Source organism: Amycolatopsis sp. NPDC102522 (assembly GCF_055584485.1).
In genome coordinates, this window is the sequence record NZ_JBVJLY010000001.1 from 1 (window position 1) to 113,138 (window position 113,138).

The 113,138-nt window shown below is 69.2% G+C and carries 107 protein-coding genes and 1 pseudogene (1 of these 108 running past the window's edge); 56 read left to right on the forward strand and 52 right to left on the reverse strand.

Annotation, left to right across the window (positions count from 1 at the left end; all coding sequences use genetic code 11):
- Positions 1-213: 213 nt before the first annotated feature.
- The 3 genes from ACZ6YV_RS00005 to ACZ6YV_RS00015 are packed head-to-tail and all read right to left on the reverse strand — an operon-like array spanning position 214 to position 4,111.
- On the reverse strand, positions 214-1,044 hold the full coding sequence (locus ACZ6YV_RS00005) for an LLM class F420-dependent oxidoreductase (RefSeq protein WP_465508490.1): 831 nt from the start codon (positions 1,042-1,044) through the stop codon (positions 214-216).
- 43 nt (positions 1,045-1,087) lie between these two features.
- Complete coding sequence (locus ACZ6YV_RS00010; protein ID WP_465507530.1) at positions 1,088-3,466, reverse strand: LuxR C-terminal-related transcriptional regulator; 2,379 nt, start codon at positions 3,464-3,466, stop codon at positions 1,088-1,090.
- 48 nt (positions 3,467-3,514) lie between these two features.
- On the reverse strand, positions 3,515-4,111 hold the full coding sequence (locus ACZ6YV_RS00015; RefSeq protein WP_465507531.1) for a QsdR family transcriptional regulator: 597 nt from the start codon (positions 4,109-4,111) through the stop codon (positions 3,515-3,517).
- A gap of 140 nt (positions 4,112-4,251) precedes the next feature.
- Here ACZ6YV_RS00015 and bdeA point away from each other — a divergent pair, with 140 nt between their 5' ends.
- The 6 genes from bdeA to ACZ6YV_RS00045 all read left to right on the forward strand — a co-directional run bounded on the left by bdeA (position 4,252) and on the right by ACZ6YV_RS00045 (position 9,838).
- Entirely contained in the window at positions 4,252-5,109 is an 858-nt protein-coding gene (gene bdeA / locus ACZ6YV_RS00020; RefSeq protein WP_465507532.1) for a bis(hydroxyethyl) terephthalate hydrolase, read from the forward strand.
- Positions 5,110-5,188: 79 nt separating this feature from the next.
- On the forward strand, positions 5,189-5,938 hold the full coding sequence (locus tag ACZ6YV_RS00025) for an ABC transporter ATP-binding protein (protein WP_465508491.1): 750 nt from the start codon (positions 5,189-5,191) through the stop codon (positions 5,936-5,938).
- Positions 5,925-6,629, forward strand: coding sequence for an ABC transporter ATP-binding protein (locus ACZ6YV_RS00030; protein ID WP_465507533.1), 705 nt, complete (start codon positions 5,925-5,927; stop codon positions 6,627-6,629). Before ACZ6YV_RS00025 ends, ACZ6YV_RS00030 begins: the two co-directional genes overlap by 14 nt.
- 11 nt (positions 6,630-6,640) lie before the next feature.
- A complete protein-coding gene (locus tag ACZ6YV_RS00035) occupies positions 6,641-7,519 on the forward strand; it encodes a branched-chain amino acid ABC transporter permease (RefSeq protein ID WP_465507534.1) in 879 nt (292 codons plus the stop codon).
- Position 7,520: 1 nt separating this feature from the next.
- On the forward strand, positions 7,521-8,522 hold the full coding sequence (locus tag ACZ6YV_RS00040; protein WP_465507535.1) for a branched-chain amino acid ABC transporter permease: 1,002 nt from the start codon (positions 7,521-7,523) through the stop codon (positions 8,520-8,522).
- Positions 8,519-9,838, forward strand: coding sequence for an ABC transporter substrate-binding protein (locus ACZ6YV_RS00045; RefSeq protein ID WP_465507536.1), 1,320 nt, complete (start codon positions 8,519-8,521; stop codon positions 9,836-9,838). The genes ACZ6YV_RS00040 and ACZ6YV_RS00045 overlap by 4 nt, the downstream gene beginning before the upstream one ends.
- Positions 9,839-9,926: 88 nt before the next feature.
- On the opposite strand, the gene ACZ6YV_RS00050 is transcribed toward ACZ6YV_RS00045, so the two are convergent.
- Positions 9,927-10,595, reverse strand: coding sequence for a TetR/AcrR family transcriptional regulator (locus ACZ6YV_RS00050; RefSeq protein WP_465507537.1), 669 nt, complete (start codon positions 10,593-10,595; stop codon positions 9,927-9,929).
- 99 nt (positions 10,596-10,694) lie between these two features.
- Here ACZ6YV_RS00050 and ACZ6YV_RS00055 point away from each other — a divergent pair, with 99 nt between their 5' ends.
- Together ACZ6YV_RS00055 and ACZ6YV_RS00060 are read left to right on the forward strand one after the other, a co-directional pair.
- Complete coding sequence (locus ACZ6YV_RS00055) at positions 10,695-11,009, forward strand: hypothetical protein (RefSeq protein ID WP_465507538.1); 315 nt, start codon at positions 10,695-10,697, stop codon at positions 11,007-11,009.
- A complete protein-coding gene (locus tag ACZ6YV_RS00060) occupies positions 11,006-11,878 on the forward strand; it encodes an acyl-CoA thioesterase (RefSeq protein WP_465507539.1) in 873 nt (290 codons plus the stop codon). Before ACZ6YV_RS00055 ends, ACZ6YV_RS00060 begins: the two co-directional genes overlap by 4 nt.
- A gap of 36 nt (positions 11,879-11,914) precedes the next feature.
- Here ACZ6YV_RS00060 and fahA read toward each other — a convergent pair whose 3' ends face one another.
- From fahA to ACZ6YV_RS00075, 3 genes are all read right to left on the reverse strand, one after another.
- Entirely contained in the window at positions 11,915-13,090 is a 1,176-nt protein-coding gene (gene fahA, locus ACZ6YV_RS00065; protein WP_465507540.1) for a fumarylacetoacetase, read from the reverse strand.
- Complete coding sequence (locus ACZ6YV_RS00070; RefSeq protein WP_465507541.1) at positions 13,087-13,929, reverse strand: hypothetical protein; 843 nt, start codon at positions 13,927-13,929, stop codon at positions 13,087-13,089. The genes fahA and ACZ6YV_RS00070 overlap by 4 nt, the downstream gene beginning before the upstream one ends.
- A 173-nt stretch (positions 13,930-14,102) precedes the next feature.
- Positions 14,103-14,636, reverse strand: a complete 534-nt coding sequence (locus ACZ6YV_RS00075) for a MarR family winged helix-turn-helix transcriptional regulator (protein WP_465507542.1) — start codon at positions 14,634-14,636, stop codon at positions 14,103-14,105.
- A 596-nt stretch (positions 14,637-15,232) separates the two neighbouring features.
- Here ACZ6YV_RS00075 and ACZ6YV_RS00080 point away from each other — a divergent pair.
- The 3 genes from ACZ6YV_RS00080 to ACZ6YV_RS00090 are packed head-to-tail and all read left to right on the forward strand — an operon-like array spanning position 15,233 to position 17,858.
- Complete coding sequence (locus ACZ6YV_RS00080) at positions 15,233-15,868, forward strand: DUF1989 domain-containing protein (RefSeq protein WP_465507543.1); 636 nt, start codon at positions 15,233-15,235, stop codon at positions 15,866-15,868.
- Positions 15,865-16,992 carry an oxidoreductase gene (locus ACZ6YV_RS00085; RefSeq protein ID WP_465507544.1) on the forward strand — a complete coding sequence of 376 codons (1,128 nt, stop codon included), beginning with the start codon at positions 15,865-15,867 and terminating at the stop codon, positions 16,990-16,992. The genes ACZ6YV_RS00080 and ACZ6YV_RS00085 overlap by 4 nt, the downstream gene beginning before the upstream one ends.
- Positions 16,989-17,858: a polysaccharide deacetylase family protein gene (locus tag ACZ6YV_RS00090; protein WP_465507545.1), complete on the forward strand. Its 870-nt coding sequence runs from the start codon at positions 16,989-16,991 to the stop codon at positions 17,856-17,858. Before ACZ6YV_RS00085 ends, ACZ6YV_RS00090 begins: the two co-directional genes overlap by 4 nt.
- Here ACZ6YV_RS00090 and ACZ6YV_RS00095 read toward each other — a convergent pair.
- A complete protein-coding gene (locus ACZ6YV_RS00095) occupies positions 17,846-19,408 on the reverse strand; it encodes a PucR family transcriptional regulator (RefSeq protein ID WP_465507546.1) in 1,563 nt (520 codons plus the stop codon). The genes ACZ6YV_RS00090 and ACZ6YV_RS00095 overlap by 13 nt on opposite strands.
- A 117-nt stretch (positions 19,409-19,525) precedes the next feature.
- Between ACZ6YV_RS00095 and ACZ6YV_RS00100 the strand changes: the two genes are divergently transcribed.
- From ACZ6YV_RS00100 to ACZ6YV_RS00110, 3 genes are read left to right on the forward strand one after another with little or no spacing between them, the layout of a single operon-like run.
- The gene (locus ACZ6YV_RS00100; RefSeq protein ID WP_465507547.1) at positions 19,526-20,755 is read left to right on the forward strand and encodes a serine/threonine-protein kinase; all 1,230 of its coding nucleotides are present in this window, start codon (positions 19,526-19,528) and stop codon (positions 20,753-20,755) included.
- Between the two features lie 56 nt (positions 20,756-20,811).
- Positions 20,812-21,438 carry a ClpP family protease gene (locus ACZ6YV_RS00105; protein WP_465507548.1) on the forward strand — a complete coding sequence of 209 codons (627 nt, stop codon included), beginning with the start codon at positions 20,812-20,814 and terminating at the stop codon, positions 21,436-21,438.
- The gene (locus ACZ6YV_RS00110; protein WP_465507549.1) at positions 21,435-22,025 is read left to right on the forward strand and encodes a ClpP family protease; all 591 of its coding nucleotides are present in this window, start codon (positions 21,435-21,437) and stop codon (positions 22,023-22,025) included. Before ACZ6YV_RS00105 ends, ACZ6YV_RS00110 begins: the two co-directional genes overlap by 4 nt.
- Here the strand turns inward: ACZ6YV_RS00110 and ACZ6YV_RS00115 are convergent.
- The gene (locus ACZ6YV_RS00115) at positions 22,022-22,354 is read right to left on the reverse strand and encodes a helix-turn-helix domain-containing protein (RefSeq protein WP_465507550.1); all 333 of its coding nucleotides are present in this window, start codon (positions 22,352-22,354) and stop codon (positions 22,022-22,024) included. The genes ACZ6YV_RS00110 and ACZ6YV_RS00115 overlap by 4 nt on opposite strands.
- Before the next feature lie 45 nt (positions 22,355-22,399).
- Entirely contained in the window at positions 22,400-23,344 is a 945-nt protein-coding gene (locus ACZ6YV_RS00120; RefSeq protein WP_465507551.1) for a GlxA family transcriptional regulator, read from the reverse strand.
- 71 nt (positions 23,345-23,415) lie between these two features.
- Here ACZ6YV_RS00120 and ACZ6YV_RS00125 point away from each other — a divergent pair, with 71 nt between their 5' ends.
- On the forward strand, positions 23,416-23,751 hold the full coding sequence (locus ACZ6YV_RS00125) for a cupin domain-containing protein (RefSeq protein WP_465507552.1): 336 nt from the start codon (positions 23,416-23,418) through the stop codon (positions 23,749-23,751).
- A gap of 7 nt (positions 23,752-23,758) precedes the next feature.
- Here ACZ6YV_RS00125 and ACZ6YV_RS00130 read toward each other — a convergent pair whose 3' ends face one another.
- The 4 genes from ACZ6YV_RS00130 to ACZ6YV_RS00145 all read right to left on the reverse strand — a co-directional run bounded on the left by ACZ6YV_RS00130 (position 23,759) and on the right by ACZ6YV_RS00145 (position 25,328).
- The gene (locus ACZ6YV_RS00130) at positions 23,759-24,418 is read right to left on the reverse strand and encodes a pentapeptide repeat-containing protein (RefSeq protein ID WP_465507553.1); all 660 of its coding nucleotides are present in this window, start codon (positions 24,416-24,418) and stop codon (positions 23,759-23,761) included.
- A gap of 85 nt (positions 24,419-24,503) precedes the next feature.
- Positions 24,504-24,680, reverse strand: a complete 177-nt coding sequence (locus tag ACZ6YV_RS00135; RefSeq protein WP_378242225.1) for a CsbD family protein — start codon at positions 24,678-24,680, stop codon at positions 24,504-24,506.
- Positions 24,681-24,713: 33 nt separating this feature from the next.
- On the reverse strand, positions 24,714-25,037 hold the full coding sequence (locus ACZ6YV_RS00140; protein ID WP_465507554.1) for an ATP-binding protein: 324 nt from the start codon (positions 25,035-25,037) through the stop codon (positions 24,714-24,716).
- A gap of 84 nt (positions 25,038-25,121) precedes the next feature.
- Positions 25,122-25,328 (reverse strand): hypothetical protein, encoded by a 207-nt coding sequence (locus ACZ6YV_RS00145; RefSeq protein WP_465507555.1) that lies wholly within the window; start codon positions 25,326-25,328, stop codon positions 25,122-25,124.
- Between the two features lie 373 nt (positions 25,329-25,701).
- Between ACZ6YV_RS00145 and ACZ6YV_RS00150 the strand changes: the two genes are divergently transcribed.
- From ACZ6YV_RS00150 to ACZ6YV_RS00200, 11 genes are all read left to right on the forward strand, one after another.
- Positions 25,702-29,394, forward strand: a complete 3,693-nt coding sequence (locus ACZ6YV_RS00150; protein ID WP_465507556.1) for a nitrate reductase subunit alpha — start codon at positions 25,702-25,704, stop codon at positions 29,392-29,394.
- Entirely contained in the window at positions 29,394-30,959 is a 1,566-nt protein-coding gene (gene narH / locus ACZ6YV_RS00155) for a nitrate reductase subunit beta (protein WP_465507557.1), read from the forward strand. Before ACZ6YV_RS00150 ends, narH begins: the two co-directional genes overlap by 1 nt.
- Complete coding sequence (gene narJ, locus ACZ6YV_RS00160; RefSeq protein WP_465507558.1) at positions 30,956-31,573, forward strand: nitrate reductase molybdenum cofactor assembly chaperone; 618 nt, start codon at positions 30,956-30,958, stop codon at positions 31,571-31,573. The genes narH and narJ overlap by 4 nt, the downstream gene beginning before the upstream one ends.
- Entirely contained in the window at positions 31,570-32,295 is a 726-nt protein-coding gene (narI, locus tag ACZ6YV_RS00165) for a respiratory nitrate reductase subunit gamma (RefSeq protein ID WP_465507559.1), read from the forward strand. The genes narJ and narI overlap by 4 nt, the downstream gene beginning before the upstream one ends.
- Positions 32,292-32,828 (forward strand): HPP family protein, encoded by a 537-nt coding sequence (locus ACZ6YV_RS00170; protein ID WP_465507560.1) that lies wholly within the window; start codon positions 32,292-32,294, stop codon positions 32,826-32,828. Before narI ends, ACZ6YV_RS00170 begins: the two co-directional genes overlap by 4 nt.
- Positions 32,829-32,953: 125 nt before the next feature.
- The gene (locus ACZ6YV_RS00175; protein ID WP_465507561.1) at positions 32,954-33,271 is read left to right on the forward strand and encodes a hypothetical protein; all 318 of its coding nucleotides are present in this window, start codon (positions 32,954-32,956) and stop codon (positions 33,269-33,271) included.
- 50 nt (positions 33,272-33,321) lie between these two features.
- Positions 33,322-35,007 carry an alpha/beta hydrolase gene (locus ACZ6YV_RS00180; RefSeq protein ID WP_465507562.1) on the forward strand — a complete coding sequence of 562 codons (1,686 nt, stop codon included), beginning with the start codon at positions 33,322-33,324 and terminating at the stop codon, positions 35,005-35,007.
- Positions 35,008-35,022: 15 nt separating this feature from the next.
- Complete coding sequence (locus tag ACZ6YV_RS00185; RefSeq protein WP_465507563.1) at positions 35,023-35,637, forward strand: LppA family lipoprotein; 615 nt, start codon at positions 35,023-35,025, stop codon at positions 35,635-35,637.
- Between the two features lie 118 nt (positions 35,638-35,755).
- Positions 35,756-36,283: an EF-hand domain-containing protein gene (locus tag ACZ6YV_RS00190; protein WP_465507564.1), complete on the forward strand. Its 528-nt coding sequence runs from the start codon at positions 35,756-35,758 to the stop codon at positions 36,281-36,283.
- Between the two features lie 92 nt (positions 36,284-36,375).
- Positions 36,376-38,904 (forward strand): hypothetical protein, encoded by a 2,529-nt coding sequence (locus ACZ6YV_RS00195; protein WP_465507565.1) that lies wholly within the window; start codon positions 36,376-36,378, stop codon positions 38,902-38,904.
- Complete coding sequence (locus tag ACZ6YV_RS00200) at positions 38,901-39,500, forward strand: helix-turn-helix transcriptional regulator (protein WP_465507566.1); 600 nt, start codon at positions 38,901-38,903, stop codon at positions 39,498-39,500. The genes ACZ6YV_RS00195 and ACZ6YV_RS00200 overlap by 4 nt, the downstream gene beginning before the upstream one ends.
- 199 nt (positions 39,501-39,699) lie before the next feature.
- Here the strand turns inward: ACZ6YV_RS00200 and ACZ6YV_RS00205 are convergent, their stop codons facing one another.
- Positions 39,700-40,335 (reverse strand): helix-turn-helix transcriptional regulator, encoded by a 636-nt coding sequence (locus ACZ6YV_RS00205; RefSeq protein ID WP_005164996.1) that lies wholly within the window; start codon positions 40,333-40,335, stop codon positions 39,700-39,702.
- An 84-nt stretch (positions 40,336-40,419) separates the two neighbouring features.
- Positions 40,420-40,671 carry a hypothetical protein gene (locus tag ACZ6YV_RS00210; protein WP_465507567.1) on the reverse strand — a complete coding sequence of 84 codons (252 nt, stop codon included), beginning with the start codon at positions 40,669-40,671 and terminating at the stop codon, positions 40,420-40,422.
- Between the two features lie 317 nt (positions 40,672-40,988).
- Between ACZ6YV_RS00210 and ACZ6YV_RS00215 the strand changes: the two genes are divergently transcribed.
- The 4 genes from ACZ6YV_RS00215 (at position 40,989) to ACZ6YV_RS00230 (ending at position 49,585) form a co-directional block, all read left to right on the forward strand.
- Complete coding sequence (locus tag ACZ6YV_RS00215; protein ID WP_465507568.1) at positions 40,989-43,073, forward strand: BTAD domain-containing putative transcriptional regulator; 2,085 nt, start codon at positions 40,989-40,991, stop codon at positions 43,071-43,073.
- A gap of 101 nt (positions 43,074-43,174) precedes the next feature.
- Positions 43,175-46,828 carry a BTAD domain-containing putative transcriptional regulator gene (locus ACZ6YV_RS00220; protein WP_465507569.1) on the forward strand — a complete coding sequence of 1,218 codons (3,654 nt, stop codon included), beginning with the start codon at positions 43,175-43,177 and terminating at the stop codon, positions 46,826-46,828.
- A 112-nt stretch (positions 46,829-46,940) separates the two neighbouring features.
- Complete coding sequence (locus tag ACZ6YV_RS00225) at positions 46,941-48,212, forward strand: ABC transporter substrate-binding protein (protein WP_465507570.1); 1,272 nt, start codon at positions 46,941-46,943, stop codon at positions 48,210-48,212.
- Between the two features lie 11 nt (positions 48,213-48,223).
- Positions 48,224-49,585: a GH1 family beta-glucosidase gene (locus tag ACZ6YV_RS00230; RefSeq protein ID WP_465507571.1), complete on the forward strand. Its 1,362-nt coding sequence runs from the start codon at positions 48,224-48,226 to the stop codon at positions 49,583-49,585.
- Between the two features lie 121 nt (positions 49,586-49,706).
- Here the strand turns inward: ACZ6YV_RS00230 and ACZ6YV_RS00235 are convergent, their stop codons facing one another.
- Together ACZ6YV_RS00235 and ACZ6YV_RS00240 are read right to left on the reverse strand one after the other, a co-directional pair.
- The gene (locus tag ACZ6YV_RS00235; protein ID WP_465507572.1) at positions 49,707-50,309 is read right to left on the reverse strand and encodes an IS630 family transposase; all 603 of its coding nucleotides are present in this window, start codon (positions 50,307-50,309) and stop codon (positions 49,707-49,709) included.
- A complete protein-coding gene (locus tag ACZ6YV_RS00240; RefSeq protein ID WP_465507573.1) occupies positions 50,249-50,842 on the reverse strand; it encodes a helix-turn-helix domain-containing protein in 594 nt (197 codons plus the stop codon). The genes ACZ6YV_RS00235 and ACZ6YV_RS00240 overlap by 61 nt, the downstream gene beginning before the upstream one ends.
- A 151-nt stretch (positions 50,843-50,993) precedes the next feature.
- Between ACZ6YV_RS00240 and ACZ6YV_RS00245 the strand changes: the two genes are divergently transcribed.
- On the forward strand, positions 50,994-52,205 hold the full coding sequence (locus ACZ6YV_RS00245; RefSeq protein WP_465508492.1) for an HNH endonuclease signature motif containing protein: 1,212 nt from the start codon (positions 50,994-50,996) through the stop codon (positions 52,203-52,205).
- Between the two features lie 289 nt (positions 52,206-52,494).
- Here ACZ6YV_RS00245 and ACZ6YV_RS00250 read toward each other — a convergent pair whose 3' ends face one another.
- The 3 genes from ACZ6YV_RS00250 to ACZ6YV_RS00260 are packed head-to-tail and all read right to left on the reverse strand — an operon-like array spanning position 52,495 to position 54,977.
- Entirely contained in the window at positions 52,495-53,322 is an 828-nt protein-coding gene (locus ACZ6YV_RS00250) for a carbohydrate ABC transporter permease (RefSeq protein WP_465507574.1), read from the reverse strand.
- Between the two features lie 3 nt (positions 53,323-53,325).
- A complete protein-coding gene (locus tag ACZ6YV_RS00255; protein WP_465507575.1) occupies positions 53,326-54,219 on the reverse strand; it encodes a carbohydrate ABC transporter permease in 894 nt (297 codons plus the stop codon).
- Positions 54,216-54,977 carry a DeoR/GlpR family DNA-binding transcription regulator gene (locus ACZ6YV_RS00260; RefSeq protein ID WP_465507576.1) on the reverse strand — a complete coding sequence of 254 codons (762 nt, stop codon included), beginning with the start codon at positions 54,975-54,977 and terminating at the stop codon, positions 54,216-54,218. The genes ACZ6YV_RS00255 and ACZ6YV_RS00260 overlap by 4 nt, the downstream gene beginning before the upstream one ends.
- Positions 54,978-55,250: 273 nt before the next feature.
- Here ACZ6YV_RS00260 and ACZ6YV_RS00265 point away from each other — a divergent pair, with 273 nt between their 5' ends.
- Positions 55,251-57,650 (forward strand): beta-L-arabinofuranosidase domain-containing protein, encoded by a 2,400-nt coding sequence (locus ACZ6YV_RS00265; RefSeq protein WP_465507577.1) that lies wholly within the window; start codon positions 55,251-55,253, stop codon positions 57,648-57,650.
- A 164-nt stretch (positions 57,651-57,814) separates the two neighbouring features.
- Here ACZ6YV_RS00265 and ACZ6YV_RS00270 read toward each other — a convergent pair whose 3' ends face one another.
- From ACZ6YV_RS00270 to ACZ6YV_RS00280, 3 genes are all read right to left on the reverse strand, one after another.
- Positions 57,815-58,981, reverse strand: a complete 1,167-nt coding sequence (locus ACZ6YV_RS00270) for a serine hydrolase domain-containing protein (protein WP_465507578.1) — start codon at positions 58,979-58,981, stop codon at positions 57,815-57,817.
- Between the two features lie 67 nt (positions 58,982-59,048).
- Positions 59,049-60,869, reverse strand: coding sequence for a glutamine--fructose-6-phosphate transaminase (isomerizing) (gene glmS / locus ACZ6YV_RS00275; protein WP_465507579.1), 1,821 nt, complete (start codon positions 60,867-60,869; stop codon positions 59,049-59,051).
- A 57-nt stretch (positions 60,870-60,926) separates the two neighbouring features.
- Positions 60,927-61,199 (reverse strand): hypothetical protein, encoded by a 273-nt coding sequence (locus ACZ6YV_RS00280; protein WP_465507580.1) that lies wholly within the window; start codon positions 61,197-61,199, stop codon positions 60,927-60,929.
- A gap of 325 nt (positions 61,200-61,524) precedes the next feature.
- Here ACZ6YV_RS00280 and ACZ6YV_RS00285 point away from each other — a divergent pair, with 325 nt between their 5' ends.
- A complete protein-coding gene (locus ACZ6YV_RS00285) occupies positions 61,525-63,477 on the forward strand; it encodes an ATP-binding protein (RefSeq protein WP_465507581.1) in 1,953 nt (650 codons plus the stop codon).
- Positions 63,478-63,485: 8 nt separating this feature from the next.
- Here ACZ6YV_RS00285 and ACZ6YV_RS00290 read toward each other — a convergent pair whose 3' ends face one another.
- From ACZ6YV_RS00290 to ACZ6YV_RS00300, 3 genes are read right to left on the reverse strand one after another with little or no spacing between them, the layout of a single operon-like run.
- Complete coding sequence (locus ACZ6YV_RS00290; RefSeq protein ID WP_465507582.1) at positions 63,486-64,568, reverse strand: M20 family metallopeptidase; 1,083 nt, start codon at positions 64,566-64,568, stop codon at positions 63,486-63,488.
- Between the two features lie 12 nt (positions 64,569-64,580).
- Entirely contained in the window at positions 64,581-65,882 is a 1,302-nt protein-coding gene (locus tag ACZ6YV_RS00295; RefSeq protein ID WP_465507583.1) for a glycosyltransferase family 2 protein, read from the reverse strand.
- 11 nt (positions 65,883-65,893) lie between these two features.
- Positions 65,894-66,049 carry a hypothetical protein gene (locus ACZ6YV_RS00300; protein WP_465507584.1) on the reverse strand — a complete coding sequence of 52 codons (156 nt, stop codon included), beginning with the start codon at positions 66,047-66,049 and terminating at the stop codon, positions 65,894-65,896.
- A gap of 251 nt (positions 66,050-66,300) precedes the next feature.
- Here ACZ6YV_RS00300 and wecB point away from each other — a divergent pair, with 251 nt between their 5' ends.
- The 5 genes from wecB (at position 66,301) to ACZ6YV_RS00325 (ending at position 71,379) form a co-directional block, all read left to right on the forward strand.
- A complete protein-coding gene (wecB, locus tag ACZ6YV_RS00305; RefSeq protein ID WP_465507585.1) occupies positions 66,301-67,515 on the forward strand; it encodes a non-hydrolyzing UDP-N-acetylglucosamine 2-epimerase in 1,215 nt (404 codons plus the stop codon).
- 4 nt (positions 67,516-67,519) lie between these two features.
- On the forward strand, positions 67,520-69,226 hold the full coding sequence (locus ACZ6YV_RS00310) for a DUF2334 domain-containing protein (RefSeq protein WP_465507586.1): 1,707 nt from the start codon (positions 67,520-67,522) through the stop codon (positions 69,224-69,226).
- A gap of 98 nt (positions 69,227-69,324) precedes the next feature.
- Positions 69,325-70,005, forward strand: a complete 681-nt coding sequence (locus tag ACZ6YV_RS00315; RefSeq protein ID WP_465507587.1) for a cytochrome P450 — start codon at positions 69,325-69,327, stop codon at positions 70,003-70,005.
- Positions 69,975-70,337: a cytochrome P450 gene (locus ACZ6YV_RS00320; RefSeq protein WP_465507588.1), complete on the forward strand. Its 363-nt coding sequence runs from the start codon at positions 69,975-69,977 to the stop codon at positions 70,335-70,337. The genes ACZ6YV_RS00315 and ACZ6YV_RS00320 overlap by 31 nt, the downstream gene beginning before the upstream one ends.
- A gap of 34 nt (positions 70,338-70,371) precedes the next feature.
- A complete protein-coding gene (locus ACZ6YV_RS00325) occupies positions 70,372-71,379 on the forward strand; it encodes a helix-turn-helix domain-containing protein (protein WP_465507589.1) in 1,008 nt (335 codons plus the stop codon).
- Here ACZ6YV_RS00325 and ACZ6YV_RS00330 read toward each other — a convergent pair.
- From ACZ6YV_RS00330 to ACZ6YV_RS00350, 5 genes are all read right to left on the reverse strand, one after another.
- Positions 71,366-72,139, reverse strand: a complete 774-nt coding sequence (locus ACZ6YV_RS00330; protein WP_465507590.1) for a hypothetical protein — start codon at positions 72,137-72,139, stop codon at positions 71,366-71,368. The genes ACZ6YV_RS00325 and ACZ6YV_RS00330 overlap by 14 nt on opposite strands.
- Before the next feature lie 9 nt (positions 72,140-72,148).
- Positions 72,149-72,820 carry a papain-like cysteine protease family protein gene (locus ACZ6YV_RS00335; protein WP_465507591.1) on the reverse strand — a complete coding sequence of 224 codons (672 nt, stop codon included), beginning with the start codon at positions 72,818-72,820 and terminating at the stop codon, positions 72,149-72,151.
- Positions 72,821-73,033: 213 nt separating this feature from the next.
- Positions 73,034-74,596 (reverse strand): adenylate/guanylate cyclase domain-containing protein, encoded by a 1,563-nt coding sequence (locus ACZ6YV_RS00340; RefSeq protein ID WP_465507592.1) that lies wholly within the window; start codon positions 74,594-74,596, stop codon positions 73,034-73,036.
- 87 nt (positions 74,597-74,683) lie between these two features.
- On the reverse strand, positions 74,684-76,663 hold the full coding sequence (locus ACZ6YV_RS00345; protein ID WP_465507593.1) for an APC family permease: 1,980 nt from the start codon (positions 76,661-76,663) through the stop codon (positions 74,684-74,686).
- 49 nt (positions 76,664-76,712) lie between these two features.
- Positions 76,713-77,537 (reverse strand): class I SAM-dependent methyltransferase, encoded by an 825-nt coding sequence (locus ACZ6YV_RS00350; protein WP_465507594.1) that lies wholly within the window; start codon positions 77,535-77,537, stop codon positions 76,713-76,715.
- Positions 77,538-77,651: 114 nt separating this feature from the next.
- Here ACZ6YV_RS00350 and ACZ6YV_RS00355 point away from each other — a divergent pair, with 114 nt between their 5' ends.
- Positions 77,652-77,906: a hypothetical protein gene (locus ACZ6YV_RS00355; RefSeq protein WP_465507595.1), complete on the forward strand. Its 255-nt coding sequence runs from the start codon at positions 77,652-77,654 to the stop codon at positions 77,904-77,906.
- Between the two features lie 37 nt (positions 77,907-77,943).
- A complete protein-coding gene (locus ACZ6YV_RS00360; protein WP_465507596.1) occupies positions 77,944-78,405 on the forward strand; it encodes a peroxiredoxin in 462 nt (153 codons plus the stop codon).
- A gap of 146 nt (positions 78,406-78,551) precedes the next feature.
- Here the strand turns inward: ACZ6YV_RS00360 and ACZ6YV_RS00365 are convergent, their stop codons facing one another.
- Positions 78,552-79,256 carry a MerR family transcriptional regulator gene (locus ACZ6YV_RS00365; RefSeq protein ID WP_465507597.1) on the reverse strand — a complete coding sequence of 235 codons (705 nt, stop codon included), beginning with the start codon at positions 79,254-79,256 and terminating at the stop codon, positions 78,552-78,554.
- A 62-nt stretch (positions 79,257-79,318) separates the two neighbouring features.
- Here ACZ6YV_RS00365 and ACZ6YV_RS00370 point away from each other — a divergent pair, with 62 nt between their 5' ends.
- The 3 genes from ACZ6YV_RS00370 to ACZ6YV_RS00380 all read left to right on the forward strand — a co-directional run bounded on the left by ACZ6YV_RS00370 (position 79,319) and on the right by ACZ6YV_RS00380 (position 81,934).
- Positions 79,319-79,795 carry a DUF6194 family protein gene (locus ACZ6YV_RS00370; RefSeq protein WP_465507598.1) on the forward strand — a complete coding sequence of 159 codons (477 nt, stop codon included), beginning with the start codon at positions 79,319-79,321 and terminating at the stop codon, positions 79,793-79,795.
- 41 nt (positions 79,796-79,836) lie between these two features.
- Positions 79,837-80,589: a TioE family transcriptional regulator gene (locus tag ACZ6YV_RS00375; RefSeq protein WP_465507599.1), complete on the forward strand. Its 753-nt coding sequence runs from the start codon at positions 79,837-79,839 to the stop codon at positions 80,587-80,589.
- Positions 80,590-80,776: 187 nt separating this feature from the next.
- Positions 80,777-81,934: a S1 family peptidase gene (locus tag ACZ6YV_RS00380; RefSeq protein WP_465507600.1), complete on the forward strand. Its 1,158-nt coding sequence runs from the start codon at positions 80,777-80,779 to the stop codon at positions 81,932-81,934.
- A gap of 112 nt (positions 81,935-82,046) precedes the next feature.
- Here ACZ6YV_RS00380 and ACZ6YV_RS00385 read toward each other — a convergent pair whose 3' ends face one another.
- The 4 genes and pseudogenes from ACZ6YV_RS00385 to ACZ6YV_RS00400 all read right to left on the reverse strand — a co-directional run bounded on the left by ACZ6YV_RS00385 (position 82,047) and on the right by ACZ6YV_RS00400 (position 83,884).
- Positions 82,047-82,526, reverse strand: coding sequence for a DinB family protein (locus tag ACZ6YV_RS00385; RefSeq protein WP_465508493.1), 480 nt, complete (start codon positions 82,524-82,526; stop codon positions 82,047-82,049).
- A 52-nt stretch (positions 82,527-82,578) separates the two neighbouring features.
- Entirely contained in the window at positions 82,579-83,547 is a 969-nt protein-coding gene (locus tag ACZ6YV_RS00390) for an alpha/beta fold hydrolase (protein WP_465507601.1), read from the reverse strand.
- Positions 83,548-83,560: 13 nt separating this feature from the next.
- A pseudogene (locus ACZ6YV_RS00395) lies at positions 83,561-83,647 on the reverse strand (mycothiol transferase); the annotation flags it as partial.
- A 15-nt stretch (positions 83,648-83,662) separates the two neighbouring features.
- Positions 83,663-83,884 carry a hypothetical protein gene (locus tag ACZ6YV_RS00400; protein ID WP_465507602.1) on the reverse strand — a complete coding sequence of 74 codons (222 nt, stop codon included), beginning with the start codon at positions 83,882-83,884 and terminating at the stop codon, positions 83,663-83,665.
- Positions 83,885-83,973: 89 nt separating this feature from the next.
- Between ACZ6YV_RS00400 and ACZ6YV_RS00405 the strand changes: the two genes are divergently transcribed.
- A complete protein-coding gene (locus ACZ6YV_RS00405) occupies positions 83,974-84,543 on the forward strand; it encodes a helix-turn-helix domain-containing protein (RefSeq protein WP_465507603.1) in 570 nt (189 codons plus the stop codon).
- On the opposite strand, the gene ACZ6YV_RS00410 is transcribed toward ACZ6YV_RS00405, so the two are convergent.
- Entirely contained in the window at positions 84,544-85,146 is a 603-nt protein-coding gene (locus ACZ6YV_RS00410) for a response regulator (protein WP_465507604.1), read from the reverse strand.
- Positions 85,143-86,261, reverse strand: a complete 1,119-nt coding sequence (locus tag ACZ6YV_RS00415; protein ID WP_465508494.1) for a sensor histidine kinase — start codon at positions 86,259-86,261, stop codon at positions 85,143-85,145. The genes ACZ6YV_RS00410 and ACZ6YV_RS00415 overlap by 4 nt, the downstream gene beginning before the upstream one ends.
- A gap of 119 nt (positions 86,262-86,380) precedes the next feature.
- Here ACZ6YV_RS00415 and ACZ6YV_RS00420 point away from each other — a divergent pair, with 119 nt between their 5' ends.
- Together ACZ6YV_RS00420 and ACZ6YV_RS00425 are read left to right on the forward strand one after the other, a co-directional pair.
- Positions 86,381-87,265, forward strand: a complete 885-nt coding sequence (locus tag ACZ6YV_RS00420; protein WP_465507605.1) for an ABC transporter ATP-binding protein — start codon at positions 86,381-86,383, stop codon at positions 87,263-87,265.
- Positions 87,266-87,293: 28 nt separating this feature from the next.
- Positions 87,294-88,013, forward strand: a complete 720-nt coding sequence (locus ACZ6YV_RS00425) for an ABC transporter permease (protein WP_465507606.1) — start codon at positions 87,294-87,296, stop codon at positions 88,011-88,013.
- A gap of 62 nt (positions 88,014-88,075) precedes the next feature.
- On the opposite strand, the gene ACZ6YV_RS00430 is transcribed toward ACZ6YV_RS00425, so the two are convergent.
- Together ACZ6YV_RS00430 and ACZ6YV_RS00435 are read right to left on the reverse strand one after the other, a co-directional pair.
- Positions 88,076-89,539, reverse strand: coding sequence for an alpha/beta hydrolase (locus ACZ6YV_RS00430; protein WP_465507607.1), 1,464 nt, complete (start codon positions 89,537-89,539; stop codon positions 88,076-88,078).
- A 49-nt stretch (positions 89,540-89,588) separates the two neighbouring features.
- Positions 89,589-90,311, reverse strand: a complete 723-nt coding sequence (locus tag ACZ6YV_RS00435) for a DUF2306 domain-containing protein (protein WP_465507608.1) — start codon at positions 90,309-90,311, stop codon at positions 89,589-89,591.
- A gap of 84 nt (positions 90,312-90,395) precedes the next feature.
- Between ACZ6YV_RS00435 and ACZ6YV_RS00440 the strand changes: the two genes are divergently transcribed.
- Positions 90,396-91,166 (forward strand): TetR/AcrR family transcriptional regulator, encoded by a 771-nt coding sequence (locus tag ACZ6YV_RS00440; RefSeq protein WP_465507609.1) that lies wholly within the window; start codon positions 90,396-90,398, stop codon positions 91,164-91,166.
- 255 nt (positions 91,167-91,421) lie between these two features.
- On the opposite strand, the gene ACZ6YV_RS00445 is transcribed toward ACZ6YV_RS00440, so the two are convergent.
- The 5 genes from ACZ6YV_RS00445 to ACZ6YV_RS00465 form a co-directional block, all read right to left on the reverse strand.
- Positions 91,422-92,669 (reverse strand): HNH endonuclease signature motif containing protein, encoded by a 1,248-nt coding sequence (locus ACZ6YV_RS00445; RefSeq protein WP_465507610.1) that lies wholly within the window; start codon positions 92,667-92,669, stop codon positions 91,422-91,424.
- A gap of 290 nt (positions 92,670-92,959) precedes the next feature.
- Positions 92,960-93,751: an ABC transporter permease gene (locus tag ACZ6YV_RS00450; RefSeq protein WP_465507611.1), complete on the reverse strand. Its 792-nt coding sequence runs from the start codon at positions 93,749-93,751 to the stop codon at positions 92,960-92,962.
- Positions 93,748-94,698 (reverse strand): ATP-binding cassette domain-containing protein, encoded by a 951-nt coding sequence (locus ACZ6YV_RS00455; RefSeq protein ID WP_465507612.1) that lies wholly within the window; start codon positions 94,696-94,698, stop codon positions 93,748-93,750. The genes ACZ6YV_RS00450 and ACZ6YV_RS00455 overlap by 4 nt, the downstream gene beginning before the upstream one ends.
- 33 nt (positions 94,699-94,731) lie before the next feature.
- The gene (locus ACZ6YV_RS00460) at positions 94,732-95,577 is read right to left on the reverse strand and encodes a DUF4097 family beta strand repeat-containing protein (protein WP_465507613.1); all 846 of its coding nucleotides are present in this window, start codon (positions 95,575-95,577) and stop codon (positions 94,732-94,734) included.
- 51 nt (positions 95,578-95,628) lie between these two features.
- Positions 95,629-96,156 carry a toxin-antitoxin system HicB family antitoxin gene (locus ACZ6YV_RS00465; protein ID WP_465507614.1) on the reverse strand — a complete coding sequence of 176 codons (528 nt, stop codon included), beginning with the start codon at positions 96,154-96,156 and terminating at the stop codon, positions 95,629-95,631.
- Between the two features lie 525 nt (positions 96,157-96,681).
- On the opposite strand from ACZ6YV_RS00465, the gene ACZ6YV_RS00470 reads away from it, so the two are divergent.
- The gene (locus ACZ6YV_RS00470) at positions 96,682-97,251 is read left to right on the forward strand and encodes a helix-turn-helix transcriptional regulator (RefSeq protein WP_465508495.1); all 570 of its coding nucleotides are present in this window, start codon (positions 96,682-96,684) and stop codon (positions 97,249-97,251) included.
- An 18-nt stretch (positions 97,252-97,269) separates the two neighbouring features.
- Here the strand turns inward: ACZ6YV_RS00470 and ACZ6YV_RS00475 are convergent, their stop codons facing one another.
- Complete coding sequence (locus ACZ6YV_RS00475) at positions 97,270-97,914, reverse strand: helix-turn-helix transcriptional regulator (RefSeq protein ID WP_465507615.1); 645 nt, start codon at positions 97,912-97,914, stop codon at positions 97,270-97,272.
- A gap of 102 nt (positions 97,915-98,016) precedes the next feature.
- Here ACZ6YV_RS00475 and ACZ6YV_RS00480 point away from each other — a divergent pair, with 102 nt between their 5' ends.
- Positions 98,017-100,245 carry an ATP-binding protein gene (locus ACZ6YV_RS00480; RefSeq protein WP_465507616.1) on the forward strand — a complete coding sequence of 743 codons (2,229 nt, stop codon included), beginning with the start codon at positions 98,017-98,019 and terminating at the stop codon, positions 100,243-100,245.
- 199 nt (positions 100,246-100,444) lie between these two features.
- On the opposite strand, the gene ACZ6YV_RS00485 is transcribed toward ACZ6YV_RS00480, so the two are convergent.
- Positions 100,445-101,890, reverse strand: coding sequence for an amidase (locus ACZ6YV_RS00485; RefSeq protein WP_465507617.1), 1,446 nt, complete (start codon positions 101,888-101,890; stop codon positions 100,445-100,447).
- A gap of 141 nt (positions 101,891-102,031) precedes the next feature.
- Between ACZ6YV_RS00485 and ACZ6YV_RS00490 the strand changes: the two genes are divergently transcribed.
- The 3 genes from ACZ6YV_RS00490 (at position 102,032) to ACZ6YV_RS00500 (ending at position 104,930) form a co-directional block, all read left to right on the forward strand.
- Complete coding sequence (locus ACZ6YV_RS00490) at positions 102,032-102,679, forward strand: TetR/AcrR family transcriptional regulator (RefSeq protein ID WP_465507618.1); 648 nt, start codon at positions 102,032-102,034, stop codon at positions 102,677-102,679.
- Between the two features lie 203 nt (positions 102,680-102,882).
- Complete coding sequence (locus ACZ6YV_RS00495; RefSeq protein ID WP_378245376.1) at positions 102,883-103,551, forward strand: helix-turn-helix transcriptional regulator; 669 nt, start codon at positions 102,883-102,885, stop codon at positions 103,549-103,551.
- A gap of 164 nt (positions 103,552-103,715) precedes the next feature.
- Positions 103,716-104,930 carry a glycosyltransferase gene (locus tag ACZ6YV_RS00500; protein WP_465507619.1) on the forward strand — a complete coding sequence of 405 codons (1,215 nt, stop codon included), beginning with the start codon at positions 103,716-103,718 and terminating at the stop codon, positions 104,928-104,930.
- Between the two features lie 158 nt (positions 104,931-105,088).
- Here the strand turns inward: ACZ6YV_RS00500 and ACZ6YV_RS00505 are convergent, their stop codons facing one another.
- Positions 105,089-105,973, reverse strand: coding sequence for an NAD(P)H-binding protein (locus ACZ6YV_RS00505; RefSeq protein ID WP_465507620.1), 885 nt, complete (start codon positions 105,971-105,973; stop codon positions 105,089-105,091).
- A 101-nt stretch (positions 105,974-106,074) separates the two neighbouring features.
- Here ACZ6YV_RS00505 and ACZ6YV_RS00510 point away from each other — a divergent pair, with 101 nt between their 5' ends.
- Positions 106,075-106,965, forward strand: coding sequence for a LysR family transcriptional regulator (locus ACZ6YV_RS00510; RefSeq protein WP_465507621.1), 891 nt, complete (start codon positions 106,075-106,077; stop codon positions 106,963-106,965).
- Here the strand turns inward: ACZ6YV_RS00510 and ACZ6YV_RS00515 are convergent.
- Positions 106,953-107,534, reverse strand: coding sequence for a TetR/AcrR family transcriptional regulator (locus ACZ6YV_RS00515; RefSeq protein ID WP_465507622.1), 582 nt, complete (start codon positions 107,532-107,534; stop codon positions 106,953-106,955). The two genes, ACZ6YV_RS00510 and ACZ6YV_RS00515, sit on opposite strands and share 13 nt — an antisense overlap.
- Before the next feature lie 87 nt (positions 107,535-107,621).
- Between ACZ6YV_RS00515 and ACZ6YV_RS00520 the strand changes: the two genes are divergently transcribed.
- Together ACZ6YV_RS00520 and ACZ6YV_RS00525 are read left to right on the forward strand one after the other, a co-directional pair.
- Positions 107,622-109,196: an MDR family MFS transporter gene (locus ACZ6YV_RS00520; RefSeq protein ID WP_465507623.1), complete on the forward strand. Its 1,575-nt coding sequence runs from the start codon at positions 107,622-107,624 to the stop codon at positions 109,194-109,196.
- Positions 109,197-109,203: 7 nt separating this feature from the next.
- Positions 109,204-109,689, forward strand: a complete 486-nt coding sequence (locus ACZ6YV_RS00525) for a universal stress protein (RefSeq protein WP_378242310.1) — start codon at positions 109,204-109,206, stop codon at positions 109,687-109,689.
- Here ACZ6YV_RS00525 and ACZ6YV_RS00530 read toward each other — a convergent pair.
- Positions 109,603-110,601, reverse strand: a complete 999-nt coding sequence (locus ACZ6YV_RS00530; RefSeq protein WP_465507624.1) for a DMT family transporter — start codon at positions 110,599-110,601, stop codon at positions 109,603-109,605. The genes ACZ6YV_RS00525 and ACZ6YV_RS00530 overlap by 87 nt on opposite strands.
- 72 nt (positions 110,602-110,673) lie before the next feature.
- On the opposite strand from ACZ6YV_RS00530, the gene ACZ6YV_RS00535 reads away from it, so the two are divergent.
- Positions 110,674-111,597, forward strand: coding sequence for a LysR family transcriptional regulator (locus ACZ6YV_RS00535; protein ID WP_465507625.1), 924 nt, complete (start codon positions 110,674-110,676; stop codon positions 111,595-111,597).
- Between the two features lie 571 nt (positions 111,598-112,168).
- On the opposite strand, the gene ACZ6YV_RS00540 is transcribed toward ACZ6YV_RS00535, so the two are convergent.
- A protein-coding gene (locus ACZ6YV_RS00540) for a serine hydrolase domain-containing protein (protein ID WP_465507626.1) crosses the window boundary here: on the reverse strand, positions 112,169-113,138 show its 3' portion. 188 nt of this gene lie beyond the right edge of the window; the window shows 970 of its 1,158 coding nt (coding positions 189-1,158); the start codon falls outside the window, past its right edge; its stop codon occupies positions 112,169-112,171.

Here is a 113,138-nt window from a genome sequence, read left to right on the forward strand (position 1 = left end):
TCAAGATCTCCGGCGGATGGCGCACCCACCACGGCGCCACCACCTGGCTCACCGTCCGCTCCTACATCTCCACCACCCGCAAAAACGGCCACAACACCCTGACCGCACTCCGCGCCGCCATCACCGGAAACCCCTGGCTACCAACCAACCTAGCCACCAGCTGACTAGTAACACGGACGGTTCTAACCGTCGGTACCACTCACGAGGCTGTGGTCAGGCGCGGAACGGCTCGATGGTCTTCGCCAGCTCGTCCAGACGCTCCAAGGTCTCCGCCTCGGGCAGCGTCGGCAGGATGAGGGAGACCTCGTCGACCCCGGCATCGGCGAGGCGTCGCAGCAGGTCGGGGTCGGCCGGAGCGCCGAACACGCTGATCCGGACGTCTTCGCGGCCCTGGTCGGCGAGCCAGGACCGGACGCGGCGCAGTTCCTCGGGCGGCGTCACGAAATGCGGCAACCAGCCGTCGGCGTGCTCGGCGAGCCGTTTGAGCCCGGCGGGGCCCTGACCGGCGACGTAGATCGGCGGATGCGGTTTCCGCACCGGCTTCGGCCACGCGTAGACCGGGTCGAAGTCGATGTGCTTGCCGTGGAACTCCGCCTCGTCCTCGGTCCAGATCTCCTTGAGCGCCTGGAGTTGCTCGGTCAGCAGCGTGCCACGGGTGCGCGGGTCGACGCCGTGATTGCGCATCTCCTCGATGTTCCAGCCCGCTCCGACGCCGAAGATCACCCGTCCGTCGGAGAGCAGGTCGAGGCTGGCGATCTCCTTGGCCGTGTAGAACACGTCGCGCTGGATCATCAGGGCGACCGCGGTGCCCAGCCGGAGATTCGAGGTGACCGTCGCGGCGGCGGTCAGCGCGATGAACGGGTCGAGGTTGCGCAGCGCGCCTCGCGGCAGCTCACCGGCGGGGTACGGGGTCTCCCTGCTGACCGGGATGTGGGAGTGTTCGGGCAGGTAGAGGGAGTCGAAGCCCTTCTCCTCCAAGGCCGCTCCCAGCACGTGCGGCCGGATTCCCTCGTCGGTCACTGACGTCGCGATACCGAAGTCCATGATCATCACGACCCCGTCGGCCCGCCGGTTATTCCCGGAGGCCTCACTCACCGGCCGCGACGCGGCGGGCGAGTTCGACACGGGACCGAACGCCCAGCGCGGTGAAGATGTTCCGCAGGTGGTGATCCACCGTCCGATGACTGATCACCAGCCGCCGCGCGATCTCCTTGTTCGTCTCGCCCGCCGCGACCAGCCGCGTGATGGCGTCCTGCTGCGGGGTGAGCCCGGCGAGCGACCGATGCGGCACGTCGACGGTCTCGCCGGTCGCCCGGAGCCCGGCGCGGGCACGTTCGGCGAACCGGGTCGCGCCGACGTTTTCGAAGCCGCGCAACGCATCGCGGAACTGGTCGCGCGCGTCCCGGGTCCGCCGGTGCCGTCGCAGCAGGGTGGCGTAGGCGAACCGCGTCCTGGCGAGTTCCCCCGCGCCGCCTGCCCGCCGGTGTGCCTCAATAGCCAGCCGGAAACGCCGTTCCGCCACCTCCGGATCCGGCTCGGTCAGCGCGTGGCAGCGGTGGCTCAGCGCGAGCCAGCAGGGTTCCGCACCGGCCAGGGTCCAGCGGTCGAACACCGCCAGCGCCGCCCGCGCACGTTCGGGCCGCCCGGAACAGACGGCCGCCTCGACGAGCTGCGGGGTGGCCAGCACGCGGATCACCGGCTGGTCGCCGGAAACCCCGGAAGCGAGATCTTCGAGCCTGCTCAGCGCGTCGTCGGGCCGGTCTTCGGCCAGGTCCAGACAGGCGTTCGCCCACGCCGCGACCGCGGCGGGCCTGCCGAGACCACGTTCGGCGATGCCCTCGGCCGCCTCGTCCAGTTCCGGTACACGGTCACCGAGGAGCGCGGAGGCCAGCCCCAGCAACGTCAGATGCTCCAGCCGCAGGTTGTGGGGCGCTCGCAAACCGTCGCGGGACGCCGCTCGCGCACACGGGATCCGGTCGAGCGCGATGGCCGAGAGCGACAGGTAGACCAACGCCCAGGGCAGTTCCGCGTGCCGTTTGCCGAGCCGCGCGCGGCTCACGGCCGCGGCCGCGTACTCGTGCGCCCGTTCCGCCTGCCCGCGGGCGAAGGCCGCTTCGGCGGCCCAGACGGCTCCGGCGACGTCGCCGTCGGCCATCCCCTTGTCGACGGCGTCCTTCAGCGGAGCGACGGCGTCGTCGTGACGTCCGGCGTAGACAGAGGTCAAGCCGCGGAAATGTGCGAAGGCCAGGTCGTCCCCGGCGGGGACCGTCCGCGCCAGGGCTCGGTAGCCGTGCAGATCGCCGCCGAGCCGCCGCGCCTCGCCTGCCAGCAGGAGCGCGGCGGCCGGATCGGACAGCAGTTCCGCCGCCGTGCCGAGTTCGTGGGTGGCGACGGCGGGATCACCGTCGCGCAGCTCGATCTCCCCGTGCAGCAACGCCACCGCGCCCGGTTCGGCGTCCACCCTGGACAGCAGCAGCCGCGCCCACCCCGGTCTGCCCGCCTGCCAGGCCGCGTCCGCCGCGGCCAGCTGCCGGGTCGCCCGCACGGACGGGTCGGCGGTCAGGGCGGCGGCACGTTCGAGCTGCCGCGCGGCGGCCGCGTGATCCACCGCCGATGCGGCGGCGAGCGCGTCGGCGAGGGGTGCGGACGGGGCGGCGGCCGCCATCGCGCGATGCCAGAGAGCGTCGGGCCCTTCCTCGGCGGAGGCCAGGCGCGCGTGCGCCGCCCGGCGGTCCGCCGGTGACGCCGCCGCGTACCACGTCGCCTTCCTCGCCGAAAAGTCCATACAGGTGGCGAGAAACCGGAGGCGCTCGTCGAAGCGCATCGCGTCCAGCTCGGCCGCGTAGCGGGGCAGGCGCTCCTGGAGGATCGGTGACACCGGCTCCCGCCCGGCCGCCTGCGCGGGGGTCAGGGAAGCCGCCAGCGCGATCAGATCGGCCGGATTCCCCTCGCCCAGTTCGACCAGCTGCGGGCGTACCCCGGCGGGCATCCCGCGATCGCGCAGCACCAGATCGGCGGCGGAATCGCTCAACGGCGTCAGCTCGACGGAGTCGAACTCGTCGGACCCGGATCGCGACGCGAGCACCATCCCGACCGGGACCCCTGCCAGTCTCCGGGCCGCGAAACCCAGTGCCGCCAAGGATTCCGGATCGACCCACTGCGCGTCGTCGACCCAGCAGATCGTCGGCGCCGAGACGCTGCCGAGCCGATCCCGCACCTCCGCGCCGCCGGAGACCGGCCCGCCGAACATCCGATGCAACGCGCCGTAGGGCAGCGCGTGCTCGGCCCGCAGGCCACGGACGCCGACGAGGCGGACGTCGCCCGTGGCGCCCAGAGCGGTGAACAGCGCGGATTTGCCGAGACCTTCCGTGCCGCGGACGAACACGGCGCGCCCGGCGATCGACCGCAGCCCGCCGAAGAGGTCGTCCCTGCCCCGCAGCGGGTGCACGGCGTCCCGGACAGGCATCGGCGCCTCCTCGAAATCCCTTTCGATGAAACACCAGGCGGAAGTGTTTCACAAGGTCTTGCTCGGCACGCGTCCTTCCACCAGCGCCCCGAGCAGCGTCGACGCCGCGTCGAGATCGGGTGTCCGGGAGGCGAGGACGTCCGAGTACAGGAACGCCTCCCCCAAGCGGACGATCGCGTAACAGAGGCTGTCCAGGCCGACCACGGGTGCGAAACCACCGGCGTCGACGTCGCGACGCAGCAGCTCGACGTGCGCCGCGATCACCCTCGGCTGGACACGTCCGTCCGGGTCGGTGAGCAGCCGGATCGCGAGCACCGGTTCGTCGTCGAGGAAGCGGCGGAACCCGGCGCTCGCCGCGAGGACGGACCGGTACTCGCGCATGATCGCGAGACAGCGCAGTTCACCGGCCGCGTTGCGCACCGTGTCGCCCTCTTCGCGCTCCCAGGTGCGCGCGGCGGCCGTCAGGGTGCGCTCGGACAGGTAGTAGAGGGCATCACCGAGCAGGTCTTCCCGGTTTCCGACGCGGCGGAACAGGGTGCTGCGCGAAATGCCCAGGTCCTGGGCGAAGGCGGACGTGTCGACGCGGGCGCCGCGTTCGATCCACCGCGCCGCGGTGCGGACTAGGTCCTCGGCTGAGGGATTCACGATCGCCGATCGTACGGGCGCCCGATCCGGCGAGGGCGCGCGCGGACGAAGACTGGCGATTTCGCCGATGCAGCCCGGTACGTCCGTTTGCCACAGTCCTGCACCACGGACTGTGTTCACCTGCGAACGGAGAGGGCACCATGCGTAGTACGACCCGGATCCTTTGTGGACTGGCCACCGTCGCGGCACTCGCTGTCGCACCGACGGCCTACGCCGCCGAGAACCCGTACGAACGGGGCCCGGCCCCGACGGAGAGCAGCATCGAGGCCTCCCGCGGCTCGTTCGCGGTCTCGGAGACATCGGTTTCGCGGGTGTCCGTCACCGGCTTCGGCGGCGGCACCATCTACTACCCCACCAGCACCGCGCAGGGCACCTTCGGCGCTGTCGCCATCTCGCCGGGGTACACCGCGACCCAGTCGAGCATCGCGTGGATCGGCCCGCGGCTGGCCTCCCAGGGCTTCGTGGTGTTCACCATCGACACCACCACGATCTACGACCAGCCGGGCAGCCGCGGCGACCAGCTGCTGGCCGCCCTGGACTACCTGACCCAGCGCAGCACCGTGCGTTCCCGCATCGACACCTCCCGGCTGGCGGTGGCCGGGCATTCGATGGGTGGCGGCGGTTCGCTCGAAGCCGCGCAGGACCGGCCGTCGCTGCAGGCCGCTGTCCCGCTCGCGCCGTGGAACACGCAGAAGTCGTGGCCCTCGCTGCGGGTGCCGACGTTCGTCATCGGCGGCGAGTCCGACACGGTCGCGCCGGTGGCTTCGCACGCGATCCCGTTCTACACCAGCATTCCCACTTCGTCTGAGAAGGCGTACATGGAACTGGACAATGCGAGCCACTTCTTCCCGAACACGGCGAACACGACCATGGCCAAGTACACGATCTCGTGGCTGAAGCGGTTCGTGGACAACGACACCCGCTACGAGCAGTTCCTCTGCCCCGCCCCGGACGACCGGGCGATCAGCGACTACCGCGACACCTGCCCGCACGCCTGAGTCCACCGGGTCCCGGCGCGCCCGCGCCGGGACCCCTTTCACCGTTGGGAGTTCCTGCGTGACCCTGTCGACCTTCGAGATGTCCGGCGTGTCGATGACCTTCGGTGGTCTCGTCGCGCTGTCCGACGTCTCCCTGACCGTCGAGCCGGGTCAGGTGCTCGGCGTGATCGGCCCGAACGGGGCGGGCAAGACCACGCTCTTCAACGTCGCGTGCGGTTTCGTCCGGCCTGACGCGGGCACGCTGGCCTGGCGCGGCACGGAACTGCGACGGCTGCGCCCGCATCATCTCGCCGGCCTCGGCATCGCCCGGAGCCTGCAGGAACTCGGTCTGTTCGGCCGGATGACCGTGCTGGACAACGTGCTCGTCGGCGCGGGAAAGCACGCGAAGGCCGGCTTCTGGTCGTCGATGCTGGGACTGACACGGGACGAGAAGGCCCTGGCCGAACGCGCGATGGCCTACCTCGAAGACTTCGACATCGCCGACGTCGCCCACCGCTACCCCGCCAGTCTCCCCTATCCGGTCCGCAAGCGGGTCACCCTCGCGCGGGCCCTGGTCGGCGAACCGGATCTGCTGCTGCTCGACGAACCGGCGGGCGGGCTGTCGGCGGCCGAGATCGCCGACGTCGGCACGCTGGTACGCGGCCTGACCGAACGCATGTCGGTGATGCTCGTGGAACACCACATGGATCTGGTGATGGGGGTGTGCGACGAGATCGTCGTACTGGACTTCGGCAAAGTGATCGCCCGCGGCACACCGGACGAGATCCGCGCGGACCCGGCGGTGCAGGCGGCCTACCTCGGCGAGGAGGTGGCCGGTGCTGACCGTTGAGAACCTCTCCGTGAGCTACGGCCCCGTCCGCGCGCTCGATTCCGTGAGCCTGTCCGCCGCCCCCGGTGAGATCACCGCGGTCCTCGGCGCGAACGGCGCGGGCAAGACCACTTTGCTGCGTGCCGTCTCCGGGCTCGTCCGGCCGACGGCGGGCAACGTCTCGCTCGCGGGCCGCGATCTGACTCGGGTGTCCACAGAGGACCTTCCCGCGCTCGGCCTCGCGCAAGTGCCCGAAGGCCGCGGCGTACTGGCGGAACTGACCGTCGAGGAGAACCTGCGGCTCGGCGCGCTCGGCTCGGGAAGCCGTGCGACAGCACGGCAGCTGCGGCGGATCTACGACCTCTTCCCGGTTCTCGCCGACCGCAAGAGTGGGCTCGCGCACGTCCTTTCCGGCGGCGAGCGGCAGATGCTGGTGATCGGCCGCGCGCTGTTGTCCCGGCCGAAGGTGCTCCTGCTCGACGAGCCGTCGCTGGGGCTCGCACCACGGATCGTGGCGCAGATCTTCGACCTCCTGCGCGGGCTCGTCCGCGACGAAGGCCTGGCCGTCGTGCTGGTCGAGCAGAACGCGCGCAGCGCCCTGTCCATCGCCGACCACGGCGTCGTGCTCAACCTCGGCGAGGTCGTCGTCCGGCGGGCGGCGGGCGACCTGGCCGCGGACGACGACCTGCGGCACGCCTACCTCGGATTCTGAAAGGGAACCCTGTGCAGCAACTGCTGACCACCGCGCTCACCGGGCTGACGCTGGGCGTGGTCTACGCCGCGTTCGCCCTGGCGCTGGTGCTGATCTGGCGGGCGACGCGGATCGTGAACTTCGCCCAGGCGCCGATGGCGATGATCACCACGTACGTCGCGCTGGTGCTGATCGACGCGGGCTGGTCGTACTGGCTCGGTTTCGCCGTCGCCCTGCTTTCGGGGCTGGTACTCGGCGCGCTGGTGGAGCGTTTCGTGGTCCGGTTCGTCTCCGGCAAGCCCGAGATCAACGCCGTGATCCTCACCCTGGGGTTGTTCATCGTGCTGCACGCGCTGGCCGCGCTGGTGTTCGGCTCGCGGTACCGGTCGTTCCCGGCGCCGTTCGGGCTCACCGGGTTCCAGGTCGGCGGTACGACGATCGCGCTGACCGGATTCGGCGTGTTCACCATCGCCGCCGTCGGTGTCGTGCTGCTCGGGCTCGTCTTGTTGTTCCGCGGCACCGATCTGGGCCTGCGGATGCGGGCCGCGGCCTTCGACCGGGAAGTGGCGCGCCTGCTGGGAGTGCGGGTCGGGCGGATGCTGACGCTCGGCTGGGCGCTGGCCGCGCTCGCCGGTTCGCTTTCGGGCCTGCTGATCGCGGGCGGCGGGCTCGTCCATCCGTCCTATATGGACGGTGTGGTGGTGTACGGATTCGTGGCGGCGGTGCTCGGTGGTCTGGACAGCCCGGTGGGCGCTGTCGTCGGAGGCGTCGTCCTCGGCCTGTCGTTGAGCCTGGTCAGCGGCTACGTCGGCGCGGAACTGGTGCCGCTCGCCGCACTCGCGATCCTCATGGTGGTCCTGCTGCTCAAACCCGGCGGGCTGTTCGCGAGCGTCCGCGAACGGAGGGTCTGACGTGCTGCGCGGACATCTGCTGATCGCCCTCGCCGCACTGGTCGTCGTGGTGCTCGTCCTGGAGAACACCGGCCCGTTCCTCACCGCGCAGTTCACGACGATGGCGTACTTCGCGATCGCGGCCGGCGGGTTGACCGTCCTGACCGGACTGAACGGGCAGCTTTCGCTCGGCCACGGCGCTTTGATGGCCGTCGGCGCGTACTCGACGGCGCTCCTGCTGAAGTCGGCCGCGCTGCCACTCCCGGTGATCCTGCTGCTGGCGACGGTGATCACGCTGGCCGTCGGAGCGCTCGTCGGCGTCGCGGCTGCGCGGTTGCACGGGCCGTACCTCGCCGGGGCGACCCTCGCGCTCGCCGTCGCCGTACCCGGGATCCCGTTGTTCTTCGGGGAAACGTTCGGCGGTGAACAGGGCCTGCCCGTCCGGATGCCCGAGATCCCCGCTTGGCTGGCCGACGCCGCGTACTTCGTCTCCGGCCAGGACCTCACGCCGATCCGTTACCTCGCTTACCTTTCCTGGCTCACCGTGATCGTCGTGTTCGTCCTGCTGGCGAATCTGTCCCGCGGCCGGGTCGGACGTGATTGGCGGGCGGTCCGCGACGAGGACGTGGCCGCCGAACTGGCCGGGATCGACCTCGGCCGCACGCGGGTCCGCGCGTTCGTGGTCAGCGCAGGGTGCGCGGGGCTCGCCGGAGCATTGATGGCGTTGTCGGCGCGGCTGGCGGCGCCGAACGGGTTCGCGCTGACGTTGTCGCTGCTGCTGGTGTCCGCGGTGGTACTCGGCGGTCTGGGGAGCCTCGCCGGAGCGCTCGCCGGTGCCGCGCTCCTGACCTTCCTGCCGCCGCTGGTGACCGGCGCGGGAACGGATCTCGGCCTGTCCGACGTGCAGGCCGCGCATCTGGCGCCGTTGATCTACGGCCTGGTCACCGTCCTGATCGTGCTGCTCGCACCGGCCGGTCTCGCCGGCGGGCTGCGGAAACTCATCCCCCGGAGGAGAAGTTCATGAAACGCTGGACCAAGACCGTGGCCGTCTTCCTGGCCGTCACGGTCACCGCCGCCTGCGGCGCGGGCGGAAGACCCGAAGGCGAACAGAAGGGCTCGACTGCCGGCATCACCGACACGACCCTCAAGATCGGCGCGCATTTCCCGCTGACCGGCGTCGCCGCGCCGGGCTACAGCGAGATCCCGAGCGGACATCAGGCCTACTACGACTACGTGAACGCGAACGGCGGCATCAACGGCCGCAAGATCGAGTTCGTGGTGAAGGACGACGGGTACAACCCCACGAACACCAGCGCGGTCACCAACGAACTGGTGCTCAAGGAAGAGATCTTCGCGATGGTCGGCGGCCTCGGCACGCCGACGCACAGCGCCGTCGTCGACTTCCTGAACAGCTCGAAGGTCCCGGATCTGTTCGTGTCCTCGGGATCGCTGCGCTGGGGCGACGATCCGAAGAAGGCGCCGTTCACCTTCGGCTGGCAGCCGGACTACGAGATCGAAGGCAAGATCATCGGCGACTGGGTGCGGAAGAACCTGCCCGGTGCCAAGGTCGGCCTGTTCGTGCAGGACGACGACTTCGGCCGCGACGGCGAAAAGGGCGCGCGCCGCTACCTCGGCGAGCAGATCGTGGAAGTAGCGAAATACTCGCCGGGCAACACCGACATCGCCCCGCAGATCGCGAAACTCAAGGCGGCGGGCGTGGATCTGGTGCTGGGGTTCACCGTTCCGTCCTACACCGCGCTGTCCCAGCTGGCGTCTCTGAAGATCGGGTTCAAGCCGAAGTGGTTCTACAGCAACGTCGGTTCCGATCCCGCGCTCGTCGGTTCACTGCTCGCGCGGTTCTCCGAAGGCAAGGTGACCAACGGCGCGTCGCTCATCGACGGCGTGCTCACGACCGAGTACCTGCCCGGTGTCGACGCGCCGGACAACGCGTGGACGAAGCTGTGGCAGAACGTCTGGAAGGCGCACGGCAAAGGCGGTGACCTGACGAACTACCGCATCTACGGGATGGCGCAGGCTTACACGTTCGTCCAGGCGTTGCAGGCGGCGGGCCGGGACCTGACCCGGGAGCGCGTCGTCGAAGTGCTCCAGCAGACCGGGAAGACGTTCGAAGGGCCGGGTCTCGCGCCGTTCCGCTACACCGGTGAAAGCCACCTGGGCATCTCCGGCATGTCGGTGGTCGAACTCAAGGGCGGGGCGGGCAAGGACCTGACGCCGGTCCTGGTGACCGATCTCGGCGAGGCACCCATCGAGGCGGACGACTCGGCGGCGAACGACGCACCGCCGCCGAACGGGATCCCGGTGGCGAAGGCGGGCAACTAACGCGGACACAGGGCCCGACCGCGTGCGGGCCGGCTCCCCGCCGCCCGGCACTTCGTCCAGGGCGTCGGGGATCTGCTGCGCCTTCACATCACTGGACGCCCTGGGCCACAGCGCCAGGGTTCGCCGGCACCGCGTCCAGCACAAGTTCCACGGTGGCAAGGAAACTCTCACGGGTGAAGCCGACAGGTTCGATGCGGCGACCGTGGCGAGCCAGCGCGGGAAAGTCCGCGGGGTCGGCGCCCAGCGTGGTCACCCGGAAGGCTTCCAGTCTCCGCTCTTGTTCTGCCGGGCCGCTGGAACGGCCGGCCGCGTGCGCGGAGATCAGGGACACGGACAAGGTCACGAGCCGGTGGTACCACTCCGGGACGAGTTCCTCGGGCACCCCGGCGTCGTCGAGGGCTTGCAGGGTCTCCTCGATCACCAGCCTGCTGCCGGGCCCGCTGCCCGGATAGTGACTGGCGTCCTTCGCCAGCTGCGGCAGCGCGGCGTACGCGTCCCACGAGCGCAGGATCAGGTCGACGAGCCGCGCGCGCCAGGTCCCCGTCCGCTGGTAGCCGTGCATGGCCCGGACCAGCACATGGTCCACGATCGCGAGCATCAGCTCGGTGCGGTTGCGGAAGTGGCGGTACAGGCTGGAGGAGTCGGTCCCCAGCTCGGCGGCCAGTTTGCGCATGCTGAACACGTCGTCCTCCGTGGAACCGGAGATCAGCTCCACGGCGGCATCCAGGATGGTCTGTTTGCTCCACCGCTGACGCATGGCGGCAGTTTAGTCCAGCGGAGTGAGCGCTCCGCAGCCGACGAGAGCAGCGTTGCACGCAACGTTGCACGCGGTGCGTGCAAGTGGTTCTATGAGCCCATGACCGAACTGCGCGAGCTGGCCGCCTTGCGGAACGGATTCGACGTCGACCCGGGCGTGCGGAGCAGGCGCGACGACGGCGAGGTGTACCGGGTGCGGTCGCCGTTGGGGCATGAGGCCACCCTCTTCAGCCGCTACGCCGATGTCCGGGCCGTGCACGGCGACGCGGAGCGCCTGCGGCTCGAACTACAGCTGGCGCTTCCGGCGTTGCTGCGGCGCTTTCCCGGGTTGCGCCTCGCCGATCCCGCCGCGGCACCCGACTTCAAGGACCGCGCGCTGATCCACGGTCTGCGGTCCCTGAACGTGACCTGGTGACCATTCCGAAAGGAACGACGTTGACCATCGACGAACAGCCTGCCGAAGACGGCTTTCCCGACCGTCTGGAGGTGGCGCAACGGTTCGGCGACCTCGCGCCGGACGGTACGACGAGCACGGTGGCACTGTCGCGCCTGTTCGAGCATCCCCGGGTCCGTCTGCGCTTCTCCCGCTTCGGCAAGCTCGTGGCGGACGGCGGGTTCAGGCCGTTCCACATCCTGTTCGCCGGCCAGCGGGTCGAACGGCGGGCGGTGTTCGGCAAGACCGGCGCGACCGTCCGGATCGGCACCGGTATCCGGGCGATCGGCCGGACCTCCTACACCTACGGTCAGGGCATGTTCGACGGCGGACGACTCGTCGCCACGGCCGAGGCCACCATCGTGCTCGCCGACAGATCCGGGCCGATCACCTTGCCGGACGAACTGCTCGCCGACCTCGAAGAGCTGCGACTGCCGGGAACGAATGCGGCGGCCGCGGCGAAACCCGATCCACGCCGCCGCGAACGGGACCGCTACCCGGCCGCGGCCGCTGTCCGCGCCCGGGTCGGGGACGTCGACCTCAACCGGCACGTCAACTACATCGCCCAGCTGGGCCTTTACGACGAGGCGATCGCGTCCCACGCGCATGGCCTCCTGGGAGACGGTGCCGTCGAAAAGCTCCCGCACTACCTCCCTTGGCGTTACGAAGTGAACTACCTCGGCGAGGTCCTTTACCCCGGCACCTACGACATCGGGATCGCCGTCAACGGACACGACGAACACACCGTGCACTACGAACTGGGGCTTTTCGACGGCGGCCGATGCCTGGGGACCGCGGACGCCTCCGCACCGCGCGGGGCGCTTTCCTTCACCACCGCCGGTGCACGCTAGGGCGTGCTCTCGGGTGAACGCTCGCCGCGGCCCCGGTCACTTCGCGGGCAGCACCCGGCCCCGCACCTCGCCGAACCCGATCCGCGCGCCGTTCGCGCCGGGCGCGGTCCCGGTGATCACGACCTCGTCGCCGTCGAGCAGGAAGGTGCGCTCCTCCCCCTTGACCGTGAGGGGTTCCTTTCCGCCCCAGGACAGTTCGAGGAACGCGCCGCGCTGGTGCTTCTCCGGTCCGGAGATCGTGCCGGAGCCGTACAGGTCTCCCGTGCGCGACGACGCGCCGTTGACCGTCAGGTGCGCGAGCATCTGGGCGGGCGACCAGTACATCTCGCGGAAGGGCGGGCGGCTGACCTCCTCGCCGTTCCATTCGATGACCAGGTCGATGTCGAGGCCCCACGGCGCGGTCTCCCGCAGGTACGGCATCGGCTCCGGGTAGACCTGGCCCGGCAGCGGGATCCGCGCGGCCTCCAGCGCCAGGATCGGCACCACCCAAGGGGAGATCGAGGTCGCGAAGCTCTTGCCGAGGTGCGGGCCCAGCGGAACGTATTCCCACGCCTGGATGTCGCGCGCCGACCAGTCGTTGAGCAGGACGGCGCCGAAAACGTGGCGGGGGAAGGCATCCGGGGTGATCGGGGTGTTCAGCGGGGTTCCGGTACCGACGACGAAACCCAGCTCCGCCTCGATGTCCAGCCGTGTGCTCGGCCCGAACACCGGCGTCGCTTCGGCCGGGGTCTTGCGCTGACCGTTCGGGCGCACGACGTCCGTGCCGGAGACCAGGACCGTGCCGGACCGGCCGTGGTAGCCGACCGGGAGGTGCTTCCAGTTGGGCAGCAACGGTTCCGCGTCGGGGCGGAACAGCCTGCCGACGTTCGAAGCGTGGTGCTCGGAGGCGTAGAAGTCGACGTAGTCCGCGACCTCGATCGGCAGGTGCAGGGTCACCCGTCCGACGGGATGGACCGCGCCGTCGGGGAGCTCACCGGAGACCAGGGCGCGGATCCGCTCACGGACCGCCACCCAGCGGTCGTATCCCTGTGCCATGAACGGATTCAGCGACGACGCGGCGAAGACGTCGTCACCGAGCGCCGCGGCCAGGTCGAGGACGGAATCCCCGACACGGACGCCGACGCGGGGGGAACCGCCGTCGACGGAGAACACTCCGTACGGCAGGTTGTCGATCCCGAACAGGGAGTCTGCGGGGATGTCGATCGTGGTCATGCCACTCCTCGGGGCGCCTCGAGCAGGCCGAGTCCGGCCAGCTCGGTCAGGGGGTCGGTGATACTGCAGGTGCCGAACGACGTGAAGCCCGCGCGGACCGCGGCGATGCGATCCGGATCCAGTGCCCGCAGCCGCTCGGCGAGGACAGACCCGTCTCGTTCGGCGAGGACGGCTTCGGCGTCGCCTCCGACGAGGACGGCGTCGGTGGCGAGCATCAGGTTCAGGAAGCCGTGCTGTTCGAAGCCGGTCGCCGGGTCGGTGTTGCGGAGCGCGTGGTGCAGCCCGGCGGTGGCCTTGAACGGAACGCCCGCGCCGACCGCCGCCCGGACCGCGGCGGCGAGTTCGGCTTCGCCCGGATACAGGTCGGCCCGGACGCCACCGGTGCGGAACTTCGCGCGGTGCCCGGTGCCGGAAAGGGCGGTCAACAGCGGGACACGCCGGTCGTCACGCGGGATCTCGACGTAGACCGGGGCGGTGGCACCGGAAAGCGCGGCGAGCAGCTCGTCCGGCCCCATCCCGTCAGGGACGGCGATCTCGAGCGCGTCGAGCTTCACCGGCAGCGCGGCGACGGCTTCGAGCACGCCGCCGAGCCGCGCGGGCCCGCCGGGCAAGGTCACCGCGACCGGCAACGGGACTTCGCGGTCACCCAGCACCTCGGCGAGCTCGTCGAGCGCGGTGGCGGCGACCACCAGCGGTCCGACGAGGCCGGCGTACCAGGCGGAAACGTGCTCGTCGTGCGCCGTGACGGCGTCCGGCAGCGGGGCCAGGCCCGGGGGGAACACCGCGGCGTCGTCGCACAGCCCGGCGAAGAGCGCGGGAATCCGTCCGCCGTCCACCATGTCTCCTCCTCGCCGATTTAGTTCACACTTTTACTACCTATCGAGCAGCGTAGTCCGGTCCTCTGGGCGACGGGAAGGGTCCGTTGGGGCTGAAGGGGACTTTCCCCGCATCCGACGCGGTGAAGGGCGCTTTCCTCACATCACACGCGGTGAAAGCGTCCTTCAGCTCCGGCCTAGATACGGCTCCGGGTGCCGAACTCGGCGCGGCTGGTGATCAGCTTGCCCAGCAGCATCACGAGGATGCGCTGTTCGGTCTCGGTCAGCGCGTTCGTCCAGCCGAATTCGCGTTCATTGTGCTCGCGGAAGACCGACACCATCTCCTCGTGCCCCGCCTCGGTCAGCGACAGCTGCACCGACCGGCCGTCGCGTTCGTCCGGGACCCGGTGGAGCATCCCTTCCGCCACCAGAGTCTTGACCAGATTCGACACCGCCGCCCGGCTCATGCCGGTCAGCCGGGCCGTGCTCGTCGGTTCGAGCGGTCCGGCGAGCCAGACCACGAACAGCAGCCGGAACGCCGACCAAGACCGGCCACGCGGGCGGTGCACCGCGGCTTCGAGGTCGTAAGTCACCAGGTCCGAGGCACGGTTGAGGGTCAGCAGCACCTCGGTCGCCAGCTGGTGCCGGAAGCCGTACTCCTGCGCGAGCCGACGGTTCGCCAGCGCCACGAACGACCAGAAGTCCAGTCCGGCCGACTCAACGTCTTCCATCGCCGAACACTAACCCCGTCTGGCGAAAATGGTCAAAGTCTGAACTATCTGGGGCGACAGCGCCCCTGGAGTCCCGGGGTGCCGTTGCTCGCAAGTCCGTGAAGGCCTCCTCAGGCCTCAGGAACACCTTCACAGCAGTCGCGGTGAAGCGCGCCGGTACCGAATCGCTCGGTGGTCGTGAGTGGCGATTCGGGTTACTGAGGGGTAAGGCAAAGGTGTCGGGTCGACGAGGGCGCGAGTTGTCACTCAGGGTGAGGAGTGTGTGGAAATAGGGACGCTCAACATCCCTATTTCCACACACCCCCTGTCCGACTGTCGTGACCGGTCCGACCACGACAGGACTGTGTGGATTTCTGGTCATCCAACGCACCAAAATCCACACAGTCGAGGTCAACGACCCGGTGTCGCGCAGAGTCACCGACACCGTCCACAAACACGCCAGGTTTGCCTTACCCCTCGATAGAACCCGAATCGCCACTCACGACCAACCGCACCTAACTCCGAACCCCACCCCCTAGAGCTTCCTCCACTCAAGTCCCGCGATCATGGAGAATCCTCCATGGCGAGCCGACCCTCATCACCGGTTTGCTGAAGGCATGAGCAGAACGGAAGTACCCCCGGGGACCGCGAAGGCCGTCCGGGTGGCCGCAGGGGACCTGGTCCGGGTGATCGACGTCGAAGGCGGCCAGGTCGGCGACGTGTTCGCTTTCACCGGCGGCAGCTCCGAGCACCACAGCCTCGAACAGCACAGCTTCGAACACCACAGCGCCGCCCACACCCGCGCAGCGAACGACAGCCTGTTCCCCGCCGTCGGCGAGTCCTTCGTGACCGACCAACGCCGCCCGATCCTGACCCTGGTCGAGGACACCTCCCCCGGCGAGCACGACATGCTCATCCCCGCCTGCGACCCGGCCCGGTACGCCGCGCTGGGAGCGCCGGGCCACCGGTCCTGCGCCGCGAACCTGCGCGAGGCGCTGGGGGAAGCCGGCCTGAGTTTCACCGGCCCGACCCCGCAGCCGATCAACGTCTTCATGCGCATCCCGGTCGGAGAAGGCGGACGGCTCAGCTGGCTGACCGCGTCTTCACGGCCTGGCGACGCGGTGACCCTGCGGGCCGAACTGGACTGCGTCGTCGTGGTCTCCGCCTGCCCGCAGGACCTCGTCCGGATCAGCGACGCCGGACTCTCCCCGCTCGCCATCGAAACCGTCCACAATGGAGGAACACGATCATGACCACCACCGTCGGCCACGCCCACCCCGCGCTGGCCCCGACCACGCTCGGCCCTCTCGCTCTGCGCAACCGCTACGCCGTCGCCCCCATGACCCGTGTCTCGGCCGCGCCCGACGGCACGCCGACCGGCGAAATGGCCGACTACTACGCCGAATACGCCCGCGGCGGGTTCGGGCTCGTGATCAGCGAGGGCACCTACACCGACACCGCGGCCAGCCAGGGGTACCTCAACCAGCCGGGCCTCGGGCGGGACGAACACGTCGCGGGCTGGCGCGTCGTCACCGCCGGAGTGCGTGCGGCGGGCGGCCGGATGATCGCGCAGCTCATGCACGCCGGGGCGATTTCCCAGGGGAACCCGCACCAGGGCCACACCGTCGGCCCTTCGGCCGTCCAGCCGCGCGGGGAGATGATGCCCGCGTACGGCGGTTCCGGACCGTGGGCCGTGCCCCGTGAACTCACCACCGCCGAGATCGACGCCGTCATCGACGGTTTCGCCGCGGCGGCCCGGCGCGCCCGTCAGGCCGGGTTCGACGGCGTCGAAGTGCACGCGGCCAACGGTTACCTGCTCGACCAGTTCCTCACCGACTACACCAACCGGCGCACCGACTCCCACGGCGGACCGGTCGCCGGCCGGATCCGGCTGACCGCCCGCGTCGTGACCGCCGTCGCCGAGGCGGTCCCGGAGCTGGTGACCGGCGTGCGGCTGTCGCAGACGAAGGTCAACGACTTCACCTACCGCTGGCCCGGCGGCCGCGACGACGCCGAGGTGATCTTCGCCGCGGTCGCCGAGGCAGGCGCGGGCTACCTCCACATCGCCAGCGAGGGCCGGAACTGGCTCGAAACGGCGAAGCTGGCCGACGGCGCCACCATCACCGCCCTCGCCAGGGAGGTCACCGGGCTGCCGGTGATCGCCAACGGCGGGATGCACGATCTCAACCAGGCGCGAGAGGTACTCGACGGCGGGCACGCCGACCTGCTTTCGCTCGGACACGGCGCACTGGCCAACCCCGACCTGCCCGCTCGCGTCGCCGCGGCGGAACCCCTGGCCGGGTTCGACCGGGCGATGCTCTCCCCGACGGTCACGGTGGCGAACGCGCGCCGTTGGCGGGAGAGTCGGCAAGCGTGACGGAACCAAGCTGGCACGGCGGCGCGGCCGCGGTGGCGACCCTGACCTTCGACGTGGACGCGGAATCCCCGATCCTCGCGCGAGGGCGGGGTTACGCCGAGCACCTGTCGACCATGTCCCATCAGGCGTACGGGCCCCGGGTCGGGGTGCCGCGCATCCTCGACCTGCTCGACGAACTGGCCGTACCCGCGACGTTCTTCGTGCCGGGCTGGGTCGCCGAACAGCGGCCCGGCCTCGCCGCCGAGATCGTGGAACGGGGGCACGAGGTGGCCCACCACTCCTACAGCCACCGGCCGCCGACCACGATGACCGCCGCCGAGCAGCGAGCCGATTTCGAACGGGGCATGGCTGTCTTCGCGAGCCAGGGCATCGAGATCAGCGGGCATCGCGCGGCGGGCTGGGAGTCCACTTGGGACACTCCGGCGCTGGTGGCCGAGCACGGGTTGAGCTACGACTCGTCGTTGATGGCCGACGACCGGCCCTACCTGATCGAGACCGGGGCGGGCCGGATCGCCGAACTGCCGGTGCACTGGTCGCTCGACGACTGGGAGCAGTACGCGTTCCTCCCCGCACCGCAGATCGGCTCGGTGATCACCTCGCCGGTGCGGGTACTGGAGATGTGGCGCGCGGAGCTGGACGCGATGCGCCGCTACCGGTGCCTGTTCAACCTGTGCCTGCACCCGTTCCTGTCGGCCAGGCCGGGGCGGTTGGAGGCGGTGCGCGCGCTCGTCGAGTTCGGTCTCGGCCTCGGCGACGTCCGGTTCGCCCGATGTCGGGACGTGGCGGCCGCGGCATTGGCCGACCCTTCCTTGCCCGTGGAACCCTTGCGGCGCCTCGAAGTCGACCCGGCGGTCTATCCGGACTGAGCCGCCTCCAGCGCCAGAAAGAGGTCGACCCGATCCGCGGTCCGTCCGACGTCGCGGCCGGTCAGCTCGGTGACCTTGGCCAGCCGGTTGCGCAAGGTGTTGACGTGCACGAACAGGGCCGCGGCGGTGGCCGCCCACTGGCCGTCGTGGTCGAGGAACGCCCGCAGGGTCGTCTCCAGGTCACCGTCGCGGACGCGGTCGTGCTCGCGCAGCGGGCCGAGCAGGGCGTCCGCGAACGTGTGCCGCCACTGTTCGTCGTGTGACTCCAGCAGCAGCCGGTAGCTGCCCAGCTCGGCGAAACTCGCCGCCACCGGACCGCCTCGCCTGCCGCGGAGCACGCGGCAGGCTTCGCGGCTGCGCGACAACGGCTCGCGCAGCCCGGCCGCGCCGGAAACGGGATCAGCCAGCCCGACGACCACGCGCCCGCCGGAGAACCGGTGCGAGACGGCCGCCGCCAGCCGGGGCGCGAACGCGGCGGGCGACTGCCTTCCCGATCGGAAGGGCAGCACCGCCACGACGTCCCTGCTGCCCGCCGCCACGACCGCGGGAAGCCCGTCCGCCAGCAGGAAATCCGTGACGGCCTCCGCCATCCCCGGCGGGGTGGCGGTGGCGTCGTCGCCGGCGAACGCCAGCGCGATCACGGACAGGGGCCCGTCCGGATCGACGCCGAAAGCACGCAGCCTGCCGGGCACCTCCGCGACGCGCTGCGCACCGGAAAGCACCATGTCCAGCAACTCGACGGCGAACCGCATTTCGATGGCCTGCACCGCTTGGTGCCGGGCCACTTCCAGACTGAGATAACGAGCGGTCTGCTCCAGCGCGTCCCGCTCCCCCTTCGTCAGCTCGGCCACCGGACGCAGGCACAGCAGCGCGGCGTCCGCGTCGCCGATCGCGCCGACCGGGAACAGCGCCGCCCGCGTCCCCGCGCCGAGATCCGCCTCCAGCGGCGGCGGGCGCCTGGCCAAAGCCTCCGCCGCGACGCGCGCTTGTCCGGCGTCCAGTCCGGCACCGGCGGACGCCAGTTCCCGGCCCATCCGGTCGACGACCGCCAGCGGCAACTCGTGCTCACGGCGGAGGACCGCGAGCACCCCGGACGCACCGGCCCCCCTCGACAGCGCCGAGGTCAGCTCGTCTCCCCTGCGTACCAACGACATCAGCGCGTTCTGCCGGTCCGTGGCCTGGATCGCCGCCGCCGCGCGCGTGACCGCCGTGAACGGCACCGCCACCGAGATCTCCAGCAGCGGCAACCCGGCTTCCCGGCATGCCTCGGCGAGCGCCGCAGGGGTGTCGCGTTGTTCCACGCGCAGCCCGAAGATGATCCCGGCCGCTCCCGCGCGGACCACTCGCGCGACGAAGTCCGCCGGCTCGGTCCTGTCGAGCCACAGGCCGTTGGTCAGCACGACTTCGTGCTCGCGCACGTACGGCCCGGGGTCGGGCAGCTCCGTGTTGTGCACCCACAGCACCTGCTCGGCCAGCGCCCCGTCGCGGCCGGGGACGACCACCCGTAGTTCGAGATCCGGGTCCGCGACCAGCGCCGCCAAGGTCAGCATGACTGTGAATATATCCAGCCGGATACGTCCTTTATGGATGAACGGCCATTTCATCGTTTTGTCATAGTCCCTGGCTAGCGTCCCTCGAAGACACTTCAGGAGCCGAGGAGAAGAACCGTGACGGCAGTTTCGCGCACGATCGCCGAGCGCTACACCCTGCTCGAGAAGCTGGGCGGCGACGGGACGGCCGTGCTGTGGCGTGGTGAGGACGGGCCGGACGGCCGCCAGGTCGCGATCAAGGAACTGCTGCTGCCCACGCTCGACGAATCCGCACGCGCGGCCGTCGTCGAACGGCTCCAGCGTGAGGCCCGCGTGGATCACCCGTCGGTGGTGCCCGTCCACGAGGTCGTGGTGGCGGACGGGACGCCGTTCGTCGTGATGGATCTGGTGGACGCGCGGACCCTGGATGAGCTGGTGGCCTCAGGTCCACTCCCGCCGCGGTTCGTCGCGGAGATCGGCAGGCAGGTGCTCGGCGCGCTCGCCGCCGCCCACACGGCGGGTGTCGTGCACGGGGACGTGCGGCCCGCGAACATCCTGGTGTCCTCCGACGGCACGGCGAGGCTGACCGGCTTCGGGATCGGCCAGGCCCTCGACCCGAGCGGTTCGCCTGCCTTCCTCGCCCCCGAAAGGATCGCGGGGCACGAAGGCACTCCCCACTCCGATCTCTGGTCGCTCGGCGTGACGCTGCTCAGCGCGAGCGAGGGCGCGAATCCTTTCCGGCGGGAGAACGTCGCGGCCACGCTGTACGCCGTCGTCAACGATCAGCCGGTCTTCAGCCGGACGTACGGAACGCTGGCGGACGTCCTCCGCGGTCTGCTGGCGAAAGCGCCGCACGCGCGGATGCTGCCGGATCACGCGATCCCGATGCTGGCTCTGGCCACGAACGGCGCCGAAACCCCGATGCCGGTCCTGCCCGTGGCGCAGCGGCCTTCTCCCGGGCTCGCCACGCCTTCGGTGCCCGCGATCCTGGCCGGAGTGGGGAGCATGCTGTTCGGCTTCTACGTGCTGGCGAACGCGATGATGTTCCACCGCGCGTACTACCTGTTCGACCTCCTCTGGCCGCCGGTCCTGCTCGGCCGCCTCGGCATCGTCCTGGCGGGCGTGCTTGCGATGGTCGGTGGTGGTCTCCTGCTCGCCAGGGTCCGCCAGGGGCAGGTCATGAGCAGCGTCGCCGGCGGGCTGACGCTGCTCAGTGTGGTGATACTGAACTGGACCGACGAGGAACGGGCGCACTTCGGCCTCGTGCTGGAGCCGGGGTTCACCCTCGATGTCTTCGCCGCCGTCTTCGCCATCGTCCTGGTCATCGCCGTGTGGTTCGTCCCGGCCCGGCGTCCTGCTGTGGGCTGATCCGCTCACAGCAGAGAAACCGGCGGACGGCCGGGCCCCGGCGGCATCGTCGGGGCATGACCGACTACGAGAAGCAGCCACTCTTCGACCAACGGCTCCGGGAACGGTTCTTCAGCCAGCGTGTGCTGGTCCTCGACGGCGCGCTCGACGACGACAACGGGACAGTGCTCACCACCCAGCTCCTGTCGCTGGCGAGCGAGGACCCTCGCAAGGACATCGCGTTGTGGATCCACTCGCCGGGCGGCTCGGTCCCTTCGATGCTGGCCATCCGCGACGTGATGCGGCTCGTGCCGTGCGACGTCGCCACCCTCGCGCTGGGGCTGGCGTGCAGTGCCGGGCAGTTCCTGCTCTCCGCGGGCACGCCGGGCAAACGGTTCGCCCTGCCGCACGCGCGGATCCTGATGCACCAGGGTTCGGCGGGCATCGGCGGCTCGGCCGTCGAGGTGGAGGTGCAGGCCGACGATCTGCGCTACACGCGGGACACGGTGCTCGGCCTCATCTCCGACGACACCGGGCAGCCCATCGACCGGATCTTCGCCGACTCCCTGCACGATCGCTGGTTCACCACCGAACAGGCGCGCGAGTACGGCTTCATCGACCACATCGTCGAAAGCCTCGACCAGGTCGTCCCCGTCCGTACCCACAAACTCGGCCTCGGCTCGGAAAGGGGTGTCGGCGCATGAGCACCTACACCATCCCCAACGTCATCTCCCGCAGTCCCGCCGGCGAGCGGATCATGGACGTCTACTCGCATCTGCTGTCGGAACGGATCATCTATCTCGGGACCGCGATCGACTCCGGCGTGGCGAACGCGCTGATCACGCAGCTGCTGTTCCTGGAGGCGGACAACCCGGAGCAGGAGATCAACCTCTACATCAACACCGAGGGCGGCGACCCGTCGGCGATGCTCGCGCTGTACGACACCATGCGCTTCATCAAGGCGCCGGTGGCGACGACCTGCGTCGGCCAGGCCGTCGCGGCGGGGGCGATCCTGCTGGCCGCGGGCGAGGCCGGGCACCGGTTCGTGCTGCCCCACACCCGCGTGGTGCTGCACCAGCCCGCGGCGCAGGGCCGCGGCACCATCCCGGACCTCATCCTCCAGGCCGACGAGGTCGTGCGGGTGCGGACTCAGCTGGAGGAGATCCTGTCCTCGCACACCGGCCGCGCCGTCACGGATCTCCGGCACGACACCGACCGGGACCGCGTGTTCGACGCGGCGGGTGCCGTCGCGTACGGGCTCGCGGATCGCGTGCTGGACAGCCGGAACTAGGCGGCCATCAGAACGGGTCCAGCCGGGCGGCGGCCGACCGCGAGGCCTGTGCTGCCGCCCCGCCGGACCGTGCCCGCGATGCCGAAGAGGAGATCCGCCAGGTCGATCCCGAGCGCGCCGGTGACCGCGGCGATCATCTCGCTGGACGGCTCCTTGCGGCCGCGCTCGATCTCCGAAAGGTACTGCGGCGAGATCCCGGCGCGTTCCGCGACGTCGACGAGACGGCCGCCCTGCTCCTCCCTCGCCGCGCGCAGGCTCCGGCCCAGCACGTCACGCCACAGCGGCTCCGGATCGGGGCGCTTCTGGTGGAAAGGGAGGATGTCCGCCATACGCTCATCGTGACATCGGGCCGCGGCTCGCGTGCTCCGTTCCGCTCAAGGCGAAACCGAGCCGCGGAAGGCGCGCCGGTACGCGCCCGGCGTCGTACCGACCTGATCGCGGAATCTGCGTCGGAGGTTGACCGCCGACGTGAGACCGACACGGGCCGCGATCACCTCCACCGGCAGGCCGGTCTCCTCCAGGAGAGTGCGCGCTTCGGTCACGCGGCGGGTCAGCAGCCATGTCCCCGGCGTGGTGCCGAGACGATCCGCGAAACGCCGGGCCAGCGTGCGGGACGAAACGTTGAGGTGCGCGGCCAGATCGCTCACCGACAACGACGTCCCGAGGCGGCCGCCCGCCCACTCGAGGAGGCCGTCCAGCTCGTCCGCGGGCGGCGGGGCCGGGACGAACTGCGCCTGACCGCCGTCGCGATGGGGCGGCATCACCATGTGCCGCGCGACGAGGGCGGCGTGCGCGGCCCCGTGGTCCCGCCGGACGAGGTGCAGGCAGAGGTCGATCCCGGCGCCCGCGCCGGCACTCGTGGCGACGTCGCCGTGGTCCACGTAGAGCACGTCCGGCTCCACGCGCACCTGCGGGAACTCCTCCTGCAGCTGGGCCGCGCGCGCCCAATGCGTGGTCGCCGCCCTGCCGTCCAGCAGCCCGGTGCGGGCCAGCGCGAACACGCCGGAACAGATCGTGACCAGCCGCGCTCCCCTGGCGTGCGCGCGAAGGAGCGCCCGGCGCACGGGTGGTGACAGCGGGTCCTCCACCGGGGCCCAGCCCGGGATGAGCACCGTGTCCGCGTCCGCCAGCGCGGAAAGACCCCGGGTCACGGACATCGCGTACCCGGCCGTGGTCGGCACCGGGCCGGGTTTCTCCGTGCAGACGTCGAATCCGTAGTGCCGCGGCACGCCTGCCCGCTCCGTCCCGAAGACCTCGGCGGCGATGCCGAGTTCGAACGTCGACTGCGTCGGCCGCACCAAGGCCATCACGCGATGCATGGCAGGAAAATACCCCATGATGTCTTCCTGGACACTGTCCGGCGGCCTGATGATCGCGGCACCATGGGCTCATGCACCCCGAGATCCTCGCCCAAGAGGGCTACACTTCCGTCTCCGTCAAGGAATCCCCCGTTCGCGAGCTCTTCCCCGGAATCCGCGTGCGTCCACTGTGGACAGGCACGGACGGCGCGCACGCCAACATGCTGGAGATGGATCCCGGCACCTCATGGCCGCATCGCGACGTTCACGAACCGGGATCCGAGGAGGTGTACGTCGTCTCCGGCATCTTCAACGACGGCGCGCGCGACTATCCGGCGGGGACTTTCCTGCACGCTCCGGCCGGTTCGTGGCACGTGCCCGCGTCGGCGACCGGGTGCACGCTCTTCGTCTTCTATCCCGAAGGCTGACGCCGGGTCAGCCGATGACCGAAAGTCCGCTCTCGGCCGCGAGAATACCCGCGACCGAGACGGCCTGTTCGGCGGTGATCTTCGCGCCACGCAAGGTGAGCAGGCCACGGGCGCCGGACAACCGCGAACCGCGCAGATCACAGTCCACCGCCGCGGTCGCCGCGAATTCCGTTTCGGTGAAGTCACAGTCCACAAAGGTCAGACGCGACAGGTCGCCGGAGAACACCGTCTCCCGGAACGAACATCCGGAGAACACGGCCGAACCCTTCACCCGCTCGACCGTCAGCGACGCGTAGTCGAACCGTGCGTTCTCGACGTACAGATCGGAGGCGGAAGCGATCGACACACCCAGCCCGATCGCACGGCAACGAAGGATCTCGACGCGGCGTGCCGAGAGTTCGCGGATGGCCGCGTTGGACAGGTCGACGCCTTCGAGGATCACATCGGACAGCGTCAGCCTGTCGAGCCTGGCGTTGGCGAGGCTCACTTCCGAGACCAGGGAACGCACGATCTCCCCACCGCCGCGGACCCCGCCCTGGTCGCCGCCGTCGAGATGGACGGAGTCGAGATCGAAGTAGCCTTCGAACAGGGCCGGTTCGCCTGTGAGGTCTTCCCGTTCGACCGAAGGGCGCCGCACCTTGATGCCGTCGAAATCCCGGAACTCCATGATCCGGACGGTACCCCAGGGCCGGCCTTCGCCGAGCAAAAAGGGGCCCGCCCCGAAAGGCGGACCCCCTGTTCAGACCACGAGGTCAGTCGCGGACGCCCTTCACCGCGTCCTTGATCTTCTCGCCTGCCTGCTTGACGTTGGCCTTGCCCTGCTCGGCCTTGCCTTCGGCCTGCCACTGCTCGTTGTCCGTGGCGTTCCCGACGGCTTCCTTAGCCTTGCCCTTGAGCTCGTCGACCTTGTTTTCCGCTTTGTCGTTCATCAGGGCCTCCATTCGTTGTCCGCCGCCCTCCGGTTACCCGGTGACGCGCCCCGAAAACGGCGAATCCGCTGTGGCTCCCGACACGTTTGAGACGCCAAGGTCGAGTTCCGCCCAGACGGTCTTGCCGTCGTCACGGTGGTCCTGCCCCCACTTCGTGGTGCAGGCTTCGACGAGGGCGAGGCCTCGGCCGCCGGTTTCCGAAGGCGGGCGAGGGCTGGCGAGCGCCTTGTCGGCGACGTCATGCAGCTCCGCGCGCACCCAGGCGCGGGCCCGGGCCAGTTCCCCCAGGTCATCGCCCACGTCCAAGGTCAGGACTTCGACCTCGGAGCCGGCGGGCGCGGCCTCCTCGGTGGACACGGGGACCTCCCTGTTCTCGGCGACCCGTCACGGGCTCGTGTGGACCTGGTACCCCGAATTCCCCGAACCTTAACGACCGGCCTTTCACCGCTCGCCACCTGTGTGCCCGCACGGGTAGACCGTTTTCGCGACGACGGCTTCGCACGCCGGGCAGTTGTTCACCGGCCGCTCGCGACGGCCCCAGAAGGGATGGGCGGCCCCGCAGAGCGCGGTGACCTGGTCACCGAGGCCGATATCCGGGTTGCAGACGGGACAGTACGCGTGCGCAGCTCGTTCGATTTCGCCTGTCATCCTTCTCCTCCGGGTGTAGGTCGTTATACATACTTTCGACCCTGTTCAGCGTACGGCGTTACTTGTTCCGCGTTTTCCGGTTTGCCCGGCCCCGCATCCGCGTTCCCCCAGGGGCACCGGTTCCAGGAATTCGCAGCCTCGCATATTTCGATCGCCCGACAGAATGGATTAATCCAATTTCTCACGGCAATTACCACGCCATTACCCGACCATTTACTTACTGGTCTTTTCGAGTGATCAACTGTCATGATCACCTTCGCGGAAAGACAACCGGCACGCGGTGCCGCTAACCTTGCATTGTTCCCGGACAGACTCGGCACGTCCTGTTCGCGCTGTCTGCCTCATTCACGACTTTAGTCGGGAGGTCGCGAGCGTGCGCTCGCCACGAAAAGCCACCGAAAAAGGCTCCGAAAACCACCACAACGAAGGCGCGGCGACCACCGCCCTGCTCCGCCTCGGCCGTTATTTGACCCGCGCGGAGAGTTCGGCCGATCTGCATTCGGTGCATCTGACCGGAGGCCGGGAAGGCGACGCGTTCTACCGTGATCGCTGGAGCCACGACAAGGTGGTCCCCTCGACGCACGGCGTGAACTGCACGGGTTCCTGTCGCTGGAACGTGTACGTCTCCGACGGGATCATCACCTGGGAGAGCCAAGACCCGGACTATCCCTCCGTCGGCCCCGACAAGCCCGAGTACGAACCGCGCGGATGCCCGCGCGGCGCCTCCTTTTCGTGGTATTCCTATTCCCCGACCCGGGTACGGTTTCCGTACGCGCGAGGCGTACTGGTCGAAATGTACCGTGAGGCACTGAAACAGCACGGCGATCCGGTCACCGCTTGGGCCTCGGTGGTCGACGACCCGATGAAGAGACTGTCCTATCAACGTGCCCGAGGAAAAGGCGGCCTGGTCCGGATCAGCTGGGACGAGGCTTCGGAAATCGCCGCCGCCGCGCATGTGCACACCATTTCCCGATACGGCCCGGACAGGGTCGCCGGCTTTTCGCCGATTCCGGCGATGTCCATGGTCTCGCACGCGATCGGGTCCCGGTTCATGGCGCTGATCGGCGCTCCGATGCTCTCCTTCTACGACTGGTACGCCGATCTGCCGGTGGCCTCACCGCAGGTGTTCGGCGATCAGACCGACGTCCCGGAATCCGCCGACTGGTGGGACGCCGCGTACCTGATGATGTGGGGCTCGAACGTCCCGGTGACCCGGACACCGGACGCGCATTGGATGGCCGAGGCGCGGTATCGCGGGCAAAAGGTCGTCGTGGTCTCCCCCGACTACGCCGACAACACCAAGTTCGCCGACGAGTGGCTGGCCCCGCATCCCGGCACCGACGCCGCGCTGGCGATGGCCATGGGGCACGTCATCCTCACCGAGTTCTTCGCCGAACGGCAGGTCCCGTACTTCACCGACTACGTCCGCCGCTTCACCGACCTCCCCTTCCTGGTCACGCTGACCGAACGGGACGGCGCGTACGTCCCGTCGAAGTTCCTCACCGCCGCCGACCTCGGTGACACCGGGGCGGCCGAGCCACAGTGGAAGACCGTCCTGGTCGACGACCGCACCGGCGAACCGGTCGTGCCCAACGGTTCCGTCGGCTTCCGCTGGAACGAGCACGACCAGGGCCACTGGAACCTGGACCTCGGCGACGTCGTCCCGCGGCTGAGCCTGCTCGACGACCCCGGCCACGAAGGCGTCGAGGTGCTGCTTCCGCGGTTCGACGCGGACGGCGTCCTGCGGCGCGGAGTGCCCGCCGTCGAGCACGGCGGGCAGCTGGTCACCACGGTGTTCGACCTGCTGATGGCGCAGTACGGCGTGCGGCGTGGCGAACTGCCCGGCCGGTGGCCGTCCGGCTACGACGATCCGGCGGAGCCGTGCACTCCGGCGTGGCAGCAGGAGATCACCTCGGTCCCGGCCGAGCGGGTCACCCGGATCGCCAGGGAATTCGCCGAGACGGCGGAGGCCTCCCGCGGCCGGTGCATGATCCTGATGGGCGCGGGCACCAACCACTGGTTCCACTCCGACACCATCTACCGGTCCTTCCTGGCGCTGCTGACGATGACGGGCTGTCAGGGCCGCAACGGCGGCGGCTGGGCGCATTACGTCGGTCAGGAGAAGGTGCGGCCGCTGACCGGGCACCAGACCCTGGCCGGCGCGATGGACTGGATGCGGCCCGCCCGGCAGATGATCGGGACCGCCTACTGGTACCTGCACACCGGCCAGTGGCGCTACGACGCCCTGCGCAACGACGAGCTGGCCTCCCCGCTGGCGCCCGGAAGCCTCGCCGGGACCAGCGCCGCGGACACGCTCGCGCAGTCGGCGCGGCTGGGTTGGATGCCCTCGTTCCCCACTTTCGACCGCAATCCGCTGGACCTGGTCGACGAGGCCGACGAAGCCGGGGTCGACCCCGTCCACCACGTCACCGCCCAGCTCCGCGAAGGCAAGCTGGGGTTCGCCGCCGAGGATCCGGACGCGCCGGAGAACTGGCCGCGGGTGCTCACGGTGTGGCGGTCCAACCTGCTCGGCTCCTCGGCCAAGGGCCACGAGTACTTCCTGCGCCATCTGCTCGGCACCGACGCGAACCTGCGCGGTGAAGAGGCGCCGCCGGACTCGCGGCCGAAATCCGTGAAATGGCGCGACACCGCCCCGGTCGGCAAATTGGATCTTATGCTGGCAATCGATTACCGGATGACCAGCACCACCCTGTTCGCCGATCTCGTGCTGCCCGCCGCGACCTGGTACGAGAAGCACGATCTGTCGTCCACGGACATGCATCCCTTCGTGCATTCCTTCAACGCCGCCGTCGATCCGCCGTGGCAGACCCGCACCGACTTCGAGGCCTTCCACACGATCGCGAAGCGGTTCAGCGAGCTCGCCGAGCGGCATCTCGGGGTGCGCAAGGATCTCGTCGCCACCCCGATGACGCACGACACTCCCGGCGAGACCGCGCAGCCGGGCGGTGTGGTCCGCGATTGGCGCGACGGCGACGTCGAGCCGATCCCGGGTGTCACCATGCCGAAGCTGACCGTCGTCGAGCGCGATTACCCCGCGGTGGCGGCGCAACTGGCCACGCTCGGCCCGCTCCTGGAGAAACTGGGCGCCACCAGCAAGGGCCTCACCTACGACGTCGGCGAGGAAGTGAACTGGCTGCGGGCGAAGAACGGCGTCGCGACGACGGGCGCGGGCCGGGGCCAGGCGCTGATCGACACCGACATCAAGGCTGCGGACGCCGTGCTCGCGCTGTCGGGCACCACCAACGGACGGCTGGCCACTCAGGGTTTCCGTGACCTCGAGAAGCGGGTCGGCACCGAACTGGCGCATCTTTCCGCCGAGCACGAAGGCAAGAAGATCACCTTCGCCGACACCCGGTCCCGGCCGGCTGCGGTGATCACCAGCCCGGAATGGTCCGGCAGCGAAAGCGGCGGCCGCCGCTACTCGGCGTTCGTGATAAACGTCGAACACGGCAAGCCGTGGCACACCCTCACCGGCCGTCAGCATTTCTTCCTCGACCACGACTGGATGCACGAACTCGGTGAGGCGCTGCCGATCTACCGGCCTCCGCTGGGTTCGCACCATCTCTCCGGCGGGACGGGAGACGCCGCCGAGGTCACCGTGCGCTATCTGACCCCGCACAGCAAATGGTCGATCCACTCGACCTACCAGGACAACCTGCACATGCTCACCCTGTCCCGCGGCGGGCAGGGGATCTGGATGAGCCCGTCCGACGCCGAAGCGATCGGGGCCAAGGACAACGACTGGATCGAGGCGGTCAACCGCAACGGTGTCGTGGTGGCCCGCGCGATCGTCTCCCATCGCATGCCCGCGGGCACCGTTTTCCTTTACCACGCCCAGGACCGGGCGGTGAACGTGCCGCGCAGCGAGGCCACCGGCAAACGCGGTGGCACGCACAACTCGCTGACCCGGCTGCTGCTCAAACCCACCCATCTCATCGGCGGCTACGCCCAGCTCTCCTTCGGTTTCAACTACCTGGGCCCCACCGGCAACCAGCGCGACGAGGTCACCGTGATCCGCCGCCGTTCCCAGGAGGTGCGTTACTGATGCGGGTCATGGCACAGCTGGCCATGGTGATGAACCTCGACAAGTGCATCGGCTGCCACACCTGTTCGGTGACCTGCAAGCAGGCCTGGACGAACCGGACGGGTACCGAGTACGCGTGGTTCAACAACGTGGAAACCCGGCCGGGGCAAGGATATCCGCAGCGCTACGAAGATCAGGAGCGCTGGAAGGGCGGCTGGGAGCGGACGGCGAAAGGCAAGCTGCGGCTGCGCGCGGGCGGGCGGCTGACCAAGCTCGGGAAGCTCTTCGCCAACCCGGAACTGCCGGAGATCTCCGACTACTACGAGCCGTGGACCTACGATTACGCCACCCTGATCGAGGCGCCGCTGGGCGACGACGTGCCCACCGCCGCGCCCCGGTCGGCCATCACCGGCGAACCCACCCAGCCCACCTGGGGCCCGAACTGGGACGACGACCTCGGTGGTTCCACCGAACACGGCGTCAAGGACCCGATCGCCGAGAAGCTGCGTGACGAACTCGGGATCCAGATCAAATTCGAGTTCGAGCAGAGCTTCATGTTCTACCTGCCGCGGATCTGCGAGCACTGCCTCAATCCGTCCTGTGTGGCCAGTTGCCCGTCCGGCGCGATGTACAAACGCGAAGAGGACGGGATCGTGCTGGTCGACCAGGACCAGTGCCGCGGCTGGCGGATGTGCGTCACCGGCTGCCCGTACAAGAAGGTCTACTTCAACCACAAGACCGGCAAGGCCGAGAAGTGCACCTTCTGCTACCCGCGGGTGGAAGCCGGGCAGCCGACGGTGTGCGCGGAGACCTGTGTCGGACGGCTGCGCTACATCGGTGTCCTGCTCTACGACGCCGACAAGGTCACCGAGGCCGCGTCCGTCGCCGACGAGCACGACCTCTACCCCGCGCAACTCGACCTGCTGCTCGATCCGCACGACCCCGCCGTGATCCGGGCCGCCGAGGCGGCCGGTATCCCCCACGACTGGCTCACCGCGGCGCGGCGTTCGCCGGTGTACCAGCTGATCCACGACTACCGGCTGGCGCTGCCGTTGCATCCGGAATACCGCACGATGCCGATGGTCTGGTACATCCCGCCCTTGTCGCCGGTGGTCGACGCGGTCAGCGGAAGCGGTCACGACGGCGAACACCGCGACAACCTGTTCGGTGCCATCGACGCCCTGCGGATCCCGATCGAGTACCTGGCCGAACTGTTCACCGCCGGGGACACCGAGCCGGTCCGGCGGTCGCTGCGGCGGCTGGCCGCGATGCGGTCCTACATGCGCGCGGTGAACCTCGGGCAGGAGACCGACGAGGACATCCCCGCCTCCGTCGGCCTGACCGGCGAGCAGATCTTCGCCATGCACAGGCTGCTCGCGCTGGCCAAGTACGACGAGCGCTATGTCATCCCCACCGCGGGCGTCGGGCAGGCCCACGATCTGGAGGGCATCGCCACCCGGTGCAGCCTCGACGTCGACGGCGGCCCCGGTATGGGCGGCAAGGAGTCCACAGTGGACCTGATCAGCTGGGACGACGGCGCCCGCCCGGACGCGCTGTTCCCGACCCTGCGAAGGCAAAGCCGGTGAAACTCCTCCGCCCCCGGACGACTGTGGCCCCGGATCACGCCGCGCTGCGCCAAATCGCCGGCTGGTGCCTGCAGTATCCCGACGAAGCCGTCCTCGGCAAACTCGGCCTGCTGCGCGCCTGCCTCGACGAGACCACCGGCCCCGGCCACGACGAGCTTTCCCGCACCGTGGCCTACCTCGAACAGGGCGAGCCAGGCGAGCTGGCCTCGCACTACATCGAGGTCTTCGACCGGAAACCCCGCCGGACACTGCATCTGAGCTGGTTCCTCGACGGCGACACACGCCGCCGCGGCGAGACCTTGGCCGCGGTGCGCCGGTTCTACCGCACCCACGGATTCGCCCCCGCCGAGAACGAGCTGCCGGACTTCCTGCCGGTGATCCTGGAGTTCGCCGCCGCGGCCGGTCCCGACGAGGCCGGACAGGTGCTCGCCCGCTTTCATCCCGCACTGGAGCTTCTGCACCGCAACCTGTCCACTATGGACACCCCGTATCGCGACGCGGTCACGGCGGTGCTGGCCACCCTGCCCGCCACCCCCGCGCCGATCCCCGCCGAACCCCCTGCCGAACTGGTCGGCCTCGACCCGTTCCCCACCGGCACCGGAGGTGGCCGATGAGTTCCGGACTGGATCTGCTGCTGTGGGGCGCCGCGCCCTACGCGTCGATCGCGCTGCTGGTCTTCGGCACGATCTGGCGGTACCGCCACGACAAGTTCGGCTGGACGACCCGGTCGAGCCAGCTCCACGAATCCCGGCTCCTGCGGGTGGCCAGCCCCGTGTTCCACATCGGACTCCTGATGGTGATCGGCGGCCACGTGCTCGGCCTGTTCGTACCGAAGGGCGTCACCGAGTTCGCGGGGCTCGACGAACACGGCTACCACCTGATCTCGCTCGGGATGGGCAGTGTCGCCGGGCTGGTCGCGATCGGCGGGCTCGGTCTGCTGCTGTGGCGGCGGATCCGGGTGCCGGCGGTGCGCGGGGCCACCTCGGTCAGCGACAAGTTCATGTACGTGGTGCTCGTACTCGTGATGCTCGCCGGGCTGGCGAACACCCTGGTCGACAACGGACTCCGCGGCGGATACGACTACCGCGAGACGGTCGCGCCCTGGTTCCGAGGCATCCTGCTGCTCGATCCCCAGCCGGAGCTGATGGCGTCGGCGCCGCTGGACTACCGGCTGCACACCGCGCTGGCCATGGTGCTGTTCGCGCTGTGGCCGTTTTCCCGCCTGGTCCACGCTTTCAGCGCGCCGGTGCGGTACCTGCTCCGTCCATACGTGGTCTACCGGCGCCGCGCCCCCGGCAGTGTCGGCACCCGAGACCCGCGCCGCGGCTGGGAATGACCCGCCTCCGCCGCACCGCCTACGTCGCGCTGAGTTCGTTCGGCTGCATCGTCTTCATCGGCCTCTGCGCGATCCTGTCCGGGGCGCCCCTGCTGTTCCCCTCGCTCGGGCCCACCGCGTTCCTGGTCTTCGCGAGCCCGCAGGCGCCCGGCGCGAGCCCACGCAACACGGTGCTCGGCCATCTGGCCGGTGTCCTCGCGGGGCTCACCGGCCTCGCCGTCACCGGATTGCTCACCGCCGCCCCGGACCTGACACATCCCTCCTGGCCCAGGATCGGGGCGGCCGCGATCGCGCTCGGTCTCACCTGCGCCGCGATGGCCGCGCTTGAGATCCCGCATCCGCCCGCCGGGGCCACCACCCTGATCATCGCGCTCGGCCTCCTGCACACCGCTCCGCAGATCGTCGCGGTCGTGGTGGGCGTCGCTCTCATCGCGTTGCTGGCCGTGGTGATCAACAAACTGTTCGGCGTTCCGTATCCGTGGTGGCGCTCGCCCGCTCCGGTCACCGCGCCGCAGCGGATGCTCCGCGCATGAGTAGATCCACTCACTCGATCTTGAGTAGCCATCCCCGACCTCAGCGAATGTGGTTCACAGGTGACCGACTGTTGTCGTAGGGTCACGGAGACAGCACACGCGTCACCTTGGGAGGGGTGTGGCAGATGGCTGGGTATGAGGCTGTACTTGGAGAGATCGACGAAGCGAGCAAGGCCGCAGGGCGGTTGGTCGACGACGCTCGCGGACTCGATGCTGCCGGTGTCGTCCCGGACGGTGACGCCGGGCTTTCCGGTACTCGCTCGGCAGGCAAACTGGCGGCCTTGAAGAGTGCGTGGTCGAGCAAGGGCCGGCACTGGGCTGGGGCCTGGGAGGCATACTCCGGCGACTTGGGCACGGCTGTGGCGAACTATCGCGCGAATGAGGCGGCCGCTCAGCAAGACCTGCATGTCACGGTCTCTCATGGCGGGCCGAAGGCCGGCTGATGGTGTCTTGGGGTGATCTTCGACGCTGGAACCCCAGCGTACTTTCGAACATGTCGGCCGCGCTCAACGGCAAGTACTTGCAGCTGCTCGCCTGCTCCGAGGACTTCGAGGACGCCGCGATGCCGAGTGGCTGGTCGGGCATGGCGGCGACCGCGGCAGCCGGGGCTTCAAAGCGCCTGATCGAAGAGGGCAAGGAGTGGGCGGCCGAGATCGCGGCCATCCGCCGGGCCAGTGGGGACGTCGCGGATGCCGCCACTGGTGTGCTGGCCGGCTTCAAGGAGGCAGAAGAGCTGGCACACGCCCACAACTTCTCGATCGGGGACGACGGTGCGATCACCGACCGCGGCTTGCCACCGGATATCCCGGAGGAGCAGCGTGAGGACGTCGAGCGAGAGCGGAAGGTCGTTGCTTCGGAGCTGGGCGAGCGGGTGAAGCAGACGCTGCTCTCCGCCGAGGACGTCGACAACGACTTCTGCGCCGTGCTCGACCCGGCGATCAACGGGCACACCATCGACGCCAGCGGCGAGAGCACCAGCCTGGCCGCGGCCGGAAACGCCGGCGAGGCGCTCGGTTCCTTGTCGATCCCCGCCCCGCCGCCGGTCGACGCGGGCCCGGCGGCCAACGCCGCCTGGTGGGACTCCCTGTCGAAACAGCAGCAAGAGCGCCTGATCAAGGACCTCCCAGGATTGGTCGGCAACCGGGACGGCGTCGCGGCGTGGGCCAGGAGCAGGGCGAACGTCGCGCTCATGGCGGACGAGAAGCAGAAGCTGCTCGACGAGCGCACCGAGCTCATGCGCCACGCCCCTGACGATCTCGGCCGCGACCGCCCACTCGTCCGCGACTACCAGGAGAAGCTCGGCAAACTCGATGAACGGCTCGCCGCCTTGGGCAAGCTCGAAGGCATCATGGTGGGCCCGGACGGCAAACCGCTGCCGAACCGGCAACTCATGTCGCTCGACATGACCGGAGACAAGGTGAAGGCTGCGGTGGCCAATGGAGATGTCGACACAGCGAAGCACGTCGCCGTCTTCACGCCGGGCATGAACTCCGCGGTCGAGACGAACCTCGCCGGCTACGTGAACGACATGCAGAGCGTGCGCGAGAGTGCCAACCGCATGGTGGGTGACCTCAGCGGCAAGTCGGTCGCGACGGTGACCTGGCTCGGCTACGAGCCGCCGGCAACCGACAAACTCGGCGATTACGTCGACGTCCTCAGCGGCGGCGCGGCTCAGGACGGTGCCGAGAAGCTCGCGCGGTTCGACCAAGGAATCAACATGTCCCGGCCGGACGACCCGCACCTCACCGCTCTCGGGCATTCATATGGCTCACTGACCACGGGAATCGCACTGCACAACGACACCGGTGTGGACGATGCCGTGTTCTTCGGCTCGCCGGGTATCTCCGACCAGCCGTATGGAGGCGGCATCGCGGGCCGCTCGATCGACCAACTGCATGTTCCCGAGGGGCACGCCTACACGCTCGAAGCGGATGGTGACCCAGTGGCCGACGTCGGCAACATCACGCGCGGGCGGTTCGGCGAGGACCCCGGCAGTATGGAGGGAATGCGGCAGCTATCGACTCAAGGCGCGACCTCACTGCTCGATGGCCGGCCGCTCGCGGCTTCTTCTGGCCACAGCGAGTACACCCTGACCACAAAGGACGGCGTCGACAGCACCAGCAAGTACAACATGGCGGCCGTTGTCGCCGGCCGCCCCGACCTGACCATCTCGAAGTAAGCCCAGGTGAAACAGATGAAGCACGCTGCCCGAACCACCAGCTGGATTGCCGGGATGGCGGTCGCTGTCCTGCTCGCCGGCACGGCGTGCGGCAGCAGCCCGGACTACCTCGACAACGACCACGGCAAGGATGGCATGTCGACCCAGCAGCAGTTCGCCGAGCTTCTCAAGCGGCCGGACGCCAAGCAGGCCCAGGCGACATACGACCAGGCACTCACCGACCTGCGTGCCAAGCTCACGGAAGTCACCGGCTTTTCCGCGTGGCAGCAGGGAACTGTGGCCGAGGTGGCACCCGGTTGCAACGCTTTCCGCGCGGTCGATGTCCACGACGTGTACACCGCCTACACAACATGGGGCCTGCCAGACGTCATTCCTGAAGCCGGCTGGGCGAAGACGACGCAGGCGCTCGCCGAAGCCGCAGGCAAGCACGGCTTCACGAAGAAGGGCTTCGAAGTGAATCAGCCCCAATTCCGGGAGTTCCACCTCCTCGATGGCTTCGGCGCCGACTTGACCCTCTCGACCTCGACCGGCACGACGACTGGCACCAGCACCATGCTCACGCTGAAGACTGGCTGCCACCTGTCGATGGAGGCGCACACGCGGGGGACGCCGCGGCCGAGCGGAACCTAGACACTCACCGGGAAACGACCCGAGCCCGGCGAGTGACCGGCCGTCCCCCGATCGTGGATCGCCACCGCCCTGAATGGCCGCTATCCCGCCCCGGCGTCCGGTTCTATCGTTCGGACACATGGCAAGCGACTTGCAGCGGCGCAAGATCTCGGGGGTTTTCGCCGCGATGGACGTCGACGGCGACGGTTTCCTTCAGGAGAACGACTTCCAGGAATTGGCCGAGCGCTGGGCGCGGCGGCGTGGCCCGGAGAACGCCCGGTCCCTGACCGGCATCATGCTGAGCTGGTGGACGACGTTGCTGGCGGCGTCGGATCTCAACCGCGACGAGAAGGTCACCCTCGACGAGGTCCTGCTGGTGGTGGACAAGCTGCCGGGCATGCCCGAAGCCGTGACCGCGACCGCCGACGCGATGTTCGAGGCGATCGACGAGAACGGCGACGGCCTGATCTCCGCGGCGGAGTACCGGCAGCTGATCGAGGTCTGGAACGGCCGCCCCACCGACACCGACGCCATCTTCCCGCTGCTGGACTCCGACGGTGACGGAATGCTGTCCCGTGACGAATTCGCCGCGCTGTGGCTGGAGTTCTGGGCGGGTGACGACGCGGAGGCGCCGGGCACCCTCGTCTTCGGGCCGCTCGCCGCCTGACGCCCGTCCGGTCGCGGCTTTCGGGCCGACCCGGCGGCCATACGGGCCATACCGCGCCGGGTATGGCCTCGCGATCGCCCTGTCGGCTCAGGATGGCAGGCGTGGACGAGGTGACCGAGCGGATCCTGGAGCGTGTCACCGGCGCAAGCGCTCCTTGCGTCTGGGTGACCGGGCCGGCGGGTGTCGGCCGGACCACGCTGCTCGCCCGGCTGTCCGAGCGGCTTTCCGCTTCAGGACAAGAGGTTTCGATCGTCCGCTTCACGCCGGACGGCGGCCTCGCCCCCGGCAGCCATCCCTGGCCTTCCCCCGCGGTGGGCGACGGGCACGTGCTGATGCTCGACGACACCCAGTGGATGAGTCCCGACTCCCTCGCCGTCCTGGAGACGTTGATCCGCGGCCTGGCCGGGACGTCCGGCCGGTTGATCTGCGCCACTCGCACCCCGGTCCGGGATGTGGCCGGAAGACTCGCCACTGTGCGGCGGCTGCGGGCCGACGGCCTCGTCGAGCCGGTGCGGCTGACGCCGTTGAAGGCCGAGGAGATCACGGGACCGGTCGTCGAGGTGCTGGGTGCCGTTCCGAGCACTCTGTTGCGAGACCGGCTGCACGAACTCAGCCGAGGGGTGCCCGCCCCGCTGCACCAGGCGCTGAACCTGCTGCGCGCGCAGGGCGCGATCCGGATCGTCGACAGGCGCGCGTATCTCGTCCCCGGTACCGCGGTGCCGCTGCGGTCCGTGCACCTGGACCCCGAGCGGCTCGCGGTCGCGAAGGCGGCGGCCGTCCTGCATCCGCTCGGCGAGGCGATGCCGTCACTGATCAGCGGGCTGCTGGCGCAGGATCCCGCGGAAACCCTTGCGACGCTGGAGAATCTGCGGGCCGACGGGGTGCTGCATCGCGGCCGTGGCTGGCGGTTCACCGTGCCGGTGGTGGCCTACGCGCTGATCGCCGAACTCGGGCCCTTCGAGCGACGGCGGTTTTCCGCGGCCGCCGTCACCGCGTTGTGGAACGGGACCGCGCACACCTCCGACCCGTACTACCTCCCCGACCGGATCGCCGAGGCGGGCAAGCTGATCGACCCGCGGCGAGCTCTCACCGAACTGCTCGACGGCGCGGCCTTCCTGCCCGACGACCAGACCACCCGCGGCGCGCGCTGGCTGCGGGCCGCCGTCGAACTGACCGAGGACCGGCCGCAGCGGGCGAGGGTCACGCTCCTCCACACCATGTGGTGTCATCTGAACGGCGACCACGAGCAGAGTCTCGCGGGGACGCGTCGGTTGCTGGAAGAGTTCCCCGACCGCCTTTCCGCCGACGCCGCGCAGGAAGCCCAGTCGATCGCCGTCTGCGCGCTGCACAACTCCGGCAACACGGCCGAACTCGCGGCGATCGCCATGAACCCGCCGGAATGGTCGGTGGCGTCGAGCGCGATCGCGCTGAGTCTGCTGGACCGGTGGGCGGAAGCGGCCGAATTGCTGGTGGAGAACGCTTCCTGGCGCACCGAGTCGACGGTTTCCGCGATGCTGGGCGAACTCTTCGGCGGTCTGGCCGAACTCTGGACCGGCCGCTCCGCGCGGTTCGGCGCGAACCTGACCGAGCGCGAACGATGGCCGCTGAGGACGGCGAGGCGGCATCGGAACGACCAGATCACCTCGTACGCCACCGCGTTGCTGGTGCTGGGCGAACGGGCACGTGCGGAAAAACTGCTCGCCGACGAGGGATTCCCCGAGACCGGCCTGCGCGACAGCGAACGGTCGATGCTCGCGGCCATGCGCGGCGAATCCTCGCGCGCGGTCGATTTCGCCCACCGCAGCGTGGCCGACCGCTCCCGGCGCGGCTACGACACCGGCTCGTCCGCGATGCACCTGTCGACCGTGTCGGTCCTGCTGTCGCAGGGGCGGTTCAGCGCGGCACGGGAACTGCTGACCGCCGCCCGCGCCACGGCGCCGATGCTGGCGCATCTGCTCGACATCGCCGAGGCCCGGGTCGACATGGCGCTGGGCGAGACCGACCGCGCCGCCCGGCGCCTGCACGCGGCCACCTGCGGACTCGCCGTCGGCACGGACATCGCGTGGGCGGATCTCGCCGAACTGGCGTTGCGGAAGAACGACCGCGCGGCGGCGAAGAAGGCGCTCGACGCGCTGGAAGACCTCGCCTCCGCGATGCCGACCGGACGGGTGCTGCTGCATCGCCACCTGGTCCGGGCCTGCCTCGGCCAGGAGCCCGCCGATGAATGCCTCTGGCTGGCCCGCGAACGCGACCAGCCGCACGAACTGGCTGTCGCGGCCGAACGTCTCGTCCGCCACGGCGCGACGGATCCGAAGGTGCTCACCGAGGTGTACGAGGTGGTCGGCTCGCTCGACGCGCTGCTGCACCGCGCCCGGCTGCGGAGCCTGATGCGGAAGAACGGGATCGAGATCCCCGGCGGTCAGGAGGAGACGGTCGCCGAGAACGAGCACCTGCTGGCGCTGCTGGCGGGCGAAGGGCTGACGAACGAACAGCTGGCGACGGCGCTTCAGACGAGCCAGAAGAGCGTGGAGGGACGGTTGAGCGTGCTGTTCACGCGGACCGGCTACCGCTCCCGGATCGAACTGGCCATGGCGTTGCTGAACGGCCGATACGCCTCGTGAACACATCAGGCATCCGGGTGGCCGTCTACACGGCCGACCCTCTGACCCGCGCGGGGCTGGTCGGCATGCTTTCGCGCTCCGCGGTGCTCGAAGTGGTGCCGTCCGACGGCCGGGACGCGGACGTGCTGGTGGCCGCCGAGGACCCGGTCGAACACGGGCTCCCGGTGCTCCGGCGGGCGGTGTCCGAACAGGGCACCCTGCCCGGCGTCCTGATCGCCGGACCGCTGCCGCCGTCCGGCCACCGTTCGGCAGCGACCGCCGGGGTGCGCAGCCTGATGCCGCGTGAGGCTGTCCGGCAGGAACGGCTGATCGCGGAGGTCATGGCCGCGCGTTCGGCGGTCGAGACCTCCGCCGGGCGGCTGGCCGCCGGATATGACGCCCTAGTGGAAGGCCCAGGCGGGTCTTCGCGGTTCCACGAACGCGAGATCCGGGTGCTGCGGCTGATCGCGGAAGGCAAGGACACTGCGGAGATCGGCGCGGCGATGGGTTATTCCCAGCGCACCATCAAGAACATCCTGCACCTCGCGCAGCGGCGGCTGGCTTTGCGGAACCGGGCACAGGCGGTCGCCGAAGCGATCCGCGCCGGCCTGATCTGAGGCGGTTCAAGTCCGTGAAGGCCTCCTTGAGGGACCCTGGGGCCGTCAAGGAGGCCTTCACGGACCGGTCGTGGGTGTGTGGACTGGGGCGAATCGGCTGCGCTTTGGCCGTTGGCAGTACGTCAAGGACCCCTTCATTGCGCCTAGCGCAGTGAAGGGGTCCTTGACGTACCTCAGCAAGGTGTGAAGGCCCAGGGAGCTAGATGACTCCCGCCCGCACCGCGTAGGCGACGGCGTGCGGCCGGTTCTTCAGCTTCAGCCGTCCGGTGATGCCCTGGATGATGTGCTTCACGCTGCGTTCCGAGTAGCTGAGCTCACCGGCGATCTCGACGGTGTCCTTCCCCTCGGCCATCAGCCGCAGTACGTCGATCTCCCGCGTGGTGAGCCCGGCGGTGTTGACACCCATCGGGTCGAGCACCTCGCGTTGCAGCCGTTCGACGTGCTTCAGCAGCTCGCCGAGCAGGCTCGGCGGGAGCACTCCGCCGCCGGTGGCCGCCGCGCGGACGGCGTGTGCCAGCCGTTCGCCGGTCGTCGCCGAGCGCGGCAGGACCGCCACCACCCGGCACTCGATGGCGGGCACCAGTTCCGCCTCGCTGATCTGGCTCACCACGAGCACCACCGGTTTACCGTCCTCGGCTGCCAGCCGTCGCAGCCAGAGCACGGTCTCGGGTGTCAGCCATTCGGCGGCGAACACCAGTACGTCGGTCTCGGCGCGCTGGTCCCAGTCCCGGATGTCGATCCCCTGCTGCGTGCCCAGCTGACTGGCCAGGCCGGCCGTGGTGATCGGATCGGGCGCGTGCACCGCCACGGTGATCTGTCGGGTTTCCGTGTCCACCTCTGTCCCCTCCGCTTGATCCGCGGCCCCAGTCGGATGGGACACAGTCTGCGAAGGAGCTCTTCACGAACTCTCCACGAGTTCTCAACGAGGCGTGAAGGACTTCGTGGCCAGCTGAAACGCCTCCACGTACTTGGGGAGTTCGTCCAGGATGTCGCGGAGCCTGTCCTCGGGTCCGGTGTAGTCCGGGTCGGCGAGCAGGGCATAGCCGTAGGCCAGGGTCCGCCGAAGCTCGGTGATGCGGGCTTCGGCTTCATCGGTGTCGATCACCAGCCTGCCGTCATGGGCGAGGCTGAGCAGAACGTCACCGGCGAACTGTTCATGATCCTGGCTCACTGTCACAGCATGCACAGCGACGCATGCCTTCGACCAGGGCCGGCCGACACTCTGCCCCCGAGAACGCCCGGCTTGCCCAGTCGCCCCTCACCTGTCCACACCCTGAAAACCACATGAACGGGCACCAAACCTCGAACCCGTTCACGGACGTGAATCCTCGTGAACCGGACTACCCTGGCAAAACCCGAGAATGTCTCATGACAGGCGGACGAAACCCACACGCCGAGTGCCCGATTGATTGCGAAACCCACATCGCCACGACTAGGATTTTCGCCGAGCAGGGCACTTTCGGTAGTCGGACGCACAGGCGGCAGGTCATGGACGAGGTTTCCTCGCTGACGGTGCGGCTGCTGGGCGGTTCCCCCGCCCGGCACGGCGACGGCGAGATCGCCCTGGGTCCCGCTCAGCGGCAAGCGGTCTTCGCCGCGCTCGCCTTGCACGCCGGCCGGTTCGTCTCCCGCAAGGAGATCATCGACGCGGTCTGGGGCGAAAGTCCCCCGGACAGCGCCACCGGCATCGTCTACACCTACGTCTCCGCGCTGCGCCGCGCGCTGGAGCCGGTGGGCGAGCCGCTCGTCGCCACCCGCGCCGGCTACAGCCTCGACCTGCCGAGGCAGCAGGTCGACGTCCACGTCTTCGAAGCCGAGCTGGAGCGGGCCCGCGCGCATCGGCTCACCGGCGCGCACCAGCGGGAGCTGGAGTCGCTGCGCGCCGCGCTCGGGCAATGGCGGGGGTCCGCGCTGAACGGGATCCCCGGCCCGTTCGCCGAAACCCAGCGCGCCCGGCTGAACGAACTGCGCATGAGCGCGCTCGAACGCCAGGCTGAGGTCGCGCTGCACCTGGGCGGCTACCGCGAACTCGTGGGCGAGCTGGCCGTGCTGGTCGAGCGCCATCCGTTGCGCGAAGGCCTGCATCGCATGCTGGTCACCGCGCTGTTCCGGTCCGGCAGGCAGGCCGAGGCGCTGGCCGCCTTCGACCGCGCCCGCGAGACGATCATCGAGCAGTCCGGCCTCGAACCCGGCCCGGAACTGCTGGCCCTGCGGCAGCGGGTCCTGGACGGCGACCCGACGCTGCACCACCAGGACCAGCCGGAACGGCATCGGCCGACGCAGGCCCAGCCCGAGCGGCCGTCCGCCTTCGTCGGCCGCGAGTTCGAGGTGGGCCGGGTGCGCCGGCACCTGTCCGCGCTGCTGGACGAAGGCCGCGGCGGGACGCTGTGGCTGGACGGCGAGGCGGGCAGCGGCAAGACAGCGTTCCTGGCGGAGGCCCTCGCCACGACGAGAAACCGGACACACTGGGTCGAAGCCGACGAACTGACCAGCGCGGTCCCGCTGAGCCTCATCGCCGACGCCCTCGGCGGCGAAGCACTGGACGATCTCGGCAAAACGGTCACCGAACTGTGCGAAGACGGACCTCAGGTGCTCGTCTTCGAAGATCTGCACTGGGCCGACGAGGAAAGCCTGCTCGCCTGGCAACGGCTTCACCGGTTCACCGCGCACCTGCCACTGCTGCTGATCGGCTCGGCACGCCCGCTCCCCCGGCGCCGCACGCTCGACGTCCTCCGCTCACGGCTCGACGGCGAGATCGTCCCGCTGCCGCCGTTCGACGGTCCGTCCGTCGCCGCGCTCGCCGAGGAGACCCTGGCCAGGGATCCCGGTGAGGACTTCCTCGGGTCCGCCGCCGAGTACACCGCCGGCAACGCCGCATACCTGGGCGAACTATTCGCCGAGTTCGCCGAAGGCCGCGAGATGAGCACCGCGCCGCACAGCCGGATCGCCGTCGTGGTGGAAGATCATCTCGCCACGCTTTCCCTTGCGTGCAAGCGAACACTCACCTCGGCCGCACTGCTCGGCTCGTCGTTCACGGTCGCCGACCTGACGGGCGTCACCGGCCGCGAGCTGCGGGCGCTCATCGAAGCGGTCGAGGAGGCCCTCGCCGCCCGCGTACTGGAAACCGAGGGGGAACGCCTGCGGTTCCGCGTCCCCCTGGTGCGCTCGGTGTTCGCCGCGAACACCCCGCCCGCCATCCGCGCCGTGCTGCACCAGGAGATCGCCGCGACCATGGCGGGCTCCGGCGCGCCCGCGGACCGCGTCGCCGAGCAACTGCTCCAGGTCGGCGACGAGCTGACAGCGCGCTGGATCCCGCAGTGGCTGCTCGACAACGTCCGCGCGCTGTCGACAGGCCTCGCGGTCGAACTGCTCCATCTGCTTTCGCACCAACGGAATCTCACCGAGGAACAGCATCAGGACCTGGCGGGCGAACTGGCCGCGCTGTTGCTGCCCGAAGCGGGCACCGCGGCCACTTGGCCCGCCTCCCGCACCCTGGGGACGGCGCAGCCGTGGTGCGCGCCGCTGCACGCGTTCACGCGTCCCGCCGTGCCGCCTCAGCGCGGCGCGATCTGACCTACGCACGGGTACGCAACCGAACTGTTCCGGGCACGTCCTAAACTGCGGGGCACGGTAGTGATCCGGCCACTTTCGGTGAGGACAGAAATGGAGCCGGTGTGACCAACGGGCTGCGTGTCGAGCTGCTCGGGCCGCCTCGTGCCTGGCTCGGAGACGTCGAGCTGAAGCTCGGGCCCGCCCGTCAGCGCGCGGTCTTCGCCACCCTGGCGGCACGCCGCGGCCAGACCATCTCGCTCGGCGAACTGATCGCCGACGTCTGGGGTGGATCGGCGCCGGCCAGCGCCACCGGCAGTGTCCACACCTACGTCTCCGGCCTGCGCGGAGCGATCCGCAAGGCAGGCGGCGACGCGCACGACGTGCTGCATTCGTCCGGATCGAGCTACGTGCTGCGGCTGGACCGCGAAGAACTCGACATCAGCCGGTTCGAACAGGACGCCGCGGCGGCCAGGCGGCTGCTCTCCCGCGAGGATCAGCGTGGCGCGGCCGCCCGGCTCACCGCCGCGCTCGGGCTTTGGCGCGGCGAGGCGTACTCCGGCGTCCCGGGCCCGTTCGCCGAAGCCGAGCGCGTCCGGCTCGCCGAGCTTCAGCTGACAGCCACCGAGCTGCGGGCCACCGCGCTGCTCGGCCTCGGCGACCACCGTGAACTGGTGGCCGAGCTGACCGCGCTGGTGCAGCAGCACCCGTTGCGCGAGTCGCTGCACGAGACGCTCATGCGGGCCCTGCACGCCAGCGGTCGCCAGACCGAAGCGCTGACCGCCTACCGCGAAGCCAGGCGAGTGCTCCGGGAGGAACTCGGCGTCGAACCCGGTGCCCCGCTGCGCGACCTGCACCAGCGCATCCTGGACGGCACCGAAAAACCTGTCACCGGATCGAAACCGGTACCGGTACGCGTCGTGCCGCCGCCGGTGGCCAAGGCGATCGAACGCGGCGGCCAGGGAATTCTGCCCGGCCGGACCCGGCAGGTCGACCGGCTGCACGGATTCGTCACCGACGTGCTCGCCGGTCGCGGCCGTCCGGTCTGGCTCGAAGGCGAACCGGGCATCGGCAAATCGGAACTGCTGATCGCCGGGTTGTCGAACGCCGCCGCGCGCGGTTGCCAGCTCGCCTGGACCGCCGCCGACGAGCTCCAGCAACGGTTCCCGCTGCAGGTGATCATGGAATGCCTCGGGGTGCACCACGGCGCGGCGGATCCGGCCAAGGCCAAGCTGGCGGGCGAGCTGCACGCCGAGCCCGCGCACGGGAACTGGGGTCCCGCCGACCCGATCCTGTCCACTGTGGACAAGCTGCTGGCGCTGGTCGACGAGACCTGCGCGGCGGGCCCGCTCGTGCTGGTGATCGACGACCTCCACTGGGCCGACGAGGCCAGTGTGCTGCTGTGGCAACGGCTCGCCGCCGCCACCCGCCAGCTGCCGCTGCTACTGGTCGCCGCCACGCGCACCGGGCACGGCCGCCGGGATCTGGCCCAGCTGCGTCGCGGGGTCGAGGCGAGGGACGGCGAGATCATGCCGGTCGAGGTGCTGACCGACGACGACATCGCCGCCGTGTTCGAGGTGGTCCTCGCGGCGAAACTGGGGCCGAGCCTGCGCCCGCTGGTCCGGCGCGCGGCCGGGAATCCGCTCTACGCCAGGGAAATCGCGCACGACCTGGTGCGAACCGGCTCGCTGCGGATCAAGGCGGGCGTGGCCGAGGTGACGCTGGACGGCACCGAGAACGCGCCGCGGTCGCTGCTGGCCGCGGTGGGCCGCACGCTGGAATGCCTCGACCCGGCCACGACCGAGATCCTGCGCACAGCGTCACTGCTCGGCGCGGAGTTCGCTGTCGAGGACCTCGCCGCGCTCGCGGGCAAGAGCCCGCTGGAGGTCCTGCAGGAACTGGAGCAGGCCACCACCGCGGGCGTGATCGAGTACGCCGGCGACAAACTCGCCTTCCACCATCCGTTCCAGCGGCAGGCGCTCTACGGCGGCATCGCCGAGCCGGTCCGCGCCGCCTTGCACCGCCGCGCCGCCGAAGCCCTCGCTCGCGCCGGCGCGCCGATCAAACGGGTCGCCGAGCAGCTGGCGGCGGGACCCGTGCCGTTCGACCCGTGGCTGGTCGAGTGGCTCACCGCCAACCACATCGCCGTGTCGAACCGCGCCCCGCACATCGCGGCCGATCTCCTCCGCGGCGCGCTCGACAGCACGGTGCCGACGGGCGAGCAGCGCGAGACGCTGATCGCCGCGCTGGTGCGGGTGCTGTTCCGGCTCGAACAGGATCCGGAGGCCGAGGCCGAGCAGGCGGTGAAGACGGTCGGCGACAAGGCGGACCTGGCCCAGATGCGGCACGTCCTCGCCGCGCTGCGCTACCGCCGGGGCGACACCGCCGGCGCGATCGAGGCGCTCGCCGACACCGCGGACGACCCGTCGATGCCGGAACTGTGGCGCACCAGCACCCGGACGCTGCTCGCCAACTTCCGGCGCGGCACCCTCGACGATCTCGACGAGACCGAACGGATCGCGCGGGACCTGCACGCCGAAGCCGACGAGGCGGGCGCGCGTTATCCCGCCGCGCACGCGCAGCAGACGCTGTGGCTCGTGCATTCGATCCGCCGTGAGCACGACCGGGCGCTGACCGCGGTCGACGCCGCGCTCGAGACCACCGGCGACGAGGCCGACCTGGCGACGCTGCGCTTCGACCTGCTCGACAACCGCCTGTTCACCCTGCAGAACCTCGACCGGCTCGACGAGGCCGACGCCACGCTGCACGCCGGGTACGAGACTGCGGCGCGGCACGGCCTGCCGACCGGCCCGCAGGTCTCGGCGGCCGTGCACTACTACTGGACCGGCCGCTGGGACGAGGCGCTGGCCGAACTGGACTCGGTCACCGAAGACGGTCCGGCGATCACCTTCTACGGGGTGCGCGAGCCGGGCGCCGCCGCCTTGCTGCTGCACGGGGTCGCCGCGCTGATCGCGGGCCACCGGAACGAACGCGTCTCCGTCCGCGCGCATCTGGAGGCGGCCGAGGCGCACTCGCCGTCGAACTCCTCCGAGCGCGAGAGCTGCGACTTCTACCTCGCGGCCCAGGCGATGGCCGCTGAACAACGCGGCGGGCTCGACGACGCGCTGCGGCTGTTCGCCCCGGTACTGCGCCCCGACTACGCCCGGATGATGCTGCGCCACCAATGGCTTCCCGACGTCGTCCGCGTCGCGCTCGCGGCCGGGAACGACGCCGTCGCAAGGGAAGCGCTCGCCGTCTGCGCCGAGGAAGCGAGCCAGGAGACAGTGCCCGCCAGGGCCACCGCGGCCGCCGCCCGGTGCCGGGCGCTGATCGACGGCGATCCCGAAGGCGTGCTGGCCGCGGCCGATCACTACCGCGAGGTCCGCCGCCCGATCGAACTCGCGGCCGCGCTGGAGGACGCCGCCGAACTGCTCGGCCGCGCCGGCTACCTCGAAGCGGCCACCCGGTCGCTCACCGAGGCGTGCGAGGTCCTCGGGCCGGTCGGCGCCACCTGGAACATCCGCCGGGCGGAAAACCGGCTGCGCCGCTACGGCGTGCTCAGCCGCGCCGAGCGGGGTCCCCGGCACGCCGGGGCGCTGTCGCCGCTGGAACTGCGGGTCGCTCGGCTGGTGGCGGCGAAGCTGTCCAATCCGGAGATCGCCGCCGAGCTGAGCCTGCCGAGGCGGACCGTGCAGTCGCTGGTGTCCCGGGTGCTGACCAAACTGCACGCCGATTCCCGCCTGACCGTCGGCGACCAGCTGCCGAGACGGCTCGCTTGAGTGGCCCTTCGGGCAACGCCGCTGTCCCTGCGGACGGCACGCGCTGCCACTGTCCGATCACCACGAGATGATGCGTTCGCAGCCCGCGAATCGCGCACGACCGAGGAGAACGATGACCCGCCCGCGTGGATCCCGCCTGGTGGCCGGACTGACCGCCTTCGCGCTGCTGCTCTCCGGCTGTTCGGGCGAGTCCGAACCCGGCGGGCCGATCAAGCTCACCGTCGCCACCTTCGGCGAGTTCGGGTACGAGAAGCTCTTCGACGACTACGAGAAGGCGCATCCCGGGATCACCGTCGAGGGCCGGGTCGCCGACTTCGAGACGCATCATCGGCAGCTCGCCACCGGCCTCGGCGCCGGTCGCGGCGGCGCGGACGTGGTGGCGATCGAGGAGCAGTACCTCCCCAAGTTCCGCCAGTCCACGGACAAGTTCACCGATCTCTCCGAGTTCGGCGCGCAGAGCCTGAAGGAGAACTGGCCGGGCTGGAAATGGGATCAGGGCACCGCGGCCGACGGCAAGTTCGTGATGGGCCTCGGGACCGACATGGGCAGCCTCGCCCTCTGCTACCGCCGCGATCTGTTCGCGAACGCCGGTCTGCCCGCCGACCGTGATCAGGTGGCCGCGTTGTGGCCGACCTGGGAGAAGTTCGCCGAGACCGGGGAGAAGTTCAGCTCGCGGTCGCCGGAGGTCAAGTTCGCCGACTCGGCGGGCACCGTCTACACGGCGATGCTCAACCAGGCGCAGGAGAACTACTTCGCCAAGGACGACACGTTCATCGCCGACACGAACCCGAACGTCCGCAAGGCCTTCGACCTGGCGGGGGGGATGGCGCTGAAGAAGGAGACCGCGGCTGTCACCACCTTCACCCAGCCGTGGACGGTGGCGATCAAGCAGAGCCGGTTCGCCGCGATCACGTGTCCCGCCTGGATGCTCACCCAGATCCAGGAGGCAGGCGGCCCGGAGCTGGCGGGCAAATGGGACGTCACCTCGCTTCCGGGTGGGGCGGGCAACTGGGGCGGTTCGTTCCTGACCGTCCCGAAGCAAGGCGCGCACCGCAAGGAGGCCTACGACCTCGCCGCCTGGCTGACCGCGCCCGAGCAGCAGAAACGGATCTTCCTGGAAAGCGGCCTGCTGCCGAGCGCGCTGGGCGCCTACCAGGACAGCGCCGTGCTCTCCCACACCAGCGACTACTTCAGCGGCGCGCCGATCGGCAAGATCTTCGCCGCGTCCGCCGAGGCCCTGCGGCCGAACTACCGCGGGCTGCGCGACGGCGAGGTGCGGCCCGTGTACGGGCACGCGCTCGGCCGCGTCGAAGAAGGAAAGCAAGCGCTCGACCAGGCCTGGGACCAGGCTTCGACCGAAGGCCGCGCCGCGGCCGCAAAATGAACGGGGACGGCGTGGCGCGTGGGTTTCCGGCCGGGTTCCGCTGGGGCACGGCCACGGCGGCGTACCAGATCGAGGGTTCGACGACGGCGGACGGCCGCGGACCGTCCATTTGGGACACCTTCACCGCGAGACCCGGCCTGGTGCTCGACGGCGCCACCGGCGACCCGGCCTGCGACCACTACCGGCGCTATCGCGAGGACATCGGCCTGCTGAGCGAACTCGGCGTGCCGTACTACCGCTTCTCCGTCGCGTGGTCACGGGTCATGCCGGACGGCCGCACGATCGAACCACGCGGGCTAGCCTTCTACGATCGCCTTGTCGACACGTTGCTGGAGCACGGGATCACCCCGATGGTCACGCTCTACCACTGGGATCTGCCGGAGGCGCTGCAGGCGGAAGGCGGCTGGCCCAACCGCGATCTCGCGGATCTCTTCGCCGACTACACGCTGACCGTCCACAAGGCACTGGGCGACCGCGTCCGGCAGTGGACCACGATCAACGAGCCGTTCTGCGCCGCCTTCATCGGCTACGGCAACGGCGACCACGCGCCGGGTATCCGGGACGAGGGCGCGGCACTCGTCGCCGGGCACAACCTGATGCTCGCGCACGGCAAGGCCGCGCAGGCGTTGCGGGCGGGCGGTGGCAAGCAGGAAGTGTCCATCGTGCTCAACTTCGCCCCGGTGCTGACCGATGTGGACGACGCCACGCACCGCGAGGCCGCGCGCAAATTCGACTTCCTGCACAACCGGTTCTTCCTCGATCCGCTGCTCGGCCGCGGCTATCCGCCCGAACTGCTGGCGGATCTGGCGCATCTCGGCACACTCGAACCGGCGATCGCCGACGGCGACCTGGAGATCATCGCGCAGCCGCTGGACGTCCTGGGCGTCAACTACTACGCGCCCGCCCGCGCCGTCCCGCTCGACGACCCTGAGGCCGACAGCAACTGCCCGCTGCCCGGCCTGCGCGGGATGGACGTCACGCCGCCCCGCGGCGACCTGACCTCGCTCGGCTGGGAGCAGCGACCCGAGTCGTTCACCGATCTGCTGCTGTGGCTGCACGGACACTGCCCCGGCCTGCCGCTCGTGATCGCCGAGAACGGCGCCGCCTTCGTGGACAAGGTCGTGGACGGGCGGGTGCGCGACACGAACCGCGTGCGGTACTTCGCCGAGCACCTCGCCGCCGTGCACGACGCGATCGAGCGCGGCGCCGACGTCCGCGGCTACATGGCCTGGTCGCTGCTGGACAATTTCGAGTGGGCCATGGGGTACACGCAGCGGTTCGGTCTGGTGCACGTCGACTTCGACACCCAGGAACGGGTGGTCAAGGACAGCGCGCGGTTCTACGCGGACGTGGTGGCGCGCAACGGGCTCTAGCGGTTCTGCTGGAGCGGCCCGACGTCGCCGGAAAACGGCGACGCTCTCGACGGCACCAGAAACTACCGCGGCCAGCTACACACCCCGGACACGGTGACGCGCAACGGGCTCTAGTGCCGTATCAAGCAACGTTGGGTAGGTAATCGGGTCTGCGGATTGTGGAGTTGACGGCGAAGTGGCGTTTGGGGTGGCTGTGGCGGTTGCGCCAGCGGAGGTAGCCGGCGATGGCGGCTTCCTGAGTGGCGTGGGTGGGGTAGTCGCTGCCGTCGAGGGTGAAGTAGCGGACCGCGGTGAACTCGCACTCGATCCAGTTCAGCCAGGACGCGTTGGTGGGCGTGTAGACCAGCTCGATCCCGTTGGCCGCACACCAGTCCTGGACCTCGGCTTTGCCGTGTGGTCCGTAGTTGTCACAGATCAGGTAGAGCTTCCCGGCGGGGGAACGGCGGCGCAGCTGCTTGCAGAAGTCGAGGAACTGCGGCCAGCGTTTGCGGTCACGGAACCGGTAGAACAGCTGACCGGTGGCGAGGTCGAGCGCGGCGAACATCTGCCGCACCCCTTTGGTGCGGGTATAGGTCGCGCGCAGGCGAGCCGGTCTGCTTCGGCGGAACCAGCCCCGACCGGGACGGGGCTGCAGGTTCAACGGCCCGAACTCATCGACACAGATCACCCGCCCGTCCGCGGGCGGGTGATCGCAGAGATCGAGGATACGGTCCTTCTTGACCACAAAATCGGGATCCTTGCTGGCTTTCCAGGTCTTCGTCGCCTGCCAGGACAGCCCTCCTTACGCAGGATCTGCCGGACGGTCTCGGTGCTCGCTCTGATCCACGCGTGCTCGGCGAGGTAGCCGACCAGCTTGGTCAGGCTCCAGGTCGTGAACGGCAACCCCAGCTCGACGGGCTTGCACGCGGCGATTCGGCAGATCTGATCACGGGCGGCCAGCCCGAACTTAGCTGGTCGGCCGCCCCTCCATTTTGGGGACAGCGCCGCGAACCCGGACTCGTTGAACGCGTGGATCACCTCCCGCACATACCCCTCCGTCGCGGCGAACATCATCGCGATCTCACCCGCGGACCGGCCTTGTGACGAGGCCAGCACGATCCCGGACCGCCGCAACCGCACCCGATCCGGGCTGACCTCGTGATCTTGACCAGCCGCTGCGCTTCCTCCGGCTCCAACGACCGCGCGAACACCTCCGGCTGACGCGCCATCGGCCTCACCTCCGCGGCCAGCCTCGCGGTCACCGGCGCGGATGTCCACGCGACACGGTTACCACGTCAACGTTCCTTGATGAGGCACTAGCAGCTCTGGCCGAGCGGCCCGACGTCGCCGGAAAACGACGACACTATCGACACCGGAAACTGTCGGTGGCCGGTTGTACGTTCTGGGTGTGGACACTCTCAACGCCACTGTGGCGCTCTTGAAGGAAATCACCGAGTCGAACGTTTTGAAGGAGGTCAATTCCTCGCTGGATAAGTTGGGGGACAAGGATTCCCTGGCTGCCGCGGTGGCGGCGTCGGAGGGGATCGCACGACTGGAGGCGGTCCGGTTCCGTGCGCTGGGGCAGCTGAGCCGTCATCGCGACGGTGCTGCCGGTCTGGCGCAAGAGGTGGCGTTCGAGTTGTCCGTTGTGGACGGTCACGCTGCCGGTCTGGTGTCGACGGCTCAGGCGTTGACGACTCGGTTGCCGCGGACGCTGGGATTGCTGGACCAGGGGCAGGTGGGTGGTTATGGGGCGATGAAGGTCGCCGCCGCCACGGCCTGGTTGTCGGATGAGGACGCCCGCGCCGTGGACGAGGTACTGGAGGACCGGTTGCCGGGCAGGAACTCCGAGCAGATCCGGAAGGCGGCGAATCACGCGGCGATGATGGCCGACCGTGTTGGCGCCGCTCGGCGGGTGGAGCGGCACCGCTCAGGCCGTCGCCTCTCAGTACGCCAGGGCGAGACCGGGGTGGCCTCGATCGAGGTCGAAGACGGCCCGGTCGAGAAAGTCGCCGCCGCCTACACCCGCATCGACCGCGAAGCACGCGCACTCAAAACCGGCGGGGAAACCCGCACTCTGGATCAGTTGCGCGCGGATGTCGCGTTGGATCTCCTGCTGGGCGGTCAGGGCGGGAAGAGCGAACGTGCCGAGGTGTTCCTCTACATGGACCTGCGCACCTACCTCGGACTCAACGATGATCCCGCGGAGATGCCCGGGCACGGCCACATTCCCGCACCGTTGGCCCGGCACATCGCCTCCGGTCCGAACACCGTACTGCGGCGGATCATCACCGACCCGCTTTCCGGGCAGGTCCTCGATCTGGGCCGGGATCGGTATCGGCCGACCGCGGGCCTGGACGAGTTCGTGCGGGTGCGGGACCGCGAATGCCGAAGACCAGGCTGCCACCGTGTCGCCCAAGCGTGCGATCTCGACCATGCGCTGCCGTGGCAGCACGGAGGCCATACCGCAGATACCGAACTGGTGGATCTGTGCCGCCGCGACCACCGGTTGAAAGACGAACCTGGCTGGGACTACCGGCTGACTTCTGACGGGACTCTCACCATCACCACGCCCACCGGGCACAGTTACGACAGCACGCCACCGCCACTGCACGAACCCCGGCCCGAACCACCATTCTGACCCGTCACCGAAAAACGGCAACGGCGCCGTGTCCGTGATCGGCGCCGGCGTGATTGCCGAAATACGACTATGGCTCGGCCGGGGCTGGTGTCCTCTCGTGTCTTTGCAGTGGCGCCTGGCGTGATCACGCTGTGGTCTGCCTGGCACACGACAAAGTGCCATTGCCGGCAACGGCTCGGTCAGAATCCGGTATCCGCTCGCGGCGTCGCGCAGTCTCCCGCAGCGGCGTCGCCAATATACGGCCATGGCTGCGCGACTGAGACCCGAGAGGTCGACGTGACCGCGGTCGTCAGCCCCTCAACGCGCCGCGCATGACACCGTCGACCACCTTCCTGGCCAGCAGGATGAACAGCACGATGACCGGCAGTACACCGATCGTGGCCGCGGTGAGCATCAGCGAGTAGTCGGTGAAGTAGCCGCTGGCCAGCCGCGACAACGCCACCTGGACGGTCGGGTGCGCGTTGGGGTCGAGCACGATCAACGGCCAGAAGAAGTCGTTCCACGCCGTCATGAACGTCAGCATCGCGAGCACCGCGGCCTGGGGCCGGATCGCCGGCAGGGCGACGTTCCAGAACAGCCGCGGCGTCGAACAGCCGTCGACACGACCGGCGTCGAGCAGTTCGCTCGGGATCGCTTCCTCGCACGCCTGGCGCATCCAGAACACGCTGAAGGCGCCGACCAGCCCCGGCACGATCACCGCCTCCAGCCGCCCGTACCAGCCGAGTTCCCCGACCACCAGGTAGAGCGGGATGACCCCGAGCTGGGCGGGCACCATCGCGGTGCCGATCACGACCAGGAAGAGCGAGTCGCGGCCGGGGAAACGCAGCCGCGCGAAGGCGAATCCGGCCATGCTGGAGAGCAGGACGTTCGACACCGTGACCGTGCCCGCGACGATCAGCGAGTTCTGCATCGCCAGCCAGAAGTCGACGGTGTCGAAGACCCTGCCCACGTTCTCGACCAGGTTGCCGCCGGGCAGCAGTGGCGGGGTGGTCTCGCCGAGGGCGGAATTATCCTTGGAGGACACCACGAACGACCAGTACAGCGGGAAGATCGAGGCGATGCCGACGGCGAGCAGCAGCCCGTAGACGACGAATCCGGTCCTTTGCCTGGCCGCCACGCCTCACTCACCGCCCCGGATGCGGCGCACGAGCGAGAAGTTGACCAGCGCGAACCCGGCCGAGAGCAGGAAGAGCAGCCACGCGATGGCCGCCGCGTATCCGGCGTCGAACTCGCCGAACCCCTTCTCGTACAGGTACATGGCCAGCGTCTGGAACTGCCTGTCTGCGCCGCCTGTCCCGGCGGTGCCGGAATCGTCGAACAACTGCGGCTCGGCGAACAGCTGCAACCCGCCGATGGTCGAGACGACGACGGTGAAGGCGATGGTCGGCCGGATCGCGGGCACGGTGATCGACCAGAAGGTCCGCCAGCGCGAGGCGCCGTCGAGCATGGCGGCGTCGTAGCGCTCCTGCGGCACGGACTGCATGGCCGCGAGGTAGAGCAGCGCGTTGTAGCCGGTCCAGCGCCACATCACCATCACGCTCACCGCGACATGCGAGGCGAACCGGTCCGACCGCCAGTCCACCGGGTCGAGCCCCACCAGGCCCAGCACCCAGTTGACGAGGCCGTAGTCCTCGGCGAAGAGCTGGCTGAACACCAGTGCCACCGCGACCACCGAGACGACGTTGGGCAACAGCACGCTGGCCCGCCACAGGGTCCGCGCGCGCAACGGCCGGTCGAGCAGCGCGGCGAGCCCGAGCGCGCCCAGCAGCTGCGGGACGGTCGAAAGCACGAAAATGCTGACGGTGTTGAAGAGCGCGTTGTAGAAGTGCGGGTCCTGGAGCAGGACGGCGAAGTTGCCGAGCCCGGCGAACCCGGTGTCGCCGTTGACCAGATGCCAATGGTGCAGCGCCACCCAGGCGGTGTAGAGCAGCGGGAAGAGACCGAAAACGCCGAAGAGGACGTAGAACGGCGCTGTCATCAGGTATCCGGCGAGCCGCTCGCCCGTACGCCTCAAACGGCGATCACCTTGACGCCGGTCCGGGTGATCTCGTCGGCCGCCTGGGGATCGACGCCGATGTCGGTGATCAGGGTGTCGACGTCATCGAGGTCGCCGAAGCGGGCGAAGTGGTCGTTGCCGACCTTGGTGTGATCGGCCAGCAGCACCGTCCGCCGCGCGGACGCGATGGCCGCGCGCTTCACCATCGCCTCGGCGGTGTCCGGCGTGGTGAGCCCACGCTCGACGGAAAGGCCGTTGGCGCCGATGAAGGCGAGGTCGACGTAGGTGTCCTTGAGGGCGTTGAGCGCCCAGCTGTCGACCGAGGCCATGGTGTGCCCGCGAAGCCGTCCGCCGACCAGCATCACCGTGATGCCGGGCCGGTTGGCGAGAGCGAACGCGTTGGGCAGCGAAGGGGTGACCACGGTCAGCTCACGATCGGCGGGGATGAGGTTCGCCAGCCGTCCCACGGTGGTGCCCCCGTCCAGCAGGATCGCGCCCTCGGTGGGGACCTGGTCCAGCGCGGCGAGGGCGATACGGTCCTTTTCCGCGGTCATCACCGCGTCACGGGCGTCGAGCCCCGGCTCGATGCCCAGCCGTTCGACCGGGATCGCGCCGCCGTGCACCCGTCGCACCACACCGCTGCGTTCCAGCGCCGTCAGGTCGCGGCGGACGGTCTCGCTGGTGATCTCGAAAGCGGCCGCGAGCGTCGCCACGTCGACACGGCCGTTCTGCCGGGCCTGCTTGAGAATGGCACGCTGCCGCTCTTCGGCGTACAACGCCTCACCTCCTGCCCTGGCGGATGAGCGGTCAAGGCGACACTAGTTGGTTTCTCGCCGGTCCGACAACGGAACCACCCCTAAACCGGGCCCCTTCTCCGGGGCTCTGTCCACTGAGGACACAGTGCCGAGTGGACTTTTGCCCGGCGTTGCCCGAACCGCCGCCGGCGCTGCCCCTTCGAGCACTCCGGACAAGTCCGGCGAACGGCGGATTTACAACGTTGTATCAACGATGTAAATCTGATCGGACCGGGTCAGGAAAGGGGAAACCCCATGTCAGTCCCCCGCCGCAACTTCCTCAAGGCCACCGTCGCGACCGGGCTGGCCGTCGGTATCGGCACCCCAGCCGAAGCCGCGGCCACCGCCGCCGCGCCGCCGTACGTCGCCAACCGCGCACCACTGCTGCCCGCTCCCCTGCTGCGGCTCCCGCCAGGCTCGGCGAAGGCCGGCGGCTGGCTGGCCACCCAGCTCCGCAAGCAGCTCGACGGGCTCAACGGCCGCTATCAGGAGGTCTCGCACTACCTCGCGTTCGACAACACCGGCTGGACGCGCCCCGCACTGAAGGGCTGGGAGGAGGTGCCGTACTGGCTGCGCGGGTACGGCGACCTCGGCTACGTCACCGGCGACGCCCGTGTCCTCGCCGACACGCGCCGCTGGATCGACGCCGTGCTCGCCACCCAGGCCACGGACGGCTTCTTCGGACCGTCCGAACTGCGCACCCGGCAATCGGGCCACGCGGATCTGTGGCCGCACATGCCGATGCTGCACGCGCTGCGCTCTCACGAGGAGTACACAAAGGACACTCGCGTCGTCCCGTTCCTCAGCCGGTACTTCCGGTTCATGGCGGCACAACCGGTGTCCGTGTACACCGACGGCTGGGGCCACACCCGCTGGGCCGACACGATCGACGTCGTCTACTGGCTCTACAACCGCACCGGCGAGGCGTTCCTGCTGGACCTGGTCCGCACCATCCACCGACATTCGGCGAACTGGGTGGACAACCTGCCGACCGGGCACAACGTCAACATCACCCAGGGCTTCCGCGAGCCGGGCCAGTTCTGGGTCCTCTCCGGTGATCCCGCGCACCGCGCGAGCGCCTACGCGAACTACGACCGGATCCAAGGGCGTTACGGCCAGTTCCCGGGCGGCGGTTTCGCCGGCGACGAGAACGTCCGGCCCGGCTACGACGATCCGAGGCAGGGCTTCGAAACCTGCGGGATCGTCGAGTACATGATGAGCCACGAGATCCTCGCCAGGACGACCGGCGACCCCGTCTGGGCCGACCGCGTCGAGGAACTCGCGTTCAACCTGCTTCCGGCCGCGCTGGACCCGGCCGGTCGCGGCGTGCACTACGTGACGTCGGCGAACGGGATCCAGCTCGACAGGCAGCCGAAGACGTTGAGCCAGTTCGACAACGACTTCACCATGCAGGCGTACGAGCCGGGTATCGACAACTACCGCTGCTGTCCGCACAACTACGGGATGGGCTGGCCGTACTACGTCGAAGAGATGTGGCAGGCCACGGCGGGCGGCGGCCTCTGCGCGATGCTGTACGGCGCGTCCACGGTGACCGCGAAGGTCGCCGGCGGCACTTCGGTGACAGTCACCCAGGCGACCGCCTACCCGTTCTCGGACACCGTCACGTTCACCTTCTCGCTGCCGAAGCCGACGGAATTCCCTTTCCAGGTCAGGATCCCCGGCTGGTGCCCGGCACCGGCTCTGTCGGTCAACGGCGGACCGGTCGCGGTGAGCAGCGGCCCTCGCTACGAAACCGTCCGCCGGGTGTGGCGTACCGGCGACCGCGTCACCCTGCGGCTGCCGATGACCACGCGCACGCGGACCTGGTCGCGCAACCACAACTCCGTCTCGGTCGACCGCGGGCCGCTGACGTACTCCCTCGCGATCCAGGAAAACTGGACTCGGGTCGCGGGTGACGAACAATGGCCAGTCCACGAGGTCCGGCCCGGATCGGCGTGGAACTACGGTCTGGTGCCGCAGGCCGCGTTCACGGTCATCGCGGCGGGCGGGAATCCGCTCGACCCGTTCACCCCGGCTAACAGCCCGGTCCGGCTCACCACCGACGCCCAGCGCATCGACGGGTGGCAGGCGAGCGAGCAGGACGTGATCGACGAACTGGCCGACAGCCCCGTCGCCGTGACGACTCCTGTCCAGCGCGTGACCCTGATCCCGATGGGCGCCGCGCGGCTGCGGGTGACGTCGTTCCCGAGGACCGGCGGTTCCCGGCCCTGGCGGTCCGGCTGGACCCGGATCGAGAACCGCAACTCCGGCAAACTCCTCGGCGTCGACCGGATGTCCACGGCGGACTCCGCACAGGTCGTCCAGTTCCACGACAACGGCACCGCGGACCATTTGTGGCGGCTGCTGGACAACGGGGACGGCTGGTTCCGCGTCAAGAACCGCAACTCCGGCAAGGTCCTCGGCGTCGACCGGATGTCGACGGCGAACTCGGCGCGGGTCGTGCAGTTCCACGACAACGGCACCGCGGACCATTTGTGGCGGCTGCTGGACAACGGGGACGGCTGGTTCCGGCTCCAGAACCTCAACTCCGGCAAGGTTCTCGGCGTGGACCTGATGTCCACGGCGGACTCGGCGATCGTCGTCCAGTTCGACGACAACGGGACCTCTGACCACCTTTGGCGGCTGCTGGACTAGGCGTGAAGGCTTTCGGTGCCGCCCCCACCTCATCCCCCGCTACGCCTTCGGGAGACTCCCACTCGACCCCGGAGCGTGTCGCGAAAGCCACTTTCGCGACGTCTGATGTCCCGAAAGTGGCTTTCGCGACATGGCCGCCGGTCAATCGGAGGCCTTCACGGACTTCAGGAGGGGCACGCGGTGCCGGTGCTGAGCGCGCCGGACTTCGGGAGGCTACGGCTCGCCGCGTCCGCGATCTTCTGCACGATGAGCGGCTGGCCGTCCGGAGACTTCGTCGTGGGATTGACCGAGTACGCCACGATCCTGGACAGGTCGCAGGTGGCGAAGATCCCGCTCGCGTAGCCGTACCGGCTGCCGGTCTTCCCCCAGACGGTGATCCCGTTCAGGCTCAGCTTCATCAGGCCCTGGCTGTAGCTCGCCCGGCCGCTGCCGTCGAACATGGGCACATCCGGCACGGCGAACAGGCGCGGCATCACGGCGGGGCCGAGCAGCCGTCCCCGGAACAGGCCGGTGATGAACTTGTCGAGGTCCTCGGCCGTGGAGATGATCGCGCCGGCGGCACCGGGGATGGACTGGTTCATCTCGGTGACGTCGATCCGTTTGTCGCCCACGTCCAGATAACCGCGCGCGGCCGGGTTCGGCAGGCGCGGGTCGTCCTCCGGATAGTAGGTGTGCCCGAGGCCGAGCGGAGCGGTGATGCGATCACGCAGGTTGCGCGAGTACGACTTCCCCGTCACCTTCTCGACGAGCATCCCCGCCGTGACGTAGGCGGTGTTGGTGTACTTCTGTGCCGTACCGGGCTGGAAGTCGATCGGGTGGCGCAGCGCGGTGTCCACCACCCGGCGCGGGCTCCAGTGCTCGTAGCGGTGCGCGAGGATCCACTTCGACTCGTAGAGACCGGGGATGTCCACCGACGGCAGCCCGGAGGTGTGGTCGAGCAGGGTGCGCACGGGGATCGGCGGATAGTCCGCCGGGAGCACCCCGGGGAGGTATCGCTGCACGGGCTGTTCGAGGTCGATCCGGTGTTCCTGCGCCAGCTGCAGCACCATGACGGCGGTGTAGACCTTGGTGGTGCTGCCGATCCGGAAGAACCCGTCCGGCCGGACGGGGGCATGGGTGCGGACGTCGGACTCCCCGGAGGTGCCGGACCAGGAACCCGAGTCGCCGGTGACCCGGACCAGCGCCCCCGTCGTGTCCTTGTCGGGCAGGTCCTTGATCGCCGCCGACAACGCGGCGGGATCGGGCCTTCCGAGGTCGGACGCCGCGGCGGCCGGCACCGAAGTGAGGGCCGCCGCGACGGCGACGAATGCTGTGACAACCGGTAGCTTCATGTCACACATGATGTCCGCGCCGGGCAGCGGGGACATCAGGGAAATACCCGGTCTTCGAAGATCAGGGTCACTCCACGGTGACCGACTTCGCGAGGTTCCGGGGCTTGTCGATGTCGTGGCCGAGGATCAGCGCGGCGTGGTAGGCGAGCAGTTGCAGCGGGATCGTGAGCAGGATCGGGTCGAGTTCCGGTTCCGAACGCGGGACCACGAACCGCGGCACGTCGAGATCGCCGAAGTCCACGTCGTCGTGGGTGATCGCCAGGACCTGGCCCTTGCGCGCCTTGATCTGCTGCATCGCGGCGATGTTGCGGTCGGCGAGGTTGTCGGACGGCACGATCGCGACCGTCGGCAGCGCCTCGTCGATCAGCGCGAGCGGGCCGTGCTTGAGTTCCGAGGTCTGGTAGGCCTCCGCGTGCCGGTACGAGATCTCCTTGAACTTCTGCGCACCCTCCCGCGCCACCGGGAAGCCCCGGACCCGGCCGATGAAGAACAGGCTCCGCGCATCCGCGCAGATCTTGGCGTGCTCGGCGATCTGGGACTCCGCCTCGACGATGGTGGCGACCTGCCGGGGCAGGGCCCGGATCGCCGCGACGATGCGCTGTCCGTCCGCATTGGACAGATCGCGGACACGGCCCAGCGCCAGCGCGATCATCGCGAAGCCGACGGCCATGTTGGTGAGCGCCTTGGTCGAGGCGACGGCGATCTCCGGACCGGCGTGCAGGTACAGGCCGCCGTCGCAGGCCCGCGCGATCGTCGAGCCGACGACGTTGACGAGGCCGACCACCCGGCCGCCCTTGCGCTTGACCTCTTCGACGGCGAACGCGGTGTCCGCGGTCTCGCCGGACTGGCTGACCGCGATGTAGAGCGTGTCCGCCTCGATGATGGGGTTGCGGTAGCGGAACTCGGACGCGGCCTCCGCGTCGGCCGGGACCCGCGCGAGGTCCTCGATCATCGTCGCGCCGATCTGGCCCGCGTAGTAGGCCGAGCCACAGCCGAGGATCTTCACCCTCGCGAAACCGCGCAGGTCACGGGGAGTCAGGTTCAGACCGTCCAAACGGGACACTCCGAACCGGTCGTCGAGACGGCCCCGGATCATGCGCTCCAGGCACTCGGGCTGCTCCTGGATCTCCTTGTACATGTAATGCCGGTGGCCGCCGAGATCGAGGTCGTCGGCCTGGATGTCGATCTCGGTCGCGGCCTTGCCGGTGTCGCTCTCGTCGACGGTGAAGGTGCGGTAGCCCGTGGCCGAGACGCTGGCGAACTCGCCGTCGTCGAGGTGCACCACCTGCGAGGTGTGCCGGACCAGCGCGGACAGGTCGCTGGCCACGAACATCTCCCGGTCGCCGACGCCGATGATCAGCGGCGAACCGTTCCGCGCGACCACGACGCGGTCGGGGTGCTCGGTGTCGGTCACCGCGATCGCGTAGGTACCGGTGACGCGGGAAACGGCCTCGACGACAGCGTCTTCGAGGGTCTTCGCGCCCGACCTCGCGATGAGGTGGGCGAGCACCTCGGTGTCGGTCTCGGAGGTCAGCGTCACCCCGACCTGGCCGAGCTGCTCGCGCAGGGCGTCGGCGTTGTCGATGATCCCGTTGTGCACCACGGAGATCCGGCCGTCCTCGGAGACGTGCGGATGGGCGTTCGCCTCGGTCGCCGGGCCGTGCGTCGCCCACCGCGTGTGCCCGATGCCGACCTTGCCGGCGAGCCGCTTCGGCAGGGCCGCCGTCAGGTTCCGCACCCGCCCCACGATCCTGTGCACCTGGGCGCCTTTACCGCCCAGCACGGAGATCCCGGCCGAGTCGTAGCCGCGGTATTCCAGCCGCGTCAGCCCCTCGATCAGGATGGGGGCGGCGTTCTGGCCGCCGATGTAGCCGACGATTCCGCACATGAAGAGTCAACCTCACAAAGAAAACGGACGGGGTACGCGAAGACCGGGCGTGTTCCGTCAGCCGTAGACGATGCGGCGCAGTTGCCGCTCGGACAGGTCGGGAGGCGCGACAAGGCGACGGCTCAGTTCCTCGGCGACGAGCGGGAAGATCTCGGGGTTCTTCCTGCCCTCGGCCTGCAACTGGGCGTGCCGCGACCGGACGTACTGCTCGACCGACTGCCGGTAGAACGCCAGGACGTCCTCGACGACACGGGCGGCGATGGCCGTCGACAGACCCGTCGACAAGGCCACCTGCTCGACAATGTCCGCGTCCTCCACTGGACCCATCATGCACATCGAGACCCTGAAGCGCCAGTTCTTGCCCGAAATCGGGCAAGAACTGGCGTTTTCACGATCGACCTCCGGCTCCGCGCACAAACCCAACCCCACTGGCAGAAGGTGTGCGGCAGTGAACAAACGAGGTGCTCCATCGGAGTGGCGGTACCAGCTCGTGCTACTGCGACCTCGATCCCGCGACCAGACTGGACGCATGGCAGGTCAGCCCCACTCGAACAGAGCAGCTCCTAGCGGCTCTGACCTCTCCGATCCCGCTCAGGCCGTAGTGCCACGACAGCTGCCACTGGCCGTTCGGGACTTCACCGGCCGAGCCGACCAAGTGACCGCTCTCGATGCGTTGCTCTCCGGCAACGGACCCGCGAGCGGCTTGGACGCCGTGGTGATCTCGGCCTTGGACGGCGCAGCCGGGATCGGCAAGACCACCTTGGCGGTCCACTGGGCACATCGGGTCCAGCACCGTTTCCCCGACGGGACCCTGTATGTCAACCTGCGAGGCTACGGCCCTGGCGAACCCTCGACCCCTGGCGAGGTCCTGGACGGCTTTCTTCGTGCTTTGGGCACGCCTCCCAGCCGCATGCCACAAGGCGTCGAGGCGCAGGCGGGCTTGTACCGTTCCTTACTGGCGGGCCGCCGAATCTTGATTTTGCTCGACAACGCCAACAGCGCGGACCAGGTACGACCTCTTCTGCCGGCCACGGCCGGCTGCATGGCGATCGTGACCAGCCGGGACAGCCTCACCGGTTTGGTCGTCACCGAGTCGGCCACCCGCATCACCCTGGATCTCCTCAGCTCAGGCGAAGCGAGGGAACTGGTGACCGGGATCATCGGCCCGGATCGGGCCGCGGAAGAACCCGCCGCCGTCGCCGAATTGATCAGGCTCTGCGCCCGGCTGCCCTTGGCCCTGCGGATCGCCGCAAGCCGCTTGACCATCGATGAACCTATCAAGGTCGCAGACGTCATCGGTGAACTGACCGAAGACGGCGAGCTACTCGATGCCTTGAGCAGCTCAGGGGACGAGCGCGCCGCCATCCGCGCGGTATTCGATTCGTCCTATCAGCGACTCACCACGGAACAGGCGAAGATATTCCGAAGATTGGGCCTTCATCCGGGTCCTGACCTGAGTCAGCACGCCGCCGCGGCTCTCGGTGGCCTCGACCTGAAGAACGCTCGCAGGCTCCTCAAAGCTCTCACGGCGACGCACTTGATCGAACAGGTGGCCGCCCATCGCTATCGCTTCCACGATCTGCTTCGCGCCTATGCGGCCGAACAAGCCGATCTCCACGACGGCTTCGAAACATGCGACCTCGCCCTGGAGTCACTTCTCGACTGGTATGTGCGCACCGCCTATGCCTGCGATGCACTGGTCTTCCCAGCTCACACGAGGCTTCCGCTGCACGCTACGGCACCGTCACCGCCGCCACCGTTCGACGATCAACAGGGAGCGATGGCCTGGCTCATGGCGGAGGGTTTCAATTGCCTTGCCGTTCTGCGGTTCGCCGCGAACTCCGGGAGATACCCGCACAGCGTCTCCCTGGCGCACAACTGTCGCTTTCTCATTCTCCTCGGCAACCTCAGCGACTGGCTCGACGTCGGTGGCACAGGGCTGCGAGCCGCACAAAGGTCACAGGACAAGCTCGCCGAAACATACTTCCTCGTCGGACGCGCAGAGGCCTTCACGATGCTGAGACGCTGGGATGAGGCCTTGGCCGAGCTTGACAACGCCTTGCCGCTGACACGAACGCTGGAAGACAAGAGCAGGCTGTCGGTCGTCTTCAATGGCCTTGGCTGGCTTTGCAGCGAACGAGGACGATACGAACAGGCCCTCGATCACCTTTTCGAAGCGTTGCGCTGGGTTCGAAAAGGCGAACGGATGGAAGCCGTCATCGAAGGCAACATCGGGTGCGCGTACGGTGCCCTGCGACACTTTCGACAGGCCTTCGAGCACAGCGAACGCGGACTCGCCCTGCGTCGTCAAGTCGGCGACCACCTCGGTGAGGTCGGTTCGATGAACGCCATCGCCCAGCTTCACCAGGGGCTCGGCGACCACGACAAGACCATCGAACTTTGCCGCGCCGCCATCGCCCAAGCCAGGGCGATTCGCGCTCCCCTCTCCATCGCGAACCCGTTGGACACGATGGCCGCCTCTCTTCGTGAGATGGGTAAACCCGTGGAGGCCATCGCGTGCTGGCGGGAAGCAATGACGCTTTTCGACAGCTACGGCAACAAACATCGCGCCGACCAAGCTCGAACTCAGATCAGCGCCACAGACTGATCAGTCGACTACTTGCGGGAGTCCCGGATCGCCGTCACCAGCCCGGTGGCCAGTTCCGCCCGCTCCACCATCGACCCCACCAGCAGGTACTCGTGATCCGCGTGCGCGCCTCCCCCGACAGCGCCCAGCCCGTCGAGGGTCGGGACGCCGATCGCCGCCGTGAGATTTCCGTCGCTCCCGCCGCCGACGGCCACACCGGCGACTCCGGGCAGCAGTCGTTCCGCGATGGCGAAGAGGTCCACGGCGGCCGACTCGGGCATCGGCGGCCGGTGGATCCCGCCTCGCACCTCGATTTCCGCCCCGTCGAGACGCGGGGTGAGCGCGGCGAACCCGGCCTCGACGCGCTCCTGCTCCTCGGCGGACTCGACCCGGACGTCGACCACCACGGTCGCGGAGGCGGGCACGACGTTGCTCGCCGTTCCCGCCGAAGCGACGGTCGGGGTGACGGTCGTCCCGATTTCGGGCCTGCCGAGCGCGACGATGTCCAGCACCTGATGCGCGGCTTCGGTCAGCGCGTTCACGCCGGCCTCCGGTTCGAGACCGGCGTGCGACGCCCGGCCGGTGATGACGACCTCGAAAGTGCCGCATCCCTTGCGGCCGATCTTGAGGCCGCCCCCGTCGGCCGCGCCTTCGAACACGAGCACCGTGCCGCACGCGCGGGCGCGATCCTCGATGAGCGCCCGGGATTCGTGCGAGCCCGTCTCTTCGTCGGCCGTCACCAGGATCTCGACCCCGGTCAGGTCTCCGAGCGCCGCCAGGCCGTGGATCGCCTGCACCAGCCCGCCGAGCATGTCGAACACCCCGGGGCCGGTCACGCGGTCGCCGGTCACCGCGAACGGGCGGCGGGCCAGCGTGCCGATCGGGAACACGGTGTCGTGGTGCCCCAGGATCAACACGCGCGGCTCACCACCGCCGGACCACCGGACATGCGGCCCCGCCGCACTTTCCACCAGGGTCGCCGTTCCGCCGAGGCGGGTTTCGAGGAGGGCGGCCACCGCCCGGGCCGACGTCGTCAGAGCCTCGATGTCACCCGACGGCGACTCGATTTCGACGAGCGTCCTGAGGTCTTCGATCATAGCGTCGACAGTCATACCGACACTTTCTCAGGCGGCCCCGACGGGCACGGCCTCGTCCTCGCTCAAGCGTTCGGTCTTGGTCCAGCTGTTGCGGCGGGCGAGCACGCGGAACAGGGCCCGCCAGGTCGCGATCACGCCTAGCACCAGGAATCCCGGATAGAGAAGCCCCGCGAGCAGGCACCGATGGAGCGGTTCCTCGCCGAGCCGCAGCCGGTGCACGACCGCCCACACCAGACCGGGCACCAGCAGCACGGCCACGCCGATCAAGGCCGCGCCCGGCAACGCCGACGGCGGCGCGATCAGCCCGCCCAAGGTGACACCCGACCAGGAAGCGACGAGCGTGCCCGCGAACAACAGTGAAACCACCAAGGACAACGGCACGGTCAGCCACGGCGTCACGAGATAGGCGAGGAAGTCCAAGAGACCGATACTGCCCACATGCCGCGAAGTCAGCAATTCCCGCAAATGCCTCGCACATTGCAAATTTCCCTGCGCCCATCGGGTGCGTTGCCGTAACAAACGGCGCAGATCGACGAGGCCCTGCTGAGTGACCCAGGCCGATTTCACATAACGCATCCGGATACCGGCGACGTGCAGCCTCAGCCCGAGTTCGAGATCCTCGACCAGACAGTCCGACCAAGGGGCCGGATCGAAGCGGCGCAGCACACCGAGTCTCGTGAATTGGCCGTTTCCACCCATTCCGACACTGCCCGCGAGATCGCGCAGGCTTTGCGACGCGTCGGCGACCGCACCGAACTCCAAATCCTGCAACAAAGCGAGCACACTGCGTCGATTGTGAATACGCACCCGGCATTGCACGGCGCCGATGCCACGGTCGCCGAACACGTCGGCCACCTCGCGCAGCATTCCCGGGCTGCCCCGGCCGTCCCCGTCGATGATGCCGACGATCGTCCTCGGCACGCTTCCCTCGGCTTCGCACAACCGGAGGATGTAGCGGTAGCCGGCGTTCAGCGCCTCGCCCTTGCCCTTCCGGGCCTGCGGGAGATCACGGCGCAGGACGTGCAGGCGCGGGTCCGTCACCTCGCGGAGGACGCCCGGCGTGCCGTCGTCCGAGCCGTCGTCGATGACCAGGACGCGCACCGGATTCCGTTTCGTGCCAAGCGAAAGCGCGTTGCGGACGGTGTTGCCGACCACTCGTTCCTCGTTGAGCGCGGGGATGACGATCCAGAACTCCAGCCCCTCGCCGCGCGCGGCCACGGACCGGCGCGGGCGCCCGGTGCGCCACGCGAACGCCGCGAGCAGGATGTTGTGCGCCGGCCACCACAGGAGCAACAGCATCATGGTCGCGGCGAAGGCGGGATTCGTCATGAGCGGGTGGTTCAGTCCTTCAAGCGAAGGTGCAGCGAACGCGCCATGAGCAGCAGGGCGATCGCCCCGATCACCGCCGCGAGCACGGTGCTCACCGTCGCGCCGGCCATCGTCGCGCCGATTCCGAGCGCGGAAACCTTGACCGGGCCCACCGGCACCATCGACATGTCTTTCCTTCGGGCAAGGGGCGCCACAAACATCTACTCACAGTTTTCACACCGTGAGCGAAGGGTCACCCTTGGAAGCGATATTCAGCCTTTCGGGTGGGTACAGTACCCCGTCTGTGTTAACGTTCGCGGGCGACGATCCCCCGTAAAGGTGACTATCAGTTAGTGATCCTCGCCTCACCTACCAGTCTTTCGTGACTTCAACGACGAATTCACGCCGTACCTAAGCGCGAACCCGGAAGAAGGACCAGGTGCGTAACGCACAGAACGAGACCGACGTCATGCCCGAAATCTGGCTGGTCGCGGGAACCCGCCCGGAAGCCGTGAAACTGGCTCCGGTGGCCAGGGCATTGGCTTCCGAAGGCCGGATGCGGCCCGTGATCGTCGCCACGGGACAGCATCCGGAAATGGTCGGCCAGGCCTTGGCGACCTTCGGGTTGACGGCGGATGAAAACCTGACCCTGAACCGGCGAACAGGTTCCCAACCGGAACTCCTTTCCGGCCTCCTGACGGGTCTGGAAGAAGTGGCCGAGCGGCGGCCGCCCGCCGCCGTGGTCGTCCAAGGCGACACGACGACCACCTTGGCCGGAGCGCTCACCGCTTTCTGGCGTCGCGTGCCCGTCGTGCACCTCGAGGCGGGCCTCCGCTCGTTCGACCTTGGCGCGCCGTTCCCGGAGGAGTTCAACCGGAAACTGGTGACCCAGGCCGCCGCCCTCCACCTAGCCCCCACTCCCGACGCCGCCGCGAACCTGCTGGCCGAGGGAGTGCCCGGCGAGACCGTGCTCGTGGCCGGGAACACCGTCGTCGACGCGATCCTCACGGTGACGGACAAGGCCACCACGGTGCACAACCCGGAACTGGCGACACTGCTCGAAAACGCGACCCGCGGCGCGGTCAAGCTGATGCTGGTCACCCTCCACCGCCGCGAATCCTGGGGCGAGCCGATGCGGCGGGTCCTGCGCGCGGTGGCCGAACTGACGGCCGCGGATCCGGAACTTCGGGTGGTGCTTCCCGCGCATCCGAACCCGGAGGTGCGAAACCTGGTCCGCGAGGAACTGGCGGACACGCCGGGCGCGCTGATCACCGGCCCGCTGCCGTATCCCGAACTGGCGGCGACCCTGGCCGCCAGCACCCTCGTGCTCTCCGATTCCGGCGGCATCCAGGAAGAGGCGCCCACTTTCGGCGTCCCGGTCCTGGTGCTCCGTGACGTCACCGAACGCATGGAAGCCGTGAACGCCGGCTGCGCCCTGCTCGTCGGTACGGATCGCGAAAAGATCGTGTCGGCCGCAAAGCATCTGCTGAACGACCCGGCGGCACGTACGCGGATGATGAGCAGCGGAAACCCGTTCGGAGACGGCGCCGCCGCCGAACGGGCGGAGCAGGCACTCGCGTATCTGCTGGGCCTGGCCGCGGACCTGCCAGCCCCGTTCCGGCCGGCGACCGCGAACGATCCGGTCGAGGTCTGACCCGATGACGAAGGACAAGGGCACGCGGCGTTTTCGCCTGCCCGCTTGGTTCCGGCTCGCCGTCGTCGCTGTCGTCGCCGTCACCGTCGCCGGGGTCGTCCTGGTCGAGGTCACCAAGACGGATCCGGTCACGGCGTCGCCGCCCGCCACGCCGGTGTCGCTCGCCGACAGGCTTCCCGGAGCGGGCAAAGCGGGTCTACCGGGCCCCGGCGGCGATCCGAACCGGAAGACCCTCGTGCTCTACGACGACGGGCGGAAGAAGGACGGGACCGTTTCCCCGCCCGAAGAGATCAGGACGGCCGAGGCGTACGCGATGTTCACCGCGAACCTCGTTTCCCGTGGCACCGCTTGGACGATGCAGCCCGCCGCCGACTACCGGCCACGGCAGGTGGACGGATTCCAGGCCATCGTCTACCTCGGCTCGGTCTCCGACGCGGCGTTGCCGAAGGCGTTCCTCAGCGACGTCAGCGCGGCGCGGGTCCCCGTTGTCTGGATCGGCGCCAACATCTGGCAGCTGCGCGCCGTCCCCGGCTGGCGCGCGGAGGGTTATCGAGACGACAACCCCACCATCGTCACCTACAAGGGCACTCCCCTGCGCCGCGATCCCCGTTCGGGCACCGGGGTCGTCGCGATCGACGTCCGCGACCGGACACAGGTCCAGATCCTGGCTGAGGCGAGTGCTCCGGGCGGCACCCCGTCGCCTTGGGCTGTCCACTCAGGACAGTTGACGTACGTGGCCGAAGTTCCTTACGCGTATGCCGAAGCGCAGGACCGCTACCTCGCCGCGGCCGACATCCTGCTGGGTGTCCTGTCCCCGCAGGCGCCGAACCGGCACCGCGCGCTGATCCGGCTCGAAGACGTCGGCCCGCGGACCAAGCCGGACGAACTCCGCCGGGTCACGGACTTCCTCATCGGGCAGAAGATCCCGTTCTCCCTCGCGGTCTATCCGTACTACGCGGATCCCCAGGGCCGGGCCAACGACGGCAGCCCGACCTCCGCGCGGCTGGTGGATTCGCCGGACCTGGTCGCCGTGCTCAAGGACGCCGTCCAAGCGGGCGCGACGCTGGTCATGCACGGCTACAGCCACCAGAGCGACAGCGGCCCGAACCCGTACGACGGGGTGAGCGCGAGCGATTTCGAGTTCTCCAAGGCAAGTGTCGACGGCGCGGGTGCCGTGCGCATGGACGGCCCGATGCCCGAGGACTCGGCGCAGTGGTTCGACCAGCGCATCGCGACCGGCCTCGGGGAATTCCGGCGGGTGGGTCTCCCGGAGCCGACGATGTTCGAATTCCCGCACTACGGCGGTTCCGCCGTGGACTACCAGCAGACCACCGGGATCTTCCAGGCCCGCTACGACCGCGGCAGCTACTACGCGGGCTTCTGCCCCGGCGGCCGCTGCGGTTCGACGGCCACGGCGACGTCGGAACAGGTGTACGGCCAGTTCTTCCCGTACCCGGTGCGTGACGTCTACGGCGCGAACGTCATCCCCGAGAACATCGGCAACGTGGCGCCCGTCGCGTTCAACCAGCACGCCTCGCGGACCGCCGTCGACATGCTGGCCGACGCCCAGAGCGCGCTCGTCGTCCGCGACAACGTCGCCGGCTTCTTCTACCACCCGTTCCTCGGCGAGGGCGGGCTGCGAGACCTGGTGAACTCGTTGCAGGCGCTGGGGTACCGCTTCGCCACACCGGCGGAAGTCCTCGGCGCCTGAGCCTAGGATCGGGGTCATGCTCGAGAACCTGCTCACGCCGGAGACCAGGACCGATCCGTATCCGTTCTAGCCCCGCGTTCGGGCATTCGGAGCCGGAGGTGCTGCCGGATCCGCACGAGAACGAGCCGGTGGACGACCAGGGCCGGGTGGTCCGGTCGTTCCTCGCGCTCGATCCGCCCGATCACACCCGGCTGCGGCGGCTGGTCTCCAAGGCGTTCACGCCGAGGATGGTCGAGCAGCTCGCCCCGAGGGTCGAGGAGCTGGCGAAGGAGCTCGTCTTCAAAGCGCTCGAAAAGGGCGAATTCGACCTGATGGCCGAGATCGCGAGGCCGCTGCCGGTCGTCGTCATCAGCGAGATGCTCGGGGTTCCCCTGGCCGACCGCGACCGTTTCGAAGGCTGGTCGCACGCCATGGGGCGCGCGCTCGACCCGTCCTTCCTGATCTCGCCGGAGACCGTCACCGCCGCTGTCGCCGCCCGGCGCGAGTTCGTCGCCTATTTCCGCGAGCTGGCGAAGGAACGGCGGAAGCGGCCGACCGGCGACCTGTTCTCCGACCTGGTCTCGGTGTCCGACGAGGGCGACAGGCTCAGCGAGGGCGAGCTGGTGATCACCGCGATGCTCCTGCTGATCGCCGGCCACGAGACGACGACCAACCTGATCGGCAACGGCACTCTCGCGCTGCTGAACCACCCGGCCAGCACCGGAAACTGGCCGAGGACCGGTCGAAGATCCCGAACGCGGTCGAGGAGATGCTCCGGTACGACTCCCCCGTCCAGCTGACCATGCGGATCGCCTCGCGGGACACGACCATCGGCGGCGAGTCCGTCGGTGAAGGCGCTCAGGCGGTCGTGTTGCTGGGAGCGGCCAACCGCGACCCGCGCGCGTACGAGCATCCGGACAGCTTCGACATCAGCCGTCCCTCGCCGAGGCATCTCGCGCTGGGGCAGGGCATCCACTTCTGCCTCGGCGCCCCGCTGGCACGCCTGGAGGGCCGGACCCTGTTCGAAACGTTGCTGGGCACCGGCCGCACCCTCCGCCGGACAGCCGACCCGGTCTGGGTGAAGCAGGTGACGCTGCGCGGCATGGAAAGCCTGCGGCTCGAATTCGCCTGACGGGGCGGAAAGTCCGGTTCTCGACCTTTGACGGTTGCCGACCGGCGCCGGACTGCGCATGCTTTGCGCCAACCCGGCGTCGGTGGGGGTGCCCATGTACCAGGAACGCGAGGAGCTCAGCGCGAGGCGATCGGTGCCGGACGCGGTCAGGTCCGGACCTTTCCATCGCGCGCTCTCCGAAGCGGTGGAGCATCGCGGGCTTTCCCTGTCCCGTATCCGAGCACATCTGGCGGCACGCGGTGTTTCCGTGGCCGAGTCGACCTTGAGCTACTGGCAGCGCGGGCTCCGACATCCGTCGACACCACGCTCGCTCGACATCGTCCGCGCGCTCGAAGCGGTACTGGGTCTGCCTCCGGACAGCTTGGTCGTCCTGATCGGCCCGCAACGGCGATCCCCCGGCGACGACCACCGGCCCTCGGTGGCGGAACTGCGGCAGAGCTGGGCCGAAACCTGCTCGCTGATGGACGAACTGAGTGACGCGCCCGGTGCGACGGGAAACGCGAAGCTCGACGTGGTGACCGTCGTCGACGTGCTGACCATGACCGGGCAAGGCCGGGCCTCGGAGATCACCTCGACCATGGTCGTGCGGGCGCGTGAGCCCGGCGCGGACGGCTTCGTGGTGACCCATCAGGACGAAGACGGCACCGACATGGAGGCCACGACGGTCTTCGCCACCGACGGCTGCCGAAGAGGCAGAGTGCGCCGAAGTATCTCCTCGCCGGGAATGGTGTTCGAGCTCCTTTTCGACCGCAGCTTGGCCGAAGGCGAGACATACACCTTCGCGTTCACGTTGCGCCTGGCCGCGTCGGTCCGGGCCACCTGTTTCCACCGCACGGTGCGGGCGCGCATGTCGGCGTACCTGCTCCGGATGCGTTTCGACGCGGGCGCGATCCCGGCCCGCTGCGTCAAAACCGTGCGGGAGCGGGAAGAACTGGCTCCCGTGGTCAGCGAGCCGTTGCACCCCGGGCCGGGTGCGACGGTCAGCGCCTACTTCGAGGATCTCGGCGTCGGGATCGCGGGGATCGACCTCATCTGGGAGTGAGGCGGCGCCTCCGCCACACCGCGAACAGGACGACACCGAGCCCGGCGACGCCCGCGGCGATCAAACCGGCCACGATCGAGACGGGCAGACCGGTGTCGACGGCCGGGGGAACGGTCTGGGCGAAACCGATCCCGCCGTCGCGCTGGTAGTCCGATCCCGGCAGCTTGTCGGCGTAGCGGCCGTGTACTTGCCGCTGGTACTCGGAAACCGGCATGAGCTTCCCCACCGGCGACTGCGGCAGGCTCGCCTGCAGCAGCACCACCCCGTCGGGACGCAGTTCGTACCAGCCGTTGATCTGGGGTTCGTTGAGCAGGACCGAACCGGGCCGGATCCGGTCGCTGAGGGTCTCCTCGTCGTTCCCGGAGAACACGCTCGCCGCGACCCACTTTCCGGGGCCTTCCGGCATCGCCTGCAGCGTCGCCTTCTGGCCGGAATCCGCGGTGGCCGTCACGGCGACGGATCTCAGCACGCCCGCCGGCGCCCCGGCGACGCCCTTCACGAAGTCTGGGTTGAGGGTGTAGACGGGGAAACCCTTCTCCCCCATCGTGATCCGTTGCGGTTCGATGTGGTCGACCTGCCGGAAGTTCGATCTCGCGAGTCCGATCGCGTCCGGCTGCCCGGCGACGCTCACGGCGGCCGCGAGATCGACGGCCGAGGGCGGGACGACCTTCTCGCCCGCCGCGGCGGGAAGCGTGGCGGGCAGCAGTGTCGCGACGGCCACCGCGAGACAAGCGGAGAACTTCCGGCAGATCGTGTTCATGACCGCGTCTCAGCCCTTCCGGATGTTGACGATGGTGTCGTTCCAGCGGAACTGGCCGTTGCTCCGGTACTGGTTGTAGTTCCAGGTCTGGTAGCGCTGGTAGGTGGGCCACGGGTCGCCGACCATGATCGACTGGTTCGCCGAGTCGTAGCCGTAGATCACCTCGGCGTGGCCACCGCCGGAGGTCCAGTAGATCCCCGTCAGGTTCAGGATCCCGGCGTCGACCTGGCTGACGATCGAGTTGAAGCCGATCGGCCCGCCCGCGTCCTGCGCGGAGAACCCGGTGCCACGGAAGCCGCGGACGATCTCGGAGATCTGGGCCGCCTGGTTCGGGCAGTACCCGGCCGACGAACCCTTGCCCGCGGCGCAGAACTGGGCCTGGGTGGCGCTGCCGCCCTGCGACCGCTCGATGCTCGAACCGTCCGCGGCCCAGCACCACTGGTTCTGCTGCTGCACCTGCTGGGTGTAGTTCAGCTGCTTGGAGGCGGCCGTGGTGGCGACCGTCATCGCGGTCCCGGCCACCGGCGCGATTTCCCGCACTTGAGTGTGGGTCTGGGTCTTGATCAGGCCGGTGGGGTGGTCCCCGGCGTCGCCGGACTGCGCGAGGGCGGTGGCGGGCAGCATGCTCAACGCGAAGACGGCGGCTCCGGTGGCCAGAACGGCCCTCGAAAGACTCTTCACAGATGTCTCCTTTGACACGGGGATGGGGAGATCACCGTGCGCCGCACCGGCTCCGGGGACAACGCCCTCAGCGGTCGCGAGGGAACCGCTGTGATCGTTCACAGGGCGGGCCGGGCTCGTGGGCCAGGAAACACCGGGTTCGCGGACGGCGAACCAAAGCCGCCGCGCAAGATTCACGACCCGTTCACAAAGACTGTGAATCCGACACCGGGTTCAGGTCCGCAGAGTCGCGAGCGTGGTGGGCTGACTGCGGCCTCGCAAGGTGACGTCTTCTGTCGCCTTCCAGTGTCCGGCTTCGGCTTCGGCCGCCGACTCGATCGCCGTCCACGAAGCGAGCAGCCGCGCTTCGGCGTTCTTCGCCAATTCGGTCAGCCGGGCGGCTTCGTTGACCGGGTCGCCGATCACCGTGTATTCGAACCGCCGTGGGTCTCCGACGTTCCCCGCGACCACTTCACCCGTCGCCACACCGATCCCGGCCGGGCATTCCGGTATCTCCGCCGCCAGCCTGCGCGCGATCGCCCGGCCCGCGGACAGCGCGAGGGTCGCGTGGTCCTCCAGGCGCACCGGTGCGCCGAAGATCGCGAGCGCGGCGTCACCGACGAACTTGTTGACCAGCCCGTGGTTGCGGTCGACCTCGTCGACCACCACCGCGAAGAACCGGTTGAGCAGGCCGACGACCTCCTCGGGCGGGCGGCTCGCGGCCAGCGCCGTCGAGCCGATCAGGTCGACGAACAGCACCGACACCGTCCGCACGGTGCCGCCGAGTTCGGCGGAGGTGCGCATCGCCTCACTCGCGACGTCCTCGCCGACGTGCCTGCCGAACAGGTCCCGCAAACGTTCGCGTTCGGCGAGACCGACGGCCATCCCGTTGAAGCCCGCCTGCAGCAGGCCGAGTTCGGTGCCGTCGTACACCGGGATCTCCACGGCGAAGTCACCCGCCCGAACCCGGCCAAGCGCGTGCTGCACCGACCGGATCGGGTTCACCACGGCGCGGGCGGTGAACACCGTCACCAGCAGGCCGAAGCACAGCACCACCAGGCCCAGCACGATCACCGAGATGGCGAGTTTCGTGGTCGACACGTCGCCGCGCGCCCACGCCAGGATCCCCGTGACCACCAGCCCGGCCACGGGAACCCCGGTGCCGAGGCACCAGAACAGCAGCATCCGCAGGTTGACGCCTCCGCTGAGCGGCCGTGCCGGCGAAGTGCCCGCCAAGGCCAAGGCCGCGTACGGGCGCAGGATGAACTCGCCCGCGAGGTAGGCGATCGCGCAGACCACCACCGCCGCGAACGCGACGACGAGGATTTCGGTCAGGACGACCCGCGGCTGGACCAGCGCGGCCAGCACGCCGAACACTGCCGTCGCGACGCCCCAGAGCACCGCTTGGACCAGCGTCAGACGCAAGGGGACCCGCAGGCTGGCGGCACGCTCCGCGTCGCTCGGCGTCCGGCCCTCGGCCGCCCAGCGCAACGTCCGCAGGGCGCCGCGGGTGCCCCACAGCGCGCCCACGACGACGGCGGAGATCACGTACACGGGGACCGCGATCGCGGTGACCCGGACGAGGTCGCCGGACATGCCGGGAGAGGGCATGAGCAGGGCCGCCAGCCCGACCACGACCAGTGCGCCGATGACGTTGGTCGCGATCAGTGTTCCGGTGAGCAGGCCCTGGACGCGGCGGCGCAACACGGCCGCGTCCTGATCGAGCGGCCCGAGCAGCCACGAGCCGAACGGCCCTTGCCCGCGGCCCCGAACAGAGGAGTCGTTGTCTGGTCGCACCCGTGCCCGCCGTTCCCCTGGTTTGAGTGAACGACTGTACACCGAAACCCGTCGGACCCTCGCATTCAGTCCTCTGAACGCGGGTCGTCAGCCGACGTGGATGCCCGGGCGCCGCGCAGGGTCGCGTTCGCTGGTGCGGATGATTTCCCGGACCACCGGGGCGGTGTCGCCGCGCCCGAGGATCAGGTAGCGGAACAGGTGCCCGAGCGGATTGCCCTCACTCCACTCGAAATGACACTGCGGACGCACACCGGTGGCATCGCGCAACGAGAGCAGGATCGCCGCGATCGCGTTCGGCGCCGCCGGGCTTTCCACGCGCAGGACACGGAAACCGTCGACCTCGACACCGCGCACCTTCAGCACGTCGCTGAAGCCGGACGGGTCGATGACGTCGATTTCGAGGAACAGGACGTCGGCGGCACCCGGCACCGGGTTCATGCCGCGCTGTTCCGCTTCCTTCGCCCGGTATTCGTCGGCGTCCCCGGCCTGACGGCGGTTCGCGATGATGGTCAGGGCGCCGTCGTGGGCGATCGAATCGGTGATGAACCGGCGGGCAGGCTCGTCGAACTCGATGTGCTCCACCCGAAGTTCCGTGGTGCGGGTGACCCTCGAAACCAGCGACACGACGATGATCCCGAGGATGAAGAACGCGGAAATGGTGAGGCCGTCGGGCTTCTCGATGACGTTCTCCACCAAGGCGTAGATCAGGATCAGCGTCAGCACGGCGAACGCGATCGCGGCCTTGCGCTGCCGCTTCTTCGCCGCGGAGATGGCCACGGCGACCGACGCGGAGACCATCATCGCGAGGATCCCGGTGGCGTACGCCCCGGCTTGGGCGTTGACGTCGGCGTTGAAGACGATCGTCACCAGCACGCAGATCGCGGTGTAGACGAGCACCACCGGGCGCACGGCGCGGGCCCAGTCCGGCGCCATCCCGTACGCGGGCAGATAGCGCGGCACGATGTTGATCAGGCCCGCCATCGCCGACGCCCCGGCGAACCACAGGATCAGGATGCTGCTGATGTCGTAGGCGGTGCCGACCCATTCGCCGAGCAGTTCGTGCGCGAGGTACGCCAGCGCCCGGCCGTTCGCCTCGCCGCCCGGTTTGAACTGCTCCGCCGGGATCAGGACCGTGGTGACGAAACTGGTCGCGATCAGGTACACCGACATGATCAGCGCGGCGACGGTCAGCAGTTTGCGGGTGTTGCGGATCCGGTTCGCCAGTTTCTGCTCGGCGTTCTCGCCCTTGGCCGCGACGAGCGGCATCATGCTCACCCCGGTCTCGAAACCGGACAATCCGAGCACCAGCAACGGAAACGCCAAAATCGCGGGGCCGATGACGCCGCCGAACCCGCCGCCCCCGGAGGTGAGCGCGTCGGTCCAGCGGTCGAACGCGGTGGGATCGGTGAACACCTCGCCGATCCCGGCGACCACGACCACGGCGTTCAGCAGCAGGAAGATCGCGACCAGCGGGATGGCGACGCCGACGGCCTCGCTGAACCCGAGCAGGAACACCCCGCCGAGGATCAGCAGCAGGACGACCGTGATCAGCACCGCGTGCCCGTGCAGGAAGGACGGCACATGTGGATTCTCCAGCGCGTGCACCGTGGCGTCGGCCGAAGACAGCGTGATCGTGATGATCCACGACGTCGCCACGAAACCGAGCAACACCAGGACGAAGATCTTGCCACGCCAGAACGGCAGCAGGTTCTCCAGCATCGCGACCGAACCCTGGCCGTGCGGGCTTTCCTTCGCCACCCGCCGGTACATCGGCAGCATGCCGAGCAGGGTGAGCGCGACGATCAGCAACGTCGCCAGTGGCGAAAGAGCGCCGGCGGCCAGTGCCGCGATGCCGGGAAGGTAGGACAGCGTGGAAAAGTAGTCCACGCCGGTGAGGCACATGACCTTCCACCACGACTGCGGCGTGGTGTGCTCCTCGTGGCTTTCCGGCCCCACCGGCTGAACCCGGTGCTCCATCAGCCACCGGCCGACCTTGCTCGACGGCGCCGCCTGCCGGACCGGGCTGTCCACCCGATCCGGAACAACGGATTCCGGTACCTCGGTCATGCTGTTCCTCCCCCGACTTTCGTGTGCGGGGCACAGCATGCCCGACCCATCAGGTGAGGGATCGTCCGGCGCGCCGGACGGTGCCGGAGCCGATCAACGTGGTGGCGTCGAGCTCGGTCACGCCCTCGGCGCTCAAAGACTCGAGGTAGCGCTCACGCACCTGCTCGACGACACCGGGTTCGAGACCGTCGACGATGCCCCGGAAGCCGGAACCGATGACGACCAGCCACGCCACTTCGGGCGTCATGGTCAGCCGGAGTTCGTTGACCACGACGTCCACATCGGACAAATCGCGGCCGGAAAGCCATTCGGCGTAGGTGTCGGCCTGGTCGATCCGGTCGATCAGGCTGGGCTCACGTTCCGGCGGCGGCGCGGAATCGGTCACCGCGGCCATCGCGCGCCCGGCATGACGACCGGCCGTCACCATGGCCCCGCCGCGCCAGATGGTGAACACTGCCCGCCCACTGGGACGGGCGCGGCTGATCAGTCGCTCGGTGCCGTCGGTCATGTCGGGAAACAAGAAGATGCCGAGCGCGGACAAGACGGAGTCGTAACCGTCGGTGTCCCACGCCGTCGCGTCGGCTTCATGCGCGCGCAACTGCGGCAAGTCCGCCGAAAGCCGGCGCAACTCGCCGATCATCGGACCGGAGAGGTCGATCGCGTCCACCACACCACCGGCCCCGACCGCCCGTGCCGCCGGGATCGCCGACGCCCCTGTGCCGCAGCAGGCGTCGAGGACTCGGGATCCTTCACTGAGCCCGGCGGCCGCCACCGTGGCCGCGCCGATCGGATCCCACAGATGCCGTCCCAGCGCGGCGAAATCGGCGGCGGCGGCGTCGAAGGCACGCTGAGTGCCCACTTTGCGAGAAGACATGCCGCGACGATATCCGTTTCGCGCCCTGTGCGAAGCCACCTACGCCGGACGGAGGCAGCGGGGGCACTCGACCAGCGGGCGAATCGCGAACTGTTCCGGCCTAGCGTGGTCGTCATGAGAAAAACACTGCTCGCGCTGCTCGGCGCGGCCGCCGTCCTGGGCACGATCGCCACCCCGGTATCCGCGAGCGCGCTGGAGACCAGGGAGTTCGTCGGTCACGGGTCGAGCGACTTCGGCCTCGCGCTGTTCTACGCCCGCCAAGACGCCAGGACCCAGGCGGACCGGGCCGGGTTCACCGACTGCGAGGAGTACTCCAAACTCGTCATCTCACCGTATGAAGCGACGGTCTTCTGGCGCTGCGCCCGCTGAGACCAATCCGGTCCCCGCCGGGCTCCGAAAGCCGGACATGGACCAAGGAGACCTCGCCCCGGACTTCACGCTGCCCGACGACACCGGCCAGGACCGCACACTGTCGGACTTCCTGTCCACCGGCCCGGTCGTGCTGTTCTTCTACCCGGCCGCGATGACCGGCGGGTGCACCGCCGAGAGCTGCCACTTCCGCGACCTGGCCGCGGAATTCGGCGAAGTCGGCGCCCACCGCGTCGGGATCAGCCCGGACGGCGTCACCAAACAGCGCGAATTCTCCACCCTGCACGGCTTCGACTACCCGTTGCTGTCCGATGTGGACGGTACCGTCGCCAAGCAGTTCGGTGTCTGGCGCCGGTTCAGCCCGCTGCACGCCAAACGGCACACCTTCGTGATCGGCACCGACCGCGAGGTCCTCGCGGTGATCAAGAGCGAGCTGAAGTTCGACGTCCACGCCGACAAGGCGCTCGCGGCCCTGCGGGAACGGACACCCACCGCCTGACGTGCCTCGGTTCAGGGGTCCGTGCCCGCTTGAGGTACGTGAAGGCCCCTTCATTGCGCCTAGCGCAATGAAGGGGGCCTTCACGTACCGGGCCTGCGATCAGGCGGTAGGCAGGAATCCAGTAGGTACCTAAGACACTTTTGGCCCTAACCGTCCCTACCACTCACGAGGACCAGCGAGAGCGCGGCAGTACCCTCGAAAAGCGCACGCGAGCGAGCCGTGATGCCGGCATCCCGGGCGGCGAGCGCGGACGCGACGTCCTCCAGCCGCCGCGACCGCCGCAACTCCGGCATCAGTGCGCGCAGGGGCTCGACGCGGTATCCGGCCAGCCGCAGCTGGTGCACGATCCGCGCGTCCCGCACCTGGGACGGCGTGTATCGCCGCGTCTCCCGCTGATCGCGGCCGGGGACGACGAGCCGTTCCGTGTCCCAGTGCCGCAGCGTCGACGGGCGCACACCGAGCGCCGACGCGAGTTCGGAGACGCTCATCGAGTCCGAGCCGCGCACGTCTTCGATCGGTTCGCCGGAGATCACCCGGACGGCTTCCCTGGCTTCCCTGAGCTCCGCGCGTTCGGCGTCGAGCCCGGCGTGGGCCGCGTCGAGGAGCGCGAGCACCTCGGGGAACGGGTCCTGGTGCAGGGCCCGGACGATCTTCTTGGCCTCGACCGGCCCCACCCCGGCGGCGAGCGCGCGGTAGGCCAGCGCGGACCGGAGGTGGATCTCCCCGTAGTTCCGGTAGCCCGACACCGTCCGTGTCGCCGCCGGGAGCACGCCGTCGCGTTCGAGGTTGCGCACCTGCTGGACCGAGTATCCTGCCCGGCGCGCGATCTCCGCGGTTTTGAGACTTGGCACCGTCGCCCCCTCGAAAACGTCCTCGAACCCTCCACCAGCACTTTAATGCGACGCTTGAACACATGACCATCGACGAGATCATCGGCCACGTGTCGAGCTTCGACGGAGTCCTGGCCCTCACCCCTTCGGACGGTGACGGCTGGCCAGAGCTCAGCTGGGGCGACGCCTTCTTCTACTACTCCCCCGACGGCGTCGTCCCGACGAACGTCCAGCCCTTCGCGACGGTCGTGACCAAGAACTACCCCGGCGACGAAGCCTCGCGCCTGGACCGGCCGGACACCTTCCGGGTGAACATCCACGCCGGGAAGGAGGAGTTCACCCGGCGGCTCGGCCGGACGCCTCGGGAAGCGGCCGGAACCGACGTCGATCCCGGCGTCGAGGACACCGTGATCGCCCATCCCGTGTACGGGACCGCGGGCTGGCTGGCGGTGGTGAACCCGGCTTCGAAGACCGAAGCGGCCGTCCGCGAGCTTCTTGACTCGGCGTACCGGCAGGCCCGCGCGCGTTACGAACGTCGGGCGGATTCCTCACGCGATTAGAGGACGAAATGCGTTGGGTCCCTCGGCTGTATTGTCGGGTGGTGGGCCGAAACCTTCAGACCGGCGAACGGCTCAGGCCGGTCGATCTGGCGCGTGAGCACAGTCTGTCCACGCAAGCCGTCCGCAACTACGAGGCGGACGGCATCCTCCCCGCCGCCGAGCGCAGCCCGTACGGCTATCGCACCTACACACCGCTGCACGCGCAAGCCCTGCGCGCGTTCCTGGCGCTGGTGCCCGGACACGGCCACGCGACGGCGTCGTCGATCATGGAAGCGGTCAACCGGGGCGAGATCGAGGAGGCGCTGCGGCTCGTCGACGAGAGCCACGCGCAACTGCTCGAAGACCGCCGCACCCTCCAGGCCGTCACGGCCGCGCTCCGCGACCTCGAACCGGTGCCGCAGGAGCGGGGCGAAATGTTCGTCGGGCCACTCTCCCGGAAACTCGGTGTCCGCCCCGCCACCCTGCGGAAATGGGAATACGCGGGCCTTCTTCGGCCGGAACGCGATCCGCGGACGGGTTATCGCGTCTACAACGCGGCCGACGTGCGCGACGCCAAACTGACGCATCAGCTCAGACGTGGTGGCTATCTCCTGGAGCGGATCGCTCCGCTGATCGAGCAGGTCCGTTCGGCGGGCGGTGTCGTTCCGCTCGAATCGACGCTGCGCGATTGGCACTCCCGGCTTTCGGCGAGGGGCCGCGCCCTGCTCTCCGGCGCCGCCGCGCTGGACACCTATCTCGGCAGCGCGCAAGCAATCAGTGACACTTTTGGGACAATGACACTTCCCCGCAATTGACCGCGCAGGCAATTCACGTTCTCCGCCTACGAAAGTAGGACCGTGATCACGGAACCTACTTTCGGCGCTACGGCGCGATAGACGGGCGCTCGTAATGTGCGTCACGTCGAGATGAACCGCCCGGCCCCTGCCTTTTCCGAACATATTCCGGCGGTTCGTCATTCCCTCCTTATCGAAGGAAACGCGCATGCGAATTCGCGGACCCGTCATGCTCACCCTGCTGAGCGTCTGCGCCGGAATAGGCGCGCTCGCCGTGCCGGCGACCGCCGCTCCGGCCACCGCTTACGACCAGACGATGCTGGAGACCCTCGCGGCCCAGCTCCGGGTCAGCCCGCTCCAGGCCGCGCAGAAGCTGGACCACGAAAAGACCCTGATCGCGTCGCTGGAGAGCTTCAGAACGCGCGGCCTCAACACCGACGGCGCGTACTTCGACGAAGCCGGCGCCCTCGTGGTGAACGCCGACGCCGGATCCGCCCAGACGCTCCGCTCGGCCGGGCTGACGCCGCGTACCGGCGCCCGCGGCGAGAACGCGCTGAACGCCCTGTCCGGCACAGTCGGCAAGGTGATCGGCGGCGACGTCGGCCAGGTGCAGTCTTGGGGTCCGGAACTCGCGGCCGACCAGGTTGTCGTCACCGTGCAGCCGGGTGCCGACGGCGCCCTCGTCCGGCGGCTTTCCGCGCTGCCCGGCGTGACCGTCCGGACCGGAGTCGCCAACGGCAACACCACGCAGGCCGACGTCATCCCCGGCCAGATCATGGACCTCGACCCTGGCACCAACTGCTCGCTCGGCTTCCCCGGCACCACCAGCGACGGCGACAACGTGCTGCTCACCGCAGGGCACTGCGTCGAGGGCAACCCGGACATCCTCGACCGGAACGGCGTCCACATCGGACGGGGTGTCGCCACGGAGTTCCCGTCGGTCGACATGGGCCTGATGGACATCGACGACGAGGACACCGGCCGCGGCTACGTGGACACCCGCAAGGGCACCACGGTGCGGATCACCGGCAGCTCGAAGGCGCCTGTCGGCACCACGCTGTGCAAGGCGGGCAACACCACCGGCTGGACCTGCGGCAAGATCACCGCCTACAACCAGACCGTGCGCTACAGCGGGGAAAGCGTCGCCACCACGGGGCTGGCCAAGTCGACCGTCTGCACCGAAGGCGGGGACAGCGGCGGCGCCTACATCGCGGGCAACACCGCGCAGGGCATGACCTCCGGCGGTCCCAGCGACGGACACGACTGCGGCTTCAACCAGGGCTCCAACGCGACCGGCTCGTACTCCTACTACCAGCCCGTCGTGGACGCGGCGAACAACTACGGGGTCACGCTGACCCGTTCCTGACAAAAGGCTGAAAGCGCCCTTCACCGCATAAGACGCGGTGAAGGGCGCTTTCGTCGCATCGCATGCGCGGAAAGTCCCCTTCAGCGCGCACGACACGCCACCCGAGCCGCCGCTAAGCGCTCAGGATCTGCTCGCGCAGGATGTCCGCGTGGCCGCCGTGCTGGGCCAGCTCACGCAACATGTGCAGGTACACCCAGCGCAGCGGAAGCGGGCCGCGCCGGTTGCCGTGGACCAGGTCGTCCAGCCCCAAGGTCGCCGCTGCCGCGCGTGACGCCGCGCAGGCTTCGCGGTACGCCTGCCGCACGGAGGCGATCGTGTCCTCGTCGTCGAGGACGAACGATTCGTCCGGCGTGTCGGGGATCCCGATCTCGGCACGCGAGCGGCAGGCGACGGCTTCGTCGAACCACACCTTTTCCACGAAGGTCACGTGTTTCACGAGACCGAGCAGGGTCGTCTTGGACGAGACGAGCGATCGGCGCGCCTGCTCCTCGGTCACCCCTTCCAAGCATTCATCGAGTACACGGCGATGCTCGTCGAGGAACACGTCGAACTGTTCGCGGAAGGGATGGTCGAGGACGTCCATAGTGGTCACGGGGAGAGAAGACACCGGCGAAGCATGGCAAAGACCTTCGCGCACGGGCAACCTACTTCAAGAACCCGACCAGCTCGGCGCTCACGAAGTCCGGATTCTCCTCGGCGAGCCAATGTCCCGCCCGCGGCACTTCGACCGCTCGGGCGAGGTTGGCGACGCGGGGCGCCAGCGTGGCCTTCTGCGGTTCGAGGAGTCCTTCGGCGGTCATCAGCAGAGTCGGCGTGGTGATGGGCTTCGCGCCGACGTTCGCGGCCGCGTCCTGGCCGAGCGTGCGGTACAGCTCGAAGCCGCCGTGCAGGACCTCCGGCCTGGTGTAGGTGCGGGCGTACTCGTCGATCTCGGCGTCGTCGAAGGGCGAAGGCGCCCCTGGCCCGCCGAAAGCCGTCCCCGAGTAGGCGACCTGCGGATAGAACAGCGAAAGGTACTCGCGGACGTCGTCACCGACGACGGCTTCGGGCACCGTCTTCTGCGAGTGGAAGGCGATGTGCCAGCTCAGGTTCCGGTAGGCCGTCGCGTCGAGCGCGGGACCCGGCAGCGGGAGATCGAGGTAGGCGAGGCGGGTGAGATCGCCGGGAAACTGCGCGGCGTACTGGAAGGCGACGGCGGCGCCGAGGTCGTGACCGACGATCCGCGCGTCGCGCAGGCCGAGCCGTCCGGCGACGAGGCCGTGCACGTAGCGGGCGAGGGTCGCCTTGTCGTAGCCGGGCGGCGAACCGGTGCTGTCGCCGAGGCCGGGGAGATCGAGGGCGTACACCGTGAAGTGTTCGGCCAGCGCGGGCATGACCCGGTGCCAGCCGTACCAGGTCTGCGGCCAGCCGTGCAGCAGGACGAGCGGAGCGCCCTTTCCGCCGGTGACGTAGTGCATCTTCACCCCGTCGACGTCGGCGAACTCGTGACGGAACAGCTGTGAGAAGGCCGTGTCGCCGCGGGTGACGTCCTCGTAGGCCGGGGCTGCCGGGGGTGAAGCGCAGGCTGTCATCAGGAAGAGGGCCACGACGAACGCGGCCGCTCGGTGGAACATGGGAATCTCCGTTTCAGCGCCCGGTGGCGCCGTCGATCAGTTCGCGCAGGATGTCGGCGTGTCCCGCGTGCCGTACGGTCTCTTCGATCAGGTGGGTCGGCGTCCACCGCCGCGATCACCGGTGGGGACCGCTCGCGGCGAGGTCGTCCCAGGACGCGATCTCGGCGTTCGTATCGGCGGTGGTTTCCCGGTAGGCGGCGAGAATCGACGCCACCGTGTCTTCCGGGGCCGGCCGGAAGGTCGCCTTCTCGAGGAAACCGGCGAGCACGTCCTTCTCACCGGTGCCTGTCGACGGCGGCCCGGCGTCGCGTTTCCGGCGCTTTCCCGAAGCGTTCATGGTCACCTCACAGGGTCTGTTCCGGACCACCTTCGCCTCGGACACCACGAACTGGCACGAAAACTTGCCGACCTGGCAAGATCGGCGGCATGGACGAGACGGACGAGGTGCTGGACGCGGTGGGCCCCCGGCTCCGCGCCCTGCGCAAACACCGCGGCCTGACCCTGGCCGAGTTGTCGACGACGACCGGGATCTCGGAAAGCACCTTGTCGAGGCTGGAAAGCGGCGGACGGCGGCCCACGCTGGAACTGCTGCTGCCGCTGGCCCGCGTGCACGGCGTGCCGCTCGACGACCTCGTCGGCGCTCCCCGGACCGGCGACCCGCGGATCCATCTGAGGCCGATCCACCGCCACGGCATGACCTTCTTGCCGCTCACCCGGCGCGCCGGCGGCGTGCAGGCGTTCAAGATGCTGATCCCCGGCCGCGACGAACCGGCGGAGCCCACGCCGCAGACCCACGGCGGCTACGAGTGGGTGTATGTCCTCAATGGACAGTTGCGACTGGTGGTCGGCGATCGCGACCTGGTCCTGCCGCCCGGGGAAGCGGCCGAATTCGACACCGCGCTACCGCACTGGCTCGGCTCGGCCGACGGTCACGCCGTCGAGACCCTGGTCCTTTTCGGACCGCAGGGCGAACGCGCCCACATCCGGGCGCGCTGACTACAACCAGTCGTGTTCGCGGGCGTACCTGGCCGCCTCGTGCCGGGTCTGGGTCTGGGTCTTCTGCATGGCGTTCGAGAGGTAGTTCCGCACCGTGCCCTGCGCGAGGTGAAGCTGGGTGGCGATCTCGGCGACGGAATAGCCCTCGCCGGTCACCCGCAGCACTTCGAGCTCCCTGTCGGTGAGCGGGCAGTCGTCGACGACGGCGAGCGCGGAGACGTCCGGGTCGATCCAGCGTTTGCCCTGGTGCAGGGCGGCGATGACGAACGTGATGTGCGACGGTTCGGCCGCCTTGCTGACGAAACCCTGGACACCGAGTTTGAGGGCCTTGCGGAGCACACCGGGTTTCGCGTGCCGGGTGAGCATGAGGATGACCTGGTCGGGCCGGGTGCGGCGGATCTGGGCGACGGCGCCGAGGCCGTCCACACCGGGCATTTCGAGGTCGATGACGAGGACGTCGGGCTCGTGCCGCAGGGTGGCCTCGACAGCCTCTTCGCCGTTCTCCGCTTCGGCCAGGACGGTGATCTCGCCCTCCAGCGGCAGCAGCGCGGCCATCGCCTTGCGGAGCAGGGCTTCGTCGTCGGCGAGCACCACCGTGGTCATCGCTTCTCCCGTACTTCGGAACGCCGGCCGGGGAAGGACGCGGCCGTCACGAACTGTCCGTTTTCCTGTTCCACCGTCAATTCGCCGCCGTCCGCGACGACGCGCTGTTCGAGCGCGGCCAGCCCACGGAGTTCCGGCAGCGGTGCGCGCTGAGCGCCGTCGTTGACGATGTCGATGCTCCATTCCGACAGGGTGATCCGTACCCGGGTCGCCTGCGCGTGGCGCAGGATGTTGGTCGTGGTCTCGCGCAGGACCTGGCCGAGCAGCCGCCCCGCGGCCGGATCGACGTCCGCCTCCCGGTTGATGCGTACGCGGATCCCAGCGGCCTCGAAAAGGTTCCTCGCGTTCTCCAGTTCGGCGGAGAGGTTGAGCTCACGCTGAGCGTAGGCGAGTTCCTTCGTCTGGGTGATCGTGTCGCTGACGAGCGCGTGGATCTCCCCCAGCTCCTGTTTGGCCCGCTCGGCGTCGATGTCCACCAGTTTCCTGGCGAGCGCGGTCTTCAGCTTCACCACGTGCAGCGTATGGCCCTGGATGTCGTGCAGATCGCTCGCGAACCGGACGCGTTCGCGGATCACGGCCAGTTCCGCCTCCCGTTCGCGCGACTCTTCGAGTTCGTGGACGACGTCGTAGAACCGCTTGTTGGGGAACATGAGGCCGACCACGATGGCGGTGATCGCGGCGGGGACGAAGACGAACCGGATCAGCTCGCCGGAGACGTCGTCGTAGACGACCAGCAGCCTCAGCGCACCCACCCCCGCGATGTACGCGATGAGCGCGAACGCGGCCGCGACCCGGTGACGGGGCAGCTGCGGAACCACGAAGGAACCCACGAGGAGGATTCCGAAGAACGCCGAACCACCGCCGACCAGCAGCACCGCGAACGGCCAGGCGGCCGCCGTGACGACCAGGCACGGGATCGCGACCCGCAGGACCTCGCCCGACGCCCAGCGCACGAAGGCGAACCCGGCCGCGAGCACGCTCGCGCTCAGGACGACCACGTGCCACCACGTCCGCGCGTCCGACGCCACCACGATCACCCCGGCGACGGCGAACAGCGGGAGGAACATGGTGAGGTTGAGCCTGCGCAGCTTTCCCCTGGCCGGCTCGGTGTCCACATCAGACATGGGACCAGTATCGGCCCTCCGCCGCGGCGGGCAACAGTGACACTGCGTCATGGGTTCGTCATGACGTGGCCGCACTGGCCGTGCCGCGCCCGAGCGGCTGAGATCAGGGTATGACTTCGACACCAGTGATCGACGTTGACCGGCTGAACGTGAAGTACGGCGACTTCCACGCCGTGAAGGATCTGTCCTTCCAGGTGGGACGCGGCGAATTCTACGCTCTGCTGGGCACGAACGGGGCCGGGAAGACCTCGACCTTGGAAACCCTTGAAGGGCACCGGAATCCGACGTCGGGCACGGTGCGGGTGCTGGGGAAGAGCCCGCGGGACCGCGCCGCCGTCCGGCCCAAGATGGGCATCATGTTGCAGGAGAGCGGCTTCTCACCGGATCTGACGGTGAAGGAGTCGATCCACCTGATCGGGACGCTGACCCGGCGCACGGACCGGCTCGAACGAGTGCTCAGCGTCGTGGATCTGACCCGCAAAGCGAAAACGAAGGTGTCACAGCTCTCCGGTGGCGAGAAGCGGCGGCTCGACTTCGCGACAGCCGTGTACGGCTCGCCGGAGCTGGTGTTCCTGGACGAGCCGACGACCGGTCTGGACATCCAGTCGCGGGACGCGCTGTGGGACGCGGTCGACAAGTTGCGCGAGGACGGCTCCACGATCGTGCTCACCACGCACTACCTGGAGGAGGCCCAGCAGCGGGCCGACCGCATCGGCCTGATGCACCGGGGAACCTTCCACCAGGAGGGCACGGTCTCCGAACTGACGCGGACGCTGCCCGCGGTGATCCGGTTCACCCTGCCGGCGCCGGCTCCGGCGCTGCCGTTGCAGGGCGGGCGCCAGACCGACGGGAAGTTCGTCATCGAGACCTTCGGCCTACAGAAGGACCTGCACACCCTGCTGCGGTGGGCGCAGGACAACGCGATCGGGCTGCAGGACCTCGAAGCGGGCCCGACCCGGCTCGACGACGTGTTCCGCGCCATCGACAACGACTAGACCACTCACTCCACAAAGGACTTCAATCATGCTTTCGATAGCCCGCAGCGAGCTGATCCAGATCTTCCGGAACCGCTCGGTCCTGATCACCAGTTTCGTGATGCCGCTCGCGATCTGCGTGTTCTTCGTCTACCAGCACGAGCTCTTCGAAAAGATCGGCAGCCTCGGCTACGTCGCGGCGATCCTGATGTTCACCGTCTGCGGATTCGGTCTCTACGCCACCTCTGTGACCACGCTGGCCTCGCGACGGCAGAACCTGTTCCTCAAGCGGTTGCGCTCCACCGCGGCCGGCGACGCCTCCATCCTGGTCGGGCTGGTGCTGCCGGTCACCGTCATCGCGCTCGTCCAGGTCGCCGTGATCATGACCGTGCTGGGCGTGGTCGCCGGGACACCGGACAACGTCGGCCTGCTGGTGCTGGCCGTGCTCGCCACCGTCGCCATGATGATCGGTCTCGGCCTGGCCACCGCGGGCCTGACCAACTCCCCCGAGCACGCCCAGGTCACCACCCTGCCGGTCAGCCTCGGCGTGATCGCCGTGGCCACCTGGGTCGGCGTCTCCGGCACCGACGACCTGACCCTGCTCAAGCGGCTGCTGCCCGGGGGCTCGGCCACCGAACTCGCCGTCAACGCCTGGAACGGCGGCGTCGCCATCACCGATTCGCTGATCCTGCTCGCCCCGACGCTGGCCTGGGTCGTCGTCGCCGTCGCCCTGGCTTCCCGGCTCTTCCGCTGGGAACCGCGCCGGTGACCATCCGAAGTGGAGGAAAGCCGCGCGAGGCCTTCGGCGACCGCGCCTGCTGAGCACCGGGGTCAGCGGCAGGTCCGGTCCGCGGGGAGCTCTCCGCTCAGCAGGTAGTCCCGTGCCGCCGCGTCGACACACGCGTCGCCCTTCAAGAACACGGAGTGCCGGAACGCTCCTTCCAGCGTCACCAGGCGGGAACCGCCGAGCGCCCGGTGCATGGCGAGCTGCCCGGCGTAGGGCGTGGCGGGGTCGCCGGTCGAACCGAGGAGCAGGACCGGCGAGGTGTTGTGGATCCGGGTGGCGGGTTCGGCGGGGGTCACGGGCCAGAACGCGCACGGCGTGATGTTGCGGGCCAGCGGACCGAACAGCGGCTCGGCGGCGCGATGGTCCTGGATGTCCCGGTAGTACGCCGCCGGGTCACGGGAGGCCGCGCGGTCCGCGCAGATGACCGGTGTCCCGGCCCGGTCGGTCGCGGGGCCGGATCCGGTCGTCAATCCGTCGAGAAGCGCGGCCAGCGCCGTCGAAGGAGTGACGCCGCGACCGGCCGCGGCGTCACGGAGTGTCCGTACGGTCTCGACGAACTCGGTCCGCACGGCGGGCCGATCGTCGTAGAGGTTCGCGAAAAACAGGTACGGCACCATGTGACCGTCCACTGTGTACTCTCCGACCTCGAACGGCCACCGGTCGGCCGACCGCGCGATGTCCCGCACGGTGGCCAGGACCTCGCCCGCGGACTCACCCAGCCCTCGCCCCACGGCGGTCTTCGCCCAGTTCCGCAAGGCGGCGTCGACAGCCGGTGCGGTCGGGCGAAGGAGACCTGGTCCGTAGACGTCGGGGTCCACCGCCGAATCGAGCACGAACCGGTCGGCCCGCGAGCCGAACATCTGGAGGTACACCGCGCCGAGGTACGTCCCGTAGGACGCGCCGAGGTAGGAGATCTTCCGTTCACCGAGCGCGGCACGCACGGCGTCCATGTCCCTGGCGGTGTTACGGGTCGAGGCGGCCCGCAGCAACTCGTGATCGTTGCCCGAGCAACCCCGCGCCAGCTCCTTCGCGAACGCCACACTCTCGCCGAACGTCCTGAGGTCCGGCCCGGCCGAGCGCGTGAACGTGTCGGTCTTCCAACCGCACCGAAGCGGCGAGCTGCGCCCGACGAACCGGGGGTCCATGCCGACGAGGTCGTACCGGGCGGCGATCTCCGGCATGAGCGGCCCGGCCAGCACCAGTTCCATGGCCGGACCGCCCGGCCCGCCAGGATTGAGCATCAGCGTGCCGCGCCGTCGCGCGGGATCGGTGGCCTTCATCCGGGCCAGCGCGACGGTGATCTCGCGCCCTCTCGGACGCTGATGGTCGACAGGCACGGTGACGTCGCCACACTGGGCGCCCGCCTTGTCGAGCTCCGCGCCGAGGCCGTCATCGGGACCGGTCGTGCAGCCGTGCCAGGTGATCGAAGGGACCGCGGCGGCGGGCGTCGACGGCAGCAATGCTCCGGCGGCGAGCAGCGCCACCACGATGGCTGTTTTCCTTGGCAACCCGAACTCCCTGATATCAAACGAAATTCCCGATACCAGGCTAGGAGCGCTACACCCGCGAAGGCGTCCGTCCCTGGTCGGACGCGACTACCCCGCTGGGGGGCTTTTTCGGGGTTTTGCGGCGGTCCAGCACGAAGTCCGCGAGCACCAGCAGGAGCAACGGGCCGAGCCAGGCCCCGACACTCGTGGCGCTGTACTTCATGAGCACCTCACTGCCGCCGAAGGTGGTGGCGATCTGCGGCGTCAGCACGATCGTGGCGACGATGTTGATCACCCGGCTCAGCACGATCGACATCGAAAGCGCGAAACTGCGGGACATCCACCGCCGGTGATCGGCGAACCGGCGCCGGCGCGCCATCCGCAACCCGATGATCGTGACGGCGATCCACAGCACCGAGCCGACCAGGTTCGCCACCCGCACGGACGGGCCCGCGGCGGTGTGCCAGCCGATGTACAACCCCACGAAACCGGCGGGGAGCGCTCCTGCGAAGACGTAGATCCGGCCGGTGATCCGGTGCCCGCGCCGGTACCGGGCCCGGAACGCGGGCCAGACCTGGAAGCAGGCGGTCACCATGGCGACCGTGCCGAACAGGACGTGCGCGACGAGCAGCGGGTAGTAGAAGTCATTGCCCGGCGGCGGCTCGAGCCGCGATTCGGCCGGGTCAAAGGTCAGGTAGGGCGGCACGGCGAAGGCCAGGAAAGCGCCCGCCACCAGCATCAACGGCACGATCCAGGGGCGTTGCCACCAGCGGGGCGCGTTCGACGAGGTCATGGTGATCCGTTCGGGAGACGACGACTAGAAACTATGTACACCATACACATAAACGTACGTCATACAGAGTTTTAGGATGGGCGGATGGCGACACGTGACGGCAAGGGCCCGGATCTCCAGCGCAGCCTCGCGCTGCTGTGGGCGGGGCGCACCCCTGGCAGGCGCGGGCCGCGACCGCGGCTCACCGTGGAGGGCATCGCGCGGGCCGCGATCCAGGTCGCGGACACCGATGGCCTGGACGCGCTCTCCATGCAGCGGGTCGCCACCGAACTCGGCTACTCGACGATGTCGATCTACAACCACATTCCGAGCAAAGACCTGCTCCTCGAGGTCATGGCCGACGTCGCGGCCGCGAAGCCACCCGAACTCGACGACGCGGAGGACATCCGCGACGCCGTCCGGCGCTGGGCCGGCGCGCTCTGGGCAGGTTTCCGGACACATCCCTGGCTGTTGCGCGTCCCGCTCGACCACACCCCGATCGGCCCCAACCATCTCGCCTGGCTGGACCGCCTGCTCCGCCCACTGCTCAAGGCCGGACTCGCCCCCGGCGAGGCGAGGGCGGCGGCCCTGCACCTGACCGCCGTCGTCCGCGGCACGGCGCAGATCAGCCTGGACATGAACAGCGCGTACAAGACCGACGGCGGTCTCCCGCACACCGAAACCGAACTGGCGCGAGCACTGACCGAACTCATCGACCCCGGCGACTACCCCGCGCTGGCCGCCGTTCACGCGGCGGAGTCGACTGTCCATTCAGGACACGAGGAGGTCGCCGACGGGGCGTTGCCCGCGGAACTCGGGTTCGGGGTGGACCGGTTCCTGGACGGCATCGACGCCTGGGTGGCGAAGCAGTCCTGAGTTCGGGCGGGTCTCGCGAGTGGCCGGTTGTTGAGGGGAAGGCAAAGGTGTCCTGCGGGGTGGCGCGTGAAGGCCCCCTTCCCTCGGCTCAGCCGAGGAAACTCGACCTTCACACCTTCACGTAGTTCAGGCGGCGAAGGGAGGTATGGCTTCGGTACAGAGGACCTGTGACCACGACACGTTTGGCTGGAGGTTCACCTGACTGCGGGCATGCCGAGGGGCCCGTCGCCGGTGATGGCGGCGGGCTGCCCGGGTTCAGCGATGGTTGCGGCGAGGCGTTTGTAGCGGGTCCAGGTATTGCGGTGGGATGAACTCGGGTTTGCCGTCTGTAGCGATGTGGACTTGCCAGCCGGATTGTCCGTGGATGACCAGGTGGTGGTAGCGGCAGACGAGGCAGAGATTGTTCAAGTCGGTGTCGCCGAGATGGCCCCACGGGAGAACGTGGTGGGCTTCGCAGTGTTTGGGTTTCCGATGGCAGCCTGGGAAGGCGCAGCCTCGGTCTCGCAGGTTCAGGGCCCGTCGTTGTCCGGGGGTGACGGTGCGGGCCGCGCGGCCGATGTCGAGCGGTTCGCTCTCCGAGCCGAGCACCGCGGGGATGATCTTGGCGTCGCAGGCCAGCATGCGGGCGTGGCGTGCGGTGATCTGGGAGACCCCGTCCACGCACGCCATCCCCAGTCCTGACGTCAGCGTGTCCAGCGGGATGGTGACGACGATGGTGGTGCGGTCCCCGGACAGGGTCGGTGCCTTGTCGTTGGTCATCGCGTAGTGGATCGCGTCGAACAACGCGTCCCCGTTGCGTTCGCCGGGAGTGCGCGGATCGCGGTTGCCGTCCTCGTCGACGGGTCTTCGCTGCCCCCAGGTCTCGAACAGCGCGTTCGCGCGAGCCCCGAGTTCCGGATCCAGCAACCCGTTCAACCGCCACCACCCGTCATCACGTTTCCGCAGATACACCTCACGTGACGGCGGTGTCAGGTCCTCGTCTTTCGGCTCGTTGCCGTCGGGGTCGAGATGGGCCAGCAGATCCGCACCGGCGTTGGTGATCTCCTGAGGACCGGCGTGGCGGGCCAGGTCCACCAGGATCCGCTCCGCCCCGGACCGCTCGTCCGCCGAGGCGTCGGCGGGCATCTTCCTCAATACCGCCAGGATCGGGTCCAGCTGCTGCTCACCAAGGTCACCCTCGGCCGCGGCGGCCCCGGCGAGCGGGGCGAACGCGGGCACGGGGGTGCCGTCCAGGTTCCGGCCCTCGTTCACCGCCACCGCCCGCGCCACGGTGTCACGTGCTTCCTTGGGAGTGATCCGGGCGGTCTCGGCGAACCAGCCCGCCGTCGACCCATGCCCGAACAACTCCATCGGACCCCGGGACTCGATCTCCACCAGAAACTGCCCGACCTCCGCCAACGCCTGACGCGCCACCGACAACCGCTCGACCACACCGTGCACGAGCTCCCGCACACCAGCACGCCACAACTCCTGCGGCGGCTCGAGGATTCGCTGGCTGGACACTCCGCAAGAATACCATCAATCGAACAAGTGTGCGAATGTGAACACATTTCTCGAAAGGTATTTCACATTCAATGAGTGCGATTCTCGAAGGGTAAGGCATAGGTGGCGTTCCGGGCTGGATGAAGGGACTTTCGCCGCATCCCGCGCAGTTAAGGCTCCCTTCGCGTCACAGCCAGTACCCAACGGCACGACACCTTTGCCTTGCCGTTCACGAACGTCACGAACCAACGCCCCGGACCGGAACCGTGATGGCGGTTCCGGCCCGGGGCGACCCCCGGTTCCACTTCGGCTCAGCGGTCACGTTCCTTGGCGAACAAGGACTTCGACCACAGGTATCCCACGATCGCGAGCAAGGCGCACCAGCCGATCGCGAGCCAGCCGCTGCCGCCGATCCGGGTCCCGAGCAGCAGGCCCCGGATGGTCTCGATGACCGGGGTGAACGGCTGGTAGTCGGCGAACCAGCGCAGCCAGGCCGGCATCGAATCGGTGGGCACGAACCCGCTGCCGAGGAACGGCAGCAGCATGAAGATCATGGGCGTGTTGCTGGCCGTCTCCACGCTCTTGGCCGCCAGGCCCAGCGCCACCGAAAGCCAGGTGAGCGCGAGGGTCAGCAGCAACAGCAGGCCGGCCACCGCGAACCATTCGCCGACACCCGCCGTCGGCGAGAAGCCGATGAGCAGCGTGACCCCGAAGACGACGGCGAGCGCGAACGCCGTCTGGATCAGCGCGCCGACGACGTGCCCGGTCAGGACCGAGGCCTTGCTGATCGCCATCGTGCGGAACCGGGCGATGATGCCCTCGGTCATGTCCGTCGCCACGGAGATGGCGGTGCCGAGCGCCGCGCTGCACACGGTGACGAGCAGGATGGCGGGCGTGACATAGCCGACGTACTCGGCTCTTCCTCCTCCCCCGCCGCCGAGCCCGTTCCCGAGCGTGCCGCCGAAGACATAGACGAACAGCAGCAGGAACACGATCGGCTGGCCGATCAGCATGATGGTGAGCGACGGATACCGTTGCATGTGCCGGATGTTGCGGCGCAGCATGGTCGCCGAGTCCCGCATCGAGAGGGAAAGGGTGGTCATCGGGCCATCTCCTTGGTCGCTTCGGTCCGGTGACCGGTGAGGCTGAGGAACACGTCGTCGAGATCCGGTGTGTGCACGGTGAGGCTGTCGACGGCGACGGCTTCGGCGTCGAGGCGGTCCAGCACCGCGCGAAGGGCAGCGACGGTGCCATCGGTCGGCACGCGGAGCGCCAAAGTCTCTTCGTCCGAAGTGGACACTTGGAGCGCGCGGGTCGCGTCGCGCAGCGAGACGGCGTCGGGAAACTTCAGCTGCATGTGCCCGCCGGGCACGCGCCGCTTCAGCTCGTCGGGCGTGCCCAGCGCGACGATCCGGCCGCCGTCGAGCACGGCGACCCGGTCGGCGAGCTGATCGGCCTCTTCCAGGTACTGGGTGGTGAGGAAGATCGTCACGCCGCTGTCGACGAGGTCCCGGATGATCTGCCACATCGTGCGACGGCTGCGCGGGTCGAGACCGGTTGTCGGTTCGTCGAGGAAGATGACCTTGGGGTCACCGATCAGCGTCATCGCCAGGTCCAGTTTGCGGCGCATGCCACCCGAGAAGGTGGCCGGAGTCTTCTTCGCGGCGTCGGTCAGTTCGAACCGTTCCAGCAGTTCCGCGGCGCGCTTGCGCCCGGCGCGGCGCGGCAGATGGTGCAGATCCGCCATGAGGAACAGGTTCTCCTCGCCGGTGAGCAGGTTGTCGACCGCGGAGAACTGGCCGGTGAGACCGATCGAGGCGCGGACGCCGTCCGGGTCGGTGGCCAGGTCGGCTCCGGCGATCGTCGCGCCGCCCGCGTCCGGACCGACCAAAGTGGACAGGATGTTGACCGTGGTGGTCTTGCCCGCGCCGTTGGGGCCGAGCAACGAGAAGACGGTGCCCGCCGGGACGTGCAGGTCGATGCCGTCCAGGACGACCTTGTCGCCGTAGGACTTGCGCAGTCCGGTCGCGGAGATGGCCGGGTTTCTCATGTGGATTCCCCTGGTGTGTAAGGACCCGACGGGTCAGGAGCGGTGAACGATGACGTCGCCGACGGAGGTGCCGGCGTGGACTTCGACCTTGTCGGCCGTGGCGCCGGGCGCGGTGGCGGCGGCCATGTCGTTGAGGACGCGGCCGAAGCCGGTGTTCACGTCGAGCCAGGCCGCACTGCCCTCGCGGATGCCGATCTCGATGTCCCCCATCGACGTGTCGAGGTCGAGCTTGCCCCTGGCCGCGTCGAGCACGCGGACCGAACCGTTGGCGGTCTTGGCTTCCACGCCGGCTTCGGCCTTGTCGACGGTGATGTCGCCGTTGGCCGAGCGGAGCCGGATCGCGTCACCGGCCGTCCCGATCGTGGTGGAACCGTTGGAGTTCTTGACCACGGCGGTACCGGTGATCGCACCGACGTGCACGCGGCCGGAGCTCGTGCTGATGTCGGCGCTGCCGTCGACGTGCTCGACGACGATGTTCCCCGACGCGGAGTGCAGTTTCAGCTCACCGGCGTGGTCGAGCCGGATGTGCCCGGTCCCGGACTTGTAGCGGCACGCGCCGATCCGGCCGGTCACGGTGAGGTCGCCGAGGCCGGTGCTCCCCTGCACCCGGGAACCGGCGGGCAGTTCGATGGTCACGTCGATCGACCTCGACCGGTTGGAGAAGTCGAGCAGGCGCATCTTCGGTGCGCGGACCGTCAGCGTGCCGCCGGAGAACTCGACGACGGTCCGCTTCGCGGCGTCGACGTCGGAGTCTTTGTCCGGGTCGAGCGGGGCGACTTCGACGACCGCGTCGGTGCGGTCGCCGGCGACGATGCGGACGTTGCCGACGACCGGCTCGAGGTCCACGAGAATGGGTTCCGGGGTGGCGAAAGAAGGCATGGGTGTCCCCTCAAAGGTGGTGTGATCGGTGTTTGTGCTGGTCTAACGGATCTAGCTGACCCAGCCGGTGTAGCGCTGCGCGGCGCGATGACCGCTGTTCGGCGAGGCGGGCGGGACGGTCTGTTCCGACGGCCGCAGCGCGGCGGACGCGGCCCGCACGAGCCACGCGTTGACCGAACGGCCCTGCGCCGCCGCGGCCTCCTCGACGCGCGCCTTGAGCTGTTCCGGCAACCGGAAGTTGATCCGGGCCGTGGCCCCTTCTTCGTCCGGCATCGGCGGCAGTGGCGGCGCCGGGGGTTCCGGCACCGTCGCGGCGACGGGCACGGCTTGCTCGACAGCGGGAAGCGTGACGGCGAAGCTGGCTTCACCGGCGCGAAGCCGGACCTCGACCGAACCGGGCGCGAGGTCCCTCGTGATCTCGTCCGAGGCTGCGGACAACGCGTCCAGCAGCGCGAGACGGATGGCCGACGCGAGCGGCGCGGTCAAGCGTTCGGCGAGGGCGCTCGCCTCGGCTCCCCCCGCCTCGGCGGCGACGGCGAGCTCCCGGCGAACGTTGTCCACAAAGGGCGTCAAATCCATGATGTCATCATGGCACCACCGTGGCACCAATGCAAGGCCAAAGTGGTGCCAAGTGGCGCCAAAGTGGCGTTTACGCAGCTCAGGGCACCAAAAGACGTATCCGGGGAGCGATCGAAGAGTGGCCTGCCGCCGACTCGGCGCATCGGCCCGGGCGGCTCGCGGCACACGAGGGTCCGTTTCCGCGGAAAGGCATCGCAGTGCCCCTTCGGCCATTGTCCACTGGCGGGGAAAGCAGACCACGCGGAATGCGTTGCCGCGCCTATTCCGGCGGGCGAGAATTGCCGCGAGCCACGGAAAAAGGGAGCGACCCACCGTCAGGTGTGGGGGTCACCGAGGCGGGTCGCCACCCGAAATCCACCGTACAAGAGGCCTGCTCGTTCGCGCGGGCAAGGCTTTCTGCACCGGGGACTCTTGACAATCGATGATCCACAGTGGACCGCCTTGCGACCGTCCACAGCAGAAGAGGAAAGCATGCGAGCAGTTCGGGTGAGCGTCTGCGCCCTGGACCCCATCACGAAGGCCGGAATGACCGACCTCCTCGAAACCCGGGCGTCGGTGACGGTGGTCGACGGCCGGGAACGGGACGAGACCGATGTCGTCGTCGCCGCCTTCGACCGGCTTTCGGCCGACGCGGTCACCGCGTTGCGTGAAGTCACCGTCGAACTCGGCAAGCCGATCGTGCTGCTGACCGACCGGATCGAGGAGGGCGGGCTCGCGGCCGCGGTGGCGTGCCGGGTGGTCGCCATCCTGCCGAAGTCGGCGGTGACCGATTCGCGCGTGGCCGACAGCGTCCGTGTCGCCGCGTTCGGCGGGGCGAGCCCGGCGTCCGACCTGCCCGGCAGGCTGGCCGAACACGCCGAGCGGCTCCACCGGGAGATGCTCGCGCCGAGCCAGCCCGCCGGGGCCACGCTCTCCTCACGTGAGATCGACGTCCTGCGCCTGATGGCCGACGGGCTCGACACCGGGGAGATCGCGACCGAACTCTCCTATTCGGAACGCACGGTGAAGAACATCATCTACTCCGTCACCGACCGGCTGCGGCTACGGAACCGGTCGCACGCGGTGGCTTACGCGATCCGGGAAGGCGTCATCTGAAACGCTCGTCAGCTCTCGTCAGATGAGGCCTTCTCGCAGCGCGTAGGCCACGACGTGCGTGCGGTTGCGGAGACCGAACCTGCTGAGCAGGCCGTGCAGGATGTTCTTCACGGTCCGGTCGGAGTAGGCCACGCGCCGGGCGATCTCCCCGGTGTCGAACCCTTCCGCCAGCAGCCGGAGCACTTCGGTCTCCCGGGGCGACAGCCCGCTGAGGGTGAGCTCGCGCGGCTCGAGAACTTCCTTGTGCAGCCGTGAGATTCCCCGGAGCAGGCTGCCGAGCTGCTCGGCGGGCAGATCGCCCCGGCCGGCGTGGGCGTCGGCGACCGCGCGCAGCAGCCGCGCCGGCGTCGCTTCGGAGCGCGCGACGACGACGGCCAGCCCGCGTTCCACCGCGGCCCACAGTTCGGCCTGATTGGGCTGATCGGCGACCAGCACCAGCCGGGCGGCCCCGGCCGGGATCCGGTGCGGCTCGCTTCCCGCGACAGCCACGAGGACGTCGGCCTTTTCCGGATCGTCCCGCAAGCTGATGCCGGGCCCGGCGCCGAGCGCGCTGCGCAGGCCCGCGCGGACGAGCGGATCACCGGCGTGCACGGCGACCCGGATCTCCCGGCGCTCCTCGGTCCGCATGATGGGCCGGACGGGCGTCGTCATGGTCGTCGACATGCTTTCCAGGTAACCGGCCCCGGAGAAGGCGGGACAAGCGGAAGCAGGGGGCAGCTTTTCGCCACCGGAAGCCTGCCGGTTGAATGGACTTCGGTGGAACCCGTGGAGGCGAGTGAGAAACGGTCGGTGTTCGGCAAGCTCCTGCTCGAACACCGCCGAGCCGCGGGCTGGACACAGGGACAGCTGGCCGAAGCCTCGGGGATCAGCGTCCGCGCCCTGCGCGAGCTGGAACGCGGTCGCGCGCGAGCCGCGCAGCAGCGCTCCGCCGAGGTGCTGGCGGACGCGCTCGGCCTGACCGGCGGTGACCGGGAGTTCTTCCTGACCGTCGCCAAACAGGGACGGCGCCGGAACCCGGCGCTGGCCGCCCAGGTCGCGGCGACCTGCGCGCTGCCCGCGCCGCCGCCGGATCTCTCCGGCCGCGAACGCGAACTGGAGCAGCTGTCCGCGAAAGCCGCCGAGGGCGGCGTGGTCGCGATCGTCGGGCAGGCCGGGGTCGGGAAGACCGCGCTCGCGGTGACCGCGGCGGACCGGTGGCGCCCGGACTTCCCGGACGGCGGCTACGCGGTGGACCTGCGCGGGATGGACGAAGAACCCCTGAGCGCCAGGGCCGCGCTCGACCGGCTGCTGCGCGCGCTGGACGTCGCGCCGGGGCAGGTCCCCGCCTCCGAGAGCGAACGTTCGGCGTTGCTGCGGATGCTGCTCGAGGGCCGGAAGGTCCTGCTGCTGCTCGACAACGCCGCCGACGAGGCGCAGATCCGGCCGCTGCTGGTCGCCGGGCCCGACAGCCTCACCCTGATCACCTGCCGCCGCACGCTCGCCGGGCTCGAAGGCGCCCGCTGGCTGGGGCTCGAACCGCTTTCCGACGGCGGCGCGACCGGCCTGCTCGCCAAGATCATCGGCGCCGACCGCGTGCGCGCGGAACCCGACGCCGCGCGGGAGCTCGTCGAACTGTGCGGATACCTGCCGCTCGCGGTCCGGATCGCGGGCAACCGGCTCGCCACCCGGCCGCAGTGGTCCCTGGCCCAGCTCGCCGACAGGCTGCGCGACGAAAGCACCCGGCTGCGCGCGCTCGCGGCGGGCGATCTGCAGCTGCGGTCGGCGTTCGACCTGTCCTATCGCGCTGTCTCGGCCGGGGCGCGGCGGTTGTTCCGGCGGCTGGCGACCGTGCCGGGCGCCGACTTCGGCCTCGAACTCGCGGGGGTCGTTTCGGGCGCGGCGGACGCCGACGTCCGTGACCACCTCGACGAACTCGTCGACGCCAGCCTCCTGCAGACCGCGGCCGAACCGGAACGCCACCAGTTCCACGACCTGATCCGACTGTTCGCCGAGGAACGGTTCGAGGCGGAGGAGGATCCGGCCGCGCGGGACATCGTGCTCGCCCATCTGCTCGGCAAGGCGGCCGAAGCGGCCAGGTTGTTCTACCCCAAGGCATCGGAGACCGGGAAGTTCGGCTCGCGTGACGAAAGCGGCCGCTGGCTGGACGTCGAGGGCGACAACTGGGTCGCCGCGCAGCGGGTGGCCGCGCAGAAGGGCTGGCACCGGGAAGTCAGTGACCTCGCCGTCGCGCTGCACTGGTACTCCGACGGACGCAGCGCCCAGCGTCCGTGGCTGGAGATCTTCTCGCTCGCCGCGGCCGCGGCGAACGCGCTGGGCAACGCCGGGGACGAGGCGAAGCTGCTCAACTTCGTCGGCTGGGCGGCCAGTGTCTGTCTCGATGACGAGAAAAGCGCCGTGGCGGCGCATCGCCGCGCGCTGGACATCGCCGTCCGGATCGGCGACCGCGTCGAGCAGACCTGGGCGTCCATCTACCTCGGCCAGGTGCTGCGGTTGACCGGAGAAGGCGACGAAGCGTTCGAGTTCGCGAAGCGCGGATACGAACTGGCGGACGAACTGCCGTTCTGGGACGGGCAAACCTCGGCGCGGAACATCTACGGGCGCGCGCTGCTCGCCGCCGGACGGCATTCCGAGGCGCTCGCCGTGCACCGGGCCGTACTCGCCGACGCCGAACGGCTGGCGGGTGACACGTACCCCGGTTTCCATCAGCTGCTGAAGACCCTGACCTTGCGCGCCATCGGTGACGTGCTCGGCGCGCTCGCCGAATGGCGGGAGGCGGCGGGCCACTACCGCACCAGTCGGTGGCTCGCGTGGGAAGGCGGTTTCGAAACGTTGGAGGCGAACTGCGCGCTCCGCGAGGGACAGGCCTGGCGAGAGGCCGGTGCGTTCGAGGAGGCGAGGGAGTGCCTCACCCTGGCCGTCGAACTCTCCCCCGAGCCGTCGTTCAGTGCGCGGCGGGCGCAGGCCTTGGCTGAACTGGCGCTCCTGCCCGAATGATCGTCACCTCTTGAGTGGCTGGGACGGTTCTACCGGCTCCTGGCCGCGGTTTGTTCGCAGGCGAGGTACGTGAAGGACCCCTTCATTGCGCTAGGCGCAATGAAGGGGTCCTTCACGTACTGCAGGCGACCAGGGTGCCGAACCGTGGCGGGCCAAGGGCCTCGTGAGCGGTAAGGACGGTTAGAACCGTCGTAGCCACTCACGAGAATGGTGCGGGATGCCTCTCTGACCAGGGCGCGGCCTCCTCCAGCTGGGCGGCGAGCCGGATGAGGACGTCCTCGCGGTCCTGAGCGGCGACGAGCTGGACGCCGATCGGCAGTCCGTCGGCGTTCCAGTGCAGCGGCAAGGAGATCGCGGGCTGCCCGGTGATGTTGAAGGGCGCCGTGAACGCCGCGCCGGTGGCGATCCCGGCGGCCAGCTCCTCGGGAGATTTCGCGTCCGGCGCCAGGACACCGAGTTCGGCGGGTGGCGCGGGTGACGTGGGGGTGAGGAGGACGTCCAGTTCGTCTTCCCAGAGCGCCGCGACCCCGCGGGCCCACCGCTGCGATGAGAGCAATCCGGCGATCCAGTCCACGGCGGTGACCGAGCGGCCCGCTTCGGCGAGCATCGCGTTCATCGGTTCCAGCACGGACGACGGCAGCGGTTCGCCGAGCCGTTCGGACCAGGCGTCGAGTTCCCAGGTGACCACGGCCGCGAGCAGCGCGGGCATGGTGTCGAACATCCCCGGCGCGTCCAGGGCGGCCGCCGCGGTGGGCGCGACCCGGTGGCCGAGGGATTCGAGCAGGCGGGCTGTCCGCTCGACGGCGGCGACGCTGTCCGCGTGCGCGGTTTCGCAGGTGCCCGGGGAGGTGATCCGGAACCCGATTCGCAGGGTGCCGGGATCCGCGCCGACCTCCGTCCGATAAGGACGGTCCGGCGGCGGCGCGCTGTAGGGATCCCCCGGCGCTGCGCCCGCGGTGACGTCGAGTACCGCCGCCGTGTCGCGGACCGACCGGGTCAGGACGTGTTCGTAGGTGAACTGACCCCAGTATTCGCCGAACTCCGGGCCGAGGCTGGTCCGTGCGCGGCTCGGCTTCAGCCCGACCAGCCCGCAGGCGGCCGCGGGGATGCGGATCGAGCCCGCCATGTCGTTGCCGTGCGCGACCGGGACCAGGCCCGCGGCCACCGCGGCGGCCGACCCGCCACTCGACCCGCCGGGCGACAGCGCCGGGTTCCACGGATTCCGTGTCGCGCCGTGCAGGAGCGGTTCGGTGGTGATGCTCGTCGCCAGTTCCGGCGTGTTCGTCCGGCCGCAGAACAGGAACCCCGCGGCCCGCAGGCGCGCGGCGAGATACGAGTCCGACGGCGCGCGCCAATCCCGGTCCCGCAGGACACGCATGCCGCCGTGCACGGGATCGCCCGCGGTGTGGCAGAGGAAGTCCTTCAGCAGCATCGGCACGCCACGGAACGGTCCCTGCCCGTGCGCTGTCGCCGCCTCCCGCCGGGCCTGGTCGAACCGGGTACTGACGACGGCGTTGAGCGCGCCGTCGAGCTTTTCGATCCGCGCGATCGCCGCGTCGAGCAGCTCCGGCGGCGACACCTTTCGCGTACGGACCAGCTCCGCCTGAGCCGTCGCGTCCAGCCAGGTGAAGTCGTCGCCAGCCATGAGGCCATTCTCGATCATCAGCGACCGGACTTGCCGGTGATTCCGGTCGATCAGGGAAGTTCGTGCAACGGATCATGCCCCTTCGATTCCTCGGCGCCCGGTGCGCCAACTAAGCTTCGGGCCGACGAAGCGGGAGGGCCGATGACGGACGCGGACGGGCAGAGCCCGCGAGAGCGCTACCGCGACCAGGTGCGCGCCGAGATCAAGCAGCACGCGTGGGAGCAGATCGCCACCGCCGGAGTGCCCGCGCTGTCGCTCAACGCGATCGCCAAACAGGTGGGGATGAGCGGCCCCGCCCTGTACCGGTACTTCGCCAGCCGCGACGACCTCATCACCGCGCTCATCCGCGACGCGTACCGAAGCCTCGCCGACACCGTCCGGGCGGCGTTCGACTCGGGCGCCGATCTGGCCGGGCTCGCCGTCACCATCCGGGACTGGGCGCGCTGCGACCCCCAGCGCTACTTCCTCCTCTACGGCACGCCCGTCCCCGGCTACCACGCGCCCGAAGACACCACCGCCATCACGAGCGAGGTCATGGCGGTGCTGCTCGAAGCGTGCCGCGCGATCACCGTGGACAAGCCGGACACCCCGTTCGACAAGCATCTGGAAGGCCACCGCGACTGGGCGGGCGACGATCCGGCCCCGGCCGCGACCCTGCACCGCGCGCTCGCCTTCTGGACCCGCCTGCACGGCGTGCTCTCGCTCGAACTCGCCGGCCACTTCACCGGAATGAAGTTCGACCCCGATCTGTTGATAGCGGACGAACTGGACGACCTCACGACGCGGTGACCGGCGTCCGCCGAGCCCGATCACGTTCGCACTGAACCTTTCACCCACTTCGGGCGTCTTGCCCTGTGACGGTGCCGCCGACCGTGGGAGCCCTGGCTTCCGCGGTTGACATACAACGTTGTAACGTTATAGCTTCTAAGTAGTGCGATATCTACTAACGCTGCCCGTCTCCGGGTTTCCGAGCGCTTCGGATAGGGACTTCGATGTTGATTCAAGGGGAGAAGATCACCAGGAGGACCGACCGCGTCAGAGTCGCCGTGCATGCCCCGGATCTCCTGGCCGGGCTCGGCACGACGAGCATTCTCGGCGCCGACGAACGGCTGGACGTGCTCGCCGACACCGACCTGGGGCCGGCCGAGGTGATCGTGACCGTCGGGGATTCGATCGGCGACGGGGTTTTCACGTTCCTGCGCCAGGTTCGTGCCGCTTCGTCACTCGCCTCGCCGCCGAGGTGCGTGATCGTCACCGACCATTTCCCGGTCCAGGTCCTGATGACGGCGATCGAATGCGGCATGGCCGCACTGCTGCCACGGCGTGACCTCGACGGCGAACATCTGGTGCGGACGATTCTCGCGGTCAGCCAGGGCGCCGGCGCGCTGCCGCCGAGGCTGCAGGGAAGCCTGCTCTCGCAGCTCGAACGCATCCAGGAAGACCTGCTGGTACCCAACGGTCTCGCGCTGTCCGGGCTGTCCGACCGGGAGCGGGAAGTGCTGCGGCTGCTGGCCGACGGCCACGGCACGGAGGAGATCGCGGCCAAGCTCGCCTATTCGGAGAGCACGGTGAAGAACGTCCTCCATCGGGTGATGTCGCGCTACGGCCTCCAGAACCGCACGCACGCTGTCGCCTTCGCGCTGCGTACCGGGTCTATCTGAAGCACCGGGTCTACCTGAAGGAGTTCCGTCCAGAGTGGACGAGAGAAGGGGCTTTTCCTCGCCCCCTTCAACTTATAGCGGACATGGGGGCTTGCGGCAAGCCCCGGGTCGTCCCGCAGAATTGCCCGCCGAAGGCTGGTAGCTGCGGGAACGGGAGTCGCGAAGTGCGTGTTTTGCTGACGACGTGGGGATCGCGCGGGGATGTCGAACCCCTGGTGGGTCTCGCGAGAGGGTTGCGGGAACTCGGCGCGGAAGCGCTGGTGGCCGCGCCGCCGGACGAAGAGTTCGCGACGTTGCTGGAGCGGGCCGGTGTGCCGCTGGTCCCGCTCGGCCCGACGGTGCACTCGGTGGTCGCCGGGCCGAAGCCGCCGACGGGGGAAGACGCCCTGAAGCTCGCCCCGGCGCTGGTCGCCGCCCGGTTCGAGACGCTTTCCGCGGCGGCGGAGGGATGTGACGCGATCCTGGCGACTGGCTTGCTGCCCGTCGGCGCGCGGGACGTGGCCGAAAAGCGGGGAATCCCCTATGTGTACGCGTGTTTCCACATCTTCGGGCTGCCGTCGAGGCAGTTCGCCCCGGGTCTGCGGCCGGGTACGCCGTCGCCGGAGGGCGAGACCGACAACCGGGTGCTGTGGCAGCAGGACGCCCAGCGGGTGAACGCGTTGTACGGCGGGGCGCTCGCCAGTCACCGGGAGGCGATCGGGCTGCCGCCGGTGGACAACGTCCGTGACCACGTCTTCACCGGCAGGCCGTGGCTGGCCGCGGACGCGATCCTGTGCCCGTCGGAAGGAATGACGGACCTCGACATCGTCCAAACAGGAGCGTGGATCCAGCCCGACGACCGGCCACTGCCGGACGAACTGGAGCAGTTCCTGGAAGCCGGTGAGCCGCCGGTGTACGTGGGCTTCGGCAGCATGGCCGCCTACGCGCCGAAGGACATCGCCCGGGTGGCCATCGAGTCCCTGCGGACACTGGGGCGGCGGATCCTGCTCGCCCGCGGCTGGGCCGGACTGGCCTCGATCGACGACGCCGACGACTGCTTCGTCGTCGGCGAGGTCAACCAGCAGGCGCTCTTCCGCCGGGTGGCCGCCGTCGTGCACCACGGCGGCGCGGGGACCACGACGACGGCCTCGCGGGCAGGCGCGCCCCAGGTGGTCGTCCCCCGGGTCGCGGACCAGCCGTACTGGGCCTCGCGGGTGGCCGAGCTGGGAATCGGTGTGGCGCACCAGGATCCGACGCCGACCGTCGAGTCGCTGTCGGCCGCGCTCACCACGGTCCTGTCGCCCGAGACGCAAGCGCGGGCGAAGGCGGTGGCCGACACCATCCGGACCGATGGGGCGACTGTGGCGGCGAAGCTGCTCTTGGACACCGTCAGCGCTTAGGGCTTGAGTCGGCCGGGTGGGTCGTGAGTGGTGATTCGGGTTCCAAGCGCCCCAGCACGGTTCGGCATCTCGGTCGCATGAGGTACGTGAAGGACTCCTTCACTGCGCTAGGCGCAATGAAGGAGTCCTTCACGTACTGGGGAGAGAACCGCCGAACGTCAGCGCCCCGACCCGACAGCCGGCTTGAGCGTCTCTTCGCACCACTGCCGGAAGGTCGTCGGCGTGGTGGCCTCCGGCGTCCGAGGCGCGGCGCTGTCGATGCCCGCCTCCTTCGCCACCATCATGTCGACCATGCCCTGCGCCATCGCCTCGGACCAGCCGTGCTCGAGTTGCGTCGCGCGGAAGGCGTCCATGGAAACCTGCTGGTAGCGCACCGGCCGCCCGAGGACGTCGGACATGATCTCCGCGAGTTCGTTCTGCGACAGGTCTTCCGGGCCGAGCACCGGGACGTCGGCCACGCCGTCCCACGACGGGTCGAGCAGCAGTCCGGCGGCGACGGCGGCGATGTCGCGGGTGGCGCAGGTCGGTGCCTTGCGGTCGCCCGAGACCGGGGCGAAGAAGACGCCGTTCTTGCCGATGGAGTCGGCCTGCCACAACAGGTTGTCCATGAACGTCGGCATCGTCAGCGCCCGGTAGTGCACGCCCGTGTCGGCGATCAGGTCGTCCATGGCCCACGACGCCGACAGGTATCCGGCGTTCTCCTCGACGCCGCGGCCGAGGGCCGAGACGCCGACCACCCTGGCCACGCCGTGTTTCTTGAGGGCCGCGCAGGCGGGCCGGGTGAAGTCCAGGTAGGCGGCATCGAGGCTTTCGGCGCGGTGATCCGCGGCGAGCAGCCAGAACACGGTGTCGGCGCCTGCGAAGGCTTCGTCGACGACGGCGGCGTCGCTGTGCGAGCCCTTGACGACCTCGACGCGCTCACGGACGTGATCGGCCAGCCGGGCGGGATCGCGGGCGACCACCCGGATCGGCTCGCCGCTTTCGAGGAGGGTGCCGAGCACCCGGCTGCCGATCTGTCCGGTCGGTGCGGTGACGACGATCATGAAGACTCCGAGGTGATAGGGGGTTTTCGACGTCACCGAGTCAAGCCGGGATCAGCGCGGAGCTGAAGGACCGGCTCGGTCGCCATTGATACCCTGGAGATATGAGTGACCTGGAGACGCGGCAGCTCAGGTACTTCGTGGCCGTCGCGGAGGAGCTTCACTTCGGACGGGCGGCCGAGCGGCTTTCGATGGCGCAGCCACCGCTGTCGAGGGCGATCCGGGACCTGGAACGACGGCTGGACGTCCAGTTGCTCGAACGCACCACCCGCCAGGTCACGCTGACGAGGGCGGGCGAGGTGCTCCTGCGGGATGCCAGGACAGCGCTCGAAGCCGTCGCCGCGGCCGAACGGCGGGCACGGCAGGCCGGTCGCCCCGATCCCCGGCTGCGGCTGGCGTTGAAGGCCGACCACGACGCCGGGCTGTTGCCGAAAATCGTCGAAGCCTACGAAGCCGAAGACGGCGCCCTGCCGATCGAACTGATCCTCGGCGGCCGGGGCGAACAGCCGCAGCAGCTCCGTGACGGGCGGGCGGACGTGGCGCTCGTCCCCTCCCCTTTCGACGCGCGCCGCCTGGACTTCGAGCCGTTGCTGACCGAGCCCCGGCTGGCGGCGGTGGCGGCGAACGATCCGCTGGCGGCCAGGTCACGGCTGACCCTGACGGATCTGGAGGGGCGACTCCTTCCCGACGGCGCCCCCGCCGACCACGGCCCCTCCACCGGTCCGCCCGTCACGGTGGTGCCGCACGGTCCCGTCTCCGATCTGACACAGATCCTCAAACTGGTCGAACTGGGCACCATCGTCTGTTTCCTGCCCGTGTCCGTCGCGGATCGCTATCGCAGGACGGGCATCGCATACCTGGCCGTCGACGACCTGGAGCCCACGACGCTCGCCGTGATGTGGCCGCAGGACTCCCATTCACCGGCCGTCGCCGCCTTTGTCCGCGCGGCCACCACGGTGGTGTCGAGCGCCTACGCCCTCGGTCAGCGGAGCTGAACGCGGCTCAGCAGCCTGTCCACGACGTCGGGCAGCGGCTGGTCGTCCGAACCTTCCAGCCACAGCACGTTCCCGGTCCGCAAGGTGGCGAGGAAAGTCGCCGCCGTGAGCCGGGCCAGCTCCTGATCGAGACCGTGCCCCCGGTCGAGCAGCACCGCGATGAGGTCGCGTTCGAGAGCGATCTGGTCACCGGCCTGCCGCGCGAGCAGCGACGGGTGCCGCCGCAGCAGCCTCAGCTGCGCCACCCACTCGCGGTCGGGGACGGGCCGTGCCCGGTACAGGTCCTGGCAGGCCGCGCGCAACGCCTGCCACGGCTTCTCGCCTGACGGCCTGCCTTCGACCAGCGAAACCAGCAGCCCGGTCCGCTCGCGGTCGGCGTGCAGGATCGCGTCTTCTTTGTTCGCGAAGTAGTTCGAGAACGTCCGCCGGGACACCCCCACCGCGTCGGCGATGTCCTCGACCGTCACGCCGTCGAGACCGTGCTCCATCGCCAGGCGAAGCGCGGCCTCGTGCAGCGCTTGCCGCGTCGCCGCCTTCTTGCGGGTGCGGAGCGTGTCGAGGGTGTCCACAAGGACAGCGTAGCGAGGGGAATAAAGTTCCCACTGTGCAAGTTTGCACAATGGGCAAGAATCGCCCCGAACGCTTGAAAGGACGCCATGAAGACCGAAGGAACGGCGGAGGCACCGTCCGGGGCGATGGGGCACCGCCAGGTGCTCGAATCGCTGTCCGGCCTGCTGCTCGCGCTGCTCGTGGCGATGATCAGTTCGACGGTCGTGTCGACCGCCCTGCCGTTGATCATCGGCTCGCTGAACGGCTCGCAGACGCAGTACACGTGGGTGGTCACGGCCACCCTCCTGGCCGCGACGGCCACCACCCCGATCTGGGGCAAGCTCGCCGACCTGTTCAACAAGAAGACGCTGGTCCAGGTCGCGATCGTGATCTTCGTGATCGGCTCGATGATCAGCGGGCTCAGCCAGAACACCGGACAGCTGATCGCCGCCCGCGCGTTCCAGGGCATCGGCGTCGGCGGCCTGCAGGCGCTGGTCCAGGTCGTGATCGCGGCGATCATCCCGCCGCGTGAGCGTGGCCGCTACAACGGTTACCTCGGCGCGGTCATGGCTGTCGCCACGGTCGGCGGCCCGCTGCTCGGCGGCCTGATCGTCGACGTGCCGTGGCTGGGCTGGCGGTGGTGCTTCTTCGTCGGCGTGCCGATCGCGGCGGCGGCGTTCATCGTGCTGCAGCGGACCTTGAAGCTGGAGACGGTCCGCCGGGAGAACGTCAAGGTCGACTACCTCGGCGCGGGTCTCATCGCCGCGGGCGTGAGTGTCCTGCTGATCTGGGTCTCGTTCGTCGGCAACAGCTTCGACTGGCTGTCGTGGCAGACGGCCCTCATGGTGGCCGGTGGCGTCGTGCTCCTCGCGCTCGCCTTGGTGGTGGAACGGCGGGTCAGCGAACCGGTCGTGCCGTTGCACATCATCACCCAGCGCACCCCCGCGCTGGCGATCATCGCGAGTCTCGCGGTCGGGATGGCGATGTTCGGCGGCGCGGTGTTCCTCGGCCAGTACTTCCAGGTCGGCCGCGGCTACTCCCCCACCGAAGCCGGTCTGCTGACCATCCCGCTGATGGCGGGCGTGCTCGTGTCCTCGACCGTGTCCGGCCGCCTGATCAGCCGCACCGGGCGGATCAAGCCGTACATCGTGGCGGGCACCATCACCCTGGTGATCGGGTTCCTCGGGCTCGGCACGGTCGACCACGCGTCGCCGCTGTGGCTGGTCGGCATCGCGATGGCTGTCGTCGGTATCGGTGTCGGCATGACGATGCAGAACCTCGTGCTCGCCGTGCAGAACACCGTGCCGTTGCGGGATCTGGGCTCGGCCAGCGCCTCGGTCACGTTCTTCCGGTCGCTCGGCGGCACCATCGGGGTCTCGGTGCTGGGCGCGGTGCTCGCGAACCGGGTCACCGCCGACCTGTCCACCGCGCTGCACGTGCCGGCGGGCCAGGCGTCGACAGGCAGCGTCAGCGCGCTGAACCTCAAGGCGCTGCCGCCGGAGGTCCAGACGATCGTGCACACCGTGTACGGCGACGCGACCGCGCACATCTTCCTGATCTCCGCGGCGGTGGGCGTCGTGGGCGTGATCGCGGCGCTGCTGCTCAAACCGCTCACCCTGCGCACCACCCTCGACGTGGAGACGAAGACGGAAACCCCGGCGTCCGACCCGGTCGCGCGGTAGGCGCGCGATGAACGGGAACGCCGCCGGGGCCTTCGAGTCCACTGTGGAGCGTTTCGGCCCGCCCCGGCAGCACTCGGGGCGGGCCATCCTGGCCGGGGTCGACGGCTCCGACACGGCGATGCGGGCGGCCGCCTTCGCCTTCGGGATGGCGCGGCGTGAGAGCGGCAGGCTGATCGTCGCCTTCGTCGTCTGCCGCACGGCGCTGACCAACCTCGGACCGGCTGTCGCGGCGACGGTGGAGCACGACACGACACTCCAGCTCTACGCCGAACTCCGCGATCAGATCCGCGAGGCGGCCGAAGAGCTGGAAGTGCCGGTCAGTTTCCTGAAGACCTTCGGCGATCCATATACCGCGCTCCGTGACACCGCCGACCGCAGCCAGGTCGACACGGTGGTGGTCGGCGCGTCACAGAAGGCGGGACACCGGTTCGCAGGCTCGGTCGCGACGAAGCTCATCAAGACCGGGCACTGGCCGGTACTCGTGGTCCCGTAAGAACCTGTTCCTCGGCACCCGGCTCCTCGCCGGACGGCCGCCGAGGAGCGAGACGGCTCCCACCGTGGCGACCACCAGCGCGCAGCCCGCCAGCTGCAGCGACGTCGGCCACTGGCCGAGCAGGAGTGCCCCGAACAGGATCGCGGCGGCGGGTTGCAGCATGAGCACGGCGGATCCGCCGCTCGCCGGCAGGGCGGACAGGGCCTTCCCGATCAGGAGCCAGCCCGCCACCTGCGCTGTCACGGCCAGCGCGAGCAGCCACAGCAGCGACGAAACGGGCGGCGTGACGTCGAGGTTTCCCACCAGCAGTCCGGAAAGGCCGCCCACGCTCGCGGAGGCCGCGGTCGCCGTGGCGAGCATCGTCGTATGGCCGCCGCCTTCGGTTCCGGCGCGACGCAGCAGGATCAGGTAACCGGCGTACGCCACTCCCGCGAGCACCGCCATCACGGTGCCGTACCAGGGATCGCTGCCCGCGGCACCGCCGTCCGCCAGTCCCCCGGCGAGTGCCGTCCCCACCAGCATGACCGGGATCGACAGCCAGAACAACCGCGACGGCCGCTCGCCGAACCACAGCAGCCCGGCCAGCGGGACGAGGACGACCTGGACGTTGACCAGTGCCGTGGCGACGCCCGCCCCGACGGAGAAGATCGCTTCGCTCCACAGCACCATGTCGATCCCGAGCAGGACACCCGCCAGCACGTGCCGGCGTCGCGCGGCCGGGGTGGGACGGTGCCCGCGCTCCCGTGTCCGCGCCAGCAGCACGAGGATCGGCAACGCGAACAGGCAGCGGAAGAAGGTCGCCGTCGTCGAGCTCACACCGGACAGCGCGACGAGCGGGGCGGACAGGGCGATCGCGAGGGCTCCGAGGACTCCTTGCGCCCTCGGATCGGCGAGAATTCTGTGCTGGGACATGGTTTTGATTCGATCGCACGAAGACGGGGAGGACCAGCGAGATCCTCTTACCCCGAGGGTTAAGCTCGGCTAATGAGTGGCGAGCTGTCCAATGTGGAACGGCTCCGGATGCTGCACGCGGTGTGGCGGCGGGGCTCGCTCGCCGCGGCGGCCGAGGTGCTGCACGTGACGCCGTCGGCGATCTCCCAGCAGCTGACCAAACTGGAGCGGGAGGCGGGCACGTCGCTCCTCGTGCGGCACGGGCGCGGGGTCAGGCTCACCCCGGCGGGACTGCTGCTCGCGCAACGGTCGGACAGGGTCCTCGCCGAACTCCGGGCCGCCCGCGCCGATCTGGACTCCCTCACCGGGGAACCGACCGGCGTCGTCGAGATCGGCGCCATCCCGTCCGGCGTGCACACGTTCATCACCCCCGCGCTCACCGGCCTCGCCGTCCGCTACCCCGGCATCGAGGCGCGGCTGCACGAGGTCGAACCGGAAGACGCTCTCCCCGCTCTCGCCGACGGCGTTTTCGACGTCGTGGTCGTCGAGAGCTGGGAGAACCTGCCGCTCACCCGGCCGCCGAGTACCCGCTGGACCGTCCTGCGGGACGACGCGGCGACGATCGTGCTCCCGGCCGGGCACCGCCTGGCCGGCGCGGACTCGATCCGCGCCGAAGACCTGGCGGACGAGATCTGGGTCGCCTGGGCCCGCCCGACCCTGGCGAACGTCTGGATCCGCCAGACCCTGCGCGAACGCGGCATCGAACCGACTGTGCGGCACACGGTCAGTGGATTCGGCACCCAGTTCGCCGTCGTCGCCGGGCTCGGCGCCGTGACGCTGGTGCCGAGCATGGCCACCACGATCGCGCCGCCGAGCGTGGTGTGCGTCCCGCTCGAACCCGTACTGCACCGGCAGCTCTACGCCGTCCAGCCCCGGGGCGCGACCCGGCCCGCCGTCGCGGAATGCGTGGCGGCCCTGGTCGAGGCGGCCCGGGCCTGGGGCGCGGAGGGCGGGTGAGGTCGTGAGTGTTTCGGGTCGTTCTAACGACACTTACCACTCACGACCACCCCGACCGACGGCTCACCCTCGCCGACCACTCCAGCCACAGGAATCGCGTCACCAGGCTTGCCGGCCTCCCTTGCGCGGGTTCGCAAGTCCGTGAAGGCCTCCTCGCTCCCCATCCGCGCCAGGTCGAGGGGGTCGTGAGTGGCAAGTCGTGTTTTGACGGGCCCGCTGGAACCGGATCGCGTTTCGGTGTCCTTGTGGGGCTCTGCTGGATGCCGGCGCGGCTCTGCTGCCGGCCGCGGGGGTTGAGCGGCACGACCTCGCGACGGTGAAGGATTTGGGACGTTGAATGTCCTGATTCCTTCACCGTCGATCTGCCATCCGCCGGGATCGCCAGCCTCGGGCAGGTCAGCGAATATCGGCGTCGCGAAAGCCACTTTCGCGACGTCTGATGTCCCGAAAGTGGCTTTCGCGACACCACATCCCCGCCAGACCGCTACCCAAGGCCCCGGAAGCAGCAGCAGTCACGAAACGCGGTGGGTCGGGTACTCGTGAGTGATAAGTGTCGTTAGAACGACCCGAATCACTCACGACCACAGAGGGCGTGGTCGATCACCGGGTTCAGCGGGTTCCCCTCCGGCAGTTCGGCGCCGGGGTGGTAGGGCGTCAGGGTGTTCAGCGAAACCATCACGCTGCGCTTGCCGTCCTCGGTCACGCCGTTGCCCGTCGAGTTGCCGGGCAGCGAGCCGCCGTGGCCCCAGTAGGCGCCGCAGGAGCTGGTCAGCTTCATGAGCCCCAGCCCGTACTCGCCGAGCCCCGGAGCGGGCACGGTCTTCTTCATCTCGGCCAGCAGCGCGGGCTTGAGCACCTTGCCGCCCAGCAGTGCCCGCAGGAACTTGTTGCCGTCCTCGGTGGTGCTGTTGATCGAACCGTCCGCTCCCCCGCCCATCGACGGATTCATCAGCGTCACGTCCACCCGCCGTCCGAGCCGCGGCGGATTCGAGCCCTCGACGACGAACCTGTCGTAGCCCCTGGCGTGCGGAGCGGGGAGGAACGGCGAGGTGTGGGGCAAGGACGTTTCCCGCAGGTCGAGCGGGCGGACGATGCGGTCGGTGATCTCCTGCCGCCAGTCCCTGCCAGTCACTTTCTCGGTCACCATTCCGGCGAGCACGTAGTTGGTGTTGGAGTAGCCCCAGCTCGCCCCGGGCGCGAACTCCGGCGGCTTGCCGACAGCCAGCTTCACCGCCTCGGACGCGCTGAGCTTGTCGAACCGATGGCGCAGGAAGCCCTTCTCGGTGAAGAGGTCGAGCTCCGCCATGTAGTCGTGCAGGCCGCTGGTGTGCTGCAGCAACTGCCGGACGGTGATGGCGCGACCGTCGTTGCCGTTCCCGCTCACCACCCCGGGCAACCACCGGTCCACGGTGTCGTCCAAGGAAAGCCGCCCCTCGCCGACGAGCTGGAGCATCGTCGCGGACAGGAAGGTCTTGCTGAAACTGGCGATCCGGAAATGCGCGTTCCACGGCATCGGGGTCCCGGACCGCAGATCGCCGTGA

Bases quoted from the DNA above. Each gene is read 5' to 3' on its own strand.
- ACZ6YV_RS00005 (WP_465508490.1), bottom strand. From the start codon at position 1,044: ATGGACTTCGGTATCGCGACGTCAGTGACCGACGAGGGAATCCGGCCG.
- ACZ6YV_RS00010 (WP_465507530.1), bottom strand. From the start codon at position 3,466: ATGCCTGTCCGGGACGCCGTGCACCCGCTGCGGGGCAGGGACGACCTC.
- bdeA (WP_465507532.1), top strand. From the start codon at position 4,252: ATGCGTAGTACGACCCGGATCCTTTGTGGACTGGCCACCGTCGCGGCA.
- ACZ6YV_RS00025 (WP_465508491.1), top strand. From the start codon at position 5,189: ATGTCCGGCGTGTCGATGACCTTCGGTGGTCTCGTCGCGCTGTCCGAC.
- ACZ6YV_RS00045 (WP_465507536.1), top strand. From the start codon at position 8,519: ATGAAACGCTGGACCAAGACCGTGGCCGTCTTCCTGGCCGTCACGGTC.
- ACZ6YV_RS00050 (WP_465507537.1), bottom strand. From the start codon at position 10,595: ATGCGTCAGCGGTGGAGCAAACAGACCATCCTGGATGCCGCCGTGGAG.
- ACZ6YV_RS00055 (WP_465507538.1), top strand. From the start codon at position 10,695: ATGACCGAACTGCGCGAGCTGGCCGCCTTGCGGAACGGATTCGACGTC.
- fahA (WP_465507540.1), bottom strand. From the start codon at position 13,090: ATGACCACGATCGACATCCCCGCAGACTCCCTGTTCGGGATCGACAAC.
- ACZ6YV_RS00070 (WP_465507541.1), bottom strand. From the start codon at position 13,929: ATGGTGGACGGCGGACGGATTCCCGCGCTCTTCGCCGGGCTGTGCGAC.
- ACZ6YV_RS00075 (WP_465507542.1), bottom strand. From the start codon at position 14,636: ATGGAAGACGTTGAGTCGGCCGGACTGGACTTCTGGTCGTTCGTGGCG.
- ACZ6YV_RS00080 (WP_465507543.1), top strand. From the start codon at position 15,233: ATGAGCAGAACGGAAGTACCCCCGGGGACCGCGAAGGCCGTCCGGGTG.
- ACZ6YV_RS00085 (WP_465507544.1), top strand. From the start codon at position 15,865: ATGACCACCACCGTCGGCCACGCCCACCCCGCGCTGGCCCCGACCACG.
- ACZ6YV_RS00095 (WP_465507546.1), bottom strand. From the start codon at position 19,408: ATGCTGACCTTGGCGGCGCTGGTCGCGGACCCGGATCTCGAACTACGG.
- ACZ6YV_RS00105 (WP_465507548.1), top strand. From the start codon at position 20,812: ATGACCGACTACGAGAAGCAGCCACTCTTCGACCAACGGCTCCGGGAA.
- ACZ6YV_RS00110 (WP_465507549.1), top strand. From the start codon at position 21,435: ATGAGCACCTACACCATCCCCAACGTCATCTCCCGCAGTCCCGCCGGC.
- ACZ6YV_RS00115 (WP_465507550.1), bottom strand. From the start codon at position 22,354: ATGGCGGACATCCTCCCTTTCCACCAGAAGCGCCCCGATCCGGAGCCG.
- ACZ6YV_RS00120 (WP_465507551.1), bottom strand. From the start codon at position 23,344: ATGCATCGCGTGATGGCCTTGGTGCGGCCGACGCAGTCGACGTTCGAA.
- ACZ6YV_RS00125 (WP_465507552.1), top strand. From the start codon at position 23,416: ATGCACCCCGAGATCCTCGCCCAAGAGGGCTACACTTCCGTCTCCGTC.
- ACZ6YV_RS00130 (WP_465507553.1), bottom strand. From the start codon at position 24,418: ATGGAGTTCCGGGATTTCGACGGCATCAAGGTGCGGCGCCCTTCGGTC.
- ACZ6YV_RS00135 (WP_378242225.1), bottom strand. From the start codon at position 24,680: ATGAACGACAAAGCGGAAAACAAGGTCGACGAGCTCAAGGGCAAGGCT.
- ACZ6YV_RS00145 (WP_465507555.1), bottom strand. From the start codon at position 25,328: ATGACAGGCGAAATCGAACGAGCTGCGCACGCGTACTGTCCCGTCTGC.
- narH (WP_465507557.1), top strand. From the start codon at position 29,394: ATGCGGGTCATGGCACAGCTGGCCATGGTGATGAACCTCGACAAGTGC.
- narI (WP_465507559.1), top strand. From the start codon at position 31,570: ATGAGTTCCGGACTGGATCTGCTGCTGTGGGGCGCCGCGCCCTACGCG.
- ACZ6YV_RS00170 (WP_465507560.1), top strand. From the start codon at position 32,292: ATGACCCGCCTCCGCCGCACCGCCTACGTCGCGCTGAGTTCGTTCGGC.
- ACZ6YV_RS00175 (WP_465507561.1), top strand. From the start codon at position 32,954: ATGGCTGGGTATGAGGCTGTACTTGGAGAGATCGACGAAGCGAGCAAG.
- ACZ6YV_RS00180 (WP_465507562.1), top strand. From the start codon at position 33,322: ATGTCGGCCGCGCTCAACGGCAAGTACTTGCAGCTGCTCGCCTGCTCC.
- ACZ6YV_RS00185 (WP_465507563.1), top strand. From the start codon at position 35,023: ATGAAGCACGCTGCCCGAACCACCAGCTGGATTGCCGGGATGGCGGTC.
- ACZ6YV_RS00190 (WP_465507564.1), top strand. From the start codon at position 35,756: ATGGCAAGCGACTTGCAGCGGCGCAAGATCTCGGGGGTTTTCGCCGCG.
- ACZ6YV_RS00195 (WP_465507565.1), top strand. From the start codon at position 36,376: ATGGCAGGCGTGGACGAGGTGACCGAGCGGATCCTGGAGCGTGTCACC.
- ACZ6YV_RS00215 (WP_465507568.1), top strand. From the start codon at position 40,989: ATGGACGAGGTTTCCTCGCTGACGGTGCGGCTGCTGGGCGGTTCCCCC.
- ACZ6YV_RS00225 (WP_465507570.1), top strand. From the start codon at position 46,941: ATGACCCGCCCGCGTGGATCCCGCCTGGTGGCCGGACTGACCGCCTTC.
- ACZ6YV_RS00265 (WP_465507577.1), top strand. From the start codon at position 55,251: ATGTCAGTCCCCCGCCGCAACTTCCTCAAGGCCACCGTCGCGACCGGG.
- ACZ6YV_RS00270 (WP_465507578.1), bottom strand. From the start codon at position 58,981: ATGAAGCTACCGGTTGTCACAGCATTCGTCGCCGTCGCGGCGGCCCTC.
- glmS (WP_465507579.1), bottom strand. From the start codon at position 60,869: ATGTGCGGAATCGTCGGCTACATCGGCGGCCAGAACGCCGCCCCCATC.
- ACZ6YV_RS00280 (WP_465507580.1), bottom strand. From the start codon at position 61,199: ATGATGGGTCCAGTGGAGGACGCGGACATTGTCGAGCAGGTGGCCTTG.
- ACZ6YV_RS00290 (WP_465507582.1), bottom strand. From the start codon at position 64,568: ATGACTGTCGACGCTATGATCGAAGACCTCAGGACGCTCGTCGAAATC.
- ACZ6YV_RS00295 (WP_465507583.1), bottom strand. From the start codon at position 65,882: ATGACGAATCCCGCCTTCGCCGCGACCATGATGCTGTTGCTCCTGTGG.
- ACZ6YV_RS00300 (WP_465507584.1), bottom strand. From the start codon at position 66,049: ATGTCGATGGTGCCGGTGGGCCCGGTCAAGGTTTCCGCGCTCGGAATC.
- ACZ6YV_RS00310 (WP_465507586.1), top strand. From the start codon at position 67,520: ATGACGAAGGACAAGGGCACGCGGCGTTTTCGCCTGCCCGCTTGGTTC.
- ACZ6YV_RS00320 (WP_465507588.1), top strand. From the start codon at position 69,975: ATGCTCCGGTACGACTCCCCCGTCCAGCTGACCATGCGGATCGCCTCG.
- ACZ6YV_RS00330 (WP_465507590.1), bottom strand. From the start codon at position 72,139: ATGAACACGATCTGCCGGAAGTTCTCCGCTTGTCTCGCGGTGGCCGTC.
- ACZ6YV_RS00345 (WP_465507593.1), bottom strand. From the start codon at position 76,663: ATGACCGAGGTACCGGAATCCGTTGTTCCGGATCGGGTGGACAGCCCG.
- ACZ6YV_RS00350 (WP_465507594.1), bottom strand. From the start codon at position 77,537: ATGTCTTCTCGCAAAGTGGGCACTCAGCGTGCCTTCGACGCCGCCGCC.
- ACZ6YV_RS00355 (WP_465507595.1), top strand. From the start codon at position 77,652: ATGAGAAAAACACTGCTCGCGCTGCTCGGCGCGGCCGCCGTCCTGGGC.
- ACZ6YV_RS00360 (WP_465507596.1), top strand. From the start codon at position 77,944: ATGGACCAAGGAGACCTCGCCCCGGACTTCACGCTGCCCGACGACACC.
- ACZ6YV_RS00370 (WP_465507598.1), top strand. From the start codon at position 79,319: ATGACCATCGACGAGATCATCGGCCACGTGTCGAGCTTCGACGGAGTC.
- ACZ6YV_RS00380 (WP_465507600.1), top strand. From the start codon at position 80,777: ATGCGAATTCGCGGACCCGTCATGCTCACCCTGCTGAGCGTCTGCGCC.
- ACZ6YV_RS00390 (WP_465507601.1), bottom strand. From the start codon at position 83,547: ATGTTCCACCGAGCGGCCGCGTTCGTCGTGGCCCTCTTCCTGATGACA.
- ACZ6YV_RS00400 (WP_465507602.1), bottom strand. From the start codon at position 83,884: ATGAACGCTTCGGGAAAGCGCCGGAAACGCGACGCCGGGCCGCCGTCG.
- ACZ6YV_RS00405 (WP_465507603.1), top strand. From the start codon at position 83,974: ATGGACGAGACGGACGAGGTGCTGGACGCGGTGGGCCCCCGGCTCCGC.
- ACZ6YV_RS00410 (WP_465507604.1), bottom strand. From the start codon at position 85,146: ATGACCACGGTGGTGCTCGCCGACGACGAAGCCCTGCTCCGCAAGGCG.
- ACZ6YV_RS00420 (WP_465507605.1), top strand. From the start codon at position 86,381: ATGACTTCGACACCAGTGATCGACGTTGACCGGCTGAACGTGAAGTAC.
- ACZ6YV_RS00425 (WP_465507606.1), top strand. From the start codon at position 87,294: ATGCTTTCGATAGCCCGCAGCGAGCTGATCCAGATCTTCCGGAACCGC.
- ACZ6YV_RS00435 (WP_465507608.1), bottom strand. From the start codon at position 90,311: ATGACCTCGTCGAACGCGCCCCGCTGGTGGCAACGCCCCTGGATCGTG.
- ACZ6YV_RS00440 (WP_465507609.1), top strand. From the start codon at position 90,396: ATGGCGACACGTGACGGCAAGGGCCCGGATCTCCAGCGCAGCCTCGCG.
- ACZ6YV_RS00450 (WP_465507611.1), bottom strand. From the start codon at position 93,751: ATGACCACCCTTTCCCTCTCGATGCGGGACTCGGCGACCATGCTGCGC.
- ACZ6YV_RS00455 (WP_465507612.1), bottom strand. From the start codon at position 94,698: ATGAGAAACCCGGCCATCTCCGCGACCGGACTGCGCAAGTCCTACGGC.
- ACZ6YV_RS00460 (WP_465507613.1), bottom strand. From the start codon at position 95,577: ATGCCTTCTTTCGCCACCCCGGAACCCATTCTCGTGGACCTCGAGCCG.
- ACZ6YV_RS00465 (WP_465507614.1), bottom strand. From the start codon at position 96,156: ATGGATTTGACGCCCTTTGTGGACAACGTTCGCCGGGAGCTCGCCGTC.
- ACZ6YV_RS00470 (WP_465508495.1), top strand. From the start codon at position 96,682: ATGACCGACCTCCTCGAAACCCGGGCGTCGGTGACGGTGGTCGACGGC.
- ACZ6YV_RS00475 (WP_465507615.1), bottom strand. From the start codon at position 97,914: ATGTCGACGACCATGACGACGCCCGTCCGGCCCATCATGCGGACCGAG.
- ACZ6YV_RS00485 (WP_465507617.1), bottom strand. From the start codon at position 101,890: ATGGCTGGCGACGACTTCACCTGGCTGGACGCGACGGCTCAGGCGGAG.
- ACZ6YV_RS00490 (WP_465507618.1), top strand. From the start codon at position 102,032: ATGACGGACGCGGACGGGCAGAGCCCGCGAGAGCGCTACCGCGACCAG.
- ACZ6YV_RS00495 (WP_378245376.1), top strand. From the start codon at position 102,883: ATGTTGATTCAAGGGGAGAAGATCACCAGGAGGACCGACCGCGTCAGA.
- ACZ6YV_RS00505 (WP_465507620.1), bottom strand. From the start codon at position 105,973: ATGATCGTCGTCACCGCACCGACCGGACAGATCGGCAGCCGGGTGCTC.
- ACZ6YV_RS00510 (WP_465507621.1), top strand. From the start codon at position 106,075: ATGAGTGACCTGGAGACGCGGCAGCTCAGGTACTTCGTGGCCGTCGCG.
- ACZ6YV_RS00520 (WP_465507623.1), top strand. From the start codon at position 107,622: ATGAAGACCGAAGGAACGGCGGAGGCACCGTCCGGGGCGATGGGGCAC.
- ACZ6YV_RS00525 (WP_378242310.1), top strand. From the start codon at position 109,204: ATGAACGGGAACGCCGCCGGGGCCTTCGAGTCCACTGTGGAGCGTTTC.
- ACZ6YV_RS00530 (WP_465507624.1), bottom strand. From the start codon at position 110,601: ATGTCCCAGCACAGAATTCTCGCCGATCCGAGGGCGCAAGGAGTCCTC.
- ACZ6YV_RS00535 (WP_465507625.1), top strand. From the start codon at position 110,674: ATGAGTGGCGAGCTGTCCAATGTGGAACGGCTCCGGATGCTGCACGCG.